Annotated in this window: 99 protein-coding genes, 4 tRNA genes and 1 pseudogene (1 of these 104 running past the window's edge); 37 read left to right on the forward strand and 67 right to left on the reverse strand. The window is 62.3% G+C overall.

Annotation, left to right across the window (positions count from 1 at the left end; genetic code table 11):
* The 4 genes from tuf (FVE66_RS17600) to rpsL form a co-directional block, all read right to left on the reverse strand.
* Window positions 1–1,175: elongation factor Tu (tuf, locus tag FVE66_RS17600; protein ID WP_151448789.1), on the reverse strand; the 1,175-nt coding region annotated here is incomplete at its 3' end.
* A gap of 88 nt (window positions 1,176–1,263) precedes the next feature.
* On the reverse strand, window positions 1,264–3,369 hold the full coding sequence (gene fusA, locus FVE66_RS17605) for an elongation factor G (protein ID WP_151448790.1): 2,106 nt from the start codon (window positions 3,367–3,369) through the stop codon (window positions 1,264–1,266).
* 127 nt (window positions 3,370–3,496) lie between these two features.
* Entirely contained in the window at window positions 3,497–3,967 is a 471-nt protein-coding gene (gene rpsG / locus FVE66_RS17610) for a 30S ribosomal protein S7 (RefSeq protein ID WP_151448791.1), read from the reverse strand.
* A gap of 136 nt (window positions 3,968–4,103) precedes the next feature.
* Window positions 4,104–4,493: a 30S ribosomal protein S12 gene (gene rpsL / locus FVE66_RS17615; RefSeq protein ID WP_151448792.1), complete on the reverse strand. Its 390-nt coding sequence runs from the start codon at window positions 4,491–4,493 to the stop codon at window positions 4,104–4,106.
* A 506-nt stretch (window positions 4,494–4,999) separates the two neighbouring features.
* Here rpsL and FVE66_RS17620 point away from each other — a divergent pair.
* Entirely contained in the window at window positions 5,000–6,787 is a 1,788-nt protein-coding gene (locus FVE66_RS17620; protein WP_338325402.1) for a phosphoethanolamine transferase, read from the forward strand.
* A gap of 91 nt (window positions 6,788–6,878) precedes the next feature.
* Here the strand turns inward: FVE66_RS17620 and rpoC are convergent, their stop codons facing one another.
* From rpoC to FVE66_RS17685, 13 genes are all read right to left on the reverse strand, one after another.
* On the reverse strand, window positions 6,879–11,117 hold the full coding sequence (gene rpoC / locus FVE66_RS17625; protein WP_151448794.1) for a DNA-directed RNA polymerase subunit beta': 4,239 nt from the start codon (window positions 11,115–11,117) through the stop codon (window positions 6,879–6,881).
* A gap of 95 nt (window positions 11,118–11,212) precedes the next feature.
* The gene (gene rpoB, locus FVE66_RS17630; protein ID WP_151448795.1) at window positions 11,213–15,319 is read right to left on the reverse strand and encodes a DNA-directed RNA polymerase subunit beta; all 4,107 of its coding nucleotides are present in this window, start codon (window positions 15,317–15,319) and stop codon (window positions 11,213–11,215) included.
* A 280-nt stretch (window positions 15,320–15,599) separates the two neighbouring features.
* Window positions 15,600–15,974: a 50S ribosomal protein L7/L12 gene (rplL, locus tag FVE66_RS17635; RefSeq protein ID WP_151448796.1), complete on the reverse strand. Its 375-nt coding sequence runs from the start codon at window positions 15,972–15,974 to the stop codon at window positions 15,600–15,602.
* A gap of 75 nt (window positions 15,975–16,049) precedes the next feature.
* Window positions 16,050–16,553: a 50S ribosomal protein L10 gene (gene rplJ, locus FVE66_RS17640; protein ID WP_151448797.1), complete on the reverse strand. Its 504-nt coding sequence runs from the start codon at window positions 16,551–16,553 to the stop codon at window positions 16,050–16,052.
* Window positions 16,554–16,868: 315 nt separating this feature from the next.
* Window positions 16,869–17,564, reverse strand: a complete 696-nt coding sequence (rplA, locus tag FVE66_RS17645; RefSeq protein WP_151448798.1) for a 50S ribosomal protein L1 — start codon at window positions 17,562–17,564, stop codon at window positions 16,869–16,871.
* Window positions 17,564–17,995 (reverse strand): 50S ribosomal protein L11, encoded by a 432-nt coding sequence (gene rplK / locus FVE66_RS17650; protein WP_151448799.1) that lies wholly within the window; start codon window positions 17,993–17,995, stop codon window positions 17,564–17,566. Before rplK ends, rplA begins: the two co-directional genes overlap by 1 nt.
* A gap of 125 nt (window positions 17,996–18,120) precedes the next feature.
* Window positions 18,121–18,717 carry a transcription termination/antitermination protein NusG gene (gene nusG, locus FVE66_RS17655; protein ID WP_151448800.1) on the reverse strand — a complete coding sequence of 199 codons (597 nt, stop codon included), beginning with the start codon at window positions 18,715–18,717 and terminating at the stop codon, window positions 18,121–18,123.
* 2 nt (window positions 18,718–18,719) lie between these two features.
* Entirely contained in the window at window positions 18,720–19,100 is a 381-nt protein-coding gene (gene secE / locus FVE66_RS17660; RefSeq protein ID WP_151448801.1) for a preprotein translocase subunit SecE, read from the reverse strand.
* Window positions 19,101–19,225: 125 nt separating this feature from the next.
* A tRNA-Trp gene (locus FVE66_RS17665) sits at window positions 19,226–19,301 on the reverse strand.
* A 60-nt stretch (window positions 19,302–19,361) separates the two neighbouring features.
* Window positions 19,362–20,552, reverse strand: a complete 1,191-nt coding sequence (gene tuf, locus FVE66_RS17670) for an elongation factor Tu (RefSeq protein WP_151448802.1) — start codon at window positions 20,550–20,552, stop codon at window positions 19,362–19,364.
* Window positions 20,553–20,624: 72 nt separating this feature from the next.
* A tRNA-Thr gene (locus FVE66_RS17675) sits at window positions 20,625–20,699 on the reverse strand.
* A gap of 41 nt (window positions 20,700–20,740) precedes the next feature.
* A tRNA-Gly gene (locus FVE66_RS17680) sits at window positions 20,741–20,814 on the reverse strand.
* A 60-nt stretch (window positions 20,815–20,874) separates the two neighbouring features.
* Window positions 20,875–20,960, reverse strand: a tRNA-Tyr gene (locus FVE66_RS17685).
* A 332-nt stretch (window positions 20,961–21,292) separates the two neighbouring features.
* Between FVE66_RS17685 and kefC the strand changes: the two genes are divergently transcribed.
* A complete protein-coding gene (gene kefC, locus FVE66_RS17690) occupies window positions 21,293–23,098 on the forward strand; it encodes a glutathione-regulated potassium-efflux system protein KefC (protein ID WP_151448803.1) in 1,806 nt (601 codons plus the stop codon).
* A 9-nt stretch (window positions 23,099–23,107) separates the two neighbouring features.
* On the opposite strand, the gene FVE66_RS17695 is transcribed toward kefC, so the two are convergent.
* The 4 genes from FVE66_RS17695 to FVE66_RS17710 all read right to left on the reverse strand — a co-directional run bounded on the left by FVE66_RS17695 (window position 23,108) and on the right by FVE66_RS17710 (window position 26,278).
* Window positions 23,108–24,532, reverse strand: a complete 1,425-nt coding sequence (locus tag FVE66_RS17695; protein ID WP_151448804.1) for a DHA2 family efflux MFS transporter permease subunit — start codon at window positions 24,530–24,532, stop codon at window positions 23,108–23,110.
* A 150-nt stretch (window positions 24,533–24,682) separates the two neighbouring features.
* Window positions 24,683–24,901, reverse strand: a complete 219-nt coding sequence (locus FVE66_RS17700; RefSeq protein ID WP_151448805.1) for a DUF2905 domain-containing protein — start codon at window positions 24,899–24,901, stop codon at window positions 24,683–24,685.
* Window positions 24,898–25,095, reverse strand: coding sequence for a DUF2905 domain-containing protein (locus tag FVE66_RS17705; RefSeq protein WP_151448806.1), 198 nt, complete (start codon window positions 25,093–25,095; stop codon window positions 24,898–24,900). The genes FVE66_RS17700 and FVE66_RS17705 overlap by 4 nt, the downstream gene beginning before the upstream one ends.
* A gap of 10 nt (window positions 25,096–25,105) precedes the next feature.
* On the reverse strand, window positions 25,106–26,278 hold the full coding sequence (locus tag FVE66_RS17710) for a class I SAM-dependent methyltransferase (protein ID WP_194164410.1): 1,173 nt from the start codon (window positions 26,276–26,278) through the stop codon (window positions 25,106–25,108).
* Window positions 26,279–26,331: 53 nt separating this feature from the next.
* Here FVE66_RS17710 and FVE66_RS17715 point away from each other — a divergent pair, with 53 nt between their 5' ends.
* From FVE66_RS17715 to ttcA, 3 genes are read left to right on the forward strand one after another with little or no spacing between them, the layout of a single operon-like run.
* Window positions 26,332–27,087 carry an SDR family oxidoreductase gene (locus FVE66_RS17715; RefSeq protein ID WP_421830161.1) on the forward strand — a complete coding sequence of 252 codons (756 nt, stop codon included), beginning with the start codon at window positions 26,332–26,334 and terminating at the stop codon, window positions 27,085–27,087.
* A 12-nt stretch (window positions 27,088–27,099) separates the two neighbouring features.
* Entirely contained in the window at window positions 27,100–27,495 is a 396-nt protein-coding gene (locus FVE66_RS17720) for a dihydroneopterin aldolase (protein WP_151448808.1), read from the forward strand.
* A gap of 2 nt (window positions 27,496–27,497) precedes the next feature.
* On the forward strand, window positions 27,498–28,427 hold the full coding sequence (ttcA, locus tag FVE66_RS17725; protein WP_151448809.1) for a tRNA 2-thiocytidine(32) synthetase TtcA: 930 nt from the start codon (window positions 27,498–27,500) through the stop codon (window positions 28,425–28,427).
* A gap of 48 nt (window positions 28,428–28,475) precedes the next feature.
* Here ttcA and FVE66_RS17730 read toward each other — a convergent pair whose 3' ends face one another.
* Window positions 28,476–29,363, reverse strand: coding sequence for a DUF6279 family lipoprotein (locus FVE66_RS17730; protein WP_151448810.1), 888 nt, complete (start codon window positions 29,361–29,363; stop codon window positions 28,476–28,478).
* A 19-nt stretch (window positions 29,364–29,382) separates the two neighbouring features.
* Here FVE66_RS17730 and glmU point away from each other — a divergent pair, with 19 nt between their 5' ends.
* From glmU to FVE66_RS17750, 4 genes are all read left to right on the forward strand, one after another.
* On the forward strand, window positions 29,383–30,756 hold the full coding sequence (glmU, locus tag FVE66_RS17735; RefSeq protein ID WP_151448811.1) for a bifunctional UDP-N-acetylglucosamine diphosphorylase/glucosamine-1-phosphate N-acetyltransferase GlmU: 1,374 nt from the start codon (window positions 29,383–29,385) through the stop codon (window positions 30,754–30,756).
* A gap of 3 nt (window positions 30,757–30,759) precedes the next feature.
* Entirely contained in the window at window positions 30,760–32,589 is a 1,830-nt protein-coding gene (glmS, locus tag FVE66_RS17740; RefSeq protein WP_151448812.1) for a glutamine--fructose-6-phosphate transaminase (isomerizing), read from the forward strand.
* A 199-nt stretch (window positions 32,590–32,788) separates the two neighbouring features.
* Complete coding sequence (locus tag FVE66_RS17745; RefSeq protein ID WP_151448813.1) at window positions 32,789–33,742, forward strand: glutathione S-transferase family protein; 954 nt, start codon at window positions 32,789–32,791, stop codon at window positions 33,740–33,742.
* Between the two features lie 242 nt (window positions 33,743–33,984).
* Window positions 33,985–34,497: a cupin domain-containing protein gene (locus FVE66_RS17750; protein WP_151448814.1), complete on the forward strand. Its 513-nt coding sequence runs from the start codon at window positions 33,985–33,987 to the stop codon at window positions 34,495–34,497.
* Window positions 34,498–34,577: 80 nt separating this feature from the next.
* Here FVE66_RS17750 and FVE66_RS17755 read toward each other — a convergent pair whose 3' ends face one another.
* A complete protein-coding gene (locus FVE66_RS17755; RefSeq protein WP_151448815.1) occupies window positions 34,578–35,723 on the reverse strand; it encodes a GGDEF domain-containing response regulator in 1,146 nt (381 codons plus the stop codon).
* A gap of 274 nt (window positions 35,724–35,997) precedes the next feature.
* Between FVE66_RS17755 and icmF the strand changes: the two genes are divergently transcribed.
* Window positions 35,998–39,288: a fused isobutyryl-CoA mutase/GTPase IcmF gene (gene icmF, locus FVE66_RS17760; RefSeq protein ID WP_151448816.1), complete on the forward strand. Its 3,291-nt coding sequence runs from the start codon at window positions 35,998–36,000 to the stop codon at window positions 39,286–39,288.
* A 154-nt stretch (window positions 39,289–39,442) separates the two neighbouring features.
* Here icmF and FVE66_RS17765 read toward each other — a convergent pair whose 3' ends face one another.
* Window positions 39,443–41,281: a potassium transporter Kup gene (locus FVE66_RS17765; RefSeq protein WP_421830250.1), complete on the reverse strand. Its 1,839-nt coding sequence runs from the start codon at window positions 41,279–41,281 to the stop codon at window positions 39,443–39,445.
* Window positions 41,282–41,577: 296 nt separating this feature from the next.
* Here FVE66_RS17765 and FVE66_RS17770 point away from each other — a divergent pair, with 296 nt between their 5' ends.
* Complete coding sequence (locus FVE66_RS17770; RefSeq protein WP_161993332.1) at window positions 41,578–43,818, forward strand: bifunctional diguanylate cyclase/phosphodiesterase; 2,241 nt, start codon at window positions 41,578–41,580, stop codon at window positions 43,816–43,818.
* A gap of 31 nt (window positions 43,819–43,849) precedes the next feature.
* Here FVE66_RS17770 and trxC read toward each other — a convergent pair whose 3' ends face one another.
* Window positions 43,850–44,290 carry a thioredoxin TrxC gene (gene trxC / locus FVE66_RS17775; RefSeq protein WP_151448819.1) on the reverse strand — a complete coding sequence of 147 codons (441 nt, stop codon included), beginning with the start codon at window positions 44,288–44,290 and terminating at the stop codon, window positions 43,850–43,852.
* Window positions 44,291–44,403: 113 nt separating this feature from the next.
* Between trxC and rarD the strand changes: the two genes are divergently transcribed.
* The 7 genes from rarD to FVE66_RS17810 all read left to right on the forward strand — a co-directional run bounded on the left by rarD (window position 44,404) and on the right by FVE66_RS17810 (window position 51,565).
* Window positions 44,404–45,297, forward strand: coding sequence for an EamA family transporter RarD (gene rarD, locus FVE66_RS17780; protein WP_151448820.1), 894 nt, complete (start codon window positions 44,404–44,406; stop codon window positions 45,295–45,297).
* A 187-nt stretch (window positions 45,298–45,484) separates the two neighbouring features.
* Entirely contained in the window at window positions 45,485–46,048 is a 564-nt protein-coding gene (gene ahpC, locus FVE66_RS17785) for an alkyl hydroperoxide reductase subunit C (protein WP_151448821.1), read from the forward strand.
* 176 nt (window positions 46,049–46,224) lie between these two features.
* Window positions 46,225–47,805, forward strand: coding sequence for an alkyl hydroperoxide reductase subunit F (gene ahpF, locus FVE66_RS17790; RefSeq protein WP_151448822.1), 1,581 nt, complete (start codon window positions 46,225–46,227; stop codon window positions 47,803–47,805).
* A gap of 192 nt (window positions 47,806–47,997) precedes the next feature.
* Window positions 47,998–48,408, forward strand: coding sequence for a ComEA family DNA-binding protein (locus tag FVE66_RS17795; RefSeq protein ID WP_151448823.1), 411 nt, complete (start codon window positions 47,998–48,000; stop codon window positions 48,406–48,408).
* Between the two features lie 152 nt (window positions 48,409–48,560).
* Complete coding sequence (gene ettA / locus FVE66_RS17800; RefSeq protein ID WP_151448824.1) at window positions 48,561–50,228, forward strand: energy-dependent translational throttle protein EttA; 1,668 nt, start codon at window positions 48,561–48,563, stop codon at window positions 50,226–50,228.
* A 33-nt stretch (window positions 50,229–50,261) separates the two neighbouring features.
* On the forward strand, window positions 50,262–50,597 hold the full coding sequence (locus FVE66_RS17805) for a cupin domain-containing protein (protein ID WP_151448825.1): 336 nt from the start codon (window positions 50,262–50,264) through the stop codon (window positions 50,595–50,597).
* An 83-nt stretch (window positions 50,598–50,680) separates the two neighbouring features.
* Window positions 50,681–51,565 (forward strand): ion transporter, encoded by an 885-nt coding sequence (locus tag FVE66_RS17810; RefSeq protein WP_151448826.1) that lies wholly within the window; start codon window positions 50,681–50,683, stop codon window positions 51,563–51,565.
* Here the strand turns inward: FVE66_RS17810 and FVE66_RS17815 are convergent.
* The 5 genes from FVE66_RS17815 to FVE66_RS17835 form a co-directional block, all read right to left on the reverse strand.
* Window positions 51,562–51,942 carry an MAPEG family protein gene (locus FVE66_RS17815; protein WP_151448827.1) on the reverse strand — a complete coding sequence of 127 codons (381 nt, stop codon included), beginning with the start codon at window positions 51,940–51,942 and terminating at the stop codon, window positions 51,562–51,564. The genes FVE66_RS17810 and FVE66_RS17815 overlap by 4 nt on opposite strands.
* A gap of 883 nt (window positions 51,943–52,825) precedes the next feature.
* Complete coding sequence (locus tag FVE66_RS17820) at window positions 52,826–53,809, reverse strand: ROK family protein (RefSeq protein WP_241673268.1); 984 nt, start codon at window positions 53,807–53,809, stop codon at window positions 52,826–52,828.
* A 42-nt stretch (window positions 53,810–53,851) separates the two neighbouring features.
* A complete protein-coding gene (locus FVE66_RS17825) occupies window positions 53,852–55,636 on the reverse strand; it encodes a glycoside hydrolase family 15 protein (protein WP_151448828.1) in 1,785 nt (594 codons plus the stop codon).
* Between the two features lie 3 nt (window positions 55,637–55,639).
* Window positions 55,640–56,452, reverse strand: coding sequence for a trehalose-phosphatase (gene otsB / locus FVE66_RS17830; protein WP_161993333.1), 813 nt, complete (start codon window positions 56,450–56,452; stop codon window positions 55,640–55,642).
* A 1-nt stretch (window position 56,453) separates the two neighbouring features.
* The gene (locus FVE66_RS17835) at window positions 56,454–58,694 is read right to left on the reverse strand and encodes an alpha,alpha-trehalose-phosphate synthase (UDP-forming) (RefSeq protein ID WP_151448830.1); all 2,241 of its coding nucleotides are present in this window, start codon (window positions 58,692–58,694) and stop codon (window positions 56,454–56,456) included.
* 327 nt (window positions 58,695–59,021) lie between these two features.
* On the opposite strand from FVE66_RS17835, the gene FVE66_RS17840 reads away from it, so the two are divergent.
* Window positions 59,022–59,642: a DJ-1/PfpI family protein gene (locus tag FVE66_RS17840; protein ID WP_151448831.1), complete on the forward strand. Its 621-nt coding sequence runs from the start codon at window positions 59,022–59,024 to the stop codon at window positions 59,640–59,642.
* Window positions 59,643–59,678: 36 nt separating this feature from the next.
* Here the strand turns inward: FVE66_RS17840 and FVE66_RS17845 are convergent, their stop codons facing one another.
* Window positions 59,679–60,365 (reverse strand): Crp/Fnr family transcriptional regulator, encoded by a 687-nt coding sequence (locus tag FVE66_RS17845; protein WP_151448832.1) that lies wholly within the window; start codon window positions 60,363–60,365, stop codon window positions 59,679–59,681.
* A gap of 221 nt (window positions 60,366–60,586) precedes the next feature.
* Between FVE66_RS17845 and FVE66_RS17850 the strand changes: the two genes are divergently transcribed.
* The 9 genes from FVE66_RS17850 (at window position 60,587) to FVE66_RS17885 (ending at window position 69,739) form a co-directional block, all read left to right on the forward strand.
* Entirely contained in the window at window positions 60,587–62,548 is a 1,962-nt protein-coding gene (locus FVE66_RS17850) for an AMP-dependent synthetase/ligase (RefSeq protein WP_151448833.1), read from the forward strand.
* On the forward strand, window positions 62,548–63,348 hold the full coding sequence (locus tag FVE66_RS17855) for an ABC transporter ATP-binding protein (RefSeq protein ID WP_241673269.1): 801 nt from the start codon (window positions 62,548–62,550) through the stop codon (window positions 63,346–63,348). The genes FVE66_RS17850 and FVE66_RS17855 overlap by 1 nt, the downstream gene beginning before the upstream one ends.
* Window positions 63,349–63,463: 115 nt before the next feature.
* Complete coding sequence (locus tag FVE66_RS17860; protein WP_151448834.1) at window positions 63,464–64,360, forward strand: branched-chain amino acid ABC transporter permease; 897 nt, start codon at window positions 63,464–63,466, stop codon at window positions 64,358–64,360.
* A 16-nt stretch (window positions 64,361–64,376) separates the two neighbouring features.
* Window positions 64,377–65,435, forward strand: coding sequence for a branched-chain amino acid ABC transporter permease (locus tag FVE66_RS17865; RefSeq protein WP_151448835.1), 1,059 nt, complete (start codon window positions 64,377–64,379; stop codon window positions 65,433–65,435).
* Between the two features lie 43 nt (window positions 65,436–65,478).
* Complete coding sequence (locus tag FVE66_RS17870; protein ID WP_151448836.1) at window positions 65,479–66,786, forward strand: ABC transporter substrate-binding protein; 1,308 nt, start codon at window positions 65,479–65,481, stop codon at window positions 66,784–66,786.
* 90 nt (window positions 66,787–66,876) lie between these two features.
* A complete protein-coding gene (locus tag FVE66_RS17875) occupies window positions 66,877–67,737 on the forward strand; it encodes an ABC transporter ATP-binding protein (RefSeq protein WP_151448837.1) in 861 nt (286 codons plus the stop codon).
* A 13-nt stretch (window positions 67,738–67,750) separates the two neighbouring features.
* Window positions 67,751–69,007 carry a phenylacetate--CoA ligase family protein gene (locus tag FVE66_RS17880; protein ID WP_151448838.1) on the forward strand — a complete coding sequence of 419 codons (1,257 nt, stop codon included), beginning with the start codon at window positions 67,751–67,753 and terminating at the stop codon, window positions 69,005–69,007.
* A gap of 232 nt (window positions 69,008–69,239) precedes the next feature.
* Complete coding sequence (locus FVE66_RS20230; protein WP_161993334.1) at window positions 69,240–69,377, forward strand: hypothetical protein; 138 nt, start codon at window positions 69,240–69,242, stop codon at window positions 69,375–69,377.
* The gene (locus FVE66_RS17885; protein WP_151448839.1) at window positions 69,374–69,739 is read left to right on the forward strand and encodes a hypothetical protein; all 366 of its coding nucleotides are present in this window, start codon (window positions 69,374–69,376) and stop codon (window positions 69,737–69,739) included. Before FVE66_RS20230 ends, FVE66_RS17885 begins: the two co-directional genes overlap by 4 nt.
* Window positions 69,740–69,757: 18 nt before the next feature.
* On the opposite strand, the gene FVE66_RS20235 is transcribed toward FVE66_RS17885, so the two are convergent.
* From FVE66_RS20235 to FVE66_RS17985, 22 genes and pseudogenes are all read right to left on the reverse strand, one after another.
* Window positions 69,758–69,916, reverse strand: a complete 159-nt coding sequence (locus FVE66_RS20235) for a hypothetical protein (protein WP_161993335.1) — start codon at window positions 69,914–69,916, stop codon at window positions 69,758–69,760.
* A gap of 354 nt (window positions 69,917–70,270) precedes the next feature.
* Entirely contained in the window at window positions 70,271–71,218 is a 948-nt protein-coding gene (locus tag FVE66_RS17890; RefSeq protein ID WP_151448840.1) for an NAD(P)H-dependent flavin oxidoreductase, read from the reverse strand.
* Between the two features lie 85 nt (window positions 71,219–71,303).
* The gene (locus FVE66_RS17895) at window positions 71,304–72,209 is read right to left on the reverse strand and encodes an MBL fold metallo-hydrolase (protein WP_166454488.1); all 906 of its coding nucleotides are present in this window, start codon (window positions 72,207–72,209) and stop codon (window positions 71,304–71,306) included.
* The gene (locus FVE66_RS17900) at window positions 72,206–72,655 is read right to left on the reverse strand and encodes a hypothetical protein (RefSeq protein WP_151448841.1); all 450 of its coding nucleotides are present in this window, start codon (window positions 72,653–72,655) and stop codon (window positions 72,206–72,208) included. The genes FVE66_RS17895 and FVE66_RS17900 overlap by 4 nt, the downstream gene beginning before the upstream one ends.
* Window positions 72,652–72,825, reverse strand: a complete 174-nt coding sequence (locus FVE66_RS17905; RefSeq protein WP_338325404.1) for a DUF1289 domain-containing protein — start codon at window positions 72,823–72,825, stop codon at window positions 72,652–72,654. The genes FVE66_RS17900 and FVE66_RS17905 overlap by 4 nt, the downstream gene beginning before the upstream one ends.
* Window positions 72,826–72,836: 11 nt before the next feature.
* Window positions 72,837–73,745, reverse strand: coding sequence for a hydroxymethylglutaryl-CoA lyase (locus FVE66_RS17910; RefSeq protein ID WP_151449007.1), 909 nt, complete (start codon window positions 73,743–73,745; stop codon window positions 72,837–72,839).
* Window positions 73,746–73,756: 11 nt separating this feature from the next.
* Window positions 73,757–74,683 (reverse strand): 2-hydroxyacid dehydrogenase, encoded by a 927-nt coding sequence (locus FVE66_RS17915; RefSeq protein ID WP_151448843.1) that lies wholly within the window; start codon window positions 74,681–74,683, stop codon window positions 73,757–73,759.
* A 100-nt stretch (window positions 74,684–74,783) separates the two neighbouring features.
* Window positions 74,784–76,832 carry an acetyl/propionyl/methylcrotonyl-CoA carboxylase subunit alpha gene (locus FVE66_RS17920; RefSeq protein WP_151448844.1) on the reverse strand — a complete coding sequence of 683 codons (2,049 nt, stop codon included), beginning with the start codon at window positions 76,830–76,832 and terminating at the stop codon, window positions 74,784–74,786.
* 97 nt (window positions 76,833–76,929) lie between these two features.
* Complete coding sequence (gene bioB, locus FVE66_RS17925) at window positions 76,930–77,961, reverse strand: biotin synthase BioB (RefSeq protein WP_151448845.1); 1,032 nt, start codon at window positions 77,959–77,961, stop codon at window positions 76,930–76,932.
* Window positions 77,962–78,068: 107 nt separating this feature from the next.
* Entirely contained in the window at window positions 78,069–78,776 is a 708-nt protein-coding gene (bioD, locus tag FVE66_RS17930; RefSeq protein ID WP_151448846.1) for a dethiobiotin synthase, read from the reverse strand.
* A complete protein-coding gene (bioF, locus tag FVE66_RS17935) occupies window positions 78,773–79,969 on the reverse strand; it encodes an 8-amino-7-oxononanoate synthase (protein ID WP_151448847.1) in 1,197 nt (398 codons plus the stop codon). Before bioF ends, bioD begins: the two co-directional genes overlap by 4 nt.
* Window positions 79,969–81,309 (reverse strand): adenosylmethionine--8-amino-7-oxononanoate transaminase, encoded by a 1,341-nt coding sequence (gene bioA / locus FVE66_RS17940; RefSeq protein ID WP_277753173.1) that lies wholly within the window; start codon window positions 81,307–81,309, stop codon window positions 79,969–79,971. Before bioA ends, bioF begins: the two co-directional genes overlap by 1 nt.
* A 37-nt stretch (window positions 81,310–81,346) precedes the next feature.
* Window positions 81,347–82,147 (reverse strand): enoyl-CoA hydratase/isomerase family protein, encoded by an 801-nt coding sequence (locus FVE66_RS17945; protein ID WP_151448849.1) that lies wholly within the window; start codon window positions 82,145–82,147, stop codon window positions 81,347–81,349.
* Window positions 82,148–82,163: 16 nt separating this feature from the next.
* Window positions 82,164–83,771: a carboxyl transferase domain-containing protein gene (locus FVE66_RS17950; RefSeq protein WP_151448850.1), complete on the reverse strand. Its 1,608-nt coding sequence runs from the start codon at window positions 83,769–83,771 to the stop codon at window positions 82,164–82,166.
* Entirely contained in the window at window positions 83,768–84,157 is a 390-nt protein-coding gene (locus FVE66_RS17955; RefSeq protein WP_151448851.1) for a YchJ family protein, read from the reverse strand. The genes FVE66_RS17950 and FVE66_RS17955 overlap by 4 nt, the downstream gene beginning before the upstream one ends.
* Window positions 84,154–84,528, reverse strand: coding sequence for a rhodanese-like domain-containing protein (locus FVE66_RS20560; RefSeq protein WP_241673284.1), 375 nt, complete (start codon window positions 84,526–84,528; stop codon window positions 84,154–84,156). Before FVE66_RS20560 ends, FVE66_RS17955 begins: the two co-directional genes overlap by 4 nt.
* A gap of 66 nt (window positions 84,529–84,594) precedes the next feature.
* Window positions 84,595–85,194, reverse strand: a pseudogene (locus FVE66_RS17960) (DsbA family protein); the annotation flags it as partial.
* Window positions 85,195–85,222: 28 nt separating this feature from the next.
* The gene (locus FVE66_RS17965; RefSeq protein WP_151448852.1) at window positions 85,223–86,353 is read right to left on the reverse strand and encodes an acyl-CoA dehydrogenase family protein; all 1,131 of its coding nucleotides are present in this window, start codon (window positions 86,351–86,353) and stop codon (window positions 85,223–85,225) included.
* A 172-nt stretch (window positions 86,354–86,525) separates the two neighbouring features.
* A complete protein-coding gene (locus FVE66_RS17970) occupies window positions 86,526–87,707 on the reverse strand; it encodes an acetyl-CoA C-acetyltransferase (protein ID WP_151448853.1) in 1,182 nt (393 codons plus the stop codon).
* A gap of 34 nt (window positions 87,708–87,741) precedes the next feature.
* A complete protein-coding gene (gene aceK / locus FVE66_RS17975) occupies window positions 87,742–89,529 on the reverse strand; it encodes a bifunctional isocitrate dehydrogenase kinase/phosphatase (protein WP_151448854.1) in 1,788 nt (595 codons plus the stop codon).
* Window positions 89,530–89,570: 41 nt separating this feature from the next.
* A complete protein-coding gene (locus FVE66_RS17980; RefSeq protein WP_151448855.1) occupies window positions 89,571–90,761 on the reverse strand; it encodes an isovaleryl-CoA dehydrogenase in 1,191 nt (396 codons plus the stop codon).
* Between the two features lie 238 nt (window positions 90,762–90,999).
* Window positions 91,000–91,473 carry a MerR family transcriptional regulator gene (locus tag FVE66_RS17985; protein ID WP_151448856.1) on the reverse strand — a complete coding sequence of 158 codons (474 nt, stop codon included), beginning with the start codon at window positions 91,471–91,473 and terminating at the stop codon, window positions 91,000–91,002.
* Window positions 91,474–91,616: 143 nt separating this feature from the next.
* Between FVE66_RS17985 and FVE66_RS17990 the strand changes: the two genes are divergently transcribed.
* Window positions 91,617–92,684: an MBL fold metallo-hydrolase gene (locus tag FVE66_RS17990; protein ID WP_151448857.1), complete on the forward strand. Its 1,068-nt coding sequence runs from the start codon at window positions 91,617–91,619 to the stop codon at window positions 92,682–92,684.
* 67 nt (window positions 92,685–92,751) lie between these two features.
* Here FVE66_RS17990 and FVE66_RS17995 read toward each other — a convergent pair whose 3' ends face one another.
* From FVE66_RS17995 to FVE66_RS18015, 5 genes are all read right to left on the reverse strand, one after another.
* The gene (locus FVE66_RS17995) at window positions 92,752–93,573 is read right to left on the reverse strand and encodes a helical backbone metal receptor (protein ID WP_151448858.1); all 822 of its coding nucleotides are present in this window, start codon (window positions 93,571–93,573) and stop codon (window positions 92,752–92,754) included.
* Window positions 93,574–93,748: 175 nt separating this feature from the next.
* Window positions 93,749–94,432 (reverse strand): thiol:disulfide interchange protein DsbA/DsbL, encoded by a 684-nt coding sequence (locus tag FVE66_RS18000; protein WP_151448859.1) that lies wholly within the window; start codon window positions 94,430–94,432, stop codon window positions 93,749–93,751.
* 63 nt (window positions 94,433–94,495) lie between these two features.
* Window positions 94,496–95,170, reverse strand: coding sequence for an SPOR domain-containing protein (locus FVE66_RS18005; protein ID WP_151448860.1), 675 nt, complete (start codon window positions 95,168–95,170; stop codon window positions 94,496–94,498).
* A 22-nt stretch (window positions 95,171–95,192) separates the two neighbouring features.
* Window positions 95,193–96,923 (reverse strand): arginine--tRNA ligase, encoded by a 1,731-nt coding sequence (gene argS, locus FVE66_RS18010; RefSeq protein WP_151448861.1) that lies wholly within the window; start codon window positions 96,921–96,923, stop codon window positions 95,193–95,195.
* Window positions 96,924–97,051: 128 nt separating this feature from the next.
* Window positions 97,052–97,456, reverse strand: coding sequence for a gamma-glutamylcyclotransferase family protein (locus FVE66_RS18015; protein ID WP_161993336.1), 405 nt, complete (start codon window positions 97,454–97,456; stop codon window positions 97,052–97,054).
* A gap of 239 nt (window positions 97,457–97,695) precedes the next feature.
* Between FVE66_RS18015 and FVE66_RS18020 the strand changes: the two genes are divergently transcribed.
* Window positions 97,696–99,258 (forward strand): class I adenylate-forming enzyme family protein, encoded by a 1,563-nt coding sequence (locus FVE66_RS18020; protein ID WP_151448863.1) that lies wholly within the window; start codon window positions 97,696–97,698, stop codon window positions 99,256–99,258.
* Window positions 99,259–99,352: 94 nt separating this feature from the next.
* Here FVE66_RS18020 and FVE66_RS18025 read toward each other — a convergent pair whose 3' ends face one another.
* Window positions 99,353–100,897, reverse strand: a complete 1,545-nt coding sequence (locus tag FVE66_RS18025; RefSeq protein ID WP_151448864.1) for a tripartite tricarboxylate transporter permease — start codon at window positions 100,895–100,897, stop codon at window positions 99,353–99,355.
* A 10-nt stretch (window positions 100,898–100,907) separates the two neighbouring features.
* Window positions 100,908–101,369, reverse strand: a complete 462-nt coding sequence (locus tag FVE66_RS18030; RefSeq protein ID WP_151448865.1) for a tripartite tricarboxylate transporter TctB family protein — start codon at window positions 101,367–101,369, stop codon at window positions 100,908–100,910.
* Between the two features lie 372 nt (window positions 101,370–101,741).
* On the opposite strand from FVE66_RS18030, the gene FVE66_RS18035 reads away from it, so the two are divergent.
* Window positions 101,742–102,569: a metal-dependent hydrolase gene (locus FVE66_RS18035; RefSeq protein WP_151448866.1), complete on the forward strand. Its 828-nt coding sequence runs from the start codon at window positions 101,742–101,744 to the stop codon at window positions 102,567–102,569.
* Between the two features lie 5 nt (window positions 102,570–102,574).
* On the opposite strand, the gene FVE66_RS18040 is transcribed toward FVE66_RS18035, so the two are convergent.
* The gene (locus FVE66_RS18040) at window positions 102,575–102,811 is read right to left on the reverse strand and encodes a hypothetical protein (protein ID WP_206668789.1); all 237 of its coding nucleotides are present in this window, start codon (window positions 102,809–102,811) and stop codon (window positions 102,575–102,577) included.
* A 70-nt stretch (window positions 102,812–102,881) separates the two neighbouring features.
* On the opposite strand from FVE66_RS18040, the gene FVE66_RS18045 reads away from it, so the two are divergent.
* The 3 genes from FVE66_RS18045 to FVE66_RS18055 are packed head-to-tail and all read left to right on the forward strand — an operon-like array spanning window position 102,882 to window position 105,563.
* The gene (locus tag FVE66_RS18045) at window positions 102,882–104,072 is read left to right on the forward strand and encodes a mandelate racemase/muconate lactonizing enzyme family protein (RefSeq protein WP_194164411.1); all 1,191 of its coding nucleotides are present in this window, start codon (window positions 102,882–102,884) and stop codon (window positions 104,070–104,072) included.
* A 42-nt stretch (window positions 104,073–104,114) separates the two neighbouring features.
* The gene (locus tag FVE66_RS18050; protein WP_241673270.1) at window positions 104,115–104,387 is read left to right on the forward strand and encodes a UxaA family hydrolase; all 273 of its coding nucleotides are present in this window, start codon (window positions 104,115–104,117) and stop codon (window positions 104,385–104,387) included.
* A 15-nt stretch (window positions 104,388–104,402) separates the two neighbouring features.
* Window positions 104,403–105,563 carry a UxaA family hydrolase gene (locus FVE66_RS18055; protein ID WP_151448869.1) on the forward strand — a complete coding sequence of 387 codons (1,161 nt, stop codon included), beginning with the start codon at window positions 104,403–104,405 and terminating at the stop codon, window positions 105,561–105,563.
* Window positions 105,564–105,718: 155 nt separating this feature from the next.
* On the opposite strand, the gene FVE66_RS18060 is transcribed toward FVE66_RS18055, so the two are convergent.
* Complete coding sequence (locus tag FVE66_RS18060) at window positions 105,719–106,711, reverse strand: MerR family transcriptional regulator (RefSeq protein ID WP_151448870.1); 993 nt, start codon at window positions 106,709–106,711, stop codon at window positions 105,719–105,721.
* A 187-nt stretch (window positions 106,712–106,898) separates the two neighbouring features.
* On the opposite strand from FVE66_RS18060, the gene folE2 reads away from it, so the two are divergent.
* The gene (folE2, locus tag FVE66_RS18065; protein WP_151448871.1) at window positions 106,899–107,720 is read left to right on the forward strand and encodes a GTP cyclohydrolase FolE2; all 822 of its coding nucleotides are present in this window, start codon (window positions 106,899–106,901) and stop codon (window positions 107,718–107,720) included.
* An 810-nt stretch (window positions 107,721–108,530) separates the two neighbouring features.
* Here folE2 and FVE66_RS18070 read toward each other — a convergent pair.
* Window positions 108,531–110,126: a gamma-glutamyltransferase family protein gene (locus FVE66_RS18070; RefSeq protein WP_151448872.1), complete on the reverse strand. Its 1,596-nt coding sequence runs from the start codon at window positions 110,124–110,126 to the stop codon at window positions 108,531–108,533.
* Between the two features lie 201 nt (window positions 110,127–110,327).
* On the opposite strand from FVE66_RS18070, the gene FVE66_RS18075 reads away from it, so the two are divergent.
* A complete protein-coding gene (locus FVE66_RS18075; protein ID WP_151448873.1) occupies window positions 110,328–111,740 on the forward strand; it encodes a DUF3422 family protein in 1,413 nt (470 codons plus the stop codon).
* 21 nt (window positions 111,741–111,761) lie between these two features.
* Here the strand turns inward: FVE66_RS18075 and FVE66_RS18080 are convergent, their stop codons facing one another.
* The 4 genes from FVE66_RS18080 to FVE66_RS18095 form a co-directional block, all read right to left on the reverse strand.
* The gene (locus tag FVE66_RS18080; RefSeq protein ID WP_241673271.1) at window positions 111,762–112,844 is read right to left on the reverse strand and encodes a sensor domain-containing diguanylate cyclase; all 1,083 of its coding nucleotides are present in this window, start codon (window positions 112,842–112,844) and stop codon (window positions 111,762–111,764) included.
* 155 nt (window positions 112,845–112,999) lie between these two features.
* Window positions 113,000–113,656, reverse strand: a complete 657-nt coding sequence (locus FVE66_RS18085) for a DUF1345 domain-containing protein (RefSeq protein ID WP_151448875.1) — start codon at window positions 113,654–113,656, stop codon at window positions 113,000–113,002.
* Window positions 113,657–113,760: 104 nt separating this feature from the next.
* Window positions 113,761–114,147 carry a SirB2 family protein gene (locus tag FVE66_RS18090; RefSeq protein ID WP_338325405.1) on the reverse strand — a complete coding sequence of 129 codons (387 nt, stop codon included), beginning with the start codon at window positions 114,145–114,147 and terminating at the stop codon, window positions 113,761–113,763.
* A gap of 4 nt (window positions 114,148–114,151) precedes the next feature.
* On the reverse strand, window positions 114,152–114,622 hold the full coding sequence (locus tag FVE66_RS18095) for an RrF2 family transcriptional regulator (RefSeq protein WP_151448876.1): 471 nt from the start codon (window positions 114,620–114,622) through the stop codon (window positions 114,152–114,154).
* A gap of 107 nt (window positions 114,623–114,729) precedes the next feature.
* Here FVE66_RS18095 and FVE66_RS18100 point away from each other — a divergent pair, with 107 nt between their 5' ends.
* Window positions 114,730–115,343: the 5' portion of an NnrS family protein gene (locus FVE66_RS18100; RefSeq protein WP_151448877.1), read on the forward strand. It continues 613 nt past the right edge of the window; 614 of the gene's 1,227 nt are visible here — the first part of the coding sequence; its start codon is at window positions 114,730–114,732; its stop codon lies beyond the right edge, outside the window.

The following is a 115,343-nucleotide window of genomic DNA, read 5'->3' on the forward strand; positions in this document are numbered from 1 at the left end:
GCAACAACGCCGGCGCCGACGGTACGGCCGCCTTCGCGGATTGCAAAACGCAGACCCTCTTCCATCGCGATCGGGTTGATCAGCTGCACAGTGATCGACACGTTATCGCCTGGCATGACCATTTCCTTGTCCTTCGGCAGCTCGATCGCACCCGTCACGTCCGTGGTACGGAAGTAGAACTGCGGACGGTAGTTGTTGAAGAACGGCGTATGACGGCCGCCTTCGTCCTTCGACAGGACATAGATCTCGCCCGTGAAGTGCTTGTGCGGCTTGATCGAACCCGGCTTGGCCAGAACCTGGCCACGCTCCACGTCTTCACGCTTGGTGCCACGCAGCAGCACGCCGACGTTGTCGCCAGCCTGACCCTGGTCCAGCAGCTTGCGGAACATTTCCACGCCCGTGCAGATCGTCTTTTGCGTATCGCGGATACCAACGATTTCCAGCTCTTCGCCAACTTTCACGATGCCACGCTCGACACGACCGGTAACCACCGTGCCACGGCCGGAAATCGAGAACACGTCTTCAACCGGCAGCAGGAATGCGCCGTCAACAGCGCGCTCCGGCGTCGGGATGTACGTGTCCAGCGCTTCGGCCAGCTTCATGATCGCCTGCTCACCCAGCTCGCCCTTGTCGCCTTCCAGCGCCAGTTTGGCCGAACCACGGATGATTGGCAGGTCGTCGCCAGGGAACTCATACTTCGACAACAATTCGCGAACTTCCATCTCGACCAGTTCCAGCAACTCGTCGTCATCAACCATGTCGCACTTGTTCAGGAACACGATGATGTAAGGAACGCCAACCTGGCGCGCCAGCAGGATGTGCTCGCGGGTCTGCGGCATCGGGCCGTCAGCTGCCGAGCACACCAGGATCGCGCCATCCATCTGCGCCGCGCCGGTGATCATGTTCTTCACATAGTCAGCGTGGCCCGGGCAGTCAACGTGCGCATAGTGGCGGTTTTCTGTCTCGTACTCGACGTGCGCCGTGTTGATCGTGATGCCGCGCGCTTTTTCTTCAGGCGCTGCGTCGATCTCGTCATATTTCTTTGCTTCGCCGCCAAACTTGGCCGACAAAACAGTTGCAATCGCAGCCGTCAGCGTGGTCTTGCCATGATCGACGTGGCCAATCGTGCCCACATTCACGTGCGGCTTGGTCCGCTCAAACTTGCCTTTTGCCATTTTCTTCTTCCTTCAAAAAGAACGATGTCTGTATCTGGATGAACCGGCCCGTCACGGGCCGGTCCTGACTTGTTTCTTGCTTTGCTGCTTACTTCGACTTGGCGCTGATCACTGCCTCGGTCACATTCTTCGGCGCTTCTGCGTAGTGCTTGAATTCCATCGTGTAGGTGGCGCGGCCCTGTGTGGCCGAACGCAACGAAGTGGAATAGCCAAACATCTCGGACAGAGGCACTTCAGCCTTGATGATCTTGCCACCGCCGCCGGCGATCTCGTCCATGCCCTGGACCATGCCACGACGGGACGACAGGTCGCCCATCACGGTACCGGCGTAGTCTTCCGGGGTCTCGACTTCAACTGCCATCATCGGCTCGAGCAGCACCGGGCTGGCCTTGCGGCAACCATCCTTGAATGCCATCGAAGCGGCCATGCGGAATGCATTTTCGTTCGAGTCGACGTCATGGTACGAACCAAAGAACAGCGTGACCTTCACGTCGACAACCGGATATCCGGCCAGGACGCCGTTCGAAAGCGTGTCCACCACACCCTTCTCGACTGCAGGGATGTACTCGCGAGGAACCACGCCGCCCTTGATGGCGTCGATGAACTCGAAGCCTTTGCCCGGCTCTTGCGGTTCGATCTTGAGCACCACATGGCCGTACTGGCCGCGTCCACCCGATTGCTTGACGAATTTACCTTCGATCTCTTCGCAGACCTTGCGAATCGTTTCGCGATAGGCAACCTGCGGCTTGCCGACGGTCGCTTCGACGTTGAATTCACGACGCATACGGTCAACGAGAATCTCCAGATGCAGCTCGCCCATACCGGAAATGATGGTCTGGCCAGACTCTTCGTCGGTCTTCACGCGGAACGAAGGATCTTCTGCTGCCAGGCGGTTCAGGGCAATGCCCATGCGCTCCTGGTCGGCCTTGGTCTTCGGCTCGACAGCCTGCGAAATGACCGGCTCAGGGAAGATCATGCGCTCGAGCATGATGATGCTGCTCGGGTCGCACAAGGTGTCGCCAGTGGTGGCTTCTTTCAGGCCGACTGCGGCGGCGATGTCGCCGGCACGAACTTCCTTGATCTCTTCGCGCTGGTTCGCGTGCATCTGCAAAATACGGCCGAGACGCTCTTTCTTGCCCTTGATCGGGTTGTAGATCGTGTCGCCCGAATTGACGATGCCCGAATACACGCGGAAGAAGATCAACTGGCCGACGAACGGATCAGTCATGATCTTGAATGCGAGCGCCGAGAATTTCTCCGCGTCGTCGGCCTTGCGCGAGACTGGTGCCTCGTCGTCGTCGATACCACCGACCGGCGGAATGTCCGTCGGAGCAGGCAGGTATTCGATGACAGCGTCAAGCATGGCCTGCACGCCCTTGTTCTTGAACGCGGTGCCGCACATCATTGGCACGATCTCGCTGGCGATGGTGCGGGTGCGCAGCGCCAACTTGATTTCTTCCTCGGAGAGGTCACCCTCTTCAAGGTACTTGTTCATCAGTTCTTCAGTAGCTTCGGCGGCTGCTTCGACCATCTTCTCGCGCCATTCGTCCGCCAGGCCCTTCAGCTCGGCGGGAATCTCGCGATAGTCGAATTTCATGCCCTGCGACGCTTCGTCCCAGTAGATCGCCTTCATCTTGACCAGATCGATCACGCCCTCGAAATTGTCTTCGGCACCGATAGGCACCTGAATCGGAATCGGGTTGGCCTTCAGGCGTGCGCGCATCTGCTCGTACACCTTGAAGAAGTTGGCGCCGGTACGGTCCATCTTGTTCACGAATGCGAGACGCGGCACCTTGTACTTGTTGGCCTGGCGCCAGACAGTCTCCGACTGCGGCTGCACGCCACCCACTGCGCAATAGACCATGCAAGCGCCATCCAGCACGCGCATCGAGCGCTCGACTTCAATAGTGAAGTCGACGTGGCCCGGCGTGTCGATGATGTTGATGTGATGTTCCGGGAAATTGTTGGCCATGCCTTTCCAGAAGCAGGTCGTGGCAGCGGAGGTGATCGTGATGCCACGCTCCTGCTCCTGCTCCATCCAGTCCATGGTGGCCGCACCGTCATGCACTTCACCGAGCTTGTGGTTGACGCCGGTGTAGAACAGGATACGCTCGGTGGTGGTGGTCTTGCCGGCGTCGATGTGAGCGGAGATACCGATGTTACGGTAGCGCTCGATAGGGGTCTTGCGAGCCATAATCAATCCTAAGTCTTTTCAATGAACGAAACCGAGCGCACCTTGTTTGTCACAGTAGCGCCCGGTTTGGACAGGTTTTTTGCATCGGACAGTTGCCGCCACATCGGTGACGGCCCCACCCTCATAATCAGAAGCGGAAATGCGAGAAGGCTTTGTTGGCCTCTGCCATACGGTGCACTTCGTCCCGCTTCTTCATTGCGCCGCCGCGACCTTCGGCAGCATCCATCAACTCGCCCGCCAAGCGCAGGGCCATCGACTTTTCACTGCGCTTCTTGGCAGCTTCGCGCAGCCAGCGCATGGACAAGGCCATGCGGCGAACGGGACGAACCTCGACCGGCACCTGGTAGTTGGCGCCACCGACACGGCGGGACTTCACCTCGACCATGGGCTTGCAGTTACCGATTGCGGTGGCAAACACCTCGAGCGCATCCTTGCCCGATTTTTTCTGGATCTGATCCAGAGCATCATAGATGATGGTTTCGGCGACCGACTTCTTGCCGTCGACCATCAGCGTGTTGACGAACTTGGACAGATCAGTATTGCCGAACTTGGGATCCGGCAGGATTTCCCGTTTGGGGACTTCACGACGACGTGGCATTGCTGTTCCTTTCCATTCTTCAGTTGAGCGCCGGACCTGTATCCGCGCACTCCCGGACAGCCATCAGGCCTGTCCACTTACTCGGCCCTGTCCGGACCGACTCCTTGCCTCACCGCAGAGCGGCGAAACGCTTGAATTACTTCTTGGCTGCGCCAGCCTTGGCTTTCTTGGTGCCGTACTTCGAGCGAGCCTGCTTACGCTTGGACACGCCCTGGGTATCAAGCGCACCACGAACCATGTGGTAACGAACACCAGGCAAATCCTTTACACGACCACCGCGCAGCAGCACGACACTGTGCTCTTGCAGATTGTGGCCTTCACCGCCGATGTACGAGATGACTTCGAAGCCGTTGGTGAGGCGCACTTTGGCGACCTTACGCAGCGCCGAGTTCGGCTTTTTCGGGGTGGTGGTGTAGACGCGCGTGCAAACGCCGCGCTTTTGCGGGCTGAGTTGCAGCGCCGGCGATTTGCTCTTGACGACCGCGGAGGTGCGTCCTTTGCGAATCAATTGATTGATGGTTGGCATCGGTCTGTATCCAACAAAACGGTTTTAATAAAACGAAACCCGGGCACGAAGGCACCCAGGGACGAAACTGGAACTTCAAATCGATCAGACCAAGGGGGTGAAGCGTCGCGCGAGGCACGGGGACCAAAGAACGCTAAGCCCAAGGAGAGCTTAAAATCGAGAACTCGCGAGTATAGTCTTGATGTCCGAAAGCGTCAATTGGCAATTCAGGGCTGGATGACAGCACCATCCACTGCAAATTGGCAAACATCGAGGTGCCCCATGGAACCCGGCCCCAAGGGGCACGATGTTGCCCGGCAACGTCAGCCGGTCCCCGGGACGCCCCCCCCTGCAATCTGGATAAGCAGGGAACCGCAGGAATCCGGGATAATACGCCTCCCCAACGCAATTGCCTCCAGTCCCCTCCCATGCCCCCGTTGTTGAATCCGGCAAACTTGTTTTTGCTTGGCACCTACCTCCTGCTTTCGGCGGTCCCCTTCCTTTCCTTGACGCTAGGCAAGCCGGTAGTGAACGCTTACCAGCTTGCTGGTGCCGCGGTCATGGCGTGGGTGACGGTCTGGGCGGTCTTCAAGCGCCCGGCCTGGTTCCATTGGCTGCTGTTCCCCGCCTTCCTCGCTGTTCCCGTCCAACTGTACCTGGTCGCCTACTTCGGCCAGGACGTGTCCGCCCACCATCTGGGCATTATTCTCGAGACCAGTCCAAAGGAGGCGCTTGAATTTCTGGGCAACAAGCTGTGGTTGCTTGGCGCCGTCGCGGTGGCGGTTCTGGCCTGGTTTGCGGCATCCTTGCGGGTAGCCTGCAAGTCGCGCGACCTGGACTGGAAAGATCAGTCGCGCTGGATCATACTTGCCAGCCTTGCGATCGGTTACGGCGCCTGGCTGTACGGAATGTCGGTCGGCGTTGCCAAGGCGAAGCCGGCCTCTGCTTCAGTCACGCTTGGATCGGATTCGGCAAGCCAGCAGCAAACCAGCCCGGATGAGGTTGGCGACGATGAAGGCGAGGCAGCAGATGCCAACGCCAGCGCCCCCTCCCCTTCCACCGCAATCACCGCCACGCTCCCCAAGCTACCCCGATGGGCGGCACCGCCGCTGGATGCCACCTTGTTCGGCAAGAGCTGGCCGTTCGGATTGGCCATGCCGGCCTGGGAGTTCTGGAAGGAGCGCAAGTACCTGAGCGAACTGGCGGAACGCAGCAAAGCGTTCAAGTTCGGCGCGCGCCAGGAGGGTGCCGCAGACCGGCCGCAAGTTGTGGTCATGGTTCTGGGTGAGTCTTCCCGCTTCGACCGCTGGAGCCTGAACGGCTACAAGCGGGAAACCAATCCGCTGCTGAAAAAAGAAGCCAACCTTGTCAGCCTGGCTGACATGGTGACAGCGGTGTCAGCAACGCGGCTCTCGGTTCCCGTCATCCTGTCGCGCAAGCCGGCGACGCAAAGCCTGAAGGCAGGGTTCTCGGAGAAATCCTTCATTACCGCGTACAAGGAAGCGGGATTCAAGACCTACTGGCTTTCGAACCAGATGTCGTTCGGGCAGTTCGACACGCCCGTTTCGGTATTCGCCAAGGAAGCCGATGTCGTCCAGTTCCTCAACCCGGGCGGCTATACGGATCACTCCAGCCTGGACACCATCCTGCTCGACCCATTGAAGGCAGCGATGAACGACCCCTCTCCAAAGAAGCTGGTCGTACTGCACAGCCTTGGCAATCACTGGAACTACAGCCATCGCTATCCCAAGGAATTCGACAAATGGCAGCCTTCGCTGTTCGGTCAGAAGAATCCGGCCTATACCGACCGCGCGCTCAAGCCGGCACTGAATAACAGTTACGACAATTCCATCCTCTACACCGACTGGTTCCTGTCACAGGTGATCGGATCATTGAAGGTACGGGGGGAACGTGGCGAAATGACCTCGATGATGTACGTCGCAGATCACGGCCAGACCCTGTATGACGGCAGCTGCGACATCGCCTTCCACGGTCACAACACGCAGCATGAATTCCATGTGCCGGCCTTGGTTTGGTATTCGGACCAATACAAGGAAGCATTCCCGGGAAAAGTGGAAACGCTTGCGCGCAATCGCAAGGCAAAGCTGGCGACCGAGAATGTGTTCCACTCCCTGCTCGACCTGTCGGACATCCGCTATTCGACCGAGCAACTGCAGCGAAGCATGTTCAGCAAGAAGTTCCGCCGTCACAAGCGCTATGTGGACAGCTATGGGTGGACGGATTATGACAATGCGCGCTTCAAGGGCGATTGCCGGGAAGTGATCGCCAAGGGCAAGCCGCTTCCACAGGATTGAGCTGATCGCCGGTAGCTGAACAGCTCAGACGATCAGCTCAAAAAAAACGGCCCGCTTGCGCGAGCCGTTTTTGTTTAACGCAGGACGGTCATCAACCCTGGTCGTCGTCCGAACTCGGCGTTGCAGTGATAAAGATTGCGTTGGCTTCCGCCTCGCGAGCCGCACGCTCGGACTGCAGCAGTGCGGTGCGCTCTTCGGCTTCCCACGATTCTTTTTCCTTGCGTGCACGGTGGTATGCCAGACCCGTACCAGCCGGGATCAGGCGACCCACGATCACGTTTTCCTTCAGGCCCCGCAGGCCATCTTTCTTGCCCATGATCGCCGCTTCGGTCAGCACGCGCGTGGTCTCCTGGAAGGAGGCTGCGGAAATGAACGAATCGGTCGACAGCGATGCCTTGGTGATGCCCAGCAGTACGTTGTCGTAGGTTGCCGGACGCTTTCCTTCGGCAATGACGCGGTCGTTTTCGTCCAGCAGTTCCGAACGCTCGACCTGCTCGCCCGGAATGTAGCCGGTTTCGCCCGCATCGCCGACAGCCACGCGACGCAACATCTGCCGCACGATGACTTCGATGTGCTTGTCGTTGATCTTCACGCCCTGCAGACGGTACACGTCCTGGACTTCGTCGACGATGTAGCGGGACAAGGCTTCGATGCCCAGCAGGCGCAGGATGTCCTGCGGATCAGCCGGACCGTCGACAATCATCTCGCCCTTGTTCACCACCTGGCCGTCATGCACCAGCACTTGCTTGTCCTTGGTGATCAGGAACTCATGCTTGTTGCCGTCCATGTCGGTGATTTCCAGGCGTTGCTTGCCCTTGGTCTCCTTGCCGAACGCGACCGTGCCGGTAACTTCCGCCAGCATGCCGGCGTCTTTCGGCGACCGTGCTTCGAACAGCTCGGCAACACGCGGCAGACCGCCGGTGATGTCACGCGTTTTCTGCGATTCGGTCGGGATACGTGCCAGCACCTCGCCGACGCCAACCTGCTGGCCATCCTTGACGGTGATCAGCGCGCCGACCTGGAAGCCGATCGTCACTGCATGTTCAGTGCCAGCGATCTTCACTTCCTGGCCTTGCTCGTTCAGCAGCTTGACCTGCGGACGCATGATCTTGGCAGCGGAGCCGCGGCGCTTGGCGTCGATGACGACCAGCGTCGACAAGCCGGTAACTTCGTCGATCTGCTTGGCAACCGTAGCGCCCTCTTCCACGTTCTCGAACTTCACCGTGCCGCTGTATTCGGTGATGATAGGACGGGTCAGCGGATCCCAGGTCGCCAGTGCGGTGCCTGCCTTGATCGTCAGGCCATCCTTGACGATCAGGGTGGCGCCATACGGCACCTTGTGGCGCTCGCGCTCGCGTCCGAGATCGTCGGTGATCAGCACTTCGCCCGAACGGGAGATGACGATCTGGTCGCCCTTTCCGTTCGTGACATAACGCATCGTGGCGGTAAAGCGCACGACACCGTTCGACTTGGCTTCCACCGAAGATGCGACCGCAGCACGCGATGCCGCGCCACCAATGTGGAAGGTACGCATCGTCAGCTGGGTACCCGGCTCGCCGATCGACTGCGCAGCCACCACGCCAACGGCTTCACCGACGTTGACCAGCGTACCGCGGCCAAGATCACGGCCATAGCACTTGGCGCACAGTCCATAACGGGTTTCGCAAGTCAGCGCAGTGCGGACTTTCACCTCGTCGATGCCGCGGCGCTCGATATCTTCCACCATGTCTTCGTCCAGCAGGGTGCCGGATTCGTACACGGTTTCCTGCGACTCGGGGTCCACGACGTCGGCGACGACCACGCGGCCGAGGATACGGTCGCGCAGCGCTTCGATCACTTCACCGCCTTCGACCAGCGCCTTCATCAATGCGCCGTTGCTGGTTCCGCAATCATCTTCGATCACGACCAGATCTTGTGTCACGTCGACCAGGCGACGGGTCAGGTAACCGGAGTTTGCGGTCTTCAGCGCGGTATCGGCCAGGCCCTTACGGGCGCCGTGGGTCGAGATGAAGTACTGCAACACGTTCAGGCCTTCGCGGAAGTTCGCGGTAATCGGCGTTTCGATGATGGAGCCGTCAGGCTTTGCCATCAGGCCACGCATACCGGCCAACTGGCGGATCTGGGCTGCCGAACCGCGCGCACCGGAGTCGGCCATCATGTAGATGGCGTTGAACGATTCCTGATGACCCTGCGTGCCGTCACGCCTGGTGACAGGCTCGACCTTGAGCTGGTCCATCATGGCCTTGCCGACTTCGTCGCCGGCCTTGCCCCAGATGTCCACCACCTTGTTGTAGCGCTCGCCAGCGGTGACCAGACCGGACGAATATTGCTGCTCGATCTGTTTCACTTCCTGCTCGGCCTGGGCAATGAGCGTCACCTTTTGCGGCGGCACCAGCATGTCGTCGACGCAGATCGAAATGCCCGCGCGGGTCGCCAGGCGGAAGCCCGACTGCATCAACTGATCGGCGAACACAACTGTGGCGCGCAGGCCGCACTTGCGGAACGATGTATTGATCAGGCGCGAGATTTCTTTCTTCTTCAGCGCGCGGTTCAGGACCGAGAACGGCAGCCCCTTCGGCAGGATCTCGGACAGGATCGCACGGCCGACGGTGGTCTCGTAACGCGTGATTGTCTTCACGAACTCGCCAGTCTCGGCGCTGCGCGGATACTCGGTGATCCGGACCGTGACGCGCGTGGTCAGTTCCACTTCCTTGTTGTCGTAGGCGCGGATGACCTCGTCGACATCGGGGAAAATCATGCCTTCGTTACGGCCGTTGATCTTCTCGCGGGTTGCGTAGTACAGGCCCAGCACGATGTCCTGCGACGGCACGATCGACGGCTCGCCGTTCGACGGGAACAGGATGTTGTTCGACGCCAGCATCAGCGTGCGCGCTTCCATCTGCGCTTCGATCGACAGCGGAACGTGCACAGCCATCTGGTCGCCGTCAAAGTCGGCGTTGAAGGCGGCGCAAACCAGCGGGTGCAACTGAATGGCCTTGCCTTCGATCAGAACTGGCTCGAATGCCTGGATGCCGAGGCGGTGCAAGGTCGGTGCGCGGTTGAGCATCACCGGATGCTCGCGGATCACGTCTTCCAGAATATCCCAGACCACTGGCTCCTGGATCTCGACCAGCTTCTTGGCTGCCTTGATCGTGGTAGCCAGGCCCATCAGTTCCAGCTTGTTGAAGATGAAGGGCTTGAAGAGTTCCAGCGCCATCAGCTTTGGCAGGCCGCACTGATGCAGCTTCAGTTGCGGACCGACCACGATGACCGAACGGCCCGAGTAGTCGACGCGCTTGCCCAGCAAGTTCTGACGGAAGCGTCCGCCTTTACCCTTGATCATTTCAGCCAGCGACTTGAGCGGACGCTTGTTGGCGCCGGTCATGGCCTTGCCGCGACGGCCGTTGTCCAGCAGCGAGTCGACAGCTTCCTGCAGCATGCGCTTTTCGTTGCGCGTGATGATTTCCGGCGCGCGCAGTTCCATCAAGCGCTTCAGGCGGTTGTTGCGGTTGATGACGCGGCGATAAAGGTCGTTCAGGTCGGAGGTCGCAAAGCGGCCGCCATCCAGCGGAACCAGCGGACGCAGTTCCGGCGGCAGCACCGGCAACACTTCCATGATCATCCAGTCAGGCTTGATGCCCGAACGCTGGAACGCCTCCAGCACCTTCAGGCGCTTGGCGAATTTCTTGATCTTGGCTTCCGACTTCGACTCCTTGAGCTCCTGACGCAGGTGCTCGGCATCGCGGTCGATGTCGATGGAACGCAGCAGTTCACGGATGCCTTCGGCGCCCATGAATGCAGTGAAGTCGTCGCCGAATTCTTCGTACTTGGCGGCGTAATCCTCTTCCGTCATGATCTGGCAGCGCTTGAGCGGCGTCATGCCCGGGTCGGTGACGACATAGGCTTCGAAATACAGCACGCGCTCGATGTCGCGCAATGTCATGTCCAGCACCATGCCCAGACGCGACGGCAGCGACTTCAGGAACCAGATGTGCGCGGTCGGCGAAGCCAGTTCGATGTGGCCCATGCGTTCGCGGCGGACCTTGGCCAGCGTAACTTCAACGCCGCACTTTTCGCAGATCACGCCACGGTGTTTGAGGCGCTTGTACTTGCCGCACAGGCATTCGTAATCCTTGATCGGGCCAAAGATCTTGGCGCAAAACAGGCCGTCACGTTCAGGCTTGAAGGTACGGTAGTTGATGGTTTCCGGCTTCTTGACTTCGCCGTAGGACCAGGAACGGATTTTTTCGGGCGACGCGAGGCCAATCTTGATCGCGTCGAATTGTTCATTTTGCTGAACTTGCTTGAATAGATCGAGCAGGGCTTTCATGTATCACTCCAGGGTGGCGTGAAAAAACTAATTCTTTTTACATCTGTTCCAGTGAAGCAGCGGACACCCGCGTCATGCAGGCATCCGCGCGTTCATCACTCGCGCTCGAGGTCGATGTCGATACCCAGCGAGCGGATTTCCTTCACCAGCACATTGAAGGATTCCGGCATGCCGGCGTCGATCACGTGATCGCCCTTGACCAGGTTTTCGTAAACCTTGGTCCGGCCATTCACGTCGTCCGACTTCACGGTCAGCATTTCCTGCAGCACGTAGGACGCGCCATAGGCTTCCAGCGCCCAGACTTCCATCTCGCCGAAACGCTGGCCGCCGAACTGCGCCTTGCCGCCGAGCGGCTGCTGCGTGACCAGCGAATACGGACCGGTCGAACGTGCGTGCATCTTGTCGTCGACCAGATGGTGCAGCTTGAGCATGTGCATGTATCCCACGGTGACCGAGCGCTCGAATGCTTCGCCGGTGCGTCCGTCGTACATCGTCACCTGGTTCTTCGACGGCGTCATGCCAAGCTGCTTGGCAATGTGGTCCGGATAGGCCAGGTCCAGCATGCGATGGATTTCTCCCTCATGCGCACCGTCGAACACTGGCGTCGCGAAAGGCACGCCATCGCGCAGGTTGTCCGCCAAGTGCAGCACCTCGTCATCGGTCAGGTTCTCGAGATCTTCCTGATGACCGGATTCGTTGTAGATGGTCGTCAGGAACTTGCGCATCTCCGCTGCCTTGGCCTGCGTCTTCAGCATTTCACCGATACGCAGTCCCAAGCCCTTGGCTGCCCAGCCAAGGTGGACTTCCAGCACCTGGCCGACGTTCATCCGTGACGGCACGCCCAGCGGGTTCAGCACGACGTCGGCCGGCGTACCGTCCGCCATGTAAGGCATGTCTTCCACCGGCACGATGCGCGAGACCACACCTTTGTTGCCGTGGCGGCCTGCCATCTTGTCGCCAGGCTGCAGGCGGCGCTTGACCGCCAGGTAAACCTTGACCATCTTCTGCACGCCTGGCGGCAGTTCGTCGCCCTGGGTCAGCTTCTTGCGCTTCTCTTCGAATGCAAGGTCGAACTGGTGACGCTTCTCGGCGATCGATTCCTTGATCGCTTCCAGTGCGGCAGCAGCATCGTCTTCCGCCGGACGGATGTCGAACCAGTGGAATTTCTCCAGATCGTCCAGGTATTCCTTGGTGATCTTCGCGCCCTTGGCCAGCTTCTTCGGGCCGCCGTTGACGACTTTGCCGATCAGCATCCTTTCCAGACGCTGGAAGGCGTCGCCTTCGACGATACGCAGCTGGTCGTTCAGGTCGAGACGGTAACGCTTCAGCTCGTCGTCGATGATCTGCTGCGCACGCTTGTCGCGGGCGATGCCTTCGCGAGTGAACACCTGCACATCGATCACGGTGCCAACCATGCCGGACGGCACGCGCAGCGACGTATCCTTGACGTCGGACGCCTTCTCGCCAAAGATGGCGCGCAGAAGTTTCTCTTCCGGCGTCAACTGGGTCTCGCCCTTCGGCGTGACCTTGCCGACCAGGACGTCGCCCGCTTCGACTTCAGCGCCGATGTAGACGATACCCGACTCGTCCAGACGGGCGAGCTGGTTTTCGGCCAGGTTGGAGATATCGCGCGTGATCTCTTCCGCACCGAGCTTGGTGTCGCGTGCGACGACCGACAACTCTTCGATGTGGATCGAGGTATAGCGGTCGTCTGCCACCACCTTCTCGGAGATCAGTATCGAGTCCTCGAAGTTGTAGCCGTTCCATGGCATGAAGGCCACCAGCATGTTCTGGCCGAGCGCGAGTTCACCGAGATCGGTGGAGGCGCCGTCGGCAATCACGTCACCGCGGGCAACTCGGTCGCCGACCCTGACGATCGGACGCTGGTTGATGTTGGTGTTCTGGTTGGAACGGGTGTACTTGATCAGGTTGTAGATGTCGACGCCGACTTCACCGGCTGCTGCTTCGTCATCATTCACGCGGATCACCACGCGGCCGGCATCGACATAGTCGACCGCGCCACCGCGCAGCGCCTGCACCGTGGTGCCCGAGTCGACCGCAACGGTGCGCTCGATACCGGTACCGACGAGGGCTTTCTCCGGACGCAGGCAGGGAACCGCCTGGCGTTGCATGTTGGCGCCCATCAAGGCACGGTTCGCGTCATCGTGTTCCAGGAACGGAATCAGCGACGCTGCAACAGAAACGATCTGGCCTGGCGCCACGTCCATGTACTGCACGCGCTCAGGCGACACCAGGATGGTCTCGCCAGCCTGGCGGGAAGAAACCAGTTCGTCCGACAGCTTGCCGTTCTGGTCGATGGTCGCATTCGCCTGGGCGATCACATAGCGACCTTCTTCAATTGCGGACAGGTAATCGATCTGGTCGGTCACGCCGCTGGCCTCGACCTTACGGTACGGGGTCTCGAGGAAGCCGTATTCGTTCAGGCGCGCATACAGTGCCAGCGAGTTGATCAGGCCGATGTTCGGGCCTTCCGGTGTCTCGATGGGGCACACGCGGCCATAGTGGGTCGGGTGCACGTCGCGCACTTCGAAACCGGCGCGCTCGCGAGTCAAACCGCCCGGGCCAAGTGCCGAAACACGACGCTTGTGCGTGATCTCGGACAGCGGGTTGGTCTGGTCCATGAACTGCGACAGCTGCGACGATCCGAAAAACTCGCGAATGGCTGCCGAAATCGGCTTGGAGTTGATCAGGTCATGCGGCATCAGGTTGTCTGCTTCGGCCTGGCCGAGACGTTCCTTGACCGCGCGCTCGACACGCACCAGGCCGGCACGGAACTGGTTTTCTGCCAGTTCGCCAACACAACGCACGCGGCGGTTGCCGAGGTGATCGATGTCGTCGACTTCGCCACGGCCATTGCGCAGCTCGACCAGGATCTTGATCACGGCGAGCACGTCTTCGTTCGACAGCGTCATGGTGCCGGTCAGCTCGTCGCGGCTCACGCGACGGTTGAACTTCATGCGGCCAACTGCGGACAGGTCGTAACGGTCTTCGTTATAGAACAGTCCATTGAACAGGGCCTCGACCGAATCCTCGGTCGGCGGCTCGCCGGGACGCATCATGCGGTAGATCGCGACGCGAGCGGCCATCTGGTCGGTCGTATCGTCGCTACGCAGGGTTTGCGAGATGTAGGCGCCCTGATCCAGATCGTTGGTGTACAAGGTCTGGATCTGCTGGATGCCGGCATCGCGCAGGCGAGCCAGCAATTCATCGGTCAATTCGTCGTTCGCGAGGGCGATGACTTCACCGGTGTCGCTGTCAACGATGTTCTTCGCCAACACGCGACCAAGCAAGTAGTCTTCCGGAACCGAAATGAAGGTGATGCCGGCGGCTTCGATGTCGCGCACATGACGGGCATTGACGCGCTTGTCCTTCTGGACGAGCACCTTGCCGGAGCGGTCGGCGATGTCGAAACGCGCAACTTCACCACGCAGGCGGTCGCCGACGAATTCCATCTCTGCGCCTTCCGAACGCAGCGCGAAATTATCGAACACGAAGAAGTTCGCGAGGATCTGCTCGACGGTCATGCCGATTGCTTTCAGCAGGATCGTGACCGGCATCTTACGGCGACGGTCGACTCGGAAGAACAGGATGTCCTTCGGATCGAATTCGAAGTCCAGCCAGGAGCCGCGGTAGGGGATGATGCGCGCCGAGAACAACAGCTTGCCTGACGAATGCGTCTTGCCGCGGTCATGTTCGAAGAACACGCCCGGGGAACGGTGCAACTGGGAAACGATGACACGCTCGGTTCCGTTGATGACGAAGGAACCGTTCTTCGTCATCAGCGGCAGTTCGCCCATGTAGACTTCCTGCTCCTTCATTTCCTTCACGACCGGCTTGGTCGGCGATTCCTTGTCCAGGATCACCAGACGCACCTTGGCACGCAGCGGCGACGCAAAGGTCAGGCCACGCTGCTGGCATTCCTTGACGTCAAATGGAGGTTCGCCAAGCACGTACGAGAGGAACTCGAGGCGAGCAAAGCCATTGTGGGAAACAATCGGGAAAATCGAGGTAAAGGCCGACTGCAGGCCTTCATTAGTACGGTTGCTGACAGCCGTGCCAGCTTGCAAGAAGGCTTGGTAAGAATCGAGCTGGGTAGCCAGCAGGAACGGAACATTGTGAACGTTAGCGCGCTTTGCAAAGGACTTGCGGATGCGCTTCTTCTCAGTAAATGAGTAGTGCATGAACACTCCGTGAGTGACAGGAAGGATAGAGAATTCAGGATTCGCCGCGGCATCATGTTGACCGCCGCGCCTCGCCTTCGCGAAGCTTTCGAAACCTCAAGTCTCGGCCCTTCAAGACAATTGATACTGCGGGCGTAGCTTTGCCGGCTTGCCGGTTCAACTACTCATCAAAACAAGTCTTGTCGATTTTCTGAAACGACAAAGGAGCCAAAGCCGGCCCTGCCGCAAAGCAGGTCCCGCGCTTTGACTCCGTGCTGCAAAAAATGCCGGCAGAGAGTAATTACTTGATCTCTGCTTTTGCGCCTGCGTCTTCCAGCTTTTTCTTTGCTGCTTCTGCATCTGCCTTGGAAACGGCTTCCTTGACAGGCTTCGGTGCGCCGTCCACCAGGTCTTTTGCTTCTTTCAGGCCCAGGCCGGTGATTTCGCGAACGGCCTTGATGACGCCGACCTTGTTCGCGCCGAAGTCGGTCAGGGTGACCGTGAACTCGGTTTGCTCTTCAGCTGCTGCGGCTGCACCGGCGCCAGCTGGGCCAGCAACGGCCACTGCAGCGGCGGAAACGCCAAACTTCTCTTCGAACGCCTTGACCAGGTCGTTCAGCTCCATCACGGACATCTGGCCTACTGCTTCAAGGATGTCGTCTTTGCTGATTGCCATTTGAAACTCCTAAATATATGTCGATTTGATTGTCGGATTGGTATCTGACGGAAGCAGGGAAAACGCGAGGGCGCCTCAGGCGGCCGCTGCGGTTTCTTCCTTCTTCGCTGCAACTGCAGCAAGTGCGCGCGCAAATCCGGCTACCGGTGCCTGCATCATGCCCACAACCTGGGCCAGCAGAACCTCACGGCTCGGAATGTTGGCCAGGGCCGCAACACCAGCCTTGTCCAGCGACTTGCCTGCGTAATTGCCTGCCTTGATAACCAGTTTGTCGTTGGTTTTTGCAAAGTCGGCGAAGACTTTTGCAGCTGCCACGGCATCCTCGGAGATCGCATAGATCAACGGGCCGGTCATCTCGGAGGCGAGGGATGCAAACGGCGTACCATCCACAGCGCGACGAGCAAGCGTGTTTTTCACAACTTGCAGGTCCACTGAACGCTCGCGTGCGTCCTTCCGCAGTTTCGTCAAATCACCAACCTTGATGCCACGGTACTCGGCCAGCACGACGGTCTGCGCCTTTGCAACCATGGCGGAGATATCGGCTACGACGGCCTTCTTGTCATCCAGATTGAGACTCACGGTCAACCTCCAAAAATGATGCTTCGGTCATTACGCAACCGGATGGCTGCTTACCTCGCATCGGTTCGAACACGGCGTCCGAAGTCAGGAGTTTCTTGCCGGCGCATGTGTTGCACACGCTTCGAAGCGACTACATAACTTGTTCGGGTTCGCCATCTGCGTTGGGGACCGGAGCGAACTCCGGCGATTTAACCTTGCGCAGGCTTGCCTGCACTCGGCCCAACGGTCTTTGACTGCCTGGACCATTTCCATGAAGGATCAGGTCCAGCCCAAAGTCTCGCCTCGCACCCGAGGGCACGAGGACTTGAATCTTGCTTAAGCGGCCAGCGTGGACTGGTCAACGCGCACGCCGGCGCCCATCGTGGACGACAGCGAAATCTTGCGCAGGTACACGCCCTTGCTGGTTGCTGGCTTGGCCTTGTTCAGTGCCTCGATCAGCGCGACCAGGTTGGTCTTCAGATCGGCATCGCTGAACGACTTGCGGCCAATCGTGGTGTGAATGATGCCTGCTTTGTCGGTGCGGTACTGCACCTGGCCTGCCTTGGCGTTACGAACTGCGCCAGCGACGTCAGGAGTAACAGTTCCGACCTTCGGGTTCGGCATCATGCCGCGTGGGCCGAGGATCTGGCCCAGCGTACCAACGATACGCATGGTGTCCGGCGAGGCGATCACGATGTCGAACGGCATGTCACCGGCCTTGATGCGTTCTGCCAGGTCTTCCATGCCAACGATGTCGGCACCAGCTGCCTTGGCCTGCTCAGCCTTTTCGCCAGTAGCGAAGACGGCGACGCGTACGGTCTTGCCGGTGCCGGCGGGCAGCACGACAGATCCACGCACGACCTGGTCCGATTTCTTGGCGTCAACGCCCAGCTGGACGGACACGTCGATCGATTCGTTGAACTTCGCGGTCGCGCATTCCTTGATCAGCGTGACTGCATTGTCGAACGGGTAGGACTTGGTACGGTCTACCTTGGCCTTGAATTCTTTTGCGCGTTTTGACAGCTTAGCCATTACAGACCCTCCACCGTGATGCCCATCGAACGAGCGGAGCCGGCGATCGTGCGCACAGCGGCATCCTCATTTGCAGCCGTCAGGTTGGCACCCTTGAGCTTGGCGATCTCGAGCGCTTGAGCGCGCGTGATCTTGGCGACCTTGTCGGTATGCGGCTTGGCCGAACCCTTCTGGATGCCAGCTGCCTTCTTGAGCAGGTAGGTCGCGGGCGGGGTGTTCATCACGAAAGTGAAGGACTTGTCCGCGAATGCCGTAATGATGACCGGGATCGGCGTGCCTGGCTCGATACCCTGGGTCTGCGCGTTGAACGCCTTGCAGAATTCCATGATGTTCAGGCCACGCTGGCCCAATGCCGGGCCAATCGGAGGGGAGGGGTTTGCCTTACCAGCTGCCACTTGCAGCTTGATAAAGCCAATGATTTTCTTTGCCATGAAGATTCCTGTTGAGTGAGTGATAGCGCCGGTTCCACTGCCTTGCGGCCGCTTACTTGGGCTCCTCTCGTACTGCTTCGAACGGATTGCGCAAAAAGCGCGGCGCTCCGTTCAGCGCCTGCTGCTTAAACCTTTTCGACCTGGCCGAACTCGAGTTCGACAGGCGTGGCGCGACCAAAGATCGTGACCGAGACGCGCACGCGCGATTTCTCGTAGTTCACTTCCTCGACGTTGCCGTTGAAATCCGTGAACGGGCCATCCTTGATCCGGACCAGTTCGCCGACTTCGTACAATACTTTCGGACGTGGCTTTTCGACGCCTTCCTGCATCTGCTGCATGATCTTGTCGACTTCATGCGGCGGAATCGGGGTCGGCTTGTTGGACTTGCCGCCAATGAATCCGGTCACCTTGTTGGTGTTCTTCACCAGGTGCCAGGTATCGTCCGTCATTTCCATTTCAACCAGCACGTAGCCCGGGAAAAAACGGCGCTCGGTGACTGACTTCTGCCCGTTTTTGACCTCGATGACTTCTTCGGTCGGCACCAGAATCTGGCCGAATTTGTCTTGCATGCCGGCGCGGGTAATGCGCTCGGTCAATGCGCGCTGCACGCTCTTCTCCATGCCGGAGTAGGCGTGCACGACATACCAGCGCTTGTTGCTCGGCGGCACTGCCGCCGGAGTCGGGCTTCCGCCTTCGGCGCTATCCTGCAAATTTTCGCTCATGGTCATTTCCAGCCGAGGATAAGGTCGTACAACACGAATTCAAGCAGCTTGTCCGTGCCCCACAGGAAGATCGCCATCACCACGACGAACGCGAATACGACACCAGTAATCTGCAATGCTTCCCTGCGCGTGGGCCACACGACTTTTTTCGTTTCACGCACGGCTTCGCGCGAGAAATTCAGGAAGCCCCGGCCAGAGACGGTAGTCCAGGCAAACGCAACCGCCACGACCAGGCCGGCAACCAGCGCGCCGGCGCGAACATAGGTCGGGCGCCCGGCAAGGAAATAAAAGCCGACTACACCAGCGATGACGGCGAACACCGCCACGATGATCTTGGCTTTGTCGCCCGATGGGCTGACAGTCTGGACGGGTTGATTAGACATACTGTGTGACTTTCGGTGCTTTGACGGAACTGCAATGACACCGGAATAACGCCGGACCGGAACAACGCGCATTGCCAGCCGCTATCGAAAACCCGCTGAACAAACGCACTGGACCACCATGAAGGTGGCAGGGGCGGAGGGCCTCGAACCCCCAACCTACGGTTTTGGAGACCGTCACTCTGCCAATTGAGCTACGCCCCTACGTTCTTGGCACAAACGCCGAAGCGCCGCCACAACGGCGGCGCCACAGCGCATTCAGACTCAGTCGAGAATCTTGGCAACAACGCCGGCGCCGACGGTACGGCCGCCTTCGCGGATTGCAAAACGCAGACCCTCTTCCATCGCGATCGGGTTGATCAGCTGCACAGTGATCGACACGTTATCGCCTGGCATGACCATTTCCTTGTCCTTCGGCAGCTCGATCGCACCCGTCACGTCCGTGGTACGGAAGTAGAACTGCGGACGGTAGTTGTTGAAGAACGGCGTATGACGGCCGCCTTCGTCCTTCGACAGGACATAGATCTCGCCCGTGAAGTGCTTGTGCGGCTTGATCGAACCCGGCTTGGCCAGAACCTGGCCACGCTCCACGTCTTCACGCTTGGTGCCACGCAGCAGCACGCCGACGTTGTCGCCAGCCTGACCCTGGTCCAGCAGCTTGCGGAACATTTCCACGCCCGTGCAGATCGTCTTTTGCGTATCGCGGATACCAACGATTTCCAGCTCTTCGCCAACTTTCACGATGCCACGCTCGACACGACCGGTAACCACCGTGCCACGGCCGGAAATCGAGAACACGTCTTCAACCGGCAGCAGGAATGCGCCGTCAACAGCGCGCTCCGGCGTCGGGATGTACGTGTCCAGCGCTTCGGCCAGCTTCATGATCGCCTGCTCACCCAGCTCGCCCTTGTCGCCTTCCAGCGCCAGTTTGGCCGAACCACGGATGATTGGCAGGTCGTCGCCAGGGAACTCATACTTCGACAACAATTCGCGAACTTCCATCTCGACCAGTTCCAGCAACTCGTCGTCATCAACCATGTCGCACTTGTTCAGGAACACGATGATGTAAGGAACGCCAACCTGGCGCGCCAGCAGGATGTGCTCGCGGGTCTGCGGCATCGGGCCGTCAGCTGCCGAGCACACCAGGATCGCGCCATCCATCTGCGCCGCGCCGGTGATCATGTTCTTCACATAGTCAGCGTGGCCCGGGCAGTCAACGTGCGCATAGTGGCGGTTTTCTGTCTCGTACTCGACGTGCGCCGTGTTGATCGTGATGCCGCGCGCTTTTTCTTCAGGCGCTGCGTCGATCTCGTCATATTTCTTTGCTTCGCCGCCAAACTTGGCCGACAAAACAGTTGCAATCGCAGCCGTCAGCGTGGTCTTGCCATGATCGACGTGGCCAATCGTGCCCACATTCACGTGCGGTTTGGTCCGCTCAAACTTGCCTTTTGCCATCTTGGACTCCTAACGATTGAATGAGAATTTTCAGGCACGCGCCCGACTGTGTTCTGCTGATACTGCAAAAATTGGTGCCCTTGACGTGGATTGAACACGTGGCCTCTCCCTTACCAAGGGAGTGCTCTACCACTGAGCTACAAGGGCATTGTCGTCCGATGCCCCGAAAGACACGTCCAACCAAAAACTGGAGCGGGTGAAGGGAATCGAACCCTCGTCATAAGCTTGGAAGGCTTCAGCTCTACCATTGAGCTACACCCGCAAGGGCGACTGCTTCAGCCGCAACACATACAACTTCACTACTACTCCTTCCGCGTAAATCTGGTGGAGGGGGCTGGATTCGAACCAGCGTACTCGTAAGAGGGCAGATTTACAGTCTGCTGCCATTAACCACTCGGCCACCCCTCCGCGGGGAACCCCAAACTATAGATGTCCAAGTCCCCTTTGTCAAACAAAAAGTAATGTCACACATCACTTTTCTCACAATCCCGGATTGTCGCATGACAAGCCTCGTTCTCTCATCGGCCCGGAGCAAAATGAAATCCGGAATGAGCAAGCGAAAAGTCATGTTCCTGGTGTAGTGTTCTTGACAAGCCCGCAAAAACCGCAGCGATGCGCAGCCCGTTGGAGCCCTGTACCGCGTGGGGGTTTCCTATCACCCGGCCCGGCCGGCAGCGCCCAGCGCTTGCGGTGGCCCGGCCTGCCTTCGCCCGGCCTTCAACTTTTTCACGGACCCGAATATGGAATCAGGCCTGCTGCTGAACACCGTCGTCTACCTGCTGGCCGCGGTGATCGCGGTGCCGGTCGTCCAGCGGCTTGGCCTGGGTGGCGTCCTTGGCTACCTTGTAGCCGGCATCAGCATAGGCCCCTGGGGACTGGGCCTGGTGCGCGACGTACAGGTCATCCTGCATTTTTCGGAGTTCGGCGTCGTGCTTTTGCTGTTCCTGATCGGTCTGGAGCTTGAGCCCAAGCGACTCTGGACCATGCGTCGCGCGATCTTTGGCGGCGGCAGTCTGCAGGTTGCCGCCGTCAGCGGGGTCCTGTTTGCCTCAATATTTCTGGCTGGCCTCGACTGGAAGGCGGCACTCATCGCGGCGCTCGGGCTATCGTTATCCTCCACGGCGGTTGCCATCGCCTCCCTGGAGGAACGCAAGCTCACGGCGACCCCGGCCGGCACCACCGGTTTTTCCATCTTGCTGTTCCAGGATATCGCCGCAATCCCGATGATCGCGATCGTGCCGCTGCTCGGCTCCGCCGGGCTCGCTGTCGCCAACGAAGGTCCGGGCTGGCTGAAGGCGCTGCAGGTGGTGGCGGTCATCGCCGCATTGATCGTCGGCGGTCGCACCCTGCTGCGTCCGTTAATGCGGATCGTGGCAGGCACGAACATGCGCGAGATCTTTACTGCATTTGCGCTGCTGCTGGTAATCGGCATTGGCCTGGTGATGCAACTGGTGGGCATGTCGATGGCACTGGGTACCTTCATTGCTGGCGTCCTGCTGGCGGACTCGGAATACCGGCGGGCACTGGAAGCCGACCTCGAACCCTTCAAGGGCCTGCTTCTCGGCCTGTTCTTCATGGCGGTCGGCATGACGGTGGATTTCGGCGTCCTGTTGGCGCAGCCGCTGCTGGTACTGTCCCTGCTGGCCGGGTTCCTGACCTTGAAAGCCGGTGTCCTGTACGGGCTGGCTGTGCGTTTCGGCATTCCATCCAGGCAGCGGGTCCTGTTCGCCATGCTGCTGTCGCAGGGCAGCGAGTTCGCCTTCGTCATCTTCGGCGCCGCCGCCACCGCACGGGTTTTCAGCGCAGAGGTGTCCGCGCTCCTGATTCTGGTGGTCGCGCTCTCGCTGGTCGCCACACCGCTGCTGCTCCTGCTGCACGACAAGTTTCTTGCACCGCGGCTGCAGGCACACGCCAGACGCCGGCAGGACACGGTGGAGCCGCGGGAGGGCCATGTGATCATTGCCGGATTCGGGCGGTTCGGCCAGATTGTCGGCAGGCTGCTTCACGCCAACCAGATTCCGCTGACGGTACTGGACCATGACCCCGACCAGATCGATTTGCTGCGCCGTTTCGGGTTCGAGGTGTTTTATGGAGACGCGACCCGGCTCGACCTGCTGCGGACGGCCGGTGCCTCAAAGGCCCGGGCGCTGGTGGTCGCGATTGACGACGTCGGCGACAGCCTGAAACTGGTGGAAGTGGTGAGGGAGGCCTTTCCCGGGCTGCTGATCCTCGCCCGGGCGCGCAATGTCTCGCATTACTACGACCTGCTCGACCGCGGCGTCACGCTGATCGAACGGGAGACCTTCGAATCGGCGCTGCGCCTGGGTCAGGACGCACTACAACATCTCGGGTTCGACGCCCACTTCGCGCGGGAGGCGGCATTGAAGTTCCGGTCCCACAACCTCGCATCGCTGCTGAAGGTGTACCCGCATTACAAGGACCAGGAAACGATGGTCTCAATGGCGCGCCAGGCGCGTGACGAACTGGAGCAGATGTTTGCCAGCGACCTTGAGGCGATGAAAAAGGAGCACCCCGGCAGCAACTGAGGAATCCTGCTACCTCGGCGGTGCGGCGCGGACGCGCCATGCGGCCAGCACCCCGACGGCGCAGATCGCTGCAAGGAACAGGAAGGTTTCATCGAAGGCCTTGATGCGGTCGGCCGGATTGCCCCCGCAGTCACCCAAAGCCGTATTGTGGGCCGCCAGGCGCCACTCGAGCACGATTCCGACCAGGCTGACCCCGATTGCGCCGCCCAGCTGCCTCAGGAAATTGATTGTGCTCGTACCTTGGGCCAGGAGCGTTGGATCAATGCCGCGCAGTGCACCGACACTCAGGGCAGGCAATACGCATCCCAAGCCAATGCGGCCAATTATTGCCCACGCCATCAACGCGACAAAACCGGTACCGGTCGTTCCGGTACTCATCAGCAGGAAGGACACTGACAGCAGGACTAGTCCGATCGACACCAGCAAGTAAGGAGGATGGCGATCCGTCATCCTGCCGGCCACCGCAATCACCAATGCCAGCACGAAGCCGGCGGGCAATATGACCAGCCCGGCGTGGCTCGGCGAGTAGTTCAGCGCCATCTGGGTGTACACGGGCAGCAGGTAAGTGGATCCGAACAATCCCATTCCATAGATGAAAGCAACGCACGCTCCCATCACGAACTGGCGGTAGCGAAAGACGCTCATCGCGACCAGCGGATGCGACGCCCGCAACTGGTACCAGACGAATACCGCGAGGGTCATCAGGCCCGCCAGCAGCAGCGAGAAACCGAGCAAGGTCTCCTTCTGCAGTTGCACCAGGCCATTCATCAGCGCCACCACCCCTATACCGGCCAGCAACAAGCCTTTCCAGTCGAGCGCCTGGGCATCGCCGGCCAGCGAGGACGTCCTCGACAACAGCTTGCGGGCCAGGTATATCGAGAACAGGCAGAACGGAATCACGACGAAAAATATCGAGCGCCATCCGAACTGTTCGACCAGGAACCCGCCAACGCTGGGGCCGATCGCCGGCGCCAGCACGACCCCGAATCCGAACACGCCCATTGCCCGGCCGTGCTGATTGCTGTCGAAGGCGCGCAGCACGAAGATCGCCGGAATCGGCTGCAGTACGCCGGCAGCCACGCCCTCCACTATCCGCATCGATATCAGCATCGGATAGTTGACGCTGAAGCCGCCAACCACGCCGCCGGCAAGCAACAACAGGACGGCACCGGTGTAAGCCTGGCGCAGGCCAAAGCGCAATAGCAGCCATGGCGTGGCCATCATCGACAGCGTCATGGAGAGCATGAAGGCGGTGGATACCCACTGCGCGCGCTCCTGCCCGAGGCCGAAGTGAGCCGATAAGTCCGGCACGGCAACGTTGACGATGGTCGAGGCGAGGATGGACGCCATCGACCCGATCATCAGGGAAAACAGCACCATCCACTTGTAGCGGGGGCCGTGGCGCGCTCTGAGCTCTTCCAGGGTAAGGGACATCGAAACTGCCGCAAGCGGCGCAAGGGAAGAATGCCGCAAGTATACAGGGAGAAATAAAGGGAAAACACAGGGGAAAATACTGGTGAAATTGCCACTGGTCTTGCAGGGCAACACACCCCCCTGCAAGCCAGCATCATCCGGCCCCTGCTGCTAGCTGCAGAACAGGCAGGTCAGCGCCACCAGTTCAGCCAGTCCGAATGCGACGGCAGACCAGAGGACGGTGGAACCGAATGGCAGGCAGAACGCCTGCCCGAACAGCGTGAAGCGAATGTCGCCCGGCAGCCGCCCGAGCCCCAGCTTCGCCAGGAATGGCAGCAGGCCCGAGAAAACCATCAGCATGAGGAATATGGCAACTACCCACCGGATCATTTGACCAGTCTCCCGATCACAAATATCACCATCGAGAACAGGATGGTCGACGCAAAGGGCAGCAGGATGCGCCGGCCGAACAGCGTAAAGCGGATGTCGCCGGGAAGCCGCCCGATCCCGAGCTTTTCCAGCCAGGGCAGCATGGCCGAGAACACAAGCATTGCAATGAAAATGGTGACCAGCCAGCGGATCATGGACGCGGCCTCACAGGCGATGGCTGCGGTCGCCGCGCGCAAGCGCAGGCGGCAGCGCGATCTTCCTGCCCATTACCAGCACCTTGAACAGTTCACCCATCTCGGCCGGCGAGGTGAGCTTCTGCACCGCATTGGCCAGCGGCAGGTAACGCAGGTGGTCATCGGCGGGTGTCTGCATCAACAGCGCCGGCAAACCTGCGTTGAGCAGGAAAGACGCCTGGCTGGTGTAGAGCAGCAGATCGGCGCCGCTGTCCAGCCCGGCGCGGGCGACGTCGGTAAAGTCGACATGCGCGGTAATGTCTTGCAGGCCGGGGAGGTAGAAAGGGTCATCATGCGCGTGATGCCGGTAATGACACATCAGCGTGCCGGCCACGCGTTGAGGCAGGTAATACTCGTGCGCGGGAAACCCGTAATCCACGAAGATGGCAGCACCTTGATCCAGGATGCCGCACAAGGAGTGCATGAAGCCTCGCGCCAGCGGATGGACTTCGGCCACATAGCCGTCGGGCAGCGCGTCCGGCTCCGGCACCTGTGCCAGCAGTTGGGCCAGCTCTTCCGGCGGACAAGCGCGGTCGGAAAATCCGAAACCGAAGTTGGTGCCTGCGCTGGTGCTGGTGCTGATTCTGGCCACCCCGCGCTCGAGCCAGCCGGATGCCTGCCTGACAAGTAGCCGGACCGGCATCGCGTCCAGCACTTCATTTCCGATCGCGACCCCTGAAAACCGCTCCGGCATGGTGTCCAGCCAGCGCACCTGGGGAAAGTCGCGCAGCGTCTGTTGTTGCCGTTCACGCAATTCGCCGGAGAGTTCGACAATGGCATACGACGCAGCAGGCGCGCCGATCTGCTCCAGCTCGGTCAGCATGTCCCGGGCCAGCTTGCCGGTTCCGGCGCCAAACTCGACGAGATTGCGCGGACACTGGGCAAACAATGCCGCAGCAGCATGCGCCAGCGTGCGACCGAACAGCGGCGTCATTTCCGGGGCGGTTGTAAAATCACCGTCTTTCCCCAGCTTTTCCGAACCCCCGCTGTAGTAGCCCAGCCCGGGCGCGTACAAAGCCAGTTCCATATAGCGGGCAAAAGAAATCCAGCCGCCGCTGCTTTCGATTTCGCTGGCGATTTTTTCCTGCAGCGCGCAGGACGCGGCCAGCGCGTCAGGAGAAGGTTGAGGCAGTTGCAGTTGCATAACCCTATTGTAGTGGCAATCCCCGGACCAACCTGATCCCTATGACAGCCGACATGCAAAAAGTTGCCTTGGTCACCGGTGCCGGAAAACGCATCGGAAAAGCGATCGCCCTGGCACTGGCCAGGCATGGCTGGGACATCGTCGTGCACTACAACCGCTCCGCGGCCGAGGCAGAATCGACAGTCGCAGCAATCCAGGCTGCAGGCCGGCGCGCCGTGCCGGTACAGTGCGACCTGACCGATGAAGCGGCAGTACGCGCCTTGCTCGCGCGCTGCGCCGAGGTCCTGGCGCCGGTGTCATGCGTGGTCAATAATGCATCGCTTTTCCGTTTCGACGATGCCGCCACGGTTTCCGCGGCTGCGCTGGTCGAGCATATGCAGACCAACCTGACCGCGCCGCTGCTGCTGGCCCAGGCGCTGGCAACGGCGCTTCCCGCCGGCGGCCAAGGCGTGGTAATCAACCTGCTGGATCAGAAACTGGCCAACCTGAATCCGGACTTCCTGTCCTATACCCTGTCAAAAGCGGCCCTGCAAACGGCCACCGTGATGCTGGCGCAGGCGCTGGCACCGGCGATCCGCGTCGTCGGCGTGTCGCCTGGCATCACGATGGTCTCCGGCGACCAGACAGAAAACGAATTCCGCCAGGCCCATGCGATGACCCCGCTGGGGCGCTCCAGCACCCCCGAAGACGTCGCCGCTGCGGTATGCTTTGCCGCCGAATCGCCGGCCATCACCGGCACCACGCTGATCGTCGACGGAGGACAGCACCTGATGCCCCTCCCGCGCGACGTCATGTTCATTGCGAAATAACCCCTCACGACCATGCCCTTTGCCCTCTCCCACCCCCAACTGGCCGGCTGCCGCCGCCTGTTCCTTCGCAATTACGAGGTGCAGATCAATATCGGCGTGCACGACTTCGAAAAGAAGGGCGAGCAGCGCGTCCTGATCAATGTCGACCTGTTCATTCCGCTGGCCCTGTCCACGCCGCACAGCGACAGCCTGCAGGAAGTTGTCGATTACGACTTCATGCGCGAAACCATCGCGCGCCGGATGGCACAAGGCCACATCCACCTGCAGGAAACGCTGTGCGACGATGTCGCGCAAGCCATGCTGTTGCACCCCAAGGTGCGCGGCGTGCGAGTGTCGACCGAAAAGCCGGACGTCTACCCGGATTGCGAAGGCGTGGGCGTTGAAGTGTTCCAGGTAAAGGAGGCGTAGACATGCCCGGCACCCTCCTGCAGGACGCGGCCCTGATGACCCAGCGCAAGGCAGAAAAAGCCGTCTACGAAAACAACAAGCTGCACAAGCGGCTGTGCCGGCTGGTTGGCCAGGCCATCGGCGACTTCAACATGATCGAGGACGGCGACAAGGTCATGGTGTGCCTGTCGGGCGGCAAGGACAGCTACGCGCTGCTCGACATCCTGCTGACCCTGCGCGAGCGCGCGCCGATCCAATTCGATATCGTCGCCGTCAACCTCGACCAGAAGCAGCCGAATTTCCCGGCTGATGTGCTGCCCGCTTACCTGGAAAAACTGGGCGTGCAGTACCACATCGAGAACCAGGACACCTACAGCATCGTCAAGCGCGTCATCCCGGAAGGCAAGACCACCTGTTCGCTCTGCTCGCGCCTGCGCCGCGGGATCCTGTACCGGGTCGCCGGTGAACTGGGCGCCACCAAGATCGCGCTCGGCCATCACCGCGACGACATCCTCGAAACCTTCTTCCTGAACATGTTCTTCGGCGCCAAGCTGAAAGGGATGCCGCCCAAGCTGCAGTCGGACGACGGACGCAACATCGTGATCCGGCCGCTCGCTTACGTGAAGGAAGAGGACACCATCCGCTACGCGGAACTGCGGCAGTTCCCCATCATTCCCTGCGACCTGTGCGGCAGCCAGGAAAACCTGCAACGCAAGCAGATCAAGGCCATGCTGCGGGATTGGGAAAAGAAATATCCGGGACGGGTCGAGAACATATTCTCGTCACTGTCGACCGTGGTGCCGTCGCACCTGATGGATGCGAACGCCTTCGATTTCTCTGGACTGAAGATCACCGGCGAACCGGTCGCCGAAGGCGATATCGCGTTCGATGAGGATCCGTGCGCGCCGCCATCGGCGCCGGTCGTCCTGCACCTGCGACGCAGCGAGGACTGACAGCAACGAAAAACAAGGCGACGGCAGGGTTGCGCCAGCGCACGCAGATCAGCGCTCCGACAGCCGCCGGAAATCGTTGATCCAGTGCTGCAGGGTGTGCGTAAAGTGCGCTTTCTGCTCTGCGGTCGTGCCATTGATGATTTCGGTCACCTGGCGAATCGTTGCCGCTTCATAAGCCTGGTAATAAGCCTTGTGATCGGCATTGCCGAAATGCTCGGTGGCGGCTTTCACGTATTCACGCACCATCTGGATCGCCGCCTCGCGCGATGGCTTCTCGGCCTGGATCCGCCGCAACATGACCAGGATCGCCTGCTGGCGCCGCATGCGCTCGCGCAACACCAGCTCGTTGTTCAGCGGACGCGCATCGGAAAGCTCGCGCAGGCGCTGTTCCTGTGCGGCGCTGAAATTGCCGAAGAAGTACTCCGCCTGTTTCAGTGCCTTCTTGTAACGGTCACGCTGACGTTTCGCAATGTCACCACGCAGATTATCCTTACGATAATCCTCATTGTTGGAAGCAAATTTCTTTTCCAGATGCGCAATCTGTTCGGAATGCATGGACAGGGCGATATCCGCCAAGCCCGGGGTGGAACGGTCGATGATCAACAGTACGTGCTTGCGAACGGTGGCTGCGTCGGCTTTCACCTCGGCCTCGGTGACCGGGCCATGCACCCGCTGCTGCGCCTTTTGCAGGAGTTCGATATAACCGGGAAGCTCAGTGCGGCGGTGCCACGCAAAAATTTCGTCGATTTCCGCCTTGACCCAAGGCCTCTGCTCGTCAGTGAAATCGACGTAGCGGTCAAGCCAGAAGTAGGAAAGTCCCTCGCCCTTGTTGTACGCCATGCGCGCCATTCCGCAACCGGCCAACAGGGCGACAAGCAGTACCAGGAACGCGGTTCTTGCTGAGCGCTGCATGTGCTGCATGCTAATATTTCCCATTGTCTTCAATTAGCTACCCATGAACGTCGTCATTCTCGCTGCAGGCATGGGCAAGCGGATGAATTCCGCGCTGCCCAAGGTGCTACACCCGCTGGCCGGCAAAGCGCTGCTGTCCCACGTCCTCGACACCGCAAGGTCGCTGTCCCCGGCCCGTCTCTGCATCGTATACGGCCACGGCGGAGACATGGTACCCGAAGCAATGCGGGCCGATGACGTCGCCTTTGCGCTTCAGGAGCCGCAACTTGGCACAGGTCATGCCGTGATGCAGGCATTGCCGGCGCTCGACGACTCGCTTCCAACCCTGATTCTCTACGGCGACGTCCCGCTCACGCGCCGCGACACGCTAAAGCAATTATTGGACAGCGCTGGCGACGATAAGTTGTCAGTGCTGACAGTCACGCTCGACGATCCCACCGGCTATGGCCGCATCGTCCGCGAAGACGGCAACATCGTGCGCATCGTCGAGCAGAAGGATGCAAGCGATGAGCAGCGTGCGATCCGGGAGGTGAATACCGGCATCATGGTTGTCCCGCCGGGACGCCTGCGCCCCTGGTTGCAGCAACTTTCCAATGACAACGCCCAACGCGAGTACTACCTGACCGACATCATTGCCCGTGCAGTCAGCGAAGGCGTCGCCGTCACTTCCGCGCAGCCACAATCGGTGTGGGAAACGCTGGGCGTCAACAGCAAGCTGCAACTGGCGGAACTGGAGCGGACGTTCCAGGCCAGCCAGGCCACTGCCCTGCTGGAACAAGGTGTCACGCTCGCCGATCCGGCGCGCATCGATATCCGCGGTTCGCTGCGCTGCGGCCGCGACGTCACGATCGATGTCAATTGCGTATTCGAAGGCGAGGTCGAGCTTGGCGACAATGTCTCGATCGGACCAAACTGCGTGCTGCGCAACGTGCGCGTCGCCGACAAGGTCAGTATCAAGGCCTTTTGCCACCTGGAAGACGCCGAAGTGGGTGCCGAATCGCTGGTGGGGCCGTTCGCCCGCCTGCGCCCCGGCGCCCGACTGGGACGCGAAGTCCACATCGGCAATTTTGTCGAAGTAAAGAACAGCAATATCGCCGACTATTCCAAGGCGAATCATCTCGCTTATGTCGGTGACGCGGACATAGGTTCGCGCGTCAATATCGGCGCCGGTGTGATCACCGTCAATTACGACGGCGTCAACAAGCACCGCACGACCATTGAAGATGACGCCTTCGTCGGCAGTGATTGCCAGCTGATCGCGCCAGTGCGCGTTGGCAAGGGCTCCAACATCGGTGCCGGCACCACGCTGACGCGGGATGCGCCGCCAGGCAAGCTGACGATATCGCGCGTCAAGCAAACCGTGATCGAGGGCTGGACCCGCCCGACCAAGAAACAGAAACCCCAGAAACAGGACTGACCCATGTGTGGCATCGTCGGCGCAGTTGCGCAACGTAATATTGTTCCCATCCTGCTGGAAGGCCTTAAGAGGCTGGAGTATCGCGGCTACGACTCCTGCGGCGTCGCAGTGAACAGCCAGGGCCTGAAGCGCGCCCGCAGCGTGGCACGCGTCGCCGAGCTGGAGCGCGAAGTCGAGCAAACCGGATTTGCCGGTTCGGCCGGCATCGCCCACACCCGCTGGGCCACGCATGGCGCCCCGGCCACCAATAATGCCCACCCTCATTTTTCCTCCGGAAAGCACGGCGAGAACTTCATCGGCGTGGTGCACAACGGCATCATCGAAAATTACGAGTCAATCCGGGACGAACTGAAAGCCAAGGGCTATCACTTCGAATCGCAAACAGATACCGAAGTCGTCGCCCACCTGGTCAACGACAGTTATGACGGTGACCTGCTGCGCACCGTGCAAAAGGTCGTCAAGCGCCTGACCGGCGCGTTTGCCATTGCCGTGTTCTGCAAGGACGAGCCGGAGCGCGTGATCGGCGCCCGCCTGGGCTGCCCGCTGATCGTCGGACTTGGCCACGGCGAGAACTTCCTGGCATCAGACGCCATGGCGCTCGCCGGCACCACCGACCAGATCATCTATCTGGAAGAAGGCGACGTGGTCGACGTCAAGCGCGAAGGCGTGCGCATTTTCGATCGCGACGACCAGGAAGTGCAGCGCAAGGCCCAGACCGTGACCGCCTACTCGGGCGCGATCGACCTCGGCCCCTACCGTCACTACATGCAAAAGGAAATCTTCGAGCAACCGCGCGCGATCACCGATACGCTGGAAGGCGTGCAGGGCTTCGTTCCGGACCTGTTCGGGCAGCGCGCAGAGGAAGTGTTCGGCCAGATCGACGCCGTGCAGATCCTGGCTTGCGGCACCAGCTATTACTCGGGCATGACCGCGAAATATTGGCTGGAAAGCGTGGCCGGCCTGCCGACCAGCGTGGAAATCGCCAGCGAGTATCGCTACCGCACGCCGGCAGTGAATCCGAACGCGCTGATCGTCGTCATCTCGCAATCCGGCGAGACAGCGGACACGCTGGCAGCGCTGAAGTATGCGAAGGAACTTGGCCACAAGCATTCAATCGCCATCTGCAACGTCGCCACCTCGGCGATGGTGCGCGAGACCGAGCTGGCCTACCTGACCCGCGCCGGCGCTGAAATCGGCGTGGCCTCGACCAAGGCCTTTACCACCCAGCTGACCGCACTGTTCCTGCTCACGCTGACGCTGGCAAAAATGCGCGGCCGGCTGTCAGCTGAAGAAGAACAGCAGCAACTGCGAAACCTGCGCCATTTGCCGACCGCACTGCAAAGCGTGCTGGCGCTGGAGCCCCAGGTGATCGCATGGGCGGAAGCATTCGCCCGCAAGGAAAACGCCCTGTTCCTCGGACGTGGCCTGCATTACCCGATCGCGCTGGAAGGCGCGCTGAAACTGAAAGAGATTTCCTACATCCACGCCGAGGCCTATCCGGCCGGCGAGCTGAAGCACGGCCCGCTGGCGCTGGTGACGGCCGAAATGCCAGTGGTCACGGTAGCGCCGAACGATGCGCTGATCGAGAAGCTGAAGTCCAACATGCAGGAAGTGCGGGCCCGCGGCGGCCAGCTGTATGTGTTTGCAGACGGCGATTCCCACATCAGTTCCAGCGAAGGCGTGCATGTGATCCGCATGCCCGAGCACTACGGGCTGCTGTCGCCCATCCTGCACGTGGTCCCGCTGCAATTGCTGGCCTATCACACGGCGCTGGCGCGCGGGACGGACGTGGACAAGCCGCGGAACCTGGCGAAGTCGGTGACGGTGGAGTGAGGGAGGCTGGCTTGGCCAAACGCTGAACCAGCTTTTTTGGCGTCGAACTTGCCGAAAGCTGGCTGATCAACCAATCCTCTTCTGAAAGACATCATTGATGTCGACAAGGAGATCACCGTAGCGTAGCCAACAGCAGGGAGTCCGAGGTGTTGGTTTTCGACCCCGACGCTTGAACTTTCCCTATCAGGAACAAGAAGCAATGGACACCGCACCAAGCAACGGAAATACATGGACCAAGGAAGTCAGCGATGACGGCGCCTTTGTGCGCACTCCAACGCACTTCCATGGCAGTGTTTCGCGGGACGCAACGTCGAAGCATGCCGCAGAATCCGGGCGCTATCACCTGTATGTATCCCTTGCCTGCCCTTGGGCCCACCGCACACTGATTGTGCGGGCGCTCAAGGGTCTGCAGGATGTGATCAGCGTCGATGTAGTGCATCCCCATCTGACGGATAGCGGATGGTCTTTCGCGACGGATTTTCCGGGCTCGACGGGTGACAGCCTCGGCATGCGCAGCCATCTGCAGCAAGTCTACCGTCAGGCGTCGCCTGACTACACGGGCATCATCACCGTTCCCGTCCTGTGGGACAAAAAGCTCGGCACCATCGTCAACAACGAGTCTGCTGAAATCATCCGGATGCTGAACGCCGAATTCCAGGCGTTTTCCACCCGGCCGGAACTGGATCTCTACCCGGAACAATTGCGAGCCGTCATCGACGACACCAATGCCTGGGTTTACAAAAGCATCAACAACGGCGTTTACCGCAGCGGCTTTGCCAAAAGCCAAGGGGCGCACGAACAGGCCGTCAACGAACTTTTTGACGCCCTGGACAGGGTCGAGGGCATCCTGTCGAAGCAGGCCTTCCTGTGCGGCGATGTCCTGACTGAGGCGGACGTACGGCTGTTCACCAGCCTGATCCGATTCGACGCCGTGTACCACACGCATTTCAAGTGCAATCGGAAGCTGATCTCCCAATATCCGTCCATGCTCCGGTTCATGGCCACAATCCATCGCTTGCCCGGGGTGGCTGCGACCGTCGACCTGGATCAGATCCGGTTTCATTACTACTACTCGCATCGGCACATCAACCCGACAGGCATCGTGCCCCGTGGACCCGACATCTTGCAGCAATTGGCTGCTGCAAGGGCCTGATTCGGGCCGTTGGTCGACTTCGCGGAAGGCTTCAAGGGGTGATGATGGTTCGCGGGCTTTGCGCTGCAATGCATTGCATTCTGCACCCATCGCCGGCAAGCATGGTGAGGATCAGCGACCAGCGACTTCCTGGGAAAATTACCTGACGCCACGAATGGCCAAGGTCAGAACGGCTATAAAATTGCTCAAACCGGATTTTGATCGATCCCGGACAAACCAGATTCGCCCCAAGGAAATCAGGAATGAGTGAAGGCAAGCACCCCGCCGATGCCACCGCTACCACCGCTACCATCAGGGCCATCAGTGCCGCCGAGGCACCGGCTCGGAAGACACCGTCCAACTATCCATCGCCGTTCGCAGAACGCATGAGCGGCCGCGAAAAGCGCGTACTCGGCGACCTGTTCGGGTTGAAGAATTTCGGCGTCAACCTGACCCGGCTCGAACCGGGCGCGGTGTCCTCGCTTCGGCACAGCCACAGCAAACAGGATGAATTCATCTATGTGCTGGAGGGCACGCCCACGCTGGTGACCGATCACGGCCCCGAGTTGCTGGCGCCCGGCATGTGCGCCGGTTTCGCTGCAGGTAACGGCAACGCACATTGCCTCGAAAACAGGTCGGCTGGCGCCGTCGTCTACCTGGAAGTGGGTGATCGGACCATCGGGGACCAAGGCAGCTATCCGGATGACGACATCCAGGCGCTGAAGCTGGCCGACGGAGGCTGGGCATTCGCCCACAAGGATGGCTCGCCGTATTGACCGTTACGGACGGGCTCGTCGCCGCCGTCTGCCTGTCTGTCCGCCTGCCTGTTCATATCCCAGCGGCCCAACAAGCTCCTTCACGAACCAGGCCGCGGCTCCGTCCTGACAGACCGGACCCGCTGCCAGCCACCTGGTTCCTCCGCGATCGGCTCATGAAACCGGTACAAGCCCCGTCCCGATGTCTTGGCGCGATACATCGCCGTATCGGCCCGTGCGAGCAAGACCTCCGGATTGTCACCATCGCGCGGATACAGGCTGACGCCGATCGACGCCGCCACCATGTTCCGTCCGTTGGTCAACTCGAACGGCTGGCGTAATACCTCCAGGATGCGTTGGGCGACGTGCGCGGCATCCGATTCGGAATTCATCTGTTCGATGATGAGCACGAATTCATCACCGCCATGGCGGGCGATGCTGTCGCTCGGTTTCAGGGCGGATTTCATCCGCAATGCCGCGGCACGCAGCAGTTCGTCGCCGGCAAGATGGCCGAGGGTGTCGTTGACTGCCTTGAATCCGTCGAGGTCGAGATACATGACCGCCAGCATCCGGTTGCTGGCCCGTGCGCGCTGCAATGCGCACGGCAGGTAGTTCATCAGCCAATGCCGGTTCGGCAGGCTGGTCAGCGGATCTTCATTCGCCAGCCGCGACAGTTCACGCGCCTGCGCTTCGGACTCGAGCACGTGCTGTTGAGCCAGATCGAGCTGCTGGTTCAGCTTCGCCAGCTCGGCGCTGTGGTTCTCGACCAGCTGCTCAAGCTGCATCCGCATCAGTTCGCTCACCTTGCGGCCGGTGGCCAATGCCACCGCCAGTTCGGCGCCGATGGTACGCAAATGGCGAATTTCCTGTGCCCGCATCAGGGCCGCCTCGACCGCCGGCACCAATTGCTTGGCATCGACCGGCTTGACCAGGTAACCGATCGCACCATGCTCGGCGGCCTGGCGCACGATATCGTGCTGCACGTGCGAGGACAGGAACATGAAAGGCACACTGGTTTCCTTGCGCAGGCGACGCGCCAGTTCCAGCCCCGACATGCCAGGCATGGAGACGTCGAGCAAGGCCAGGTCCGGCGTCCGCCGCGCCACCAGTTCAAGGGCTTTCTCGGCTGTGGTCGCCTGCAGCACTTCGTAACCGGCCCGGCGCATGCCGGCATTGAGCCGGGCCAGCAGGACGCGATCGTCGTCGACCGTCAATATGCAACGCTTGCCTTCTTGTTTTTCTTGCATCACCGGTGCGCTCTCCTGCTGTTGATCGACTGCCGGACTGGCTGTTCGGGCGGTCTTCACAATGTAGCTACCGGCGGTCTGACAGTTTTGATGTGAGGCAAAAGGCGCGGGAAGCCGGCACGAGCTTTATCACGTCCAGGCTTTCTCTACGGAAAATTCGATGACAAGGCCAAGCTTCCCTGCTCGACAGGCGCCCTGCAGGAATTGGCGCGCTATACTGGCCAAAAATGACGTTAACGTAAACGTCAAGTAAACGTAAAAGCCGGAGACCCTGATGACCGACCTGTCCATTGCGCCCAATCTCGCCAGCTACAAGCCCGTCAACAAGGTTCGCTTTGTCACTGCGGCCTCGCTGTTCGATGGCCACGACGCGGCAATCAATATCATGCGCAGGATCCTGATGTCCCAGGGCGCCGAAGTGATCCACCTGGGGCACAACCGGTCGGTCGACGAAATCGTCACCGCGGCGCTGCAGGAGGATGTGCAGGGCATCGCCATTTCCAGCTACCAGGGCGGGCATGTCGAGTATTTCAAGTACATGCTCGACCTGCTGCGCGAACGGGGCGGCGAAAACATCAAGGTGTTCGGCGGCGGCGGCGGCGTGATCGTGCCGGACGAGATCGCCGAGCTGCATGCCTACGGGGTGGCGCGCATTTTCAGCCCGGAAGACGGGCAACGCCTGGGCCTGGACGGCATGATCCGGTCGATGATCCATGCCTGCGACACCGACCTTTCCATCCACGCGCCGGCCTCGCTGGCGCCGCTGCGCCAGGGCGACCTGCCCGCCCGTCATCGGCCGCTGGCGCAATTGATTACCGCGCTGGAAAATGGAAAGGTGGCCCCTGCACTGCTGGATGAACTGCGCCAGGCTGCCGCTGGCAACAAGGCGCCGGTGCTGGGCATTACCGGCACCGGGGGCGCCGGCAAATCCTCGCTCACCGATGAACTGATTCGCCGTCTGCGGCTGGATCAGGACGACCGGCTGCATATCGCTGTGTTGTCGATCGATCCATCGCGGCGCAAATCGGGCGGCGCACTGCTGGGCGACCGTATCCGCATGAATGCCATCAGCCCCTGGCAAGGCCAGACGCGGGTGTACATGCGCTCGCTGGCCACGCGCGAGGGAGGCAGCGAGATTTCCCGGGCGTTGCCGGATGCGATCGCCGCCTGCCGCGCCGCGGGCTTCGACCTGATCATCGTGGAAACCTCGGGAATCGGACAAGGCGACGCCGCCATCGTGCCGCACGTGGACGTGCCCATGTATGTGATGACGCCGGAGTTCGGCGCCGCCTCGCAGCTTGAAAAAATCGACATGCTCGACTTTGCCGACTTCGTCGCCATCAACAAGTTCGACCGCAAGGGAGCGCAAGACGCGCTGCGCGACGTCGCCAAGCAGGTGCAGCGCAACCGGGAATGGTGGACCCGCACGCCAGAGCAGATTCCGGTGTTCGGCACCCAGGCTTCGCGCTTCAATGACGATGGCGTCACAGCGTTGTACCAGGCGATCGCCCAACGTCTGGCAGAGCTGGGGCTGCCGCTGCAGGCCGGCAAGCTGGCCCCCGCAGGCGTGCGCTTCTCGTCCGGCCGCAATGCGATCGTGCCGCCGGCCCGCAGCCGCTACCTGGCCGAAATTGCTGACACCGTGCGCGGCTACCACCGCCAGGTCGAGCAGCAGGTACGACTCGCCAGGGAGCGGCAGCAGCTGAGCGAATCCGGCCGCATGCTGGGCGAGAAGCAGATGGCTGCCGAAGTGGCCGCGGCACTGCGTGAACTGGCAGCGGAAAAGGAAGCGCAAATGCTGCCTGCCGCCCGCAAGCTGCTTAACATGTGGCCCGACATGCAGGCCGCGTATGCCGGCGACGAGTACGTGGTCAAGATCCGCGACCGCGAGATCCGTACCCGCCTGACGTGGACCACGCTCTCGGGGAACACCATCCGCAAGGTGGCGCTGCCGCGTTACGCCGACCAGGGCGAGATACTGCGTTTCCTGATGCTGGAGAACGTGCCGGGATCCTTCCCCTACACCGCCGGCGTGTTCGCATTCAAGCGCGAGAACGAAGATCCGACCCGGATGTTCGCCGGCGAAGGCGACCCGTTCCGCACCAACCGCCGCTTCAAGCTGGTGTCAGAGGGCATGCCTGGCAAGCGGCTCTCCACTGCTTTCGACTCGGTCACGCTGTACGGCGCCGATCCGGCGCCGCGGCCGGACATCTACGGCAAGGTCGGCAACTCCGGCGTGTCGATCGCCACGCTGGACGACATGAAGGTGCTGTACGACGGCTTCGACCTGTGCCATCCGGAAACCTCGGTGTCGATGACCATCAACGGCCCGGCGCCGACGATCCTGGCCATGTTCATGAACACCGCAATCGACCAGCAGCTGGAAAAATTCAGGACCGACAACCATCGCGAGCCGACCGACGACGAAGCGGGAAAGATCCGCGCCTGGGTGCTGGAGAACGTGCGTGGCACGGTACAGGCCGATATCCTGAAGGAAGACCAGGGCCAGAACACCTGCATCTTCTCGACCGAGTTTTCGTTGAAGGTGATGGGCGACATACAGGAGTATTTCGTCCACCACCAGGTGCGTAATTTCTATTCCGTGTCGATCTCCGGATATCACATCGCCGAAGCCGGTGCCAATCCGGTTTCGCAACTTGCCTTCACGCTGTCCAATGGCTTCACCCTGGTCGAGGCCTACCTCGCGCGCGGCATGCAGATCGACGATTTCGCGCCCAACCTGTCGTTCTTCTTTTCCAATGGAATGGATCCGGAATACACGGTCATGGGCCGGGTGGCGCGGCGGATCTGGGCGGTGGCAATGCGTGAAAAGTACGGCGCCAACGAGCGCTCGCAAAAGCTGAAGTACCACATCCAGACATCGGGCCGTTCGCTGCATGCGCAGGAGGTCGATTTCAACGACATCCGCACCACCCTGCAGGCGCTGATCGCGATCTACGACAACTGCAATTCACTGCATACCAACGCTTATGACGAGGCGATCACGACGCCGAGCGATGAATCGGTCCGGCGCGCGCTCGCGATCCAGCTGATCATCAACCGCGAATGGGGCCTCGCGAAGAATGAAAACCCGAATCAGGGCGCGTTCATCATCGACGAACTGACCGAGCTGGTGGAAGAAGCCGTGCTGCAGGAATTCGAACGGATTGCCGAGCGCGGCGGCGTGCTGGGCGCGATGGAAACCGGCTACCAGCGCAGCCGCATCCAGGAAGAATCGCTGCTGTACGAGCACAAGAAGCATGATGGCAGCATGCCGGTCATCGGCGTGAATACCTTCCGCAATCCGAAGGGCAATCCGATGCCGGCGACGCTGCAACTGGCGCGCTCGACAGAGGAAGAGAAGCAGTCGCAACTGCAACGGCTGGCCAGCTTCCAGCAGCGCCACGCTGGCGAAGCGCCGGCCATGCTGCAACGGCTGCAGCAGGCGGCAATTCATGACGACAACGTGTTTTCCTGCCTGATGGATGCGGTGCGGGTATGCTCGCTGGGGCAGATCACCGAGGCCTTGTTCGAGGTCGGCGGCCAGTACCGGCGGAGCATGTAGAACACGCCGGTGACGGCTGTCAACCCGCCCTGGCAGGCTGGCGAGAAACGTAGCGAGCGGGCCGAGATTGGGGCTGAGGAGCGGAATCGTACGCAGGTACGATGAGCACCGGAGGCTCCGGGATCGGTCCGCGCAGTAGTTTCTCGCCAGCCTGCTAGATCTCGATCTGCGTCCCCAGCTCGATCACACGATTGGTCGGCACCTTGTAATAATCCGCCGCGTCGCGCGCATTGCGCGACATGGTGGCGAACATCTGCTCGCGCCAATGCGCCATGCCGCCCTGCGTGGTCGAGACCACAGTCTGGCGCGCGATGAAGAACGAGGTTTCCATCATGTTGAATTCCAGCCCGTAGTCCTTGCACAACTCCAGGGCCTGGGGAATGTCGCGCTCGTCCTTGAATCCGTAATACACGTTGACCTGGTAACACTCGTGCCCGAGCGCGTGCACCTTGACCCGCTCCGACACTGGCACGCTGGGAATATCGCCGTTGAACACGGTCAGGAACACGATGCGTTCATGCAGGGTCTTGTTGTGCAGCAGATTGTGCAGCATCGCATGCGGTACGCCATCGCCCTCGGCACGAAAGAACAGGCCGGTGCCCTCGACCCGGATCGGCGGGCTGATGAACAGCGATTGCAGGAAGTCCTGCAGCGGGATGGCATGTTTTTTCAGATTGCCGAAAACCAGCTCCCGGCCATCCCTCCAGGTCAGCATGATGGTGACCATCAGCGCCGAGATGACCAGCGGAAACCAGCCGCCATGCACCAGCTTCAGTGCCGTCGACGAAAACAGCATAATGTCGATCAGCAGGAAGAAAGCGGTGGCGCCAAAAGCCAGCGCCAGGTTGAGATGCCATTTGTAGCGGATCACGAAAAACGTGAGGATGGTGGTGGTCAGCATCGTCGCCGTGGCAGCGATGCCATAGGCCGAGGCCAGGTTGGATGAGGAACCGAATCCGACCACCGCCACCACCACCGCCGCCAGCTGCACCCAGTTGACCAGCGGGATGTAAATCTGGCCCATTTCCCGGTCGGAGGTGTAGATGACGCGCATGCGCGGCAGGAATCCGAGGGAAATCGCCTGGTGCGTGACCGAAAACGCGCCGGATATCGTCGCCTGCGACGCAATCACGGCGGCGGCGGTGGACAGCACCACCAGCGGGTAGATGCTCCATGCGCCGAGCTGGTTGAAGAAGGGATTGACCACCGCGGCCGGATTTGCCAGCAGCAGCGCGCCCTGCCCGAAGTAGCTCAGGGTCAGGGCTGGAAACACGATCGTAAACCAGGCGAAGCGGACCGGCCGCTTGCCGAAATGGCCCATGTCGGCATACAAGGCCTCGGCACCTGTCATCGACAGCACCACCGCGCCCAGGGCGACAAATGCAAACCAGCCGTTGTGCAGCATGAAACCCAGCGCATGCAGCGGGTTCAGCGCACGCAGGATGACCGGGTTTTGCACGATATTGGTCACCCCCATCACCGACAATGTGGCAAACCACACCAGCACGATCGGACCGAAAAATTTGCCGATGCCGCTGGTGCCCTTGCTCTGGAGCATATAAAGCGCCACCAGCACCGCAAGGGTAGTCGGCACCACATAGGGTTTCAGTGCGGGCGTCGCTACTTCCAGTCCCTCGATCGCCGACAGCACTGAAATGGCTGGCGTGATGACGCCATCGCCGAAGAACAGCCCGGCGCCCACCATGCCAAGCAGCATGACCGGGTAATGCCAGCCTGACTTGGCCACGGATGTCATCGCCAACGCGGTCAGCGCCATGATGCCGCCCTCGCCGCGGTTGTCCGCCCGCAGCACCAGGGTCACGTATTTCAGGGAAATCACCAGCACCAGTCCCCAGAAGATCAGCGAGACCACGCCGAGGATGTTTGCCTCGTTCAGGGCAATGCCATGAGCCGGGGCGAACACCTCCTTCATCGTGTACAGCGGACTGGTGCCGATGTCGCCATATACAACGCCGATGGCGGCGATGGTCATGGTGGCGAGGCTGCTCTTCTGGTTGGGCAAGGACAAAAAGCACCTGATGGTTTTGTTGCGCGAGACGCGTATCTTAACGGAAGTTCAACCTCGCCAACCCGGTCAATGCCGAAGAATGGCCCGGACCACGGGCGTGGCGCCGGACCCAGAACGGACGCAAACCGGACGCAAACCGCCATTTACCCCCGTCGCATGCCAGTTGTCACCCATGCTATGCTCGCCATCGACGTGGAGATCGAGGTGGCAATCCACGGCCCCGCCTGGGAGCAGTCATGCAGCTTGAATCGGGTAGCCGAATGAAAACAAGGCAGCGAGCCGGAAGCGCTTTCGGCGGCGCAGCCATGTCGTCTGCCCGGCGCGTGCCCGTTGCGTGGAGCCTGATCTATTTGCTGGCCGCGCTGTTCCTGGCGGTCTGGCTGGCGCCGCAACTGCAATTCCTCAAGTTCAGCACCAGCGTGATGCCGGTTGGCGTCCATACGCTGTTCGAGATGTTCTCGGTGATCGTCGCGATGCTGGCATTCGGGGTGGCCTGGCACGCCTACGATCCTGCCCGCCCGGCGAATATCCTGATCCTCGGCTGCGGCCTGCTATGCGTGGCGCTGCTCGACAGCGCACATCTTCTTTCCTACAAAGGTATGCCGGATTTCGTCACGCCAGCGTCGCCCGGGAAATCGATCAATTTCTGGCTGTGCGCGCGCTATCTCGGGGCGCTGACGCTGATCGCCGTTTCGGTGCGCGAGTGGAAGCCGGTGCCGACCGTGCGCGGCCGCATGCTGCTGCTCGCTGCCAGCATCGGACTGGCCGGCCTGATCTGGTATTTCGGAATGGCTCATCCGGATCTCTGGCCGCGTACCTTCATCGAAGGACAGGGGCTGACCAGGTTCAAGGTCATGGCCGAGTATGGCATCATCGCCCTGCTGCTAGTCCCCGCCGTGCTGTTCTACCGCCAGCGCGGATCCGCCACCAATTCGTATGATCCGAGCGGCCTGTTCACGGCTACCGCCATCACGATACTGGCCGAGTTGAGCTTTACGCTGTACGTCAACGTCAACGAAGTGTTCAGCTTGCTCGGACACAGCTACAAGATCCTGGCCTTCCTGTTCATATACCGTGCCGTGTTCCTGGTAAGCGTGCGCGAACCGTACAACCTGCTGCGGGAAGAGATCGCCGAGCGCAAGCAGGCGGAAGCCGAGATCCGCCACCGCGTCTATCACGATCCGCTGACCGACCTGCCGAACCGGCTGCTGATGGAGGAATTCGTCCAGCAAGCGCTTGCCAGCCGCGGCGGCCACGGACGGCTGGCCCTGATTTCGCTGGACATGGACCACTTCCAGTCGATCAACGACTCGCTCGGCCTGGCGGTCGGGGACGACCTCCTGACGCAGGTTGCGCAACGCCTGGTCGAGGTCTGCGGCGAGCGCTGCGTAGTCAGCCGGATTGCCGGCGACTCGTTCCTGATGATGTTGCGCGACGCCAAAGACGAAGCGGACGTATTGCCGGTGCTGCGCGAACTGGTCGCACGCATGCTCCCGCCGTACCATGCCGGGCGCCATGAAATCCCGCTCTCGGTTTCGATCGGCGTCTCGCTGTCGCCGCGAGACGGCCGGGATTTCGAGACACTCAAGCGCAATGCCGACACCGCCATGTATCGCGCCAGGCATGGCGGACGCAACATCTGGCGCTTCTTCGACCAGGATATGGATGCGCGCGAGCAGGAACGCATGCAAATGTTCGGATGGCTGCGCGAAGCGATAGACCAAGGTCAGTTCGAACTGTATTACCAGCCGCAGGTGGCGCTGGCCAGCGGCCAGGTGACCGGCGTCGAAGCCCTGCTGCGATGGCGCCATCCGCAACTCGGGCTGGTCACGCCGGACCGCTTCATCCGGGTCGCCGAGGACACCGGCCTGATCACCGAAATCGGAGACTGGGTGCTGGCCGAAGCCTGTCGCCAGGCGATGCAATGGCAAGACAAGGGACTGCCGCCCATGACTATCGCGGTCAACGTGTCGGCGGCACAGTTCCGTAGCCGGCAACTGGAAAGATCAGTCGCCGATGCGCTGCGCGCCTCGGGCCTGTCGCCGAGCCTGCTTGAACTGGAAATGACGGAATCGGTGCTGATGCACGACAGCGATCATGTGCTGGAGGCGGCGCGCGCCTTGCGCCAGCTCGGCGTACGGCTGGCGATTGACGATTTCGGCACCGGCTATTCGAGCCTGTCCTACCTGAAGCGTTTCGCCGTCAGTCGCCTGAAGATAGACCGCTCCTTCGTCGCCGACCTGACCTCCGATCCTGACGATGCCGCAATCGTCCGCGCCATCGTGGAGATGGCGCGCAGCCTGCGCCTGTTCACCGTGGCGGAAGGGGTGGAGAACCAGGCCACGCTGGAAGCCTTGCGCGCGCTCGGCTGCGACGAGGGTCAGGGATTCCTTTTCGCCCGGCCGATGCCGGCGGCCGAGCTGCCCGGATTCCTCGCAGCGGGGTCACTGACGCTTGGCACCACCCAAGCGGACCATCCCGGGCACCAGACCGGCCGCTGAACCGCAGAAAAAGCGCAGCAATAGTGCAGTCTCAAGCGCCCAGATGCGACCGGGCCCAGGCCACAATGCTGCGGCTGTCCATCGCGCCGGCCTGCCGCGCAACCTCCCGGCCGCCGACAAACAAGGCCAGGGTCGGAATGCTGCGTATTCCCATGCGGGCCGCCAGTGCCTGGGCTTGTTCGGTGTCGACCTTGGCTACCCGGACGGCAGGTTCCAGCTGCGTCGCCGCCTGGGCATAGGCCGGCGCCATGGTCCGGCACGGACCGCACCACGGCGCCCAGAAATCCACCAGCAGGGGCAGGTCATTGCGCGCCAGATGGCGCTCGAACCCGGCCTGGTCCAGCTCCACCGGCTGTCCTGAAAACAGCGCTTGCGCGCATTTTCCGCAAACCGGCTGTTCCGCCAGCCGCTCTCCCGGTACCCGATTGACTGCACTGCAGTGCGGGCAGACTACATGCCTGGCATTGTTCATCACTATCCTTTCCCGTATGGACATCAAGCAGGCCGGCCAGCCCCTGGCCGGCAGCAACCGCCTGATTGCCCTCATAATGCTTGCCTGGCAACCACTCTCGCGTGAACCGTTTCATGGGCACAGGCATCTTGTTTGCCGCATTGGCATTTTCCATGTGGGGGCTGTTCCCCATTTATTTCAAGATCCTTGCAGCAGTGCCGGCGGTCGAGATGATTGCACACCGGGTGCTGTGGTCACTGGTATTCATTGCCCTGATCCTCGCCGTCCGCCGCCAGTGGGACTGGCTCAATGCGTTGCGCAGCCAGCCGCGCGTCATCGCCGGTTTTGCATTGTCCGGCGGCCTGCTGGCCCTGAACTGGTCTGTCTACATCTGGGCCGTTCAACACGACCGGGTAATCGACTCCAGCCTCGGTTACTTCATCAATCCGCTGATCAACGTCCTGATCGGCTTCCTGCTGCTGAAGGAACGCATGCGGCCGGGCCAGTGGGCCGCCATCGCGCTTGCTTGCAGCGGCGTGGCGTGGCTTACCTGGCATAGCGGAAGTTTTCCATGGATCGGACTGACGCTGGCGCTGACCTTCGCGTTCTACGGCCTGCTGCGCAAGACCGCATCATTGGGGCCGCTGGAAGGCCTGGCGCTGGAATCGATGGTGCTGGCACCGGTCTGCCTGCTCTATCTGGCGTGGCAGGGCGCACAAGGCCATATCGCTGTCGCTGGCCTGACTCCCGCCATGCAAATGATGGTTGCCGTATCCGGCCCGCTCACCGCCATCCCGCTGCTGATGTTCGCGGCCGGCGCACGCCGCATCCCGCTGTCGGTGCTGGGCCTGATGCAATACATCGGGCCGTCGCTGCAACTGGCGGTCGGCGTCCTGTTGTTTCGGGAACCATTCGGTAACGACCGGCTGGTCGGCTTCATGCTGATCTGGACAGCGCTGGCACTGTACTCGCTGGAAAGCGCCTGGCGGGCGTGGTGGAACCGGCCCGCAGCGGCAGTGGACAAATGATGGGTGAACTATCAATTCCTGCGGCGTTCGAATCCAATCGGCGGGTCCTGTTCCGGCGCGCCTGAGCACGCACCTGGAAAGAAGCCAATAAGGCAGTGGCTATCGGACCGATTTAAACTATCGAATTCCAAAATGAATAGAGAACCTCTATCATTGCATCTGTTCGTTCAACAATGGAGTCACAAAGATGTCCCTCATCAACACCCAAGTCAAACCCTTCAAGGCAACCGCTTTCCACAACGGCAAATTCGTTCCGGTTTCGGATGCCGACCTGAAAGGCAAGTGGTCGGTCGTGTTCTTCTACCCGGCCGACTTCACCTTCGTCTGCCCGACCGAACTGGGCGACCTGGCTGACCACTACGACACCTTCAAGTCGATGGGCGTGGAAATCTACGGCGTGTCGACCGACACCCATTTCACCCACAAGGCATGGCACGATACATCGGACACGATCAAGAAGATCACCTACCCGATGATCGGCGATCCGACCGGCGCCATCACCCGTAACTTCGACGTCATGATCGAAGAAGAAGGCCTGGCACTGCGCGGCACCTTCGTGATCAATCCTGAAGGCCAGATCAAGCTGTGCGAAATCCACGACAACGGCATCGGCCGTGACGCCAAGGAACTGCTGCGCAAGGTTCAGGCTGCCCAGTACGTCGCCAGCCATCCGGGCGAAGTCTGCCCCGCCAAATGGACCCCGGGCGCGCAAACTCTGGCTCCTTCGCTCGACCTGGTCGGCAAGATCTAAAGATCGACCCTGCGCTGCGCCGCGCGCAGCGTTGCCAGCCGCCCGGCTTGCCGGGCGGCGCAATCCCCCAAATCATCAGATGAACTGGCAGCCAAAAGCTGGCCGGGGGGCGGCACTCACCCTGAAGAAGCCCTGTTCACCCGGGTCTGTTCACCATTTACCGGATCGGAAAAGCCATGCTGGACGCAAACCTGAAAAGCCAACTGAAAGCCTACCTCGAGAAGCTTACCCAGCCGATCGACATCATCGCCTCGCTGGACGACAGCGCTTCGTCGGCTGAAATGCAGGCACTCCTGAAAGAAATCGCTGAACTGTCGGACAAGATCTCGCTGATCGAGAAGCGCGACGACCGGGAGCGCAAGCCGTCTTTCGCGCTGAACCGCAAGGGCGCCGACATGGGCGTGCGTTTTGCCGGCATACCGATGGGTCACGAATTTACTTCGCTGGTGCTGGCGCTGCTGCAGGTTGGCGGCTACCCGCCCAAGGCAGATGAGGCAGTGATCGAACAGATCCGCGGCCTGCAGGGCGAATTCCGCTTCGAAACCTATATTTCGCTGTCCTGCCAGAACTGCCCGGACGTGGTCCAGGCACTGAACCTGATGGCGGTACTCAATCCGAACGTGCGTCACGTGATGATAGACGGCGCGCTGTTCCAGGACGAAGTCAACGAGCGCCAGATCATGGCCGTGCCTACCGTATTCCTGAACGGCGAAGTGTTCGGCCAGGGCCGCATGACGCTGGAAGAAATCGTCGCCAGGCTCGACTCCGGCGCTGCCGAGCGGGAAGCCGCGAAGATCGCGCAGAAAGATGTGTTCGACATGCTGATCGTCGGCGGCGGTCCGGCCGGTGCGGCGGCCGCCATCTACTCGGCCCGCAAAGGCATACGCACCGGCGTGGTCGCCGAGCGCTTCGGCGGCCAGGTGCTGGACACGATGTCGATCGAGAACTTCATCTCGGTCAAGGAAACCGAAGGACCCAAGCTGGTGACGGCGCTGGAACAGCACGTCAAGTCCTATGAAGTCGACGTCATGAACAACCAGCGCGCGACCGGCCTGGTGCCGGGCAAGCTGATCGAAGTGCAACTGGCAAGCGGCGCCAGCCTGAAGGCGAAGTCGGTCATCCTCGCGACCGGCGCCCGCTGGCGCAACCTGAACGTGCCGGGTGAAAACGAATACCGCAACAAGGGCGTGACCTACTGCCCGCACTGCGACGGTCCACTGTTCAAGGGCAAGCGCGTGGCCGTGATCGGCGGCGGCAACTCGGGGGTGGAAGCCGCGATCGACCTGGCCGGCATCGTCGCCCATGTGACGTTGCTCGAATTTGACAGCCAGTTGCGCGCCGATGCAGTGCTGCAACGCAAATTGCTGAGCCTGCCCAACGTGACCGTGATCACCCAGGCGCAGACCACGGAAGTGACCGGCGATGGCAGCCGCGTCAAGGGCATCCGCTACACCGACCGCAGGAACGGCGAGTCGAAGCTGGTGGAACTGGAAGGCATCTTCGTCCAGATCGGGCTGCTGCCCAATACCGACTTCCTGAAAGGGGTAGTCGAACTGTCGCCGCGGGGCGAGATCGAAGTCGACTCGCATGGCCGCACCTCGGTGGCGGGCGTGTTTGCAGCGGGCGATGCGACCACCACGCCGTTCAAGCAGATCATCATTGCGATGGGCGAAGGTTCGCGCGGTGCATTGGCAGCCTTCGACTACCTGATCCGCACCTCGGCGCCCGAGGAAGAGGCGCAGTCGGTCGCCGCCTGATTGATCGTCGTCTTCGCTGCGGCCAAGCCCCTCCCCTGGCCTGGCTGCAGAAGCCAGCACTGGTGTTTCCAGTGCTGGCTTTTTTCTTACTGGAAGCCCTCAAACGAACGAATTGCCGGACTCCTGCTGATACACTTTTGAGCGCGATTCGATAATCGCACTTTTGATCGCTAAAACCTTACAGGAGCCCCCATGAACCGTGTCATCAAAGCGATGCTGTTGGCAGCCAGCCTGACTTTCCTCAGCACTGGTGCGTTTGCCGCCAAAGAAGAACCTAAAGCCGGCGGTGCCGACAAGGCAGCAGCCAGCGCCAAGGCCAGCAGCAAGAGCGATGCCGCCGCCGACAAGGGTGCAGCGAGCGCCCTGCTGGACCTGAACACTGCTTCCGAGAAGGACCTGGCAACCCTGCCGCAGATTGGCGAAGCACGGGCCAAAGCGATCGTGGCCGGTCGTCCCTATGCGCGCAAGGATGAACTGGTATCCAAGAAAATCGTGACGCAGAAGGTCTATGACGGGATCAAGGAGAAGGTGATCGCCAAGCAGGGTGCCGCTGGCGATAAAGCGGCGGCCGCCAAGGCGCCAGCCGCCGACAAGAAAAAATAAAACGACGAACGCTGTAACCGGGGCGGGCGGCGCAGCAAGTGCCGCCCGCCTTTCTTATTCGGGAAACAATAGCGCCAAACCGATATAGCCCGGTGCGGCCCGCATCAGTTATCCTTCCGCCCTGTCCTCCATTCATCCTCCGGATTTCCCCGATGGCCAATTACGTCTACACCATGAACCGGGTCGGCAAGATCGTCCCGCCCAAGCGCCAGATCCTGAAAGATATTTCGCTGTCCTTTTTCCCCGGCGCCAAGATCGGCGTGCTGGGCCTGAACGGCTCCGGCAAGTCGACGCTGCTGAAAATCATGGCCGGCATCGACAAGGACATCGAGGGCGAAGCAATCCCGATGCCGGGCCTCCAGATCGGCTACCTGCCGCAGGAGCCGCAAATGGATCCGGAACAGACCGTGCGCCAGGCGGTGGAAAGCGGCCTGGGCGAAGCCTTCGAAGCCAAGGCCAAGCTAGATGCGGTGTATGCCGCCTATGCCGAGCCGGACGCTGACTTCGACGCGCTGGCCGCCGAACAAGCCCGGCTGGAAGCAATCATGTCGACCGCTTCCGGCGGCAATCTCGATCATGAACTGGAGATGGCCGCCGACGCGCTGCGGCTACCGCCGTGGGAGGCGAAGATCGGCGTGCTGTCCGGTGGCGAGAAACGCCGCGTCGCGCTGTGCCAGCTGCTGCTGTCCAAACCGGACATGCTGTTGCTGGACGAGCCGACCAACCACCTGGACGCCGAATCGGTAGACTGGCTCGAACAATTCCTGCAGCGCTTCCCGGGTACCGTGGTCGCCATCACCCATGACCGCTACTTCCTCGACAATGCGGCCGAATGGATCCTGGAGCTGGACCGTGGCCACGGCATTCCATGGAAAGGCAACTACAGTTCCTGGCTGGAACAGAAGGAAGGCCGCCTGCAGCAGGAAGAGGCGACCGAATCGGCGCGGCAGAAGGCGCTGAAGAAGGAACTGGAGTGGGTGCGCCAGAATCCCAAGGGCCGCCAGGCCAAGAGCAAGGCGCGCCTGGCCCGCTTCAACGAGCTGTCGGAATACGAATACCAGAAGCGCAACGAGACCCAGGAAATCTTCATCCCGGTCGCCGAGCGGCTCGGTAATGAAGTGATCGAATTCAAGGATGTCAGCAAGGGCTATGGCGACCGGCTGCTGATCGACAAGCTTTCCTTCAAGATCCCGGCCGGCGCCATTGTCGGCATCATCGGCCCCAACGGCGCCGGTAAATCCACCTTGTTCCGCATGCTGGCCGGCCGCGAACAGCCCGACAGCGGCGAAATCACGGTCGGCCCGACCGTCCGGCTGTCACTGGTCGACCAGTCGCGCGACAGCCTGAACGACAAGAAGACCGTGTTCGACGACGTGTCGCAGGGCTCGGACATACTGACCGTGGGCCGTTTCGAAATGCCTTCGCGCGCTTATCTGGGACGCTTCAATTTCAAGGGCGGTGACCAGCAAAAGATCATCGGCAACCTGTCGGGCGGCGAACGCGGCCGGCTGCACCTGGCCAAGACGCTGCTGATGGGCGGCAATGTGCTGCTGCTGGACGAACCGTCGAACGACCTCGACGTCGAAACCCTGCGCTCGCTGGAAGATGCGCTGCTGGAGTTTGCCGGCAGCGTACTGGTGATCTCGCATGACCGCTGGTTCCTGGACCGCATTGCCACCCATATCCTGGCGTTCGAAGGTAATTCGCAGGCCACCTTCTTCGACGGCAACTACCAGGAATACGAGGCGGACAAGCGCAAGCGGCTGGGCGAGGAAGGCGCGAAGCCGAAGCGGATCCGCTACAAGCCGCTGCACGCCTGAGTCCGGATCCGTTACCCGAACCGCCAGGCACGAATGCAAACCCGGAACACCGGCAACCTGTTCTCGCTGCCCGGCCCCGCAGCGGGGGGCGGTGAACAATTCACTACATTGCTGGCGCGACCGGGGGTGCGCATCGAACGCATCGTGTCGCACGGCGAAGCGTCGCCGCCGGGCCACTGGTACGATCAGGCGGAGCATGAATGGGTGCTCGTGCTGCAGGGACGAGCGGGACTGCTGATCGAAGGCGAGGATGGCGTGCGCCAGCTTGCTGCCGGCGATCACGTCGAACTGCCGGCGCATTGCCGGCACCGCGTCGAATACACGTCGCAGGACGAGCCAACCGTCTGGCTGGCCGTGTTCTGGAGCTAGATATCGCCTGACAGAGCCTGACCGCGCCGACGGGTCAGGGCGGTGGTATTCTGCCAATCAAAGCACGCCTCCCCTTCAAGCCGATGACCGAAAAAAACCAGCCCTCCCCCGCTGCCTCCGACCCGCGCACCCGCCTGGGCAAGCCGGACCGCGGCTGGCGGCGCACCATGTACGCCGTCATCTTCGAATCCGATACCCGGGCCGGGCGCATGTTCGACCTGGTGCTGATCGGCGCGATACTGCTCAGCGTTCTGGTGGTCATGCTGGACAGCGTCCAGGCAATATCCTCGCGCCACAGCAAGACGCTCAACGTGCTGGAATGGCTGTTCACCATTGCCTTCTCGGTGGAATACCTGGCCCGCCTGGCGTGCGTGCGCAATCCGATGCGCTACGCGTTCAGTTTCTTCGGCATCATCGACATGCTTTCCATCCTGCCGACCTATCTGGCGCTGCTGGTGCCGGGAACCGAGGTGTTGCTCGACATCCGGATCCTGCGCCTGCTGCGTGTTTTCCGAATCCTCAGGCTGACGGAATACGTCGAGGAATACGGATTGCTGGGCCAGGCATTGCTGGCCAGCCGGCGCAAGATCCTGATTTTCCTGTCGGTGGTGATGATGATCGTGCTGATCATGGGGACCATCATGTACATCGTCGAAGGGCCAGCGAGCGGGTTCACCAGCATACCGACTGCGATTTACTGGTCGATCACGGCGGTCACCACGGTGGGATTCGGCGACGTCGTGCCAAAAACCGATCTCGGCCGGGCGATTGCATCAGTGATGATGCTGATCGGCTGGGGCATCCTGGCGGTGCCGACCGGCATCATCAGTTCGGAAATGACCGCACAGCGCTTTGGCCGGGTGCTGACGTCGACGCGACGATGCCAGCACTGCCTGAGCGAAGGGCAAGAGACGAGCGCCCGCTTTTGCAAGGATTGCGGGGCGGCGATGGATACGGCGGAAACCTAGGGCAGGGTCAGCAAGCCCACCACGGCGCCGGCCATCAGCGCAAAGCTGGCTGCGGCTGTCAATCCGAATCCGAGCTCGCGGTCGGCCGGGTTACGGTAATACGCACGCGCATAAATCACCCGTCCCAGGATCCAGACCACGCCACCCGCGGCGGCGTAACGATCGCCCAGGAACCACGCGCATAACCACAGTGCAGGCAGGAAAATGATCAGCTGCTCGACGGTATTCATCTGCACCCGCATCACGCTCATGAACTCCTGGGGGCCCTCGGTCTGCGGCGCTGGAACCTGGTAGCGCTGGCGGGCCCTTCCCACGTTCACGATCATCCAGATATAAACCGCGAGCGCGGCAAGCGTGACCCATGCTGTCCAGAACATTGTTGCTCCCTGTTGTGCGGATGGGGGCTATGGTAACGCCGGGATCGGGAGATCACGACGGTCGTTGCATCGTTTTTGATGGGATGGTCATTGGGCACATGTGTTTTTGTGCTAATTTGGTTTTTGCGGCTTTGCGGCTTTGCGGCTTTGCGGCTTTGCGGCTTGCGGGTGGTTTGGTTGGGTTTGATGGTTGTCGGTGTGAAGCCGGGAGACACCCCGGCGGGTGTGTAACTTTCTTTTGGAAAAGAAAGTCACCAAAGAAACCAAAGTCAAAACCCACTTGGCCAACGCTCGCTTCGATAGGCAACCAGACTCGGATGTCTGGGCTAATCCTGTGCGACGTTCGCGAGTGATGATCCCTTGGTTGTGTGCCACTTACCTAATCAGCCAACCCCATGAAGTGTCTTATACCGATGCCCAGCGCACCGTTGACTCTTAATGTTTTTCGAAGCTGCTAATTGGCGCTTGGGGGCACTGGCTCGGGTCGATCGGACCTTACCGTGATGATCAGCCACAAATTGAATCGGGTCACCCGATCATCAGGTCGATCGACGATCAGCGCCACTGTGTTTCAAGCTCTGGCGGTAGCAATACGGTTTTGACGTGCTCCCGTATACGACGCCCCGAAATCTGATGGCATGGCGGATAAAGAAGCGTGCTTGTCTGAGCGAAGCGAGTTTGCACGCTTCTCCGCCAGGCCGTCGGATTTCGGGGGGACCCCGAAGGGGCGGCGTATCAGGGTCGCCTTTCTTTGGTTCCTTTCTTTGGCGAAGCAAAGAAAGGAACACGCCCGCCGGTGCGGAAACCGGCTACGTCGCAAGCAACGCCAGTTCGAAAACAGCACAAACGCCAGCCCTTTTAGTCGTTCGGAGACGGGATCTGGCTAACGATCAGCCTGCCCCCGCCCCCATGGCCGCCGCTGACGCCATCCAGCCATCCACTCCTCCGGCAACACCAGCGACAGGGCCCCGATATCCGCCACCAGCGCACCAAGCCCGGCATGAAGGATATGCACATCACGTGTCAGGGCAGCAAAGCGCGAACTGATCTCTTGCTGCACCACCGGCGCCAGCCAGTCACCATGGTGTTCCCATACCGCGCCGCCAATCACGATGCTGCGCGTGTCCAGTGTCACCGCGACGTTGTACAGCGCCCGGCCCAGCCAGCGGGCGGCCTCGGCTGCAAGCTCAAGGGCAGCCGGCTCGCCCGCGCGGGCGGCATTGAAAACTTCAGCAGGCGTGCGGCCCAGCCGGCGCGCCAGGTTGCGGCCCGAGATCATGCCTTCAAGGTCGCCCCGGTTGCCGCAGCCGCACACCGCGTCAGAGCTTTCGCTCATCAGCATGTGCCCGGCATGGCCGGCATTGCCATGCTTGCCACCCAACAGATGGCCATCGACGCACAAGCCGAAGCCAACTCCGGTGCTCCAGGTAACGTAGACGCAATTGGGCTCGTCCTGCACGGCGCCGAACAGGCGCTCGGCATGCAGGGCGGCGACCGCGTCATTACAGATCACCAGGCTGGCATGGTGGCGCCGCAGCACGCGCTCCAGCGGGATGCTTTCCCAGTGGTTGGGCAGGTCGTTGGCGTCCGATAGCGCACCGCAGATATTGGGGGTGACGAGGACAAGCTGTCCCTCGGTCCGGGCGAAGGGGCCGCAGGAACTGACGCCAACCGCATCCACCACCGGCACGCCAGCCTTGCTGCAGGCCATCTGCAGCAGCTCGAGGATCCGGGACGGCAGGGCCTCCTCGCTGCCGCTCTTGAGTGTGGGCTCGGACAAGCGGCACAGGATGCCGTCTTCGCTGGCCACCGTGACAGCAACTTTTGTCCCGCCGATGTCGATGCCGCCGATAAACCGTTTTGCCACACTGCGCTCCTTGATAGGCCATGCCTGAGCGAAGTCGACGGCTCAGTAGGCGTCATCCCAGGGTATCGAGAGCCGGCTTGCACACTGTATGAGTCCGACCATGCTGTAGGTCTGCGGGAAGTTGCCCCACAACTCGCCGCTGTCGTGCATCAGGTCTTCGGACAGCAGGCCGAGGTGATTGCGCCGCGCCAGCACGTTCTCGAACAGCTCGCGCGCCCGTTCCTTCTCGCCCATGTGGGATAGCGCCAGTATCCACCATAAGGTGCAGACCAGGAAAGCGGTCTCGGGCATGCCGAAGTCGTCTTCCTCGTCGTAGCGCAACAGGAAGTCGCCGCGCTGCAGGTTCTTTTCAATCAGGCGCACAGTGGAAACGAAGCGCGGATCGCGGGCCGGCAGGAACTGGAATTCCGCCATCAGCAGAAGGCTGGCATCCAGCCGGTCGCCTTCGAAGGTGGATACGAAGCTGCCCAGCTGTGCATTCCATGCGCGGGTGCAGATTTCGTCGTGGATCACCTGCGCGTGCGTGCTCCAGTAGATGGCGCGGTCGGGCAGGTCGAGGCGGGTGGCGATATGCGCCAGCCGGTCGCAGGCCGCCCAGCACATCAGGCTGGAAAAGGTATGGATCCGCTTGGTTCCCCGCAACTCCCAGATGCCGGCGTCGGGGACGTTGTAGTTGATGATCGCCTGCTCGCCCAGCCGTTCGAGGTCGTGAAACATCTGGCGGTCGGCGGGCCGCTCCAGCCTGCTGTCGAAAAACGCGTGGGTACTGGCCAGCACGGCTTCGCCGAAGACGTCGTTCTGGATCTGGAAGTAAGCCGAGTTCCCGACTCGCACCGGCCCCATCCCGCGGTATCCCGCCAGGCCGGTCTCGATGCGCTCGTCGAGCACGGCTTCGCGCCGCAGACCGTACACCGGCTGCAGCGGGGCATCGCGGGTATCGGCGATGATGTTGAGGATGTAGTCGAGGTACTTCTCCATGGTGCCGGTGGCGCCAAGGCCGTTCAGGGCGCTCACCACGAAATAGGCATCGCGCAACCAACAGAACCGGTAGTCCCAGTTGCGGCCGCTGCCTGGCGCCTCGGGTATGGAAGTCGTGACGGCAGCAATCACCGCGCCGGTGTCGTCGAATGCATTCAGCTTGAGCGTGATCGCCGATCGGATCACGACGTCCTGCCATTCGAACGGGATCGCCAGGTTGCGCACCCAGCGGTGCCAGTAGGCGCGCGTCATCTCATGGAAATTGCGGCCGACGTCGCCCGGCGCGCCGTTCACGGTTTCGTCGGAACCCATCAGCAAGGTGACGGCTTCCTGCAGGAAGAACGGCTTTTCATCCGTGATCGAGGTGATCGAGGCGTCGGTGGTCAGCCGCATCGCGTGCGCCGAGCCGGTGTAGGAAATATGGTGCGCGCCGCAACGCGCCTGGGCCCGTTCGCTCCCATAGCCCACCATCGGCCGCACCCGCAGTGCAATTCGCGGCCTGCCGCCGGTGCGCCGCACGATGCGCACCAGCATGGACGGCGAGAAGGTGCGGCCGTGCAGGTAGAAGCGCGGCGCGAAATCGGTGATCTCGATGCCATTGCCCGCACCGTCTTCGAAGCAGGTGACCAGGATCGCCGAGTTGCGTTCGTATTGCTGGCTGACCAGGCGCGCGTCCGGGAACACGAGGTCGATCAAGCCGGAGGGATCCTCCTGCGCCCCCCTCAGCAAGGAGCAGCACAGCGGATCGCCATCAAAATAGGGGAAGCACCACCAGACGATGGCGCCCTGCTTGTCGACCAGCGCGCTGGTCCGGGAGTTGCCGATCAGGCCCAGATCGAGATTGCTCAAGCGTCAGTCCTCGCTATCCATTGCCTGCCCGATGCCGCCGGCGCTGCCGAGACCACCCACCGTATCGGCGCACAGCCGCTCGATCAGGTGGTCCAGCAGATGCACGATGTCATGCCGCTGGGGCAGGTAGAACTCGGCCGCGCTCTGGTCATGCGGTTCGATGCGGATCGTCAGCAGGCCGGGATGCTGGATCCGGAACGCATCTTCGTCAGTGACGTCGTCGCCGATATACAGCGCGGTGCTGCACGCGCTGGTCTCGATCAGGCGCTCAAGTGCGGTGCCCTTGTCGCAGGCGGCGTCGGGTAGCAGGTTGTACACGAACTTCCCGTCAACCACGCGTGGCGCCGGGTCGAGCGCGTCGATCAGTTCGCGCAACTGCTGCGCCATGCGCGCGGGATCGCGCGCATGGCGGTAATGCAGCGCCAGCGAATATTGCTTGTTCTCGACGACCACGCCGGGATCGGCCGGCAGGCCGGACTTCAGCTGGGCAACCCACTGCTCGCACACGCTGCGCCACGCCGCGCTGTTGCGCTCCCATCCGGGCAAGCCCTGCAAGCCATGGTTGCCGACCAGGTACTGGGGCTCGAATCCGAGCCGTGGGCGGATATCCTCCAGCGATCGGCCGGTCAGCACCGCCACCGGCGCCAACTGGGACAGGCTCAGCAAACGCCGGAATACTTCGTCCGGAAGGCGGGCGTCGTCGGGCTGGGGCACGATCGGCGACAGCGTGCCGTCGAAGTCGAACGCGCACAGCACGCCCGGCTGCACGATCTGGTCCAGCCGGTGGCGGCCGGCGACGGAAAATAGCGGCTGCACCTCAGACCACCCTGCGCAATGGCTTGCGCGACTGGGAGTGGATGCGCGCGGTGACCCGCTCGCGCCGGCGCAGCCGTGCCGCATCGATCAGCATGCGGCCAGCCCATCGGTAGACATTGAAATCGCGCACCAGGCTGCGCATGCTGCGTATGCGCTCGCGCTGCTCGCCCTCGGGCATGGTCAGCGCCCGGTACAGCGCCTCCGCACCCTGTTCGATGTGATAGGGATTGATGATCAGTGCCTCATGCAGTTCGCGCGCGGCGCCGGTGAACTGCGACAGCACCAGCACACCCCGTTCGTCGTCCCGAGCCGCGATGAATTCCTTGGCGACCAGGTTCATGCCGTCATGCAGGCTGGTGACCAGGCAAACGTCGGCGCCTCGATAGTAGCGATTCACGTCCTCGGACTCGTAATGATGGATCTTCAGGATAATAGGCTCATAACTTCCGCTGGAAAAGCGCTTGTTGATGCGCAGGGCCAAGGCCCGCACCCGGGATTCCAGGTTCTGGTACTCGTCCAGCGAGGAACGGCTGGGCGCGGCGATCTGCACCAGCGAGAAGCGACCGATCAGGCTCGGATGCAGTTCCAGCACCCGCTCCACTGACTGGATGCGCTCGATGATGCCCTTGGTGTAGTCCAGCCGGTCCACGCCCAGCGCCAGCAAATGATTGTCGGGCAAGCCGAGCTCCTTGCGCACGCTGGCCCGGCATTCCGGCACCGAGAGCGGAAACGGCTCCGGCCAGGCGATCGAGATCGGGTACGGCTCCACTTCCGTCAGTTCGCCGCCATAGGAAATGGTCGAGGCTTCATGTTCGATGCGAGCCTCCAGGAAGCGATCCACCGTCTCGAGAAAATTCTTGCAGTGGAATGGCGTGTGGAAGCCCAGGAGGGTATTGCCCAGCAAGCCTTCCAGTATCTCTTCGCGCCATGGGCAGATGCCGAAGGATTCCGGGTTCGGCCAGGGGATGTGCCAGAACATGATGATGGTGGCGCGCGGCAGTTTTTCGCGCACCATGCGCGGCAGCAGCGCGAAATGGTAGTCCTGCACCAGCACCACCGGATCTTCGCCGTGCGCTTCGGCGATGACGGCGTCGGCAAATCGCTGGTTGACCGCGACATACTGCTCCCAGTCGCTGGTGCGGAACACCGGCCGCACATGGGCGATATGGCACAGCGGCCATAAACCCTCGTTGGCGAAGCCATAGTAATACCCCTGCTCCTCTTCCTTGCTCAGCCAGACGCGCCGCAGGGTGTACGACGGTTTCTTCGGGGGCACCGCCACGTGATCGTTGGCATCCACCGTCTCGCGATCGGCCGAACCGGCACCATGCGCTATCCAGGTGCCGGAGCAGGCGCGCATCACCGGCTCCACCGCCGTCACCAGCCCGCTTGCCGGCCTGCGCACCTCGATTCCTTCCGGCGTGCGGGTGTGGATGTAAGGCTCGCGATTGGACACCACCAGGATCTGATCCCCTGCCAGTTCATCATGCAGCAGCGAGCGCAGCTTCTCGGGCGTCCACGAGATCGAGGAGACGCCCTCGCCGCGTCGTTCCACCCGCATGTCGTGCAGCAGCGCACGCAGGTCGCCGACCAGCGGCTGCACCTCGGGCGGGGCCGAACTGCCGCGCGGCGACGGCTCGTCGCGGTGCAGGATGCTCTTGACGGCGCTGATCCAGCCACGCCAGCTCAGGTGGGCAATGAAAACCGTGATCAGCGAGATCACCACCGCCAGCAAGGCAAACAGGGCGATCAGGTAGTTCCGCGTTTCTGCCGTGCGGCGCTCGATATAGCTCATGTCGTGCACCAGGATCAGCTTGCCCAGCACCGCGGTGCCCTGCATCAGCTGGCTCTCGGTGACATGCACCTTTCCTTGGGGCAGGTCGACCAGCGACTGCTGCATGTCAAGCGTTGGCTGGGTAGCGCGACAGCCGAGCGAGGCGGGGTAGCTGGCGCTGCGGTACAACACACGGCCATCGGGACTGCAAAATGCCAGCGCGTACAGACGACCGTCCTGCACCGAGCGCTCGAACAACTGGTTGATCTTGCGCTGGTCCTTGCCGGGCACATAGTCGAGCAGCGGCTGCTGCAGCGCGCTGGCCAGCATCTGGGAACGGGCATCGAGGTCGCGCACGAACCAGCGCAGCGTCATGTCGTTGACCACCGGCATCACCGCATAGGCAAACAGGCCGACGGCCAGTGCGAGCGGCAAAATGAAGCGCAGCGACATTCGAAAGGATTGCATGTTGCTTTCATCAAGTCCGGAAATGCAGCACACCGGCCGGACGCGCTGCATGAATTGGAGCGCCGGCTCGGGGGTAGCGTTCCCTGCCAACAAAACAGCTGCTGTGCCGTCCTGTACCGACGCAGGCCAAAAAAATGCCCTCGAGCATTGAGGGCAGAATCCATACCCTTCGAGGTACGGCTGGAGGAACCCGATGCACCCAAGCTCACCGGATACGGCATCGAGAATCACGCAAAACGCCGCCCGCGCCTGTGCGCAAACTCACGGACTGGAGAACTTTAGCGGCCGCTGCGACTCAGCATTGATATTGGTGAAACAGGAGGTGATATGAGATTGCAGGAAAATCAGCAGCTGCAGGTGCTCAGCGGGCTCAGTGTCGCGATCCTGGTAGCAGACGGATTCGAACAGGCCGAATTGAGCGGGCCGCGCTACGCGCTGGAAGCTGCCGGCGCCACCACCAGCATCGTCTCGCCTCGAAGCGGGACGATACGCGGGCGAAATCAGGATCAGGAGGGCGACGAGATTGAAGTCAGCCTGGCGATCGCAGCTTCATCGCCACAGGACTTCGATGCCTTGCTGCTGCCCGGCGGAGAACTGAATGGCCGCCGGATGCATGGGAACATTGAAGCACAGCAGTTCGTGCAGGAAATGCAGGCCGCCGGCAAGCCGATCGCCGCAATCAGCCATGGATCTTCCCTGCTGATCAGTGCTGGCATTGCCAGGGGTCATGTCCTGACGGGAGCGCCTGGGCTGCAACAGGCGGCAAGGGCAGCGGGCGCAACCTGGGCTGACCAGGCGGTAGTGGTGGATGGAAACCTGGTCAGCAGCCGCGGCGCGCAGGACCTGCCCGCGTTCAATGAAGCCGCCGTTGACGTGTTGCGGCGCCGGGTAGCAAGCAGCGTGGCCGGAACCGATGACGAAACGCTGGGATCAGGATCGGGTTCCTGACGGCGATGAACATGCAGTCTGCGCGGCCATCGCGCTTCAGGCCCCGAATCCCCGCAGGCCATCCATGTCCAGTATCGTGATTCCGCCGTAATCCACTTTCACCAGGCCCGCCTTTTCCAGCACCTGCAAGGCCTGGTTGGCGCGTTGGCGCGAGGTACTGCACAAGTACCCTACCTCTTCCTGCGAAATCTGCAGCTGCCTGCTGGCAATCGGGTTCAAGTAGGGGTTGAACAAGGCTGCCAGGCAGCGCGCCACGCGCGCATCGGTGTCCAGCATGCGGTCGTATTCGACCAGCGAAATGAACAATCCCAGCCGGGCGTTCAACTGCATCAACAAGAAGCGGTTGAAGGGGATGCTGTTGTCCAGCAACCAGTTGAAGGTGTGGCGTGGCATGCAGGCAATCATGCTGTCGCGCAAGGCCACCACGTCGTAGCGGCGCGGCTCGGTCTTGAGCAACGAGCCCTCGCCGAACCAGCCGCCGGCCAGCATGCCGGTGAACGTGACGGTCTTGCCTTCGGGCGAACCGCTGCTCATTTTCAGAAGCCCGTCGGTGACGCCCATCCAGTGTTCAACCGGATCGCCTTTGCGGCAGGCGTAGCTGCCGGCGGGGATGAAGCGCTCGACCAGGTCCACCTCCACCCGCGCCATCTGCGCGGGCGTCAGCACGTTCCACCACATGGTCCTGGCAAGCACTTCACGACAGGATTGCTTCGTCTGGGGCATGGTGCGGCGCAGTATGGAAAGTGGGCAGATTGTCTGCGAAATGACATACGGACAGGATGCCTGTGAATACTATCATTGAACAAAACAAGTTCAATCCGGCTGCCAGTCTCCCGAACAGGGCGCGTAAAAAGCGCGTAAGAGGCGCGTAAGCAAGCCGGAACAGACTCGACGTATAAAAAGGGCCCGGGACAAGGACCCCAACAACGAGACAAGGCAGGACGATGGTGGAGACAACACAACGTCCGGGGGAAGACACCTTCCCCAGACTATTGCTGCGGCATGCCAGTACCCGTCCGCAAAAACCGGCCTTTCGCGAGAAGGACCTGGGGATCTGGCAGACCACGACCTGGGATCAGGTGACAGGCGAAGTGCGCGCCTTTGCGTGCGGGCTTGCTGCACTCGGATTCAAGCGCGGGATGAACCTGGCGGTGGTGGGCGACAACCGTCCGCGCCTCTACTGGGCGATGGCCGCTGCACAGTGTCTGGGTGGCGTTCCCGTCCCCCTCTACCAGGATGCGCCGGCAGCCGACATGAGCTACGTGCTCGACAATGCCGAGATCGACTTTGCGGTGGTAGAGGACCAGGAGCAGGTCGACAAGCTGCTGGAAATCAAGGAGTCGGTACCGCGCCTGTCGCACATCATCTATGACGACGAGCGCGGCCTGCGCAATTACGCCCGGAATGAATTGACTGCCTGGGAAAAAGTCCAGGAGCTGGGGCGCGAGTTCGACCGCCAGCATCCGGACTTTTTCATGCAGCAGGTCGACGCCTGCCGGCCGGACGATGCCGCGGTCATTCTCTATACCTCGGGCACGACCGGCAAGCCCAAGGGCGTGTGCCATTCCCATCGGGGAATGATCGCCACCGCCAGCGTGCTGGCGGAATTCGACCACGTCGATGACAGCAACGACCTGCTGTGCTACCTGCCGCTGGCGTGGGTCGGCGATTTCCTCTATTCGTACACGATGTCGCTGCTATGCGGCTTCTGCCTGAACTGCCCGGAGTCGCCCGGCACTGTGATGACCGACCTGCGCGAGATCGGCCCGACCTACTACTTCGGCCCGCCGCGCGTCTACGAGAACATCCTGACCCAGGTGATGATCCGCATCGAGGATGCGAGCTGGATCAAGCGCAGGATGTTCCACTATTTCATGAAGGTCGCGCGCCGCGTCGGACTGCGCATCCTCGATGACGGCCGCAACGTGGGCCTGGGAGACCGCCTGCTGTATGGCATCGGCGAATTGCTGGTCTACGGTCCGCTGAAGAACGTGCTTGGCATGTCGCGCATCCGCGTTGCGTACACCGGCGGCGAAGCGATCGGGCCCGACCTGTTCGACTTCTACCGCTCGCTGGGAATCAACCTGAAGCAGCTGTACGGCATGACGGAGACCTGCGTCACGGTATGCATGCAGGCCAACGGCGAGGTCAAGCTCGACACGGTCGGCCGGCCGATGCCGGGGGTGGAGGTGAGCATCGCCGACGATGGCGAAGTGCTGGTGCGTGCACCCGGCCTGATGATGGGCTATTACAAGCGGCCGGATGCGACGGCCGAAGCAATCGACGCCGAGGGCTATTTCCATACCGGCGATGCCGGCTTCTTTGACGCCGACGGTCATCTGAAGATCATCGACCGCGCCAAGGATGTCGGCCGCATGGCCAATGGCGCCATGTTCGCGCCGCGCTTCATCGAGAACAAGCTGAAGTTCTTCCCCTATATCAAGGAAGCGGTCGCTTTCGGCGACCAGCGCGACAAGTGCATGGCCTTCATCAATATCGACATGGAAGCGGTCGGCAACTGGGCCGAGCGCCGCAACATTGCCTACAGCGGCTATACCGACCTGGCCGCGCAGGAAGCGGTGTACGACCTGATCGCCGAGTGCGTGGAGAAAGTGAATGCGGACCTGGTCGCCGACGGCATGCTGGGCGATTCGCAGGTCCATCGTTTCCTGATCCTGCACAAGGAACTCGACCCCGATGATGACGAACTGACCCGCACCCGCAAGGTGCGGCGCCGCTTCATTGCCGACAAATATGCGGTCCTGGTCGATGCGCTCTATGCCGGCCGCGCCTCGCAATACATCGAAACCCAGGTCAAGTTCGAGGATGGCCGGCAAGGACTGGTGAAAGCCGACCTCCGCATCCGCGATGCAAAGACTTTCACCCCAGTGAAGAAGGCCGCCTGATGAGCGCAGTCATGTCGACACGACGGGAAATCGGCGACGTCATTCTCAGCTTGGACAACATTTCACTGGCGTTCGGCGGGGTCAAGGCGCTGACCGACATCTCCTTCGACGTCCGCGAGCACGAGATCCGCGCCATCATCGGACCCAACGGCGCCGGCAAGAGTTCGATGCTCAATGTGATCAATGGCGTGTACCGCCCGCAAGCCGGCACGATCAGCCTGCGCGGCAATGCGCGCCGCGACATGAATACCTACGAAGCGGCCCGCAGCGGCATCGCCCGCACCTTCCAGAACATCGCGCTGTTCAAGGGCATGACAGTCCTGGACAACATCATGACCGGACGCAACCTGAAGATAAGGTCGAACTTCCTGCTGCAAGCGCTGTACTGGGGACCAGGCCAGCGCGAAGAGCTGGCGCACCGGCGGGAAGTCGAGAAGGTCATCGACTTCCTCGAGATCCAGCACATCCGCAAGACGCCGGTAGGACGCCTGCCATACGGCCTGCAAAAGCGGGTCGAACTCGGGCGCGCGCTCGCCGCCGAGCCGCAGATCCTGCTGCTGGACGAACCCATGGCCGGCATGAACGTGGAAGAAAAACAGGACATGTGCCGCTTCATCCTCGACGTCAACGAACAGTTTGGCACAACGATCGTGCTGATCGAGCACGACATGGGCGTCGTGATGGACATATCGGATCGGGTGGTGGTGCTGGACTACGGCCGCAAGATCGGCGACGGCACGCCGGACGAAGTACGCAGCAGCCAGGATGTGATCAACGCCTACCTCGGCGTGGCGCACTAGCGGGCTGGTGAATGGACGCGCCTCCTCCTTAAAGGGGGAGCATGGAGGGAATGGTGGCAGCGCCTGCTGCCACCATTCCGGTGCACGATGCGATTGACTGGGAAACGTCACACCAATGAGCTTCTTCTTCGAAGTCCTGATCGGCGGCCTGTTGTCCGGCTTGATGTATGCGCTGGTGGCGCTGGGTTTCGTGCTGATCTACAAGGCCTCCGGCGTGTTCAACTTCGCGCAGGGTGCAATGGTGTTCTTCGCGGCCCTGACCTGCGTCTCGCTGGTCAACAAGTTCGGACTCTCGCTGTGGCTGGCGATACCGCTGACAGTGCTGGTCATGGTGGTACTGGCGCTGGCGACCGAGCGGCTGGTGTTGCGTCCACTCGTAAACCAGCCCGAGATCACCTTGTTCATGGCCACCATCGGCCTGACTTTCTTCATCGAGGGCCTGGCGCAACTGATGTGGGGCTCGACCGTGCAACGGCTGGACATCGGCATCGAGGACGTGCCGCTCGCGTCCCTTCTCGACCGCTTCAACATCGCCGTCTCGCAGTTCGACCTGATCTCTGCCGCGATCTGCGGGGCGCTGGTGGCAGCGCTTGCCGTGTTCTTCTCGGCCACGAAGATAGGGCGGGCCCTGCGCGCGGTGGCGGATGACCACCAGGCAGCGCTGGCGGTCGGCATTCCGCTGCAGCACATCTGGGCCATCGTGTGGGCCGTCGCCGGCTTTGTTGCGCTGGTCGCCGGCCTGCTCTGGGGCGCGCGCAACGGCGTGCAGTTCGCGCTGACTTTCGTTGCGCTGAAAGCGCTGCCGGTACTGATCCTGGGCGGCTTTACCTCAATCCCCGGCGCCATCGTCGGCGGGCTGATCATTGGCGCCAGTGAAAAACTGGCCGAGGTCTATCTCGGCCCGATGGTCGGCGGCGGCATCGAGGGCTGGTTCCCGTATGTGCTGGCGCTGCTGTTCCTGCTGGTACGTCCGGAAGGACTGTTCGGCGAAAAAATCATCCGCCGCATCTGAAAAGGACGACCACAGCATGCTCTATCGCGAAGCAGGCCAGTTCAAGACCACCTACCAGGCCGACAGCCAGATCTTCCCGATCCGGCAGGACCGCATTGCCATCGTGGCCTTGCTGGCCGTGGCCTTCGTCATCGTTCCGCTGGTGGCATCGCCCTACACCTTCTCGGCGATCCTGATTCCGTTCCTGATCTTTTCGCTGGCTGCGCTGGGCCTGAACATTCTGACCGGTTACGCCGGCCAGCTTTCGCTCGGCTCGGCGGCCTTCATGGCGGTGGGCGCATTCGCTTCGTACAATTTCGTGCTGCGCATTCCCGGCATACCGGTGCTGGTGGCATTCATCCTTGGCGGGCTGTGCGCCGCGCTGGTGGGCATCGCATTCGGCCTGCCCTCGCTGCGCATCCGCGGCTTCTACCTGGCGGCGGCAACGCTGGCGACCCAGTTCTTCGTGGTCTGGTGCCTGACCAAGATTCCCTGGCTGACCAACAACAGTTCGTCCGGCGTGATCACGGCGCAGCCGATCGTCATCATGGGCTACCTGTTCGACCAGCCGGTGGAAAAGTACCTGGTGACGCTGGTGATCGTGGCCATCATGGCGCTGCTTGCCAAGAACATGGTCCGCTCCAACGTCGGGCGCTGCTGGATGGCGGTGCGCGACATGGACGTTGCCGCCGAAGTGATCGGCGTGCGGCTGATGCGCACCAAGCTGCTGGCCTTTGCCATCAGCTCCTTCTACTGCGGCGTCGCCGGCGCGCTGTATGCGTATGCCTACCTCGGGACCGTGGAGCCGGAAGCGTACAGCCTGGACCTGTCATTCCGCATCCTGTTCATGATCATCATCGGCGGCGTCGGCTCGATCCTCGGGTCCTTCCTCGGCGCCGCCTTCATCGTATTGCTGCCGATCTGGCTCAACGTCCTGGCGCACGGACTGGGACTGCCTAATTCGGTGGCATCGAACCTGGAACTAATGGTATTCGGCGCCCTGATCATTTTTTTCCTGATCGTCGAGCCGCATGGACTGGCACGACTGTGGCAGATAGCAAAGGAAAAGCTGAGGCTGTGGCCTTTCCCGTATTGACCCCGATGTCTGGTTTCGTTGAAGTTCTTAAAGGAGGAGCGTCATGAATTTGATCAAGTCGTTAGTCGTAGGCGCAAGCCTGCTGGGAGTGCTGGGCACGGCAGCGGCCCAGGCGCAGCAATACGTTCCGCTGCTGTCATACCGGGTCGGGCCCTATGCGGCCGGCGGCTCCGGATTCTTTGGCGGCGTCATTGATTACTTCAACCTCGTCAATGCGAACGGCGGTATCAATGGCGTCAAGATGCAGTGGGACGAATGCGAAACCGAATACAACGCGTCGCGTGGCGTCGAGTGCTATGAGCGCAACAAGACCAAGAACGGCGGCGCGACCCTGGTCGAACCGCTGTCCACCGGCATTGCGTACGGCATCCTCGACCGGGTGGCAACCGACAAGATCCCGATGACGACGATGGGCTACGGCCGCTCGGATGCCGCCAACGGCAAGGTGTTCCCGTATGTGTTCCCGCTGATCTCCAGTTACTGGAGCCAGGCGGCCGGGATGGTCAAGTATCTGGGCGAGAAGTCGGGCGGCATGGACAAGCTCAAGGGCAAGAAAATCGTGCACCTGTACCACGACTCCGCCTTTGGCAAGGAGCCGATGCCGGTGCTTGAAGAACAGGCAAAGCAATATGGCTTCGAGCTGATCAAGATACCGGTCGCACACCCGGGCAACGAGCAGCAGTCGCAGTGGCTGCAGATTCGCCAGGCCAAGCCGGACTTCGTGATCCTGTGGGGCTGGGGCGTGATGAACGCCGTTGCGATCAAGACTGCGCAGCGCAACGGCTTCCCGCGCGAGAACATGCTCGGCGTCTGGTGGGCGGGATCGGAGGAAGATGCAATCCCGGCCGGCGACGCGGCCAAGGGCTACAGCTCGATGACCTTCAACACCCCGGGCAACTATCCGGTGCTGGATGATATCCGCAAGAAAGTATACGGCGCCGGCAAGGGCAACCTGGACGACAAGACCCGTATCGGTTCCGTGTACCACATGCGCGGCGTGACAGCGGCCATCCTGTGGGTGGAAGCAATCCGCAATGCGCAGCAGAAATACGGCAAGGGCAAGGTCATGACCGGCGAGCAGGTGCGCTGGGGCTTTGAGAACCTGAATGTCGACCCGGCGCGGCAAAAGGCGCTGGGCGCGGCCAACATGTTCCCGCCGGTGAAAACCTCCTGCGACAATCATGAGGGCTCGGGCGCCGTGAAGGTGCAGCAGTGGAACGGCACCAAATGGCAAGCGATCACCAAGGACTGGGTGCTCGGCGACAGCGCACTGGTGCGCAAGCTGGTGGACGATTCCTCCGCCAAGTACGCGGCCGAGAAGAAGATCACGCCTGCCTGCATGGGGGGCTGATCATCTCGCGGGCAGCCGGCCCATGCAGGCTGCCATGACCGGGAGCAGGTGCACCGCATCTGCTCCCTCCACCCACGAGCTGAGTCGAACATGAACGCGCCCTCTTCCGCTGCCACCGCCGCTGCCACCGCTGCTACCATCGCTGCCGACCGCCCCTACCTGTCGGTCAACAACATCGAGGTAATCTACGATCATGTGATCCTGGTGCTCAAGGGGGTTTCGCTCAACGTGCCGGGCGGAAAGATCGTTTCGCTGATGGGCGGCAACGGCGCCGGCAAGTCGACCACGCTGAAGGCAGTCTCGACCCTGCTGCGCGGCGAGCGTGGCGAAGTGACCAAGGGCAGCGTCGAATTCCAGGGCCAGCGCATCGACCAGCTGACCCCCAACGAACTGGTGAAACGCGGCTTGTCGCAGGTAATGGAAGGCCGCCACTGCTTCGCCCACCTGACCATCGAAGAAAACCTGCTGACCGGCGCCTATACCCGGCGCCTCTCCCGTGCCGGCCTGCGCGAATCGCTGGAGATGGTCTACCACTACTTTCCACGCCTGAAGCTGCGCCGTACTTCGCAAGCCGGCTATACCTCGGGCGGCGAACAGCAGATGTGCGCCATCGGCCGCGCGCTGATCGCCAGGCCGACCATGATCCTGCTGGACGAACCGTCGATGGGACTGGCGCCGCAGATCGTCGAAGAGATTTTCGAGATCGTCAAAGACCTCAATACGAAAGAGAAAGTGTCCTTCCTGCTGGCGGAGCAGAACACCACCGTGGCGCTGCGTTATGCCGACTTCGGCTACATCCTTGAGAACGGACGGGTGGTGATGGAAGGCGCGGCCAGCGAACTGGCTTCCAACGAAGACGTCAAGGAGTTCTATCTGGGCGTGTCGGCAGCCGGACGCAAGAGCTTCCGCGACATGAAGTTTTACCGGCGCCGCAAGCGCTGGCTGGCCTGAAAGCGAGGAAGCAATGGCTACCGAATACCTGGACGAGCTGGAAACGCGCGACCCCGCGCAACGCGAACACGCATTGATGCAGAAGCTGCCGAAACTCATCGCCGTGGCCAGGCTGGGAGCGGGATGGCAAGCGCAATTGCAGCAGGTCAGCGCTGGCGAGATCAATTCGCGCGCGGCGCTGGCGCAATTGCCGGTAACGCGGAAATCGGCCCTGAAGGACTTGCAGTCTGCCGCCCCGCCATTCGGCGGGCTGACAGCGACCGAAACCCGGAGGCTCCGCCACCTGTTCATGTCGCCCGGCCCGATCTTCGATCCCGAGGGCCCTGGCGACGACTGGTGGCGCTATGCGCGGCCCCTGTTCGCGCTCGGACTGCGGGAAGGGCACATCATCCAGAACTGTTTCTCCTATCACTTCACGCCGGCGGCATTCATGGTCGAGGGCGGCGCGCTGCAACTGGGCTGCCCGGTGATCCCGGCCGGCATTGGCCAGACCGAAATGCAGGTGCAGGCGATTGCGTCGCTGCGACCCCAGGCCTATACCGGAACGCCATCGTTCCTGAAGATCATCATCGAAAAAGCGCACGAACTCGGGACCGACATCAGCAGCATGCAAAAGGCGCTGGTCGGTGCCGAAGCGCTGCCGCCATCACTGCGGAAATGGCTGCAGGAGAATGGCGTGCCGCAGGTGCTGCAAACCTATGGCTCGGCCGACGTCGGCAACATCGCGTACGAAACGATGACAGACGGTGAAATCCATCCCGGCATGATGCTTGACGAAGACATCCTGCTGGAAATCGTGCGTCCGGGCACCGGTGATCCCGTGGCGGAGGGCGAAGTCGGCGAGGTGGTGGTCACCGCTTTCAACCCGGACTATCCGTTGATCCGCTTCGCCACCGGCGACCTGAGCGCGGTGCTTCCCGGAATCTCACCGTGCGGGCGCACCAACACTCGCATCAAGGGCTGGATGGGGCGTGCTGACCAGACCACCAAGGTTCGGGCGATGTTCGTGCATCCGTCGCAGGTAGCGGACATCGCGCGGCGGCACCCCGCGATCAAGCGGGCGCGGCTGGTCATTTCCGGCGAGATGGCCAATGATGTAATGACGCTGATGTGCGAAGTCGACGATCCGGCCGCCGGCGCCGCGCTCTCTACCGAAATCGTTGCCAGCATACGGGACGTCACCAAGTTGCGCGGCGAGGTGCAACTGCTGCAGCCGGGCACGCTTCCCAACGATGGCAAGGTGATCGAGGACGCACGCAAGTACGAATAGTGATGACAGGATTGTGATGACAGCCGGGCCTTGCGGCCGGGCCGATCAGGGCTTTTCCGGATGCTACCTGGGAACCGTTTCAGCCGCGCTGTTACTAATGCAGGTGTTCGCGCTTTGCCCGGCCTTGCCCTTGCCCAGCGTTTTGTAGGCCGTCGAGCGGCAATCGCGTTCCCCTGTGGCAGCGCAAGCCCGAAGTCCACCCGGCCCGCAATCCCATTGCATGGAGGCAGTAATGCCCGGCTCGAACATCCAGAACCTGCACCAGTCCGATCCACCGCGCTTGCCGGACAGCGACGAGCATACCGAAGGCAAGCCCGGCGCGCACCGCAAGTCGATGCCCGACCCTGTCAGTGCCCGGGTAGCGAGATGATCGAACTGCGCCTGACTGAAACAATGATGAGGGCGATCGACCGTTTCCTGCGCGCCGCGGACGGCGGCGCCACCCTGCAAAAGGTACAGCGCGAGGGAGAAACCATCCTTTTCTTCCGCAAGAACGGCAGGCTGGAAGAAAAGCTGGCCAGGAATATCCTCCAGGGGAAATCCGCAACAGGCACCCGCACACCGGTGCTGCGACTGGTCAAGAGCGCGGACCAGGGTACGCAAGGGAACCAGGCCGACCCGAAAAACCGCCGCGACCGTCAGCTCTCGCAACTGGAAAGCACTGTTCCCGGCGTGCTGTCCAGCAAGGCCGCGCAGTCCCTGGCCCGGCGGGGCGGCAAGGCCGGAAGGTAAGCGCCCGGCCAGCGGCGCTCACTTCTTGCGGCCACGGTCGCCTGCTGCACGGTCTCCTGCTGAACTTCCGCTACTGGCCTGATCCCCGGATTTCCTGACCACATCCTCGACGCCGCGCAGTCCATGGCAGTCGGTATCCTGCAGTCCGCTGACGACATCTTCGTACGCTTGAAGCATGTCGCTCCGTGATCCGCTTTCCTGGCTGTCCGCCGATTCATCGACTTCATTCGGCTGCCGCGGCACGACGTCATCGCGAACGGGACGTGCGGTTCTTACCTGAAAGGGCCGTCCATCGGTCTCCATGAAATCCTCCTGGCGGGTTTTTGCACCCAGGAATGGGTACTTATAGCAATTCGACCCGCGCGGGAGCCGGGAATTCCCGGCCGGATAGCACCCAGCGTGGCAAGCACCGCCACGCCCCCGCCTGACGATTCCTGAAGCAGCTCCGTCGTGTAATCGGAGGGGGGGCGATTCCGGATCCGGGGTTTCGGCCCGCAGTTCGCCCCCAGTCCGCCCCTACTCCGCCCTTCCTCAGAGGGCCAGCCGCCGGCGCGCCGCTTCGTACTCGCGCTTGAGCTTGGCCACGACCTCTGCGGCGGGCAACACTTCATCCATCAGTCCCACGCCCTGACCCGCACCCCAGATGTCGCGCCAGGCCTTGGCCGCGCCAAAATCCATCTTGCTCTTGTCGGCCTGCGGCAGGTTGTCCGGATCGAGTCCGGCGCGCTCGATCGAACGGCGCAGGTAGTTGCCATGCACGCCGGAAAACAGGTTGGTGTAGATGATGTCCGCGGCCGAGGAATCGACGATCGCCTGCCGGTATTCGTCGTTGACATTGGCCTCGGTGGTGGCAAGGAAGCGCGAGCCGATATAGGCCAGGTCGGCGCCAGTCGCCTGCGCGGCGAGGATCGCGTCGCCGGTGGCAATCGAGCCGGAAAGCGCGATCGGCCCGTTGAAAAATTTGCGCACCTCGCCAACCAGTGCGAAGGGCGACAGCAGGCCGGCATGACCTCCTGCGCCGGCTGCAACCAGGATCAGTCCATCGACGCCAGCCTCCAGCGCCTTGTTTGCATGGCGGATCGAGATCACGTCGTGCAGCACGATACCGCCGTAGCTGTGTACCGCATCCAGCATTTCCCTGGGCGGCGCGCGCAAGGACGAAATGATGATCGGTATCTTGTGCTTGACGCAAGTTTCCACGTCCTGCGCCAGGCGCACGTTGGAGTGATGCACGATCTGGTTGACCGCGATCGGGCCGATGATGGCGTCCGGATGCGCCGCCTTGTGGGCCCGCAATTCGTCCTGGATCTCGGTCAGCCACTGGTCGAGCGCTTCTTGCGGACGTGCATTCAACGCCGGGAAACTGCCGACTATGCCCGCCTTGCACTGCGCCTTGACCAAGGCCGGGCCGCTGGCGATGAACATGGGCGATGCAATGACCGGCAGCGCAAGATTTTGCAGAACGGGTGGCAATGCCATGGAAGCCTCGTCTATCAGGTTGGAATCAGTGCGGACGATTATAGGTCACTAAAAGCACGGTCGTGCCAGAATTTCCGGACCAACTTCAGCGGTCGACCAACACGCCATTTTCAAGCGCCGCGACACCTGCCTTCACCAGCTGCGCCACGGTCCAGTCGGCCAGCTCGCCCTCCTCCATCTGCAAATGCCGCCGGTTCATCTCGGCGAACAGGGGCACGTCGCGCATCCACTGCCGCAGTTGCGCCAGCGGCACCTGCCGGCATTCGAGCAGGCGAAACTTGACCAGCGCGCGCATGCCGTTCTGCGCATTGCGCACGGGGTCGGCAGCAAGGAAGTCGATGCGCCTGAAGGCGCGCTCCAGCGCGCCGCGCACGTCTGTAAAGGGCGCGCCATGGCCGGGTATAACGCCACGCACATCGAGCTGGGCAATCATATCCAGCGTGGCGCGCGTCTCGAGAAAACCGGATTCGCCTTCCAGCTCGGGAAAAATCACGCCGAAGCCGTTTTCCCACAGCGCATCGGCCGAGATCAGCAGGCCTTCGGCCGGGCAATACAGCACCAGTGAATGGGGGTCGTGCCCGGGCGCGGCAAGCGCATTCCAGTCAAGGTCGCCCAGGCGCAGTCGTTCGCCGCCGGCCAGCGTATCGTCGAACGAGAAGCGCGGGCAGTGCTGCCCGGTGGCACGGTAGGTCAGCGCATCCTCATTCCAGTCGCGCACGGCTGCGGCGTCGGCCGCGGGTATCGTCGTATGGCAGCGATATCGCGCCTGCAGCGCGGCGTTCCCGCCGCAGTGATCGGAATGCAGGTGGGTATTGACCAGCCGGTCCAGCCCACGGCCGGCAAGGCCATGTGCGACCAGCGCCAGGGTCTGTTCCGAATGGGTCGCATACGCGCTGTCGACCAATGCCGTTTCGTCGCGCCCGAGGAACAGGATATTGTTGGCCGACAGCCAGCCCCGCTCGAACACTTGCATGTTCGGCGGCAGCTTCATTTCTTCAGCTGGAAGGCAAGCGAAATCCGGGCGAACTCGACCAGCAATTCGCGGCTGCCGCCGTTGAAGGTGACGAATGCGGTTCCGGTACGCACGATCAGGCGCGGCGGGAACAGTCCGCTCAGGTACGGAATGCCGATCATCTTGGCGCTGCGCACGTCGTCCCACTCAACGCGTTTGTTGTACATCCAGGTCTGCGTGATGCCCCTGGCATCCACGGTCACCGTGGAGCGCAGGAACCAGTAATAGCTGACCACCAGCATCACTGCCGCGCCCAGCAGCAGGATTTTCACGCCGAAGCCATACTGCATGAGCGGGAAACTGAGCCCTATACGCACGGCGTACGCGCCCAGGCCGATGCAAACAAGGGTCGCCAGGATCTTGAACCAGATGCTGTAGGCGGGCCCGGTTATGGTGCGCCCGGGTTGATAGAAATTCGGTTTCATTGGATTGCCCGGCGTTGATCTATTTCCCGCCATATCCTGCGCTTGTCGTCATCCGACGCGCTACCCCAGGCCACGATCTCGGCGATCGTGCGCTGGCAGCCCTCACACAGGCCGGTGCGTGCATTCATCTGGCAAACATTGATGCAAGGTGATGGCAGCGGCAGGTCCATGGTCCCTTGCTTCATCCCGCACGCTTGGCGGCAATCGCATTGCCGGCGCGGCTGATTGCCTTGCGGCCCAGTGCTGCCGAAATGAACTGCCCGGCGTCGACCACCTGATCGAGGTCGATTCCGGTCTCGATTCCCAGGCCCTGCATCATGTACAGAACGTCTTCGGTAGCCACATTCCCGGTCGCTCCCTTGGCATACGGGCAACCGCCAAGGCCGGCCACCGAGGAATGGAAGATCGTGATGCCGCATTCGAGGCTGGCGTAGATATTGGCCATCGCCTGGCCGTAGGTGTCATGGAAATGGCCGGACAGTTGCGACAGCGGGTAATCTTGCACCACCCGGTTCATCACCGCATGCACCTTGTTCGGCGTTGCCACGCCGATGGTGTCGGCAATATCGATCTCGTCGCAGCCGATGTCGCGCAGGCGGCGTACCACGTCAGCCACCGCTTCCACCGGTACCTCGCCCTGGTAGGGGCAGCCGAATGCGCAACTGATCGCCCCGCGCAGGCGCAGCCCATGTTGCTTGGTGGCGCGGGCGACTTCGGCAAAACGGTCTATCGACTCCGCGATCGAACAATTGATGTTCTTTTGCGAGAACGCTTCCGACGCGGCACCGAAAATCACCACCTCGTCCACGCGCGCAGCCAGCGCCGCCTCGAATCCCCTCATGTTGGGCACCAGCGCGGAATAGATGACGCCCGGCTTGCGCTGTATGCGCTCCATCACTTCGGCCGAGGTGGCCATCTGCGGCACCCATTTGGGAGAAACGAAGGACGCCGCCTCGATGTTGGGGAAACCGGCGCGCGTCAGGCGATCCACCAGCTCGACCTTGATGTCGGCAGGGATGGTTTCTTTCTCGTTCTGCAGGCCGTCACGGGGGCCCACTTCGACGATCTTTACCCGGCCAGGGAGGGTCACTTGTGCCATGTTCAATATCCTTTTGTGCGGTCGACCAGACCGGCGATGGGCTCGCCATTTTCCAATTTTCGTATTTTGCCGGCGATCTGCTCCAGGCTGACCTGGCGCAAGGTGACCGCTGCGATGTGGGGCGTCACGGTAATGCGCGGCTCGCTCCAGAACGGATGCCCCGGCGGCAGCGGCTCCGTGCGGAACACGTCCAGCGTCGCGCCGGCGATGTGGCCATTCTGCACCAGCGCCAGCAAAGCGTCCTCATCCACATGCTGGCCGCGAGCGACGTTGATCACGTACGATCCGGCCGGCAGCTTTTCCAGGTTGGCCCGGTTCAGGATGCCCTCGGTTGCTGGCGTCAGCGGCAGGATGCAAACCAGCGCCCGCGACGCCCCCAGGAAAGCGTCCAGCTGCTCGTCGCCAACAAAGGATGTGACACCCGGCACCGACTTGGCGCTGCGGCTCCAGCCGTTGACCTGGAAGCCGAAGTGGGAAAGCGATGCGGCGATGCGCTGGCCCAGCACGCCCATGCCCAGTATGCCGACTGGAAATTGCCGCTTGTCGTTCGGCTTCAGGAAACGCCATTGCGCCTGTTGCTGCTGGCGCGCGAAATCCGGCATACGCCGGAAATAGCCCAGCACTGCCCAGCTGACATACTCCGCCATCTGGTCGCCCATGCCAGCGTCGTCCAGCCGCACAATGTCCAGCCCGGCCGGCAGCTGCTCGCCGTGCCGCAGGATGGCGTCGACACCAGCGCCCAGATTGAACACCGTCTTCAGGCCCGGGTGATTCAGCAGCGCCAGTGGCGGGTGCCAGACCACGGCGTAATCCGCCGGCTCCTGGTCGCCCTCATGCCAGACGCGCAATTGCGCATCCGGCAGATGCGACTGCAGTTCGCTCAGCCATGGTTCGGGCCGGCCTTCTGGTGCGTAGAAAAGGATCTTCATGCTTGTCGGTTCTTTGGTCCGTGGATACGTTGATACGTTGGTACGTTGATTCTTCTTCGCTCTAGCTTCGCTTGCCACGTTCGCGGAGTGCCCGGCGCTCTCAGGCAGCGGGCACCGCGGCTGCTTCGAATGCGATCAGCTGCGCGCCCTCCGCCACCTGCTCGCCGACCGCATACATCAGGTCGGCCACGATGCCGTCGCGCGGCGCCGAAATCGTGTGCTCCATCTTCATCGCCTCCATGATCAGCAGCGGTGTGCCCTTCGCCACGACCGCGCCCTTTTCCACCAGCAGCGCGACGATCTTGCCTGGCATGGGCGCGGTCAGGCGGCCGCCTTCTTCTTCCAGTTCGCCCGCATGCACCATCGGATCGTTCCAGTGCAACTGCACATGCTCGCCTTCGACGAACACGTGTACCGTCTCGCCGTCGAGCACGACATTGCCATGCACTGTCTCGCCACCCAGCCGCAGCGTCAGTTCGTCACGGTTGCAGGTCACCAACGACAGCTGGTCGGTACGGCCGTCGAGGGTAAAGGTCCATGCGCGGCCCTGGTAGTTGATGCCGGCTGCATGCGTGCTCACCGCGTCCTCGAATTGCAGCGAGCGCGTCATGCGGCTGTTCATGCGCCAGCCGCCCACATCCGACCAGGGATCGGCATCGCCGGCCGCCTGTAGCGCTTCCGTCGCAAGGATCGCGCCAGCCGCCAGCGCCACGGCATGGCGCGGCGCCGGGCGCGGCGCGGGCAGCAGCGTGCCGGGGTTGCGCTCGATCAGGCCGGTGTCGAGTTCGGCGCTGCTGAAGGGCGCGCTCTCGACCAGGCGCTTCAGGAACGCGATGTTGGTCGCGAGCCCGGCAATTTTCATCCCGGCCAGCGACGCTGCCATCGCCACGCACGCCTCGTCCCGGGTCGGTGCCCATACGATCAGCTTGGCGATCATCGGGTCGTAATATGGTGATATGGCGTCGCCTTCGCGCACGCCGGAATCGATGCGGGTGACCGGGCGGCTGGCGCCAGCCGCCGTTGCGGCCGTTGCCACCGCCACCGGGGTGGCGAACTCGATCGCCGGCGGCTGGCGCAGGTAGCGCAAGGTGCCAATGGCGGGCAAGAAGCCTTTCTCGGGATTTTCGGCATAGACCCGCGCCTCGATCGCGTGGCCGTCGATGCGCAACTGGTCTTGCCGGCACGGCAGCGGCTGGCCGCTCGCCACCCGCAACTGCCATTCCACCAGGTCGGTGCCGGTGATCATTTCGGTCACCGGATGCTCGACCTGCAGCCGGGTGTTCATCTCCATGAAGTAGAACGATCCGTCCTGGTTGGCTATGAATTCAACGGTGCCGGCGCCGACGTAGCCGACCGCGCGCGCAGCGGCGACCGCCGCCTCGCCCATGGCCTGCCGCCGTTCGACCGTCATGCCGGGCGCCGGCGCTTCTTCAAGGACTTTCTGGTGGCGCCGCTGGACCGAGCAATCGCGTTCGAACAGATACACGCAATTGCCATGGCTGTCGGCAAAAACCTGGATTTCGATATGGCGCGGCCGGGTCAGGTATTTTTCGACCAGCACGCGATCATCGCCGAAACTGTTGCTCGCTTCCCGTTGGCAGGATGCGAGCGCAGCGCCGAAGTCGCCGCTGCGCTCAACGATGCGCATGCCCTTGCCGCCACCGCCGGCGCTGGCCTTGATCAGCACCGGATAGCCGATACGGTCCGACTCGCTGCGCAGGAAATGGCTGTCCTGGTTGTCGCCGTGATAGCCGGGCACCAGCGGCACGCCGGCTTTCTCCATCAGCGCCTTGGCCGCGGATTTCGACCCCATCGCGCGGATGGCTGAAGCCGGCGGCCCGATGAATGCGATGCCCGCCGCTGCGCAGGCCTCGGCAAATGCATCGTTCTCCGACAGGAACCCGTAACCGGGGTGAATCGCCTGCGCACCCGTTGCCTTGGCCGCGGCCAGGATATGGTCGCTGCGCAGGTAGCTGTCGCGCGCGGCTGCCGGCCCGATCAGCACCGCTTCATCGCAGGCGGCCACATGGCGCGCGCCGGCGTCCACCTCCGAGTACACGGCAACTGTCTTGATGCCCAGGCGGCGTGCGGTCGCCGCCACCCTGCACGCTATCTCACCGCGGTTTGCAATCAGTATCTTGGTGAACACCTTGGCTCCTGTTGTCCTGGCCTGCCCCGGGACGGCTTCGTTTTCCGGCTTCGTTTTCCGGCGTCTTTTGCCAACTTCCCGGGCCTGATTTTTTGCGTTATTCGAGTTCGCAGCGCGCGTCGACGTGGCCAGTACGGCTGTGCATGCCGAGCTTGTCCAGCAACGCGGCGTCGGCGTCGACTTCCGGATTGCCGGTAGTCAGCAGCTTGTCGCCGTAGAAGATCGAGTTGGCGCCGGCCATGAAGCACAAGGCCTGCACCGCTTCGCTCATCTGGCGCCGTCCTGCCGACAGCCGCACCCGGGCTTTCGGCATGGTGATGCGCGCCACCGCGATGGTGCGGACGAATTCGAGCGGATCGAGCGGATCCAGGCCATGCAGCGGCGTGCCTTCGACCTGCACCAGGTGGTTCACCGGTACCGACTCGGGGTAGGGATCCATGTTCGCCAGTTGCGCAACCAGGCCGGCGCGTTGCAGGCGCGATTCGCCCATGCCGACGATGCCGCCGCAACAGACCTTGATGCCGGCGTCGCGCACCCGGCCCAGGGTGTCGATCCGGTCCTGGTAGTCGCGCGTGGTGATGACATTGTTGTAGAACTCGGGAGCGGTGTCGATGTTGTGGTTGTAGTAGTCCAGGCCGGCCCCTTTCAGGCGCGCAGCCTGGCCTTCGGCCAGCATGCCCAACGTCACGCAGGTCTCCAGCCCCATATCCTTCACGCCGCGCACCATGTCTTCGATCTGGTCAAGGTCGCGGTCCTTGGGTTCACGCCAGGCCGCGCCCATGCAGAAGCGCGTCGCGCCATGCGCCTTTGCTTCGCGCGCATGCGCCAGCACGGTCTCCAGCGGCAGGATCTTTTGCGCTTCGACACCGGTGTCGTAACGCGCTGCCTGCGGACAGTAACCGCAATCCTCGGCGCAGCCGCCGGTCTTGATCGACAGCAGCGTCGCCAGCTCGACTTCGTTCGGGTCGAAATGCTCGCGATGGGCCTGCTGCGCGCGATAAATCAGCTCATTGAACGGCAGCGCAAATAGCGCCGCCACCTGTTCCACCGGCCAGCGGGATGCTGCTGCAGCGGGGCTTGCCGGAACCGCGCTGGCGGCAGGGTAAAACTCGAGAACTTGTGTGGACATCCTATCTTCCTTTGCTTCGGCTTCTTGCCTCGGTTTTCTACTTCGATTTCTTGCTTCGATTTCTTGCTTCAGTTTGCTGCTTCAGTCTTTTCTTTCGTTTCTTTCAATCATTGCGCCCGTCCGGCGGGCCAGCCGGACAGGCGCGTGAAATCCAGGTGCGCCGCCGCATGGAGGGCATCGGCAGTTTCCAGCCGCGGCACCACGCCGAGCAACGGCGCCGGCAGCCGCTGCTGCAGGGCGTCGATGTTGGCCTGCAATTGCAGCATGGCGGGGTCGATGGTGTTTGCCACCCATCCGGCCAGTTCCAGTCCGCGCGCCGCGACCGCTTCCGCAGTCAGCAGCGCATGATTCTGGCAGCCAAGGCGCAGGCCGACCACCAGGATCACCGGCAATCCGAACCCGACCGCCATGTCAGCAGTGTCATGCTCGCGCGACAAGGGTACGCGAAAGCCGCCCACACCTTCGACCACCACCGCGTCCGCCTGCGCCGCGACCTGATCGTAGCAGGCGCGCAGATGCAGCAGGTCGATCTCCTGCTGTTCGAGCTGGGCGGCAATGTGCGGCGCCAGCGGCTGCCGCATCAGGCACGGGGTCAGCAGCGCTGCTGGCAGCGTGACGCCGGCGCTGGCGGCGAGCATGTCGGCGTCTTCATTGTGCCAGCCGCCGTCACGCCAGGTGGCGCCGGCGGCGACTGGTTTCATGCCGGCCGCGCGCACGCCGCGACCCGCCAGTGCGTGCAGCATTGCCGCTGACACCAGGGTCTTGCCGATCTCGGTATCGGTGCCGGTGATGAACCATCCGGGTGGTCGCTTCATGGCGCCTCCTGCGGCACGGCGCTGTCCAGCGCGCGCAGCGCCGAGGTCAAGCGGCCGGCCTGCTGTGCTGTGTGGGCGGCGGACAGGGTGATGCGCAGGCGGGCCGAACCAGGCGGCACCGTCGGCGGGCGGATCGCCCCCACCCACAATCCCTGCTCCTGCAACGCAGCTGCCACTCGCTGCACCTCGCCATTGCTCCCGACGATGACCGGCTGGATTGCCGTATCGGAATCAAGCAGGCGCCAGCGCGTACCGCACAACTCTTGCTTCACCTGCGCGATCAATGCGCGCAAATGAAGCCGGCGCTGCTCGCCTTCCTCGCCTTCGATCAGGTCCAGGCTTTTCATCAGGGCATGGGCCAGCGCCGGGGGCGACGCCGTCGTGAAGATATACTGGCGCGACCTCTGCGCCAGCCATTCGATCACGGTGTCGTGGGCAGCCACGAAGGCGCCGGCGACGCCGGCGGCCTTGCCCAGCGTGCCGACGTACACCAGATGCGGCGAGCGCAAGCCGAAATGCGACAGCACGCCGCGCCCCCTGGCACCCAGCACGCCGAAGCCATGCGCATCGTCGACCACCAGCAACGCACCGTGGCGCTCGCACAGTTGCAGCATTGCCGGCAAGGGCGCGATATCGCCGTCCATGCTGAACACGCCGTCGGTGACGACGATCTTGACCGCCGCCCGGCTCTGCGCGAGCAAGCCGGCCAACGCATCGATGTCGCCGTGCGGATAGACCCTGACTGCCGAGCGCGACAAGCGCGCGCCGTCGATCAGGGAGGCATGGTTCAGTTCTTCGGAGAACAGCTCCGCCTCCGGACCGCCCAGTGCCGTGAGCAAACCCATGTTGGCCATGTAACCGGTCGAGAAGGTGAGCGCGCGCGCACACGGTATGTGCGCGGACAGCCAGTCGGCGAAACGTTCTTCCAGCGCTACGTGCGCGCGGCTGTGGCCGTTGATCAGGTGCGATGCGCCACTGCCCGCGCCATGAACCCGCGCGCCCTCTGCCAGCGCTTCGACTACTTCCGGATGATTCGCCAGTCCCAGGTAATCGTTGCTGCAAAAGGCCAGCAGCCGGCGGCCATCGACCAGCATCTCCGGCGCGCAGGGCGTCGCCACCACCCGCCGGCGGCGCAATAGCTGCGCCTCGTCCAGTTGATCGAGCTGTCGTTGCAAGCGGTCGAGAAGTTCCATCAGTGCGGCACCACTTGTTCGAACACGGCCCGGGTACGCTGCGCCAGATGCCCGATTTCCTCATCGTCCAGCACGTAGGGGGGCATCAGATAGACGGTGCGACCGATCGGCCGCAGCAGCACTTCCTGATCCAGCCCGGCCGCAAACATGCGGCGGGCGAAGGATGCTGCCTGCGCGGGATCGTCGATCCGGGCGTCGAAGGCCCAGATCATTCCCTGCTGGCGGAAATGGCAAACTCGCGGATGCGCGGCCAGCGGGGCCAGCCCCGCGCTCAATTGCCGTGCCCGCTCCCGGTTGGCATCCAGCACATCGTCCTCATCGAAAATCTGCAGCGTCGCCAGCGCGGCGCGGCAGGCCAGCGGGTTGCCGGTATACGAATGCGAATGCAGGAAGCCGCGCGCCAGTTCGCGGTCATAGAAAGCCTGGTACACCTCATCGGTGGTCATTACCAGCGACAGCGGCAGATAACCGCCGCTGATGCCTTTGGACAGGCAGAGGAAATCCGGCCAGATGCCGGCCTGCTCGCAGGCAAAGAAGGAACCGGTACGGCCGCAGCCGACCGCAATCTCATCGGCGATCAGGTGCACCTGATACTGATCGCACAGTTTGCGCACTGCCCGCAGGTAGGCCGGATCATGCATGACCATGCCGGCAGCGCATTGCACCAGCGGCTCGACGATCACGGCGGCAATCGAATCCCCGCGTTGCTGGAGCAAGGTTTCGAGCGAAGCAGCAGCGCGCGCAGCCACATCGGCCGCGCTCTCGCCCGGCTGGGCCTGCCGCGCATCAGGCGTCGCGACCACGTGCGCTGTCTTCAGCATCGGGCCGTATGCATCACGAAAAAGCGCGACGTCAGTGACGCCGAGCGCACCGATGGTCTCGCCGTGATAGCTGCCCTGCAGACAGACGAATTCCTGCTTGCCCGGCCGGCCGCCGTTGCGCCAGGCATGGAAGCTCATCTTCAGCGCGATCTCGACTGCCGACGCACCGTCCGAGGCGTAGAAGCAATGGCCGAGCGCATGGCCGGTGAGCGCCGACAGCCGCTCCGACAACTGCACCACCGGTTCGTGGGTAAACCCGGCCAGCATTGCATGCTCGAGCCGTTGCAGTTGATCTACCAGGGCCGCGTTGATGCGCGGGTTGGCATGACCGAACAGGTTGACCCACCATGAGCTGATGGCGTCGAGGTAGCGGCGGCCTTCATGATCGAACAACCACGCACCCTGCCCGCGCGCGAGCGCGACCAGGGGCATGGTTTCGTGGTGCTGCATCTGGGTACAGGGGTGCCACACGCTGTCCAGGCTGCGTGACACCCAGTCCCCTTTCAAAGCTGCATTCAATGACTGCTCCGGATTGTTGCGGTAGCGCGGGCCTGGTTCAGGCCAGCCAGCGCGGCTTGCGTTTTTCGAGGAAGGACTGCACGCCATCGCGGCCGTCCTCCGAGGCGCGGATGTCGGCAATGCGGCCGACGGTGTCCGCGATCAGCACGTCGTCGATCGGCCGTCCGGCGACATCCCGGACCAGCCGCTTGGCTTCGCCGACCGCTTGCGGACTGGCGGCCAACAGCGCTTTCAGGATACCGGCGACGGTACTGTCGAGCGCATCGGCCGTCACCACTTCGTGCACCAGCCCGAAGCGGTGCGCTTCCTGCGCGGAAAACCGCTCTGCCGTCAGGAAATAGCGGCGCGCTGCGGACGCCCCCATCGCGCGGACGACGTAGGGCGAGATTGTCGCAGGGATCAAGCCGATTTTTACCTCGGAAAGACAAAACTGCGCGGTAGCAACAGCAACCGCAATATCGGCGATGGCAGCCAGCCCGACGCCGCCGGCATAGGCGTCGCCCTGGATGCGCGCGACCACTGGCTTCGGGCACAGGTCGATGGTGCGCAGCATCGCAGCCAGTTCGGACGCATCGGCCAGGTTTTCGGCCCGGCTGTAAGCAGCCATCTTCTTCATCCAGTTCAGGTCGCCGCCGGCACAAAACGCGGGACCGTTGGCTGCCAGCACAATGGCGCGTACGGCGGGATCGGCGCCGAGCCGCTCGAAGGCGGCGGTGATCTCGGCGATGGCAGTTTCGTTGAAAGCGTTGCGCACTTCCGGCCGGTTCAGGGTCACGGTGGCAACGTGGCCATCGACGGCGACGGCAATGCTCTGGTAGTCAGTACTGGTCAGGCTCATGATTTGTTCCACATTCCTACATCCTGAACAGGCCGAAGCGGGTCTCTCCGATCGGCGCATTCAGTGCCGCCGACAGTCCCAGGCCGAGCACCCGGCGCGTGTCGGCCGGATCGATGACGCCATCGTCCCAAAGCCGCGCGCTGGCGTAATACGGATGGCCCTGGTGCTCGTACTGTTCATGGATCGGCTGGCGAAATGCCTGCTCCTCCTCGGCGCTCCAGCTGCCGCCGCGCGCTTCGATGCCGTCGCGCCGCACGGTCGCCAGCACGCTCGCGGCCTGCTCGCCGCCCATCACCGAGATGCGCGCGTTCGGCCACATCCACAGGAAGCGCGGTGCAAACGCGCGGCCGCACATGCCGTAGTTGCCGGCGCCGAAACTGCCGCCGATGATCATTGTCAATTTCGGCACGGCGGCGGTGGCAACTGCGGTCACCAGCTTGGCGCCGTTGCGGGCGATGCCTTCATTCTCGTACTTGCGGCCGACCATGAAACCGGTGATGTTCTGCAGGAACACCAGCGGTATCTTGCGCTGGCAGCACAGCTCGATGAAATGCGCGCCCTTGAGCGCCGATTCCGAAAACAGGATGCCGTTGTTGGCGATGACGCCCACCGGCATGCCGTACAAATGGGCAAAGCCGCACACCAGCGTGCTGCCGTAGCGGGCCTTGAATTCATCGAAGACGCTGCCATCGACCACGCGCGCGATGACTTCCCGCACATCGAAGGGCTTGCGGGTATCGGTCGGAATCACGCCGTACAATTCGCTGGCCGGATATTTCGGCTCTTCAGGCTGGCGCAGCACCAGTTCGTGTTTCTTGACCGCGTTCAGGTTGCCGACGATGCGACGCGCCAGCGCCAGCGCATGCAGGTCGTTCTGCGCCAGGTGGTCGGCCACGCCGGACAGGCGGGTGTGTACGTCGCCGCCGCCCAGGTCTTCGGCCGAAACGACTTCGCCAGTTGCCGCCTTCACCAGCGGCGGGCCGCCGAGGAAGATCGTGCCCTGGTCCCGGACGATGATCGACTCATCGCTCATCGCAGGCACATAGGCGCCGCCCGCAGTGCAGGAACCCATCACCACGGCAATCTGGGCAATGCCGCTGGCCGACATGTTGGCCTGGTTGAAGAAGATACGGCCAAAGTGCTCGCGATCCGCGAACACATCGTCCTGGTTGGGCAGGTTAGCGCCGCCGCTGTCTACCAGGTAGATGCAGGGCAGCCGGTTCTGTTGCGCGATCTCCTGCGCACGCAGGTGCTTCTTGACCGTGATCGGGTAATAGGTGCCGCCCTTGACCGTGGCGTCATTGCAGACAATCACGCATTCGCGGCCCGCGACCCGGCCAATGCCGGTGATGATGCCGCCGCAGGGCGCCTCGTTGCGGTACATCTCGTAGCCGGCCAGCTGCGAGAACTCGAGGAAGGGCGTGCCGGGATCGAGCAGCGCCTGCACCCGGTCGCGCGGCAAAAGCTTGCCGCGGCCGGTATGCTTCTTGCGCGCGTCTTCACCGCCGCCCAAGGAGATTTGCGCTACCTTCTGCTCCAGGTCGGCGACCAGTGCCTGCATGGCTGCGGCATTGGCGATGAAATCGTCAGCGCGGGGATTGAGTCGGGTTTCGATTGTCGTCATTTGTCTTTTTCGGGAAAACTGCCATCCACGTACCACCACCTGCCCTGCTCCCGCACGAAGTTGCTCACTTCGTGCAGGCGATGCCCGCGCCCATCCGCCCGGTAGCGCGCGACGAATTCAACGATTGCGCTGTCTGCCGCTGTCTCATGCCGCTTTACCTCCAGGCCCAGCCACTTGACGCCATCCTCGGTTAGTGGCGGCACCGGCCGGGTGCGCGCATGCCAGGTCTGCAGCAGGTATTGCTCGTTGCGCAGCACGTAGGCGCTGTAGCGCGAGCGCATCAGCGCCGCTGCGTCAGGTGCCGCTTCGCCGCCCTCAATATAGCGGCCGCAACATTGCGAGAAGATGCCACCTCCGCAGGGGCAGGCCTGTCCCTTGCCGCTCAAGTCTTTTTCGCCTTTTCGGCGACCGGCCCGCCGGCGGCTTTCCAGGCGCCGAAGCCGCCCTCGATGTCCGCCACCCTGGGCAGGCCCATGTCCTGAACGGTTGCCGTGGTCAGCGCGCTGCGCCAGCCGGCGGCGCAGAAGAAAATGAATTCCCTGGGTTCGGCGAACTGCGGCTTGTGATAGGGGGAATCCGGATCGACCCAGAATTCGATCATGCCGCGCGGAGCGTGAAAGGCGCCCGGCACCATGCCTTCGCGTTCCAGTTCGCGCACATCGCGGATGTCGACGAACTGCACGTCCGGATCGTCCAGCCTGGCCAGCGCTTCTTCCACGGTATAGCGGCGGATCCTGGCGCTTGCCTCGTCGACCATCTGGCGATAACCCTTGCTTGCCGTCTTCTCGCCGAGGCTGGTCGCGCCGGATAACAAGGCATCGATCTGTTCAAACCGGTCGAAGCCCCAGAACGGCTCGCCGTCGACAATCATGAATGGCGCGCCAAATACGCCGCGCTGCAGGGCAGCCTCGGTGTCGGCCTTGACCTGCTCGCGCACGCCGGCGCTGTTCATCCCCTCGGTCAGCCGCGCCACGTCCAAGCCCATTGCCACGCCGACCTGCACCACGTTGTCGGGCGAGCCGATGTCGATGTTGTCGACGAAATAGGCACGGAAGATCGACCTGGCGAATGCAACAGCCTGTTCGTCGCCATGTTCGGCACGAACCCACAGCATGGCGCGCGCAGCGGCCGCCGACGACACCGGGAACGGCTCGGGCATGTTGAAGTCGATCTGGTTGAAGCGCGCGGTGCGTTTGAAATCAAGCAGCGCATAGTCGCCCTTGAGCGGCAAGGCGGTCAGCGGCGCACCGCCGGTGGTGCGAAACATAACGCCCAGCAGTATCGGCTGCCAGCGCACTTTCCTGCCATGCCGGGCGGCCAGTGCATCGATCGCGGTGGACGCGAAATACGCGTAGGGCGATGAGAAATCAAAAAAGAATTCGATGTCCGCTGCCATGCTGTCTCCTGTCTGGTCTGATGTCATTTAACGCCGCGGGGGCGCGGCCGGCCGCTCAGGCCAGTGCGCGCGCGATCAGCATTTTCTGTATGTCGCTGGTGCCTTCATAGATCTGGCAAACCCGCACGTCGCGGTAAATCCGCTCGACCGGAAAATCATTGACGTAGCCATAACCGCCGTGGATCTGGAGCGCCGCCGAGCACACCTTCTCGGCCATCTCGCTGGCGAACAGCTTGGCCATTGCGGCTTCGGTCAGGCAGGGACGACCGGCATCCTTCAGGCTGGCCGCGTGCCAGATCATCTGGCGCGCCACCGCAATCTGCGTCGCCATCTCGGCTAGCCGGAATTCGATCGCTTGATGGGCAATCAGCGCCTGGCCGAAACTGGTGCGCTCTTTCGCATAAGCCAGCGCCGCTTCGAAGGCTGCGCGCGCCATGCCGACCGACTGCGCAGCAATGCCGATGCGCCCGCCCTCCAGCCCCGACAGCGCAATCTTGTAGCCCTGCCCTTCTTCGCCGATCAGGTTTGCTGCCGGTATGCGGCAGTCCTCGAACAGGATCTGCGCGGTATCCGATGAACGCTGGCCGAGCTTGTCCTCCAGTCGCGCCACCACATAACCGGGCGTATCGGTCGGCACCCAGAATGCGCTGATGCCGCGCTTGCCGGCATCCTTGTCGGTCACCGCCATCACGATCGCGACGTCGGCGTTCTTGCCACTGGTCGTGAATTGCTTGACGCCATTGAGCACGTACTCACCGCCATCGCGCACCGCCGTGGTGCGCAGGTTGGACGCCTCGCTGCCAGCGTGCGGTTCGGTCAGGCAGAACGCGCCCAGCAGCTTGCCGCTGGCCAGCGGCCGCAGCCATTGTTCCTTCTGCGCGTCGTTCGCCATCGTCAGGCCGATGCTGCAGACCGGGCAATTGTTGACCGAGATGATGGTGGAGGTGCCGCCGTCGCCGGCGGCTATTTCCTCCAGCACCAACGCCAGCGACAGGTAGTCGAGGCCGGCGCCGCCCAGCGATTCCGGCACGACGATGCCGAATGCGCCCAACTGCGCCAGGCCGGCGAGCGCCTCGCGCGGGAACAGATGCTCGCGATCCCAGCGCGCTGCATTCGGCGCAATCTGTTCCCGCACATAGGCGCGAACCGCGTCGCGGACCATCTCATGTTGTTCGCTCAGCAGCATTGCGCTCGCTTCAGTTCGAGGGTCACGAAGGCAGGGGCCTGCCTTCGCTTTGATGAAACTGCCGCACGAATTCCCGGCCGGTCCAGCGCGAAACGCCCGGGGATCAGTGCGACAGCCATCGCTTACTGCACCGTCTTTTACTCCGTTGTTACTCCATCTGCTACACGGTCACTTACACCATCTCGATTGCCATTGCCGTGGCTTCGCCGCCGCCGATGCACAGCGTGGCGACGCCGCGCTTGCCGCCGGTCTTTTTCAGCGCGCCGAGCAGGGTAACGACGATGCGCGCGCCGGATGCGCCGATCGGATGGCCAAGCGCGCAGGCGCCGCCATGGATATTGATCTTGTCGTGCGAGATGTTGTGCTCGCGCATGGCTGCCATGGCGACCACGGCGAAGGCTTCATTGACTTCGAACAGGTCGACGTCGGCAGTGCTCCAGCCCACCTTCTTGTACAACTTTTCGATCGCGCCCACGGGAGCCGTGGTGAACCAGTTCGGCTCCTGCGAGTGGCGGGCATGGCCGAGGATTCGGGCGATCGGCTTGCAGCCGAGCTTCTTCGCCGTCGACTCGCGCATCAGCACCAGTGCTGCCGCGCCGTCGTTGATCGAGGATGAAGAGGCGGCGGTAATCGTGCCGTCCTTCTTGAACGCCGGCTTGAGCGTTGCGATCTTGTCGATCTTCGCCTTCAACGGACCTTCGTCCTTGTCGACCACCACATCGCCGCCGCGGCCCTTGACGGTCACCGGCGCGATTTCCCACTGGAACGAGCCGTCAGCAGTCGCTGCCTGGGCGCGCTTCACCGATTCGATCGCGAATGCGTCCTGCGCTTCACGGGTGAACTGGTACTTGCCCGCGCATTCCTCGCCGAAAGTACCCATCGAACGGCCGGCTTCGTATGCATCTTCCAGGCCGTCGAGCATCATGTGGTCGTAGATCGTGCCGTGGCCGATGCGATATCCGCCGCGCGCCTTGGGGATCAGGTAGGGAGCGTTGGTCATCGATTCCATGCCGCCCGCGACCACCACTTCATTGGTGCCGGCCAGCAGCGAGTCGTAGCCGAACATGGCAGCCTGCATTGCGGATCCGCACATCTTTGACATCGTCACCGCGCCGGCGGAAGTCGGAATGCCGGCCTTGATTGCCGCCTGGCGTGCCGGCGCCTGGCCCTGCCCTGCCATCAGGCAGTTGCCGAACAGGACATCCTGCACCTGTTCCGGCGCAATGCCTGCGCGCTCGACCGCCGCACGGATCGCAACCGCGCCAAGCTCGCTGGCAGTTACAGACGAAAAATCGCCCTGGAAGGCACCCATCGGGGTACGGGCAGCGCCGACAATTACGATTGGATCGTTCATTTTTGCTCCATTTCAAAGTTTCGATAGACTGGTATCAGGCCGCCGTGAGGGCGGCCTTTGCCTGGGGTTTAAAACTGAACCGACTTTCCTGGGGATAGGGAAATACATCCGCCATCCAGCCTTCCAGGATGCGCTGCTTGCCCGCATTCCAGTACTCCGCGGTGAGCAAGTCGGCGTGATGTTTCAGGAACGCCGACTTCACCTGGGGGTTGCCGAGCAGGAAAGTGCCGAACTGCTCGGGGAACACGTCATTCCTTGCCACCGGATACCAAGGCTCGGCCGACATCTCGTCTTCCAGCGTGCGAGCCTCCGGTATCTTGCGAAAATTACAATCGCTGATGTACTCGATTTCGTCGTAATCGTAGAACACTACGCGCCCCTGGCGGGTAACGCCGAAATTCTTGTACAGCATGTCACCGGGGAATATGTTAACCGCAACCATGTCCTTGATGGCGTTTCCGTATTCAATCACACCGTGCTCCAGGGCGCTCAGGTCGCCCTCCCGCTCGGCCTTTTCCAGCCAGATGTTCAGCGGCACCATGCGCCGCTCGATGTACAGGTGCCGTATGACGATCTGGTCCTGTTCCTCCTCCACCACCGAAGGCGCGACCTGCTTCAGTTCCGCCAGCAGCGCCTCCGAGAAGCGGGCGCGGGGAAAGGCGACGTCGGAATATTCCAGCGTGTCGGCCATGCGGCCGACACGGTCGTGATATTTCACCAGCAAGTATTTCTTCTGCACCTGTTCGCGCGTGGTTTCCTTGGGTGGCGGGAAAAAATCCTTGATCACCTTGAACACATAGGGAAACGACGGCAGCGTGAACACCACCATCACCAGCCCGCGTATGCCGGGTGCGCTTTCGAACACGTCCGACGAGTGGCGCAGATGATGCAGGAAGTCGCGATAGAACAGCGCCTTGCCCTGCTTTTGCAGCCCGAGGATGGTGTAGATCTCGCTGGCCGGCTTGAATGGCATCATGCTCTTGAGGAAGCTGACATAGGCCGACGGCACTTCCATGTCGACCATGAAGTAAGCGCGCGTGAATGAAAACAGCAGCGTGATCAGGCGCGGGTCGAACAGCACCGTGTCGAGCTCCAGTCCCGCCGGTCCGTGCAGGATCGGTATCACGAACGGATACTCGCGATTGCCATTGATGATCTTGCCGACCACATAGGCGCCCTTGTTACGGTAGAACAAGCTAGCCAGCACTTGCAACTGGTGATTGGGCTCCAGTTGCTCGGCGCCCAGCATGAAGCGCAGCCTTGCTTCGACAAAACCGACGTCGCGGTCGAGGTCGTCGAACAGCGCATCGAGCTGGAAATTGGTGATGACGCGACGCAGCGCGTAGTGCAGTCCGTCGGCGCCCGGATAGTAGACGCGATAGGTGGGCGCGATTTCCTCGGTCTCGATGTACTCGGTCGATATCGCCGGTCGCACGAAGATGAAATCGTTGTTGAAATAGCGGCGGTGCAATATCCGGCAGAAGACTGAATTGAAAAAGGTCTCTGCCAGCTCGGGCTGCTTGTGGCCGGTCAGCAGCCCGATGTAATGCAGCTTCACTTCGCGCCAGACGTCGTCGGTCAGCGCTGCCTGGCTGGTGCTGCCGCGCAGCGCCTCGACGCACTCCTGTACGCGCGTGTCATAGTAGGCGATGCGTTCCCGGGCCTCCTGCTGCGCGAGCTTCCATTGGCGACGCTCGAAATGCCGGCGCGCCGCCTTGCTGGCCTCGCGGAACAGGCGGTAGTGACGGTCGAAGCCGTCCAGGATCGCGCGCGCCGTGTCGTAGCCGATGCCGGAAGAAAGGAGGCGCGGGAAGGCTGGCATGATGCGTTACCGGGGGGATTGGGTTGCGGCCCGCAATGGACTCAGTCCTGCCTGGTTTCGGCAAACAGCTCGCGGCCAATCAGCATGCGGCGAATTTCACTGGTGCCCGCGCCGATCTCGTACAACTTGGCATCGCGCCACAGCCGACCGGCAGGATAGTCATTGATGTAACCGTTGCCGCCCAATGCCTGTATCGTCTCGCCGGCCATCCAGGTCGCCTTTTCTGCCGAGTACAGGATCGCCCCGGCGGCGTCCTTGCGCAGCGCGCGCACCGCATCCGGCGTCTTTGCGCGGTCGCAGGCCTGGCCTACTGCATAGACATAGGCGCGGCAGGCCATCATGGTCGAGTACATGTCCGCCAGCTTCCCCTGCATCAGCTGGAACTCGCCGATCGGCTGGCCGAACTGCTTGCGCTCGTGGACGTAGGGCACGGTGACATCCATGCAGGACTGCATGATGCCCAACGGTCCGCCGGACAGGACGGTGCGCTCGAAATCGAGGCCGGACATCAGCACATTGACCCCGCGCCCGAGTCCGCCCAGCACATTTTCGGCCGGCACTTCGCAATCCTCGAATACCAGCTCGCCGGTGTGCGAACCGCGCATGCCAAGCTTGTCGAGTTTCTGCGCCACCGAAAACCCCTTTGATCCCTTCTCGACCAGGAAGGCGGTCAAGCCGCGCGCGCCGGCTTCGATATCGTTCCTGGCGTACACCACCAGCACGTCGGCGTCGGGGCCGTTGGTGATCCACATCTTGGTGCCGTTCAGGACCCAGCGGTCGCCTTTCCAGTCGGCGCGCAAGCGCATGTTGACCACATCCGAGCCGGCGTTCGGCTCCGACATCGCCAGCGCCCCAACGAACTCGCCGGACACCAGCCTGGGCAGGTACTTGCGCTTCTGTTCTTCGGTGCCATTGCGGCGGATCTGGTTGACGCACAGGTTCGAATGGGCGCCATACGACAGCCCGACCGAGGCCGAGCCGCGCGAGATTTCTTCCATCGCGACAATGTGGGCCAGGTAGCCCATGGCGCTGCCGCCGTACTCTTCCTCGACCGTCACGCCCAGCAAGCCCAGGCTGCCCATCTTGCGCCACAGGTCCATCGGAAACTGGTCGCTGCGGTCGATCTCGGCGGCACGTGGCGCAATCTCGACCGCTGAAAACTGCTGCACGGTATCGCGCAGGGCGGCGATATCTTCACCGTGGTCGAAATTCAGGCCGGGCAACTGGAGCATGAGAACCTCAAAAGCTAAGTTGGGACAGTGACAGTAACCGCGGCCAGCCGCGGAAGGGCATATGCGGAATTCTGTCTCCCGCTGCCGGCGAAGCCTTGTCCGGCGTCAAGCAGGGATGCGCAATAGCAGCGACTGCCGGGTGGGCCGGAAGCGGTGGAAACCGCAAAGCGGATGCGATGACGGCAGAAATCATACGATGAATTGACGTTAACGTAAACGTAAGGTATCCGGCCGCGCGCTAGGCGGCCTTGCGGCTACGCGCAGGCGGCTTGCCCGGTTCGCGTCTCGTCTCGCGTCTCGTCTCGCTTTTCGTTTCGCCTTTTTTCGGCGCCGTTGCCCTTTCGAGCAGCTTGCGGCAAGCCGCTTCGTGGGCGGCGAGCTCGGCCAGTGTCACCTCGATGTCCTCGCGCTGCTGCTCCAGCGCGTCGCGATGCTGCGCCAGCACCGTCAGGAAACGGTTCAACTGCGGCACCGAGTCCCTGGGCGATTCGTACATGTCGACCAAGCTCTTGATTTCCGACAGGCTAAGGCCGAGCCGCTTGCCGCGCAGGGTCAGCTTGAGCCGGGTGCGCTCGCGCGCCGAGTAGACGCGGGTACGCCCGCCCGTCCCTTCCCGCTTCGGACTGATCAGGCCCTGGTCTTCATAGAAGCGGATCGCGCGCGGCGTGATGTCGAATTCACGTGCCAGTTCGGTGATGGTGTAGGTCGGCATGTCGGACGGAAGGATTCGAGGCAAAACGCGGGTAGTGATAGTGATTTAAAATGGCAGTTAACGTAAACGTCAATCCATTGTAGGCGCGTGGCCGGCAAATGTGAATCAGCGCGCCGGCCGCAAATTTGTTTTTGAGAGAATCAATGAATCTGCTTGAAGCCCAACTCGACTATCCTTTCGGCGACGCATTGCCGGAACCCGGTGCTGTGCAACAGGTGCTGCCCGGCCTGTACTGGCTGCGCATGGCGCTGCCGTTCGCGCTGAACCATATCAACCTGTGGCTGCTCGACGACGAGCTGGAAACGGAACAGGGCGTGGTACGGGGATGGACAATCATCGATTGCGGTATTGCAAGCGAGCCGACCCGAACGTCATGGGAGTCGGTGTTCAGTACCGCGCTGCAGGGACGGCCGGTGCTGCGCGTCATTGCGACGCATTACCATCCCGATCACATGGGCCTGGCGCACTGGCTGTGCGAGCGCTGGAACGTGACGCTCTGGGTCACGGCTGGCGAATATGCCGTGGCACGCATGATGTCGGCCGGGCTGCCCGGCTACAACGGGGCGGCAATGGTGGAGCATTTCCGCCGGCATGGACTGCCTGACGAAGCGACCGGCCAGGTGGGCGAACGCAGGAACCACTACGTGTCGCTGGTGCCCTCGGTGCCGTCGACCTACCGCCGGATGCAGGACGGTCAGTCGATCCGGATCGGAAACGCCGACTGGCGGATCATCACCGGCTTCGGCCATTCGCCGGAACATGCAGCGCTCTACAGCGAGCAGCTGAACCTGATGATTTCAGGCGACATGGTGCTGCCGCGCATATCGACCAATGTCTCGGTGCAATGCTACGAGCCGGAATCCAATCCAGTCCAGCAATACATGGATTCACTCGGCAAATTTGCTTCGCTGCCGGATGACACGCTGGTGCTGCCCTCGCATGGCAAGCCATTTCGCGGCCTTCATACGCGCATACAGCAGCTGCGAGACCATCATGCAGAACGGCTGGCTGAAGTGCTGGTTGCGTGCCGCGAGAAGCCGATGTCGGCCTGCGACATCGTTCCCATCATGTTCCCGCGCGCGCTGGATGCGCACCAACTCTCGTTCGCACTGGGCGAAGCGCTGGCGCACCTGCACCAGCTGTGGTTCGAGGGCTACCTGGTACGCAGGCTGGACGAAAACGGCGTCTACCGGTTCGCTGCCAGGGAATAAGGTAGAGAGCAAGGTCGGAACAGTGAAGGTCGGCACCGCGCAAATCCGGATGCCGCATCGGCTCCGGTCAAAGGGCGGAGCCGTCCTTCGCCATATCCCCCAGGTAGCGCAAGCCCCGGATGGCGCGGCTGCCGTACCACGAAATCATCTCGCCATCGATCACGCTGACCGGAACCCCAAGTTGACGCTCGAGCAGGTCGGCATGCTGCCCGGTGAACCGGTACGGTTCGCTCGATAGCAGGACTTCATCAATGCCGCCGGCCAGCGCCGCACTCCAGTCAAAACGCGGGTAGCGCGCGCTGCCTGTCGCGGGCGCCGGAACCTCCACCTGCTGCCAACCCACCAGCGACAGCATCTGGCCAATGTAGGTGGCGGGGGCGACCGTCATCCACGGGTCCTGCCAGATGCAGTACAACACTTTCCGCGGCCGCCAGGCCTGCGCCGTCAACAACGCGTGCTCCTGCTCGAAAACTCGAGCCAGCATTTCGGCGGCCTCGCCGGCATTGAAGATGCCACCCAGCAGTCGGTACAGGCCCAGATTGTCACGCGGCGCATCGGGATGGGTGACGATCACGTTGGGGATGAAGCTGGCAAGCTGGTCAACGACCGGCTTGTCGTTTTCGTCGATGTTGACCACCACATGCGTGGGGGCCAGTTCGCGCAGCTTGCCGATGTTCACATCCTTGGTGCCGCCGACCTTGGCGACAGCGGCAAGCCCGGGAGCCGGATGAATGCAAAATCCGGTTCGTGCAACCAGCAGGTGCCCGAGCCCGAGATCGAACAGCAATTCGGTCAGCGACGGCACCAGGGATGCGATGCGAACGGTGTCCCGGGAGGAGACCGGGCGATGGATGCGACCGAGCGCATCGATGAACGGGCCGGATGTCATGTAGAGGCAATCTGGTCGGAAGGAAGCACCGATACTAAGGGATCTGCGGCAGGCATGCAGCGCGCTGGAATGATGCAGTCCGCGCGCGCTCGGAAATCAGTCCACCCGGGATGTACACGGCAAAAAAAAGCGCGCCCAAAGACGCGCTTTTTCATTGAGCCCGGCAGGCCGGCTCTTACTTCTTGCCGTTCCCGCCCATCTCTTTTTCGGCCCTCGCCACCAGGTGGCTCATCACCTGCAGCGAGGCTGTGTGCAGCGCCGTTTCCGGTTGGTTGCCCATTGCCGCACCGACGATGGAAGGCGAAGTGATGTACCTGCCGCCGATCGCAATCATGGGCACGCCGTCGACCTTGTAGTCAGCCTGCAGCTGGGTCGCGCGCTTGGCCTTGGTCTGCACCCCGAACGAGTTGTAGACGTCGAGGAATTTCTTCTTGTCGATGCCGTTCTTGACGATGAAATCAGTGATCAAGGCGTCGGTGTTGAGCGCCTGGCGTTCGGCGTGGATGGCGGAGAACACCTTGCCATGCAAACGCTCGACTTCACCCAGCGCTTCCAGCGTGTAGTACAGCTTTTGCTGGGGAACGAAGGAATCGCGGAATGCCACCGGCACGCGCTTGAAGACGATGCGCTCGCCCTGCTTCTTGACCCAGTCATGAAGGCTTGGCTCCAGCGCATAGCAATGCGGGCACGCATACCAGAAGAACTCGGTGACCTCGACCTTTTTGCCGGAATCGGTCGACTGCGCCTTTTCCAGCGTGCGGTAGTCAACGCCGTTCTGGGGATTGGCCGGCGTGGCGCCGGCGGAAAGGGCCAGCAGGCCCAGGCTGAATGCGGCGAAGAAGTGCTTGATCAGGCGCATGGGGGATATTCCTTCCGTTGAGTCCGTCTGTTTCGGTTGTTCAGGTTATTACGGCTATTTGGCCTATTTCGGCACCCGCACCACTGCAACGTCGACGCCGTTGTCGGTCAGTTTGCCGCGCACGCGATTCATTGCCTCGAGTTGCGCGAACGGGCCGATACGAACGCGGTACAGGGTGCCGTTGTCGCTCTTGCGCTCGGCGATACTCGCGCCGACCCCCATCAAGGCCAGCCTGGCCTTGGTGTTTTCAGCGTCGGCCTTTTCGAGGAACGCGCCCGCTTGCAAATAATAGGTGAATTTTTCATCGGCAGCAGAAGACGGCTCGGCCTTGGCCACGCGGGACTCAGCGGCCGTGGACTTGTCGACCACCGGTGCCTTGTTGTCGGCGCGGCTCTCCGGCTTTGCAGCGGGCTCCTTGGCTGCTTGGCGCGCAGCATCCTTCGCATCAAGCGCCGGCTCGCCGGGCTTGGCCTCCTCCTCGGGCTTGGCAAATTGCTTTGCCGCCTCGCGCGCCGGCTCCTTGTTACCCTGCAGCGACTTGTTCGGGTCGACGATCTGTCCGGTCGAGGCAGACGCCGCATCCGGCGCCTTCTCCGGCCGTCCTACCTTGTTGGTGAACGGCAGCGGCGTATTCTTGATCATGACTGCCACGACGACGGCGACCGACAAGCCAATGACCAGGCCGAGTATCAGTCCGAGCAGTGTGCCGCCTGCCTGCCGGTTTCCTTGTTTGATCATGCTGGTGTCGCTTTCTGATTTATCACATGCGCGCTGGCGTCGATACGCCAAGCAGGCCCAGTCCATTACGGATCACCTGCCGCACTGCGATGAGCAGCGCAAGCCGGGCCATTTTGGTCGCTTCATCGTCGACCAGCACCCGCTCCGCATTGTAGTAGCTGTGCAGTTCGCCGGACAGTTCCCTCAGGTAGAAAGCCAGCTGGTGCGGACCGAGCTCTTCGAGCGCCTTCTGCAGCATTTCCGGATATGACGCCAGCTTGCCGAGCAAGATCGATTCGCGCGGCGAGACCAGCGGCGAAAGGTCGACTCCGGCCAGGCTGGCCTCGTCCCCGCCCCATTGCGCCAGCACCGAACAGATGCGGGCGTGCGCATACTGCACGTAGTACACCGGATTTTCGTCCGATTGCGCCACCGCCAGGTCGACATCGAACACGAATTCGGTGTCGGCCTTGCGCGAAATAAGGAAAAAGCGCACTGCGTCGCGTCCGCGGGTCAGGTCGCGCGGCTGGTTCTCGTCGGCGGATCCGGTGGACCACTCGATCAGGTCGCGTAGCGTGACGTAGGAGCCGGCGCGCTTGGAAATCTTGACCTCTTCGCCATTGCGCATCACGGTCACCATCTTGTGCAGCACATAGTCCGGATAGCCTTGCGGTATCCCGACCCCGGCCGCCTGCAGGCCGGCGCGTACCCGGGCAATGGTGCCGTGGTGGTCGCTGCCCTGGATGTTGATCGCCTTGGCAAAGCCGCGCTGCCACTTGGTGATGTGGTAAGCCACGTCCGGCACGAAGTAGGTGTAGGAGCCGTCGGACTTCTTCATCACGCGGTCCTTGTCGTCACCGTACTCGGTGGTGCGAAGCCAGAGCGCGTTGTCGAGTTCGTAAGTCTTGCCCGCCGCGCTCAGGGCGGCGACCGCCGCCTCGACCTTGCCATCGTGGTATAGCGATGATTCGAGATAATAGTTGTCGAACTTTACGCCAAAGGCCTGCAGGTCGAGATCCTGCTCGCGGCGCAGGTAGGCGACGGCAAACAGGCGTATCGATTCCATGTCGTTGGCGTCGCCACTGGCGGTTACCGGCCCGCCGTCGCTGGCAGTCACGGTCTTCTTCGCCAGGAAATCGGCAGCGATGTCGGCGATGTAATCGCCGTTGTAGGCCGACTCCGGCCAGTGCTGGTCGCCTGGTTTGAGGCCGCGTGCTCGCGCATGCACGGAGAACGCCAGGGTGCCGATCTGGTTGCCGGCGTCGTTGTAGTAGAACTCGCGGGTGACGTCGTAGCCCTGCGATTCCAGCAGGGCTGACATGGCGTCGCCCAGCGCGCCCTGGCGGCCGTGGCCGACGTGCAGCGGTCCGGTCGGATTGGCGGAGACGAATTCGACGATCACCTTCTGCCCGCTGCCAATCTGGCTGCGGCCGAATTGCGCACCCTGCTCGCGCACCGCATGCACGACTGCCTGCCGGGCTGCGGCAGCGACCCGCAAATTGATGAAGCCGGGGCCGGCGATCTCGACCGTCTCGATCAATCCGGCGCGCCTGGGATCGGCCAGCACCGCCGCCACCAGCAACTGGGCCAGCTCGCGCGGGTTGCGCTTGAGCGGCTTGGCCATCTGCATGGCGATGTTGCAGGCAAGGTCGCCATGCGAAGGATCGCGCGGGCGGTCCAGCGTCACGACCGGCGCCGGTGCGGCGCCCTCGACCAGCGGCGCGAGCGCTGTCAGGAAAATATCGGCTATCAGTTGTTTCTGTTGGGCGAGCATGGGGTGGCGACGGCGCGAGGCGCGTGCTGAAGGAGTTGCTGAAAGTAGCGATTATACCGGCGGCGGCGGCGCCAACCCGGCCGACGCTGCAAACGCAGCATGCCCGCCTGGCGACAACAGGTCAATTCTCAGCGGTCCGCTTCCGGCAGCGGATTCGACTGCAGGAAACGCCCGGCAAGGAAGGTGTCCGGATCCCAGAGCTCATCCTCCAGCAGCCCCGCCCCGGTGTAGAGGTAAGTACTTGCCATCACTGTTTCCCGCGTATTTTCTATCGCGACTACCACTTGTACACGGCGATAATCATCGCCTTCAAAACGGTCAAGCCGGGCTACATCCGCCGTGGAAACGTCGGAATAGAGCACGCCGCGCACCGAATCCCCTCTGCTGGCGACCATGCCCGGATATTCCTGCCCGTGCAGGGCGTGGCGCGCAAACCCGGCAAGGCTTGCCACCTGCGCCGCATGACGACCCTGAACTACGTGAGCCCAGACCTCGGGGAACATCAGGGACCCATAGGTGAAAATGTGAGTCATGTTTGCCTGCCTGACAAGAATCGATCCGCAACAGGCGTGATCCCCGCAATCATAGTCCGGAACCATGCTCGCGCGATCGCATCAGATGGGCGGACACCTTTGTTTGCCGGATGTAATACGTCCGTGCCCCCTTGCGCCCTTGTTTAGAATAGACGCTTTCCACCTGTCGCCGCCGTGGCCCGATCGTCGGGATCGTCGGGGTCGTCAGGACTATCGTTGCGGCCCTTGACCAGAAATCCATGACTACCATTGCGTCTTCCCTGCCCGAGCAGGAATTCATTTCCCTTCCTGACCTGGTCGCCCGGCATGCCGCAGCCGATCCGCGGCACATTGCCTTGATCGAGGGCGAACGCAGCATTGACTACGCCGGACTCGATCAGCTGATGAACCGGGTCGCGGCCAGTTTGCAGCGCGATGGCGTACGGCCGCAGCAATGCATTGCGATCTGCGCGGCCGGCTCGCTGGACTATGCCGCGACCTTCCTCGGCGCGCTGCGGGCCGGCGTGACCGTCGCGCCGCTGGCGCCCTCCTCCACCGCCGAGGGGCTGACCGCCATGATCCGGGACTGCGAAGCCACCCACCTGTTCCTGGATGCTGCCACCGCCGTACTGCTGAAGGATGCCGCCGGCCTGCCTGCGCTGCGCCGTGTCCATCTCGGCAGCGGCGAAACCGGCTCGGACGGCGTTCGCTGGCAGGACTGGCTGGCCGACGCCGCCTCTGCCCGGCCGGTGACAATTGATCCGTCGTGGGCTTTCAATATCATCTATTCCTCGGGCACGACCGGCACGCCCAAGGGCATCATGCAGCCGCATTCGATGCGCTGGATGCATGTGCAGCGCGGGATCCTGAACGGCTACGGGCCGGATGCGGTGGCAATGATATCCACCCCGCTGTATTCGAACACGACGCTGGTCAGCCTGGTCCCGACCATCGGCCTGGGTGGCACGGCGGTGATCATGCCGAAATTCGACGCCACCGGCTTCCTGGAGCTGGCGCAGAAAGTACGCGCCACGCACGCGATGCTGGTGCCGGTGCAGTACCAGCGGCTGATGTCGCATCCGGATTTCGACCGCTACGACCTGTCCTCCTTCCGGATGAAGTTCAGCACCAGCGCGCCGTTCGCCGCGGCGCTCAAGGCCGATGTGCTCAAACGCTGGCCGGGCGGACTGATCGAGTATTACGGCATGACCGAAGGCGGAGGAACCTGCATCCTGGCGGCGCATGAACATCCGGACAAATTGCATACGGTGGGACGGCCTGCGCCAGGCCATGACATTCGCCTGATCGACGAGAACGGCAAGCAGGTCGGACCGGGCCAGATCGGCGAGGTGGTCGGGCATTCCGGCGCGATGATGACCGCTTATTTCAAGCAGCCGGAAAAAACCGCCGAGGCCGAATGGCATGACCCTGAGGGCAAGCGCTTCATCCGTACCGGCGACCTTGGAAGCTTCGACGAGGATGGCTTCCTGACCCTTTTCGACCGCAAGAAGGACATGATAATTTCGGGCGGCTTCAACATCTATCCGACCGATCTTGAAGTGGTGCTGCGACAGCATCCTGCCGTCGCCGATGTGGCCGTGGTCGGCGTGCCTTCGCAGAAATGGGGAGAGACGCCGGTGGCATTCGTCGTGGCCCGCAGCGGGTCGGTCGTGGACGAAGCAGGGATCATGGCCTGGGCCAACGAGCGGCTGGGGAAAACACAGCGCTTGGCCGCGGTACGGCTGGTCGATGCGCTGCCGCGCAGTCCGATCGGCAAGGTATTGAAGCGGGAGCTGCGGGATGGCTTTGCCGGAAACGCATAGGCTGTCAGGAACCCGGCTGTCCGTCAGGAACTGACGGACAAAAAAAATGGGCGGGTTGAAAACCCGCCCATCCAGTCCGATCAGTGTGAGGTGATCACTCTTCCTGGAACGCCTCTTCGCGCTTGCTCTTGATCGCCGGCAGGGCCACGATCACGACCAGCAGGCCGGCAGCAATCAGCAGGCCGAGCGACAGCGGACGGGTGAAGAACACCGTGAAGTCACCGCGCGACAACAGCAGCGAACGCCGGAAGTTCTCTTCCATCATCGGTCCCAGCACGAAGCCCAGCAATAGCGGCGCGCCTTCGGCACCCAACTTGAGGAAGATGTAGCCGAGGAGACCGAAGCCTGCCGTCATGAACACGTCGAAGGTACTGTTGTTCACGGTGTAGACACCGATACAGCAGAAGGTCAGGATCGACGGATACAGGAAACGGTAAGGCACGGTCAGCAGCTTGATCCAGATGCCGATCATCGGCAGGTTCAGGATCACCAGCATCAGGTTGCCGAGCCACATGGAGACAATCAGGCCCCAGAACAGGGTCGGGTTGCTGGTCATGACCTGCGGACCCGGCTGGATGTTGTGGATGGTCATTGCACCGACCATCAGCGCCATCACGGCATTGGGCGGAATGCCCAGTGTCAGCAGCGGGATGAAGGAGGTCTGTGCCGCCGAGTTGTTGGCCGACTCGGGAGCCGCGACGCCTTCGATTGCGCCCTTGCCGAACTCGGCACTGTTCTTCGATACCTTCTTTTCCAGCGAGTAGGCGCCGAACGAAGCCAGTGACGCACCGCCGCCCGGCAGGATGCCCAGTGCCGATCCGAGCGCGGTACCGCGCAGGATAGGTCCGATCATCCGCTTGAAGTCGTCCTTGGTCGGGAACATGTTGGTCACCTTGCTGGTGAACACTTCCCGCTTGTCCTTCTGCTCGAGGTTGGTCATGACTTCCGCGAAGCCGAACACGCCCATTGCCACTGCCACGAAGCCGATACCGTCGGTCAGTTCCGGAATGTTGAACGCATAGCGGGAAACGCCGGTGTTGACGTCAGTGCCAACCAGGCCACCGAGCAGGCCCAGCACGATCATCGCGATTGCCTTGATCAGCGAACCGGAAGCCAGCACCACCGCGCCAATCAGGCCCAGTACCATCAGCGAGAAATATTCGGCAGGACCGAATTTGAACGCAATCTCCGCCAGCGGCGCAGCGAACGCAGCCAGCAGCAGGGTGCCCACGCAGCCAGCAAAGAACGAGCCCATCGCAGCTGTCGTCAGCGCGACACCGGCCCGGCCGCGACGTGCCATCTGGTAGCCGTCGATACAGGTCACGACCGAGGACATCTCGCCGGGAAGGTTGACCAGGATGGCCGTGGTGGAGCCGCCGTACTGCGCGCCGTAATAGATACCGGCCAGCATGATCAGGCCGCCCAGGGGGGGCAGCGCGTAGGTTGCCGGCAGCAGCATGGCGATGGTGGCGACCGGGCCGAGACCCGGCAGCACGCCGATCAGGGTGCCGATGATGGTGCCGATCAGGCAGTACACCAGGTTCATCGGAATGCTGAACGACATTCCCAGGATCGTAGTCGGCTCCAGGGCGAGCACGGCGCCGAAGCCCGTGCCCAGGTTTGCGAGTAATGTTTCCATAGTTGGCTCCTTAGCCCCTCATGAATACAGGCCAGAGCTGGAATTGCAGCTTGAGCGAGTAAACGAAAACGAAAAGACAGAGCGATATGAGTACCACCGAGTTGCCGATGGAGGCCTTCCAGGTGTGCTCGTGGCTGGCATAGCTCGCCAGCAGGATCAGCACCAGCAGGGAACCGATCAGGCCCAGCGGATTGAGCAACACGCCGAACAGGACGACTGAGCCGATGATCGTGAACAGGACGCCCCAGGCAAAAGGCTGGACCTTTTCCTCAGTGTTCTTGGGAGACAGTCCGGTAACTGCGACGATGAGTCCCAACAGCATCAATATGATGCCAAGGACCGTCGGGAAATATCCGGGACCCATTCGAGCGGCCGTTCCGAACGTGTATTGTGTGCCGACACCGGCAAAGAATCCGCCGAACAGGATGAACATCACCCCTGCCCAGAAGTCCTTTTGATTTCTAATGTGCATACCGCCACTCTCCTTTGATTTTCTGGCCTTGCTTTTAGCCAAGGCGTGATTTTAACGAACAACGATTTCCGCGCAATGCCTCATTTCTTGCTGCATCGCCACATAACGTGCTGGATTGGTATCGCAAAACCCGCATAAACAGTCATGTTTCGAATGAATGTCGAAATTGCTGCGATGCGACATAAGTCGCCTGCCGATTGGCTCGGCTAAGCAAAATTACCTATTGATAAACGTCAATCCTGCCCCTGAACGGACGAATTTCGGGAACTGACCTATAATTTTTTTGCCAATTCCGGCTGCAAGCGCTCACCGAGCCCCCCTTCGTTCGGGCGGCTCCCCATGATCCACAGCAGAAAATAACAAGGAGAAGTCATGCGTAGTTACATCCGTTCGGTAGCGGCAGTCCTGTTCGCCACCGCCCTCACGGGCACGGCGACCCTGGCGGCGGCCCAGAACAAGACCCAGGTGCAGTGGCTGGGCCAGGCAAGCACCAAGATCACGACACCGGGCGGCAAGGTGATCGTCATCGACCCGTGGCTGACCAGCAATCCGAAGACCCCGGCAGCTTACAAGAACCTTGAGGCGCTGGGCAAGGTGGACCTGATACTGGTCACCCACGGTCATTTCGACCATATGGCGGACGCGCCTGCGCTGGCCAAGCTGAACAAGGCGCCCATCTATGGCCCGGCCGGCCTGATGCAGACCTTCGCCGCCCTCGGGCTGGTCCCGGCTGCCCAGGCGGTCCGGTTCGGCAAGGGCGGTACTGTGACGCCACTGGGCGACAAGATCAAGATCACCCAGACCCACGCCGAACACAGTTCGGAAGTCGCCCACAAGAATCCTGCCACCGGCAAGGATGAGGTCCATGTCGGCGGCGAGCCGGCTGGCTTCATCATCGAACTGGAAGACGGCTTCAAGATCTATCACATGGGCGACACCGGCCTGTTCGGCGACATGAACCTGATCGGTTCTTATTACAAACCGGACCTGGTGCTGATTCCGATCGGCGGCCATTTCGTGATGTCGCCCAAGGACGCGGCCGTGGCCACGCGCGATATGATCAAGCCGAAGTTTGCGATCCCGATCCACTACGGCACCATCCCGGTGCTGAAGGGCACGCCGGCCGAGTACACCGCAGCGCTGGGCAGCACGTCGACCAAGGTGTTCGTGCTGGAACCCGGGCAGGCTGTGGAATTCTGATCGCTTTACATCCGGGCCTTTCCCATGACCGCCCTGGCGGTCGTGAGGAAAGCCTGGACCGCCGGCGACGCCGGCTGCTGCGCCAGCCGGACGATGGAAATCGGCCAGTCTGGTTCGAGGTCGCGAAAACGAATCGAACACAGGATTTCCTGCTTCTGGCGCGCCTCCCATGCCAGCAATGCATCATGGTGGATACCGCCGATCGACAGCAGCGCAGTCGTGGCCGGCGCGTTGCCTGCCACGGCGACGGACCGGTAATCTTGCTGTGCCCGATCACCTGCCGCCGCTTTTTCCCCCACCTGACCTGAACCCATGACTACAAGTCCCCCCCTTCCTGCAGCACCTGCACCACCGGCCCTGCCAGACACCGGCGTCGCGATGACGGTCGCCAATCTGGAAGCCTTCGTGTTCCGCGCCCCCTGCGCCGTGCCGGTACGCACGGCGTTCGGCGTCATGCATGATCGTCCCGCGGTGCTGGTTCGCGTACGCGATGTCGACGGCGTCGAGGGCTGGGGCGAGGTGTGGTGCAACTTCCCCGGCGTCGGCGCAGAACACCGCGCGCGCCTGGTGTCCAGCCTGGTGGCGCCAATGCTGCAGGGTGCAACGGTGACACAGCCGGCGCAAACCACGGAAGCACTGGAGAATCGGCTGTCCATCCTGGCAATACAATGCGGCGAGCCGGGACCGCTGGCGCAAGTGCTGGCCGGCGTCGACCAGGCTCTCTGGGACCTGGCTGCGCGTCGCATGAAAACACCCCTGTGGCGGCTGCTTGGGGGTGCCAGTGCCACCATTGGCGCGTATGCCAGCGGGCTGGGACCGGGCGGCGCGATCGAGACGGCGCTGGCGCACCAGGCGCAGGGATATCGCGCGTTCAAGCTCAAGGTCGGCTTCAATCCGCAGGATGACGTCGAAAACCTGCGTGCCTTGCGCCGCGCACTGGGCGACGACGCCCGGTTGATGGTGGACGCAAACCAGGGCTGGAGCCGCGACGAGGCCTTGCGCGCCTGTCCACGGCTGGCCGAGTCCGGCCTCGACTGGATAGAGGAACCCTTGCGCGCCGATGCGCCGCCGGCGCAATGGCGCGACGTGGCTGCAGCCACCAGCGTGCCGCTGGCCGCCGGCGAAAACATCATGGGACTCGATCGCTTCGAGCAGGCGGTCGGGTCGGGCACCCTGGGCGTAGTCCAGCCCGACGTCGCCAAGTGGGGCGGCGTCAGCCGCTGCCTGCCGGTGGCGCGGATGGCGCTGGCGGCCGGCTTGCGCTATTGTCCGCACTACCTCGGCGCCGGTGTCGGCCTGGCGATGTCGGCTCACCTGCTGGCGGCAGCCGGCGGGAATGGCATGCTGGAGGTGGACAGCAACCCGAATCCCTTGCGCGAAATGCTGTGGCCGACGCTGGCCGCACTGCGCGATGGCCGCGTCACGCTGGGTGAAGAGCCAGGCATCGGGCCTGCGCCCGAACTGGATGCGCTCAGCGAGTTTGCCGTGCCAGTGGTTCGCTGAAATCCGATCATCCTTCCACACACGACACACATACAAGAGATGGTGACAACTTCGATCGGCCCCTCGTCCGAAAACGGGCGCAAGCATGTGGTGGTCAACAACCACGACAATGTCGCCACCCTGCTCGACGCCGAGCTCGCACTGACCACCCTGGCCGGCGGCGGGCCCTGCGCTGCCGGCATTCCCTTCGGCCACAAGGCGGCATTGCGGCCGATCGCCGAGGGCGAGGCGGTGATCAAGTACGGCGTTACCATCGGCCATGCCACCGCCGCCATCGCGGCCGGCGAGCACGTCCACGTCCATAACTGCGAATAAGCCCAACCAGACAGCATGTCTCCATTTTCCTTCGCCGGGTACCGCCGCACCGACGGCCGCATTGGCATACGTAACCATCTGCTGGTGCTGTCGACGCTGGCCCTGACCAATCGCCTGGCCGAACTCTCCGCGGCGAGTACGCCCGACGTGTTGCTGGTTGCGACCGACTTCCAGCGCGGTTTGCGCGGGCGTGACGCGCAGATGCAGGAACGGGTGATCCGCGGCCTGCTCAGCCATCCGAACACCGGCGGCGCCGTGATCTTCGTGCATGACACGCCGGCACGCGAGCGCTTCCTGCAATACGCCGCGGCGCTGGGACGGCCGGTGCGGGTGGTGGCGTTCATGGAAGGCCGTGGCATGGCCGATTCGGTGCGGCGCGGCGAGGATGCGATTGCCGCTGTCGGGCGCGAGATGGCCAGCAGGCCGGACGCAACCGGCAGCCTGGGCGACCTGACGCTGGCGCTGGAATGCGGCGGTTCGGATCCGACCAGCGCGGTGTGCGCCAATCCTGCCATCGGCGGCCTGGTCGACCGCGTCATTGCCGCTGGCGGGCGCGCCATCGTCAGCGAAACCGCCGAATTCATTGGCGCGGAGCCGGTCGTGCTGGCCCGCGCGTCCAGTCCCGCCGTCGGACAGCAGGTGCTGCAGGCGATTGCTCGCTGCGAGCAGATGATGCAAGCCGACGGCGAAGACTACCGGGGCGTCAACCCGACTCCCGAGAACATCGCCGGCGGGCTCACCACCTTGATCGAGAAGAGCATGGGCGCCGTCGCCAAATGCGGAACCTCGCCGATTGCCGGCTGCCTGGATTTTGCGGAAACACCGCAGGGTCCCGGACTGTATTTCATGGACACGCCCTTCTTCAGTCCGGTCTCGATCACCGGGATGGTGTGCGCCGGCGCGCAACTGACCCTGTTCGCGATCGGCGTCTTCAATCCATCCGGCAATCCGGTCGCGCCGACCGTGAAGGTTTGCGGCAATCCGCAGACGCTGCGCGACTGGCCGGATGCAGTCGATGTCGATGTCTCGATGCTGGTTGAAGGCAAGGGCATGTTGCCGCAGGCGGTCGAGCAGCTGGGCCATCAGGTCCAGGCAATCTGCAATGGCGAACAGAGCTGGACCGAACGCTGGCGCGAAGGCCAGGTGCTAGGCGTCAGGAGCCTGCCCGCGCTGTAACAACGCTGGCGGGAAACACTGCGCGGGCCGATCCAGGGGCCTCCGGCTCTCATCCCGCCTGCGTGCGATTGCGCTCCTGAGCCCCAACCCAGCCCGAACTTAGCCCGAACTTAGCCCAAACTCAGCCAAAATCGCGACCCCGCCCGCTGCGTTTCTTACCTGCCTGACAGGCCAGGCGCCTTGCCCGGATGGCGCTCGCGCCATGCCGCGACTGCCGCGGCAATGCCGGTCAGCTCGGGTATCGCGTGAATGCCGTCGGCGCCCGACAATCCGCGCTTGCCCAGTGCCTGGCAATGGCCACCGACCCAGATCTCCGCTTCGGCCGCAAGCTGGCCGCGCAGGCTGAGCAGGCCGTCGACCGCCTGCGAAGGACTCATGCACATCGAAAACGACAAGGCGACAATGTCGGCACGCTGGGCATCGGCTGCCATCACGATATCGGGAAGCGGCGTTTGCACGCCCAAGGAAACGCAAGTGCATCCGTGCAGCGCAAGCAGCACTTCCGCCATCAACAGCCCCAGCGCATGCTGCTCCTGCGGGAACGTGGTGAGCACGACGCGTGGCCGATCCTGCGTGGATTCAGGATCGGGGACGCTGCGCCGCACCGACCCCAGCGCGGTGCGCATCACGTGCGTCAGCTGCTCGGTGAAAATATGTTCTTCGAACACACGGATTTCGCCGCGCGCCCATGCTTCGCCGACTGCTGCGCACAGCGGCGCCGCGACATCGATGACGAACTGTTCGAGACCACGCTTGAGTACCGCGGTTGACATCGACTGTGCCAGCGCGCCGGTCTGGTGGCGACGCAGCAGGTCGATGAATTCCGCAATCTCCGGATCGGGCACGGAATCCGGCACGCCGGCCACCTGCCGTCGCGCCGCCACTTCACCCGCCAGCGCGTTCAGCTCGTCCATCCCCATCGGAACGATCTTGCCGGGACGGCAGCCGCCGTCCATCAGCCGGCGCAACAGCCGCAGCTTTACTACCTGGTCATGGGGATAGACGCGTTCGCCATTGGCATCGCGGTCCGGGGCCGGAAAGCCGTAGCGCCGCTCCCACACACGCAGCGTGTCCTTGGACAGACCGGTATCGCGTTCTACCAGCGCAATACTCGCTCCGCGTTGACGATCATCCGACGATTTTTTCATTGCTGTATGCCGGAGGCCTGCATCAGATGGATTATTTTGTCTTGGACAAATCGTTGACAAATGAAATTTTGCCTCATAGGATAGCGCAACACCCCTTCCTTGCCTAGGACAACCTGGATTCCTGCTTGGACACCCGCTACCCTGTCTGCGGCTTTGGCCGCTGCGCAAACTCACCTGGGAAAAATTCGTGAACGCACCCGAAAAAATCTTCCTGCCCGACGTGCAAGCGGATGCCGATGCACGCAATATCGCCATCCAGCGAGTAGGCATCAAATCAGTCCGGCACCCGGTGGTAGTGCAGGGCGTGCAGGGACAGCAGTCCACCGTTGCTACCATCGACATGATGGTCGGGCTGCCGCCGGAGGTAAAGGGCACCCATATGTCGCGCTTTCTGGAAGTGCTGCAGGCGCATCGGGAACCGCTTTGCGCTGGGGGCCTGGCCGATATGCTGGCAAAAATGCTGTTGCAGCTGGATGCCAGCACCGGGCTGATCGAGATGCGCATGCCGTATTTCCTGAGCAAGGCGGCGCCAGTCTCGGGCGTGGAAAGCCTGATGGATTACGAACTCACCTTGCGCGCCGAGCAGCGCGCGGACGGGCCGGCGATCACGCTACAGGTACAGGTGCCGGTCACCAGCCTGTGCCCCTGTTCCAAAAAGATCTCGGCCTATGGCGCGCACAACCAGCGCTCGCATATCGTGATCGCGGCCACCGTGGTACCCGGCGCCGAGCTGACCGTGGAGGAGCTGATCGCGCTGGCCGAGCGCAGTGCATCATGTGAGCTGTGGGGCCTGTTGAAGCGGCCGGATGAGAAATACGTGACCGAGCGGGCCTACGAAAATCCGAAGTTCGTCGAGGATCTGGTGCGGGATATCGCAGTCGAGCTGGACCAGGACCCGCGTATCCAGCGCTATGAGGTTTCGTCCGAGAACTTCGAGTCGATACATAACCATTCGGCTTATGCGTGGATCGAAGGACCTGCGGGCAGGGGATTGCGGGCTCGGGCTTAGTTCGACTTGGCTGATTGAGCGGCAAGGCTGCAGGTCTCTGCTGTTCGGGCTCCCTTTCAAAGGGGAGTCGCTTGGTGAGGCGTTTGGTGGCTTTGTCGCTTTGTGACTTGCGGATGGTGTGGCTGGGTTTGTTGTTTGTCGTTGTGAAGCCGGGAGACACCCCGGCGGGGTGTGTAACTTTCTTTTGGAAAAGAAAGTCACCAAAGAAACCAAAGTCAAAACCCACTTGGCCAACGCCCGCTTCGATAGCCAACCAGACGCGGACGCCTGGCCGAACCAGTGCTGCGTTCGCGAGGAGTGTACTGCCACACGTTCGCCTCTGACCGGGATCAGCCAAACCGCTTCAATGCCGCCGACCGCACACCACCGCTCGTTGACTCCCAATTATTTTCGAAGCCGCTAATTGGCTCTTGAGGTTTGGTTGCCAGGGGGCGCGAGCAATTCAGGGCATTTTCTTCAGTTCTCTGCCTTTCTTGAACAGCCCCCCTCCGTCGTCTGTTTGAAGCTTCGAAAAACATTAAGAGTCAACGGTGCGCCGGGCATCGGTATAAGACACTTCGCCGGGTTGGCTGATTAGGTAAGCGGCGTACAGCCGAGGGACCATCTCTCGCGAACGTCGCACTGGATTAGCCCAGGCGTCCGCGTCTGGTTGGCGTTCGAACCCAGCGTTGGCCAAGTGGGTTTTGACGTTTTTTCTTTGGTTCCTTTCTTTTTTTAAAAGAAAGGAACACACCCGCCGGGGTGTCTCCCGGCTTCACACCGACAACCTTCAAACCCAGCCAAACGAACCGCAAGCCCGAGAGCCGCAAATCAGAACGCCGACACCATCCCGTCCGACCTTGGATCTGACGCCCCCTCCAGCAAGCCATCCGCATGCCGGACCAGCGCACCGGCATGCCCGACCGTTTCATCGTAGGCCTGCAGGATCTCCACTTCATGCCCACGCTGGCGCAGTTCGTCCACCACCGTGGCTGGAAAACGCTGCTCAAGCTTCAGCGAATCGGTGCTCTGGCCCCAGGTGCGTCCCAGTAACCAGCGCGGCGCGCTTACCGCAGCTTGCAGGGCTTGGCCGAACACTACGTGACGGGTGAACACCGCTGCCTGCGTCTGCGGCTGGCCGTCTCCGCCCATCGTGCCGTACACCATCACCCTGCCATCCTTCAACCGCGCCGCTGCGGGGTTCAGCGTATGGAATGGTTTCTTGCCAGGCTTCAGGGCCACCAGCGCCTGCGGATCCAGGCTGAACGATGCGCCGCGGTTCTGCCAGTTGATGCCGGTGCGCGGCAGCACCACGCCACTGCCGAACTCATGATAGATGCTCTGGATGAATGAGACCGCCATGCCGTCCTGGTCGATCGTGCCCATCCAGATGGTGTCGCCGGGCCCGCGTCCCTGGCCCCAGGGTGCGGCGCGCGCAGGGTCGATACGGCGCGCCAGCGCGTCGAGTTGCTGCGCATCGAGCAAGGACTGGCCAGTCACCTGCATGTACGCGGGATCGGTCACGTGCCGGTCGCGCAACCCGAAGGCCAGCTTGGTCGCCTCCACCACCAGGTGCACATGGTCGGCGCTGTCCGCCTCCACAGCAGCCAGGCCGGCACGGTCGAGCAGGCCGAGGATCGCCAGCGATACCACGCCCTGGGTCGGCGGCGTCATGTTGTACAGGTCGCCCGCCGAGTGGTGCAGGTGGAGCGGCACCGTGCGCGCTGCCGCGTAGCGCTGCAAGTCCTCGCCGGATACCAGCGACCCGACCTCGGCCAAGTCGCGCGCGATGTCATCCGCCAGCGATCCGCGGTAATAGCTGTCCAGGCCTTCGGCCACCAGGCGCTCCAGCGTCGCTGCCATGCGCGGCTGACGAAAGCGCTGGCCGGCGACCGGGAGTTCACCATCGATCAGGAATTGCTGCGCAAATCCGGGCTGCTCACGCAGTTCCGGAAGCTTGCTGCGGGTGGCGGCTTCCTGGCTGCGGGTTACCGGCACGCCGTCGCGGGCATAGGCAATTGCATCGCGCAGCAGGCGCGAGACCGGCATCTTCCCGCCCATTTCGGCGGCGAGATCGAGCGCACAACGCCACCCACCCACCGTTCCGGCGACCGTGTTGGCAGCGAGCGGACCGCGCATCGGGATCGCCGCACACCCGCGCTCGCGGTAGGCCTCGATGCTGGCGGCGAGTGCGGCGGGGCCGCAGGCGTCGATTGCAATCGGCTCGCCGCCCGGCGGCACGATTACCCAGAAGCTGTCGCCGCCGATGCCGTTCATGTGCGGATAGACGACAGCGATACTGGCGGCAGCGGCGACCATTGCCTCGATGGCATTGCCACCCTCGCGCATGACTGCCGTTGCGGACTGGGCTGCAAGATGATGCGGCGCGGTAGCGATTGCGCCGTAGGCGCGGGGAGTATTGAGCATTGCAGACCGGTAAAGTTGAAAGGGGATAGGTTGATTGCAGCAGCAAAGCTCCGCAAGAATTGTGCCCTCCTGCATCACGAAGCGTAACAAAAGACGGGCAAAAATGGGTTCATCCCCGGCCACGATTTCCGCTCAACGCCAGGACGCACCAGAATGGTGATTAAAACGCCCACTCCTGTGCGTCCGTGCACCAGGACAACAATGGCTGCGCGTATCTTGCGGCATCGGAATTGCAGTGATACCGTCCTGCCGGTGAATCCATCAAATCCCCCCCTCTCCGCTAGCGCGGATCCTTTGCAGGCAGGTCCGGCTCGCGGCAGTACGCTGCTTCCTCCGGACGACGGCCTGCGCGGCGTGCTCCATGGCGAAATCCACGCGCGCCCCCCGGCCCGCATCGACCTGCCCGCCCTGGTGGTGTTGGTCACGGTGCTGAATGAAGGCGTCGACCGCTCTGCTGAATGCGATCACCTGAACCGGCTACCCGGCCAGGGCGGGCTGGCAGCGGCCGATCTGCAGCTGAACTTCATGCGACTGAGACTCGACGGCGCGACCCTGCGCTGGGAGCGCCATGGCGAGTTCACCCGTTATGTACTGATACAGGCCTTGCCCGAAAATATGCTGGCCGATGGCGCCGGCAGCGCCTTGCATTCTTCGCTGAGGGTGGAGCCTGCATGGCTGGCCGCCATCCCCGGCCGCACCATCGCCGCCATCCAGCTGGCAATGGTGACCGGCGACCTGAGCGAACCGCAGGTGGCGCTGGCCTCGGCGCAACAATGGTTTGGCGGGCGCACTGTAGTCGCCTCGCTATTGGGCAATGGCCATTCGCTGGCGCTGACCGACTTCCATCTGCAAGCCGACGGCTTTGAGCGGATGCTGGTGATCGCCAGGCCCGGCACCAGCCGTGCCCGCGCGGGTCGCATTGCCCAGCGCCTGCTCGATCTTGAAACCTATCGCCTGATGTCGCTGCGCGGACTGCCGTCGGCGAAAGAACTGGCGCCAGTGCTGGCACAGTCGGAAGCGGCCCTTGCCGACATCACGGCCCGGCTTGAATCGCGGACCTCGTCGGAAGATGATTTGCTGGACACGCTGATCCACGTCGCCGCCGGCGTCGAGCGCGCCACCGCCCAGCATGCTTACCGTTTCTCGGCCACCCAGGCCTATGACGCGCTGGTGCGCCAGCGCATCGTCGAGATGCGCGAGCTGCCGGTGCCGGGAACCCAGACCATCGGGGAATTCATGCAGCGCCGGCTGTCGCCGGCAATCGCGACCGTCGTCGCCGCCTCGCAGCGCCTGGGCTCGCTGTCACAGCGGATTGAACGCACCAGCGGCCTGTTGCGCACCCGGGTCGACATCGCGACTGAAAAGCAGAACCACCAGTTGCTTGCCAAACTCACGCGCGGGCAGGAATTGCAGCTGAAGCTGCAGGCGACCGTCGAAGGACTGTCGATCGCGGCCATTTCCTACTATGTTGTCAGCCTGTTGCTGTATGGGGCGAAGTCGCTGAAGGCGCTGGGCGTGCCGGTGCAGCCGGAGGTGGCTGCCGGCGCGCTGATCCCGGTGGTGCTGTTTGGCGTATGGCGGCTGACCCGCCGCATCCACGCGCGGCTGCACTGAACACGCTGCGGCTGGCCTGTTTCAGGCCAGCGCGACAGCTTCGGCGGCCACCACCACGCAGTTGCGGCCATTTGTCTTGGCCCGGTAGAGGGCCATGTCGGCGCAGCGGATGAGCTCTTCCGCCACCGCCCCATGCGTCGGAAAAGTGGCGATCCCGGCCGAGAGCGTGGAGCGGATCTGCGCGGTGTCGTAGCTGACAACGCTGGCGGCGAACGCTTCCCGCCATTGTTCGGCGCGCTGCTGAGCGATCGCGGCCGGCACGCCCGGCAGCAGCAGCATGAACTCTTCGCCGCCGTAGCGGCATGCCACATCGGACGCGCGCGCCTGGCCCTCGAGTATCGACGCCAGCATTTTCAGGACCGCGTCGCCAGCAGGATGGCCATAGTTGTCATTGAGATGCTTGAAATGGTCGATATCGATCATCACGACAGAAAGCGGCTGTTGTTCGCGGGTGCAGCGCACCAGCTCCCGTTCCAGGGTGGCATCGAAGTAGCGCCGGTTGTACAGCCCGGTCAAGGGATCGCGGTTGGCCTGTTCGCGCAACTGGGCCTGCAGCACGCCGATCTCGTCGAGCTGGCGCTTCAATGCCTGCTCGCTCACTCGCAGCTGTTTGCGAGTCTCATGCAGCTTGACCGCGCGGGCATAGCCATTTTCCGCGACCACCAGTATGTAAAGGAATACCGCCAGTATCGCCAGCAACGTCGCCGGCCAGCCGGTGGCGGGAGAAAAATGCCAGCCGCCGATTGCGACCGCCAGCAGCGACCCGGCCAGCATGGACGACAATCCCTGGAAGAATCCGCTGCGACCGCGAAATACCGTCATGTTGACCGTGACCGTCACCAGCGAAATGAAGGTGATCCAGACTGGAAATCCGAGTGCCGCAGACCAGATCCCGAAAAAGAGGCCATCGAGCAGCAGGTTGTTCATCTCGGCCCGGCGCTGGTCGCGCGCGCGCAGGGCCCGCCAGTAGATCAGTTGCGGATAGGCGATGAATTGCAGCGCCAGCAATATCCAGGTGAACGGCCCGTAGTCCAGCGTGGAAATGTGCGCCCCGATGGTGACGGCCAGCAGCAGGCCGCACAATGAGCGGTTACGGCGGTTCATGCGCACTGTCCAGTGAACTGGCTGGACCGGCGGTGCACTCAGGGACAACATTTCCATTCAGCAAGTGTAGCAGGTGGCAGTTGCGCGCCGTTTCAATAAATGTCACCGTCAACGCGATGTCACAATCTGACGTCGGCAGCCCATCCCCACCATTCTTACTGACCCAGCAAACCGGCGGCTATGTTCACGGAAAGGCCGAGGATGGCTGCGTTGAACAGGAAGCTCAACACCGATTGCGCCAGCACCAGCCGCCGCAATGTATGGGACAGGACGATAACGTCGGAGGTTTGCGCCGCCACGGCGATCGTGAACGAGAAATAGAGAAAATCCCAATAGTCGGGCTGCTCCCGCCCGCCCGGGAACATCAGGGGGCGATGCCGGTGGTCGGCTCGATAGAACAGGTGGGCATAGTGGATGGTAAATACCATGCCAAGCATCAGCCAGGAACCGACCAGCGTCACCGCCGTAAAGGCATAGTGGCCCAGGCGGTCGGCCAGCGACAGGTGGCGCGTCCCGGTCAGTTCGAAGGCGATCGCGGCCACGCTCAGCACAGCGGCGAGCGACAAGATGACCAGCACCATGCGAGCACTGTTGTCTTCCTGCGCGGCGATGACGCGCACTTCATCGGGATTGGCACGAACCACCAGCCAGGCCAGCGACACCAGGTAAGCCCATACGCCCACATTCCACCCGGCGAGCAGGCGCTCAATCGGATTCTGCAATGTGGTCAGCAGGAGCCCGGCACCCATTCCGACGACGATGCTGATGGCCAGGCGCGGGCGGTGATGTGCAAAGCGTCTGATCGAGTCCATGCGATGTATCACGATTGCAAGGTGACGATTATGCACCTCCTTGCGGGCGAGACATCGGAATATCGCAGGCCCCGCAGCAAGTCCAGCCACGCCTGCGCATCAACTCAGGCCAGGTTCCACCCGGGATCGCGCGTGAGGGCAACCCCGACGATATAGGTGAATGTCAGGACTGCCCCGCCCAGGGCCGCCACGCGAATGCCGCGGGTGCGGCCCCGTTTCAGCGCCACCGTGCCAAGCAGGATATAAATCACCAGTGCGATCACCTTGGCACCCAGCCAGCCGTGTACGAAGGGATATTGCCGGCTCCAGGCGGCAAGCCCGATCGCGCTTGCCAGCAGGATGGTGTCGATCAGGTGCGGAACGACCTTGACCCAGCGTTGCTGCAGCCGGGGCGAATCGGCCAGCATCCAGGCGGCGCGTAACAGGAACAGGCATCCGGACAGTGCTACGGCACCAACGTGGACATGCTTCAGCGCCAGGTAGCCAATCATTGGTTCAGGCCTTTTTCCGGACAGCAGGAATGAGTGTCACAACCGACAGCGGCACAGACTTGCGCAAGCTGGAAGCGTTGGAAAGTATCTGCTCCAGCGTCACCTCATCCAGCACCGCCAGCCAGGCCTGTGTGGCGCGCCGCAGCAGGTCCTTGAGCTGGCAGGCTGGTGCCAGCACGCAGTCGTTGCGCGCCTGGTCGAAGCACTCGACCATATTGAAGTCAGGCTCGGTCAGCCGCACCACGGCGCCGATATTGATTTCGCCGGGCTCGCGCGCGAGGCACAGCCCACCCCCTCGTCCGCGCGTTGTCTGCACCATCCCGGACAGGCCTAACTGGTGCACCACCTTGGTCAGGTGATTGTTGGATATGCCATAAGCATCCGATATCTCCCTGATCGTCACCAGATGGTCGCGATGCAGGCCCAGGTAGATCAGGGTGCGCAAGGTGTAATCGGTGTAGTCGGTCAGTCGCATGAGCCCTGCATTGTTTCAATGGTTGAGTCGCCAGCGCGATCCGGGGATTGCTTTCCGGCCGCGTCGAATATAACATGCATTTAACTTACATCTTTAAATGACCCGCCATGACAACGCCTGCCATCCAGCAATCCGCGAGCCCGCCCGTCTTCAGGGAAGCCGTCCGGCGCCAGGGAGAGCCACCGGCCGCGAGTCCGATACCGCCTCTGTTCCGGCTCGGCTTCCGTCCCTTCTATCTGCTGGCCGCAACTTTTGCCGGGGTGGCCGTGCCCTTGTGGGCCGCCAGCTTCCTCGGCCTGACGAACATCAGGACCGGGCTCGCCTGGCATGTGCACGAGATGGTATTCGGCTTCGCGATTGCGGTCATCATTGGATTCCTGTTTACGGCCGGCCGCAACTGGACCGGACTGTGGACACCGCGCGGACGCCACCTCGCGGCGCTCGCCGGCCTCTGGCTGGCCGGCCGGCTGGCGATGCTTGCCGCACCGGCCGGCGCCGCTGCGGTCATCGACCTCGCCTTCATTCCCCTTGCCGCATGGCCGCTGTATCAGGTGCTGAGCCGTTCCGGCAACAAGCGCAATTTGTTCCTGGTCGGATTGCTGGGGCTGCTGTCGACGCTCAATGCCATCTTCCATGCCTCGGTGCTGGGATGGCTGGCGGTCAATCCGATCCATCCGGTCCAGTCAGCAATCCTGGTGATTGTCATGATCGAAACCATCAT

It is taken from the genome of Lacisediminimonas profundi (assembly GCF_008831265.1).
Taxonomy (GTDB): Bacteria; Pseudomonadota; Gammaproteobacteria; order Burkholderiales; family Burkholderiaceae_D; genus Lacisediminimonas; species Lacisediminimonas profundi.

Bases quoted from the DNA above. Each gene is read 5' to 3' on its own strand.
- FVE66_RS17765 (WP_421830250.1), bottom strand. From the start codon at position 41,281: ATGACCATCGCCGCCATCGGCGTTGTATATGGCGACATCGGCACCAGT.
- aceK (WP_151448854.1), bottom strand. From the start codon at position 89,529: ATGCCAGCCTTCCCGCGCCTCCTTTCTTCCGGCATCGGCTACGACACG.
- ahpC (WP_151448821.1), top strand. From the start codon at position 45,485: ATGTCCCTCATCAACACCCAAGTCAAACCCTTCAAGGCAACCGCTTTC.
- FVE66_RS17890 (WP_151448840.1), bottom strand. From the start codon at position 71,218: ATGGCATTGCCACCCGTTCTGCAAAATCTTGCGCTGCCGGTCATTGCA.
- FVE66_RS17755 (WP_151448815.1), bottom strand. From the start codon at position 35,723: ATGCAAGAAAAACAAGAAGGCAAGCGTTGCATATTGACGGTCGACGAC.
- FVE66_RS18035 (WP_151448866.1), top strand. From the start codon at position 101,742: ATGCGTAGTTACATCCGTTCGGTAGCGGCAGTCCTGTTCGCCACCGCC.
- glmS (WP_151448812.1), top strand. From the start codon at position 30,760: ATGTGTGGCATCGTCGGCGCAGTTGCGCAACGTAATATTGTTCCCATC.
- FVE66_RS17805 (WP_151448825.1), top strand. From the start codon at position 50,262: ATGCAAACCCGGAACACCGGCAACCTGTTCTCGCTGCCCGGCCCCGCA.
- rpsG (WP_151448791.1), bottom strand. From the start codon at position 3,967: ATGCCACGTCGTCGTGAAGTCCCCAAACGGGAAATCCTGCCGGATCCC.
- FVE66_RS17720 (WP_151448808.1), top strand. From the start codon at position 27,100: ATGCCCTTTGCCCTCTCCCACCCCCAACTGGCCGGCTGCCGCCGCCTG.
- FVE66_RS20235 (WP_161993335.1), bottom strand. From the start codon at position 69,916: ATGCTTCAAGCGTACGAAGATGTCGTCAGCGGACTGCAGGATACCGAC.
- FVE66_RS18090 (WP_338325405.1), bottom strand. From the start codon at position 114,147: ATGATTGGCTACCTGGCGCTGAAGCATGTCCACGTTGGTGCCGTAGCA.
- FVE66_RS17865 (WP_151448835.1), top strand. From the start codon at position 64,377: ATGCTCTATCGCGAAGCAGGCCAGTTCAAGACCACCTACCAGGCCGAC.
- FVE66_RS17980 (WP_151448855.1), bottom strand. From the start codon at position 90,761: ATGCTCCAGTTGCCCGGCCTGAATTTCGACCACGGTGAAGATATCGCC.
- FVE66_RS17970 (WP_151448853.1), bottom strand. From the start codon at position 87,707: ATGAACGATCCAATCGTAATTGTCGGCGCTGCCCGTACCCCGATGGGT.
- FVE66_RS17880 (WP_151448838.1), top strand. From the start codon at position 67,751: ATGGCTACCGAATACCTGGACGAGCTGGAAACGCGCGACCCCGCGCAA.
- rpoC (WP_151448794.1), bottom strand. From the start codon at position 11,117: ATGAAAGCCCTGCTCGATCTATTCAAGCAAGTTCAGCAAAATGAACAA.
- kefC (WP_151448803.1), top strand. From the start codon at position 21,293: ATGGAATCAGGCCTGCTGCTGAACACCGTCGTCTACCTGCTGGCCGCG.
- FVE66_RS17860 (WP_151448834.1), top strand. From the start codon at position 63,464: ATGAGCTTCTTCTTCGAAGTCCTGATCGGCGGCCTGTTGTCCGGCTTG.
- FVE66_RS17990 (WP_151448857.1), top strand. From the start codon at position 91,617: ATGAATCTGCTTGAAGCCCAACTCGACTATCCTTTCGGCGACGCATTG.
- bioB (WP_151448845.1), bottom strand. From the start codon at position 77,961: ATGTCCACACAAGTTCTCGAGTTTTACCCTGCCGCCAGCGCGGTTCCG.
- FVE66_RS17915 (WP_151448843.1), bottom strand. From the start codon at position 74,683: ATGAAGATCCTTTTCTACGCACCAGAAGGCCGGCCCGAACCATGGCTG.
- ttcA (WP_151448809.1), top strand. From the start codon at position 27,498: ATGCCCGGCACCCTCCTGCAGGACGCGGCCCTGATGACCCAGCGCAAG.
- FVE66_RS17710 (WP_194164410.1), bottom strand. From the start codon at position 26,278: ATGCAACTGCAACTGCCTCAACCTTCTCCTGACGCGCTGGCCGCGTCC.
- FVE66_RS17815 (WP_151448827.1), bottom strand. From the start codon at position 51,942: ATGTTCTGGACAGCATGGGTCACGCTTGCCGCGCTCGCGGTTTATATC.
- FVE66_RS17695 (WP_151448804.1), bottom strand. From the start codon at position 24,532: ATGTCCCTTACCCTGGAAGAGCTCAGAGCGCGCCACGGCCCCCGCTAC.
- rpsL (WP_151448792.1), bottom strand. From the start codon at position 4,493: ATGCCAACCATCAATCAATTGATTCGCAAAGGACGCACCTCCGCGGTC.
- tuf (WP_151448802.1), bottom strand. From the start codon at position 20,552: ATGGCAAAAGGCAAGTTTGAGCGGACCAAACCGCACGTGAATGTGGGC.
- FVE66_RS17700 (WP_151448805.1), bottom strand. From the start codon at position 24,901: ATGATCCGGTGGGTAGTTGCCATATTCCTCATGCTGATGGTTTTCTCG.
- FVE66_RS18070 (WP_151448872.1), bottom strand. From the start codon at position 110,126: ATGCTCAATACTCCCCGCGCCTACGGCGCAATCGCTACCGCGCCGCAT.
- FVE66_RS18015 (WP_161993336.1), bottom strand. From the start codon at position 97,456: ATGACTCACATTTTCACCTATGGGTCCCTGATGTTCCCCGAGGTCTGG.
- FVE66_RS17905 (WP_338325404.1), bottom strand. From the start codon at position 72,825: ATGGACCTGCCGCTGCCATCACCTTGCATCAATGTTTGCCAGATGAAT.
- secE (WP_151448801.1), bottom strand. From the start codon at position 19,100: ATGTCTAATCAACCCGTCCAGACTGTCAGCCCATCGGGCGACAAAGCC.
- bioF (WP_151448847.1), bottom strand. From the start codon at position 79,969: ATGGAACTTCTCGACCGCTTGCAACGACAGCTCGATCAACTGGACGAG.
- FVE66_RS20560 (WP_241673284.1), bottom strand. From the start codon at position 84,528: ATGGTCGACGAGGCAAGCGCCAGGATCCGCCGCTATACCGTGGAAGAA.
- FVE66_RS17845 (WP_151448832.1), bottom strand. From the start codon at position 60,365: ATGCCCCAGACGAAGCAATCCTGTCGTGAAGTGCTTGCCAGGACCATG.
- FVE66_RS17840 (WP_151448831.1), top strand. From the start codon at position 59,022: ATGAGATTGCAGGAAAATCAGCAGCTGCAGGTGCTCAGCGGGCTCAGT.
- FVE66_RS17965 (WP_151448852.1), bottom strand. From the start codon at position 86,353: ATGCTGCTGAGCGAACAACATGAGATGGTCCGCGACGCGGTTCGCGCC.
- FVE66_RS18020 (WP_151448863.1), top strand. From the start codon at position 97,696: ATGACTACCATTGCGTCTTCCCTGCCCGAGCAGGAATTCATTTCCCTT.
- fusA (WP_151448790.1), bottom strand. From the start codon at position 3,369: ATGGCTCGCAAGACCCCTATCGAGCGCTACCGTAACATCGGTATCTCC.
- FVE66_RS17855 (WP_241673269.1), top strand. From the start codon at position 62,548: ATGAGCGCAGTCATGTCGACACGACGGGAAATCGGCGACGTCATTCTC.
- icmF (WP_151448816.1), top strand. From the start codon at position 35,998: ATGACCGACCTGTCCATTGCGCCCAATCTCGCCAGCTACAAGCCCGTC.
- FVE66_RS17795 (WP_151448823.1), top strand. From the start codon at position 47,998: ATGAACCGTGTCATCAAAGCGATGCTGTTGGCAGCCAGCCTGACTTTC.
- FVE66_RS17885 (WP_151448839.1), top strand. From the start codon at position 69,374: ATGATCGAACTGCGCCTGACTGAAACAATGATGAGGGCGATCGACCGT.
- FVE66_RS17770 (WP_161993332.1), top strand. From the start codon at position 41,578: ATGAAAACAAGGCAGCGAGCCGGAAGCGCTTTCGGCGGCGCAGCCATG.
- FVE66_RS17985 (WP_151448856.1), bottom strand. From the start codon at position 91,473: ATGCCGACCTACACCATCACCGAACTGGCACGTGAATTCGACATCACG.
- FVE66_RS18080 (WP_241673271.1), bottom strand. From the start codon at position 112,844: ATGAACCGCCGTAACCGCTCATTGTGCGGCCTGCTGCTGGCCGTCACC.
- FVE66_RS18045 (WP_194164411.1), top strand. From the start codon at position 102,882: ATGACTACAAGTCCCCCCCTTCCTGCAGCACCTGCACCACCGGCCCTG.
- FVE66_RS18000 (WP_151448859.1), bottom strand. From the start codon at position 94,432: ATGCGCCTGATCAAGCACTTCTTCGCCGCATTCAGCCTGGGCCTGCTG.
- FVE66_RS17950 (WP_151448850.1), bottom strand. From the start codon at position 83,771: ATGACGACAATCGAAACCCGACTCAATCCCCGCGCTGACGATTTCATC.
- FVE66_RS18055 (WP_151448869.1), top strand. From the start codon at position 104,403: ATGTCTCCATTTTCCTTCGCCGGGTACCGCCGCACCGACGGCCGCATT.
- rplK (WP_151448799.1), bottom strand. From the start codon at position 17,995: ATGGCAAAGAAAATCATTGGCTTTATCAAGCTGCAAGTGGCAGCTGGT.
- FVE66_RS18095 (WP_151448876.1), bottom strand. From the start codon at position 114,622: ATGCGACTGACCGACTACACCGATTACACCTTGCGCACCCTGATCTAC.
- nusG (WP_151448800.1), bottom strand. From the start codon at position 18,717: ATGAGCGAAAATTTGCAGGATAGCGCCGAAGGCGGAAGCCCGACTCCG.
- FVE66_RS17750 (WP_151448814.1), top strand. From the start codon at position 33,985: ATGAGTGAAGGCAAGCACCCCGCCGATGCCACCGCTACCACCGCTACC.
- FVE66_RS17835 (WP_151448830.1), bottom strand. From the start codon at position 58,694: ATGCAATCCTTTCGAATGTCGCTGCGCTTCATTTTGCCGCTCGCACTG.
- FVE66_RS18030 (WP_151448865.1), bottom strand. From the start codon at position 101,369: ATGCACATTAGAAATCAAAAGGACTTCTGGGCAGGGGTGATGTTCATC.
- argS (WP_151448861.1), bottom strand. From the start codon at position 96,923: ATGCTCGCCCAACAGAAACAACTGATAGCCGATATTTTCCTGACAGCG.
- FVE66_RS17810 (WP_151448826.1), top strand. From the start codon at position 50,681: ATGACCGAAAAAAACCAGCCCTCCCCCGCTGCCTCCGACCCGCGCACC.
- FVE66_RS17895 (WP_166454488.1), bottom strand. From the start codon at position 72,209: ATGAAGCTGCCGCCGAACATGCAAGTGTTCGAGCGGGGCTGGCTGTCG.
- ahpF (WP_151448822.1), top strand. From the start codon at position 46,225: ATGCTGGACGCAAACCTGAAAAGCCAACTGAAAGCCTACCTCGAGAAG.
- FVE66_RS18005 (WP_151448860.1), bottom strand. From the start codon at position 95,170: ATGATCAAACAAGGAAACCGGCAGGCAGGCGGCACACTGCTCGGACTG.
- FVE66_RS18085 (WP_151448875.1), bottom strand. From the start codon at position 113,656: ATGGACTCGATCAGACGCTTTGCACATCACCGCCCGCGCCTGGCCATC.
- FVE66_RS17900 (WP_151448841.1), bottom strand. From the start codon at position 72,655: ATGAAACCGAATTTCTATCAACCCGGGCGCACCATAACCGGGCCCGCC.
- FVE66_RS17875 (WP_151448837.1), top strand. From the start codon at position 66,877: ATGAACGCGCCCTCTTCCGCTGCCACCGCCGCTGCCACCGCTGCTACC.
- FVE66_RS17705 (WP_151448806.1), bottom strand. From the start codon at position 25,095: ATGATCCGCTGGCTGGTCACCATTTTCATTGCAATGCTTGTGTTCTCG.
- FVE66_RS18075 (WP_151448873.1), top strand. From the start codon at position 110,328: ATGGCTGCGCGTATCTTGCGGCATCGGAATTGCAGTGATACCGTCCTG.
- FVE66_RS17745 (WP_151448813.1), top strand. From the start codon at position 32,789: ATGGACACCGCACCAAGCAACGGAAATACATGGACCAAGGAAGTCAGC.
- FVE66_RS20230 (WP_161993334.1), top strand. From the start codon at position 69,240: ATGCCCGGCTCGAACATCCAGAACCTGCACCAGTCCGATCCACCGCGC.
- FVE66_RS17870 (WP_151448836.1), top strand. From the start codon at position 65,479: ATGAATTTGATCAAGTCGTTAGTCGTAGGCGCAAGCCTGCTGGGAGTG.
- FVE66_RS17995 (WP_151448858.1), bottom strand. From the start codon at position 93,573: ATGACATCCGGCCCGTTCATCGATGCGCTCGGTCGCATCCATCGCCCG.
- rpoB (WP_151448795.1), bottom strand. From the start codon at position 15,319: ATGCACTACTCATTTACTGAGAAGAAGCGCATCCGCAAGTCCTTTGCA.
- FVE66_RS18025 (WP_151448864.1), bottom strand. From the start codon at position 100,897: ATGGAAACATTACTCGCAAACCTGGGCACGGGCTTCGGCGCCGTGCTC.
- rplA (WP_151448798.1), bottom strand. From the start codon at position 17,564: ATGGCTAAGCTGTCAAAACGCGCAAAAGAATTCAAGGCCAAGGTAGAC.
- glmU (WP_151448811.1), top strand. From the start codon at position 29,383: ATGAACGTCGTCATTCTCGCTGCAGGCATGGGCAAGCGGATGAATTCC.
- rplL (WP_151448796.1), bottom strand. From the start codon at position 15,974: ATGGCAATCAGCAAAGACGACATCCTTGAAGCAGTAGGCCAGATGTCC.
- trxC (WP_151448819.1), bottom strand. From the start codon at position 44,290: ATGAACAATGCCAGGCATGTAGTCTGCCCGCACTGCAGTGCAGTCAAT.
- rarD (WP_151448820.1), top strand. From the start codon at position 44,404: ATGGGCACAGGCATCTTGTTTGCCGCATTGGCATTTTCCATGTGGGGG.
- FVE66_RS17715 (WP_421830161.1), top strand. From the start codon at position 26,332: ATGCAAAAAGTTGCCTTGGTCACCGGTGCCGGAAAACGCATCGGAAAA.
- bioD (WP_151448846.1), bottom strand. From the start codon at position 78,776: ATGAAGCGACCACCCGGATGGTTCATCACCGGCACCGATACCGAGATC.
- FVE66_RS17945 (WP_151448849.1), bottom strand. From the start codon at position 82,147: ATGAGCCTGACCAGTACTGACTACCAGAGCATTGCCGTCGCCGTCGAT.
- FVE66_RS18060 (WP_151448870.1), bottom strand. From the start codon at position 106,711: ATGAAAAAATCGTCGGATGATCGTCAACGCGGAGCGAGTATTGCGCTG.
- ettA (WP_151448824.1), top strand. From the start codon at position 48,561: ATGGCCAATTACGTCTACACCATGAACCGGGTCGGCAAGATCGTCCCG.
- FVE66_RS17730 (WP_151448810.1), bottom strand. From the start codon at position 29,363: ATGGGAAATATTAGCATGCAGCACATGCAGCGCTCAGCAAGAACCGCG.
- FVE66_RS17850 (WP_151448833.1), top strand. From the start codon at position 60,587: ATGGTGGAGACAACACAACGTCCGGGGGAAGACACCTTCCCCAGACTA.